The sequence below is a fragment of the Caproiciproducens galactitolivorans genome (genome assembly GCF_029266045.1).
Classification (GTDB): domain Bacteria; phylum Bacillota; class Clostridia; order Oscillospirales; family Acutalibacteraceae; genus Caproiciproducens; species Caproiciproducens galactitolivorans.
In genome coordinates this window covers 57,672-173,014 of the sequence record NZ_JAJUFJ010000001.1, presented here as the reverse complement: position 1 = coordinate 173,014, position 115,343 = coordinate 57,672, and the positions used below count along the sequence as shown (strand labels likewise).

Annotated in this window: 117 protein-coding genes, 1 pseudogene and 1 riboswitch (2 of these 119 cut by a window edge); of the genes and pseudogenes, 7 read left to right on the top strand and 111 right to left on the bottom strand. The window is 47.2% G+C overall.

The window, feature by feature from the left end:
* The 39 genes from P9B68_RS00815 to P9B68_RS00630 form a co-directional block, all read right to left on the bottom strand.
* Positions 1 to 414, bottom strand: partial view of a ribonuclease HII gene (locus tag P9B68_RS00815; RefSeq protein ID WP_277668286.1) — the 5' portion only. The gene continues 198 nt to the left of window position 1, outside the view; the window shows 414 of its 612 coding nt (coding positions 1-414); the start codon lies at positions 412 to 414; its stop codon lies beyond the left edge, outside the window.
* 1 nt (position 415) lies between these two features.
* Complete coding sequence (gene ylqF / locus P9B68_RS00810; protein ID WP_277668285.1) at positions 416 to 1,285, bottom strand: ribosome biogenesis GTPase YlqF; 870 nt, start codon at positions 1,283 to 1,285, stop codon at positions 416 to 418.
* 27 nt (positions 1,286 to 1,312) lie between these two features.
* Positions 1,313 to 1,897, bottom strand: a complete 585-nt coding sequence (gene lepB / locus P9B68_RS00805) for a signal peptidase I (protein ID WP_135659286.1) — start codon at positions 1,895 to 1,897, stop codon at positions 1,313 to 1,315.
* Between the two features lie 19 nt (positions 1,898 to 1,916).
* Entirely contained in the window at positions 1,917 to 2,486 is a 570-nt protein-coding gene (lepB, locus tag P9B68_RS00800; RefSeq protein WP_243112975.1) for a signal peptidase I, read from the bottom strand.
* Between the two features lie 82 nt (positions 2,487 to 2,568).
* Positions 2,569 to 2,913: a 50S ribosomal protein L19 gene (gene rplS, locus P9B68_RS00795; protein ID WP_135659288.1), complete on the bottom strand. Its 345-nt coding sequence runs from the start codon at positions 2,911 to 2,913 to the stop codon at positions 2,569 to 2,571.
* A gap of 172 nt (positions 2,914 to 3,085) precedes the next feature.
* The gene (locus tag P9B68_RS00790; RefSeq protein ID WP_277668284.1) at positions 3,086 to 3,745 is read right to left on the bottom strand and encodes a TIGR03936 family radical SAM-associated protein; all 660 of its coding nucleotides are present in this window, start codon (positions 3,743 to 3,745) and stop codon (positions 3,086 to 3,088) included.
* Complete coding sequence (locus P9B68_RS00785; protein ID WP_135659292.1) at positions 3,720 to 5,576, bottom strand: TIGR03960 family B12-binding radical SAM protein; 1,857 nt, start codon at positions 5,574 to 5,576, stop codon at positions 3,720 to 3,722. The genes P9B68_RS00790 and P9B68_RS00785 overlap by 26 nt, the downstream gene beginning before the upstream one ends.
* 59 nt (positions 5,577 to 5,635) lie before the next feature.
* The gene (locus tag P9B68_RS00780; protein ID WP_135659294.1) at positions 5,636 to 6,235 is read right to left on the bottom strand and encodes a metalloprotease; all 600 of its coding nucleotides are present in this window, start codon (positions 6,233 to 6,235) and stop codon (positions 5,636 to 5,638) included.
* Positions 6,232 to 6,612, bottom strand: coding sequence for a hypothetical protein (locus tag P9B68_RS00775; protein WP_135659295.1), 381 nt, complete (start codon positions 6,610 to 6,612; stop codon positions 6,232 to 6,234). Before P9B68_RS00775 ends, P9B68_RS00780 begins: the two co-directional genes overlap by 4 nt.
* Before the next feature lie 108 nt (positions 6,613 to 6,720).
* Positions 6,721 to 8,118, bottom strand: a complete 1,398-nt coding sequence (gene gltA, locus P9B68_RS00770; protein ID WP_277668283.1) for an NADPH-dependent glutamate synthase — start codon at positions 8,116 to 8,118, stop codon at positions 6,721 to 6,723.
* A complete protein-coding gene (locus P9B68_RS00765; protein WP_135659299.1) occupies positions 8,111 to 8,959 on the bottom strand; it encodes a sulfide/dihydroorotate dehydrogenase-like FAD/NAD-binding protein in 849 nt (282 codons plus the stop codon). The genes gltA and P9B68_RS00765 overlap by 8 nt, the downstream gene beginning before the upstream one ends.
* Positions 8,960 to 9,071: 112 nt before the next feature.
* Entirely contained in the window at positions 9,072 to 10,550 is a 1,479-nt protein-coding gene (gene spoIVA, locus P9B68_RS00760; RefSeq protein ID WP_277668282.1) for a stage IV sporulation protein A, read from the bottom strand.
* Positions 10,551 to 10,605: 55 nt separating this feature from the next.
* A complete protein-coding gene (locus tag P9B68_RS00755; RefSeq protein ID WP_135659303.1) occupies positions 10,606 to 12,138 on the bottom strand; it encodes a DUF3794 and LysM peptidoglycan-binding domain-containing protein in 1,533 nt (510 codons plus the stop codon).
* A gap of 108 nt (positions 12,139 to 12,246) precedes the next feature.
* Complete coding sequence (gene spoVM / locus P9B68_RS11705; RefSeq protein ID WP_135659394.1) at positions 12,247 to 12,327, bottom strand: stage V sporulation protein SpoVM; 81 nt, start codon at positions 12,325 to 12,327, stop codon at positions 12,247 to 12,249.
* Positions 12,328 to 12,587: 260 nt separating this feature from the next.
* Positions 12,588 to 13,217: a thiamine diphosphokinase gene (locus tag P9B68_RS00750; protein ID WP_277668281.1), complete on the bottom strand. Its 630-nt coding sequence runs from the start codon at positions 13,215 to 13,217 to the stop codon at positions 12,588 to 12,590.
* On the bottom strand, positions 13,202 to 14,089 hold the full coding sequence (gene rsgA, locus P9B68_RS00745) for a ribosome small subunit-dependent GTPase A (protein ID WP_135659307.1): 888 nt from the start codon (positions 14,087 to 14,089) through the stop codon (positions 13,202 to 13,204). Before rsgA ends, P9B68_RS00750 begins: the two co-directional genes overlap by 16 nt.
* A gap of 4 nt (positions 14,090 to 14,093) precedes the next feature.
* Entirely contained in the window at positions 14,094 to 16,103 is a 2,010-nt protein-coding gene (gene pknB / locus P9B68_RS00740; protein WP_277668280.1) for a Stk1 family PASTA domain-containing Ser/Thr kinase, read from the bottom strand.
* Between the two features lie 20 nt (positions 16,104 to 16,123).
* Positions 16,124 to 16,855, bottom strand: coding sequence for a Stp1/IreP family PP2C-type Ser/Thr phosphatase (locus P9B68_RS00735; protein ID WP_243112976.1), 732 nt, complete (start codon positions 16,853 to 16,855; stop codon positions 16,124 to 16,126).
* On the bottom strand, positions 16,836 to 17,891 hold the full coding sequence (rlmN, locus tag P9B68_RS00730; RefSeq protein WP_135659311.1) for a dual-specificity RNA methyltransferase RlmN: 1,056 nt from the start codon (positions 17,889 to 17,891) through the stop codon (positions 16,836 to 16,838). The genes P9B68_RS00735 and rlmN overlap by 20 nt, the downstream gene beginning before the upstream one ends.
* Before the next feature lie 11 nt (positions 17,892 to 17,902).
* Entirely contained in the window at positions 17,903 to 19,237 is a 1,335-nt protein-coding gene (gene rsmB / locus P9B68_RS00725) for a 16S rRNA (cytosine(967)-C(5))-methyltransferase RsmB (RefSeq protein WP_277668279.1), read from the bottom strand.
* Positions 19,237 to 19,941, bottom strand: coding sequence for a zinc metallopeptidase (locus tag P9B68_RS00720; protein WP_135659316.1), 705 nt, complete (start codon positions 19,939 to 19,941; stop codon positions 19,237 to 19,239). The genes rsmB and P9B68_RS00720 overlap by 1 nt, the downstream gene beginning before the upstream one ends.
* A 15-nt stretch (positions 19,942 to 19,956) precedes the next feature.
* Positions 19,957 to 20,880 (bottom strand): methionyl-tRNA formyltransferase, encoded by a 924-nt coding sequence (gene fmt, locus P9B68_RS00715; protein ID WP_135659318.1) that lies wholly within the window; start codon positions 20,878 to 20,880, stop codon positions 19,957 to 19,959.
* 16 nt (positions 20,881 to 20,896) lie between these two features.
* Positions 20,897 to 21,370, bottom strand: a complete 474-nt coding sequence (def, locus tag P9B68_RS00710) for a peptide deformylase (protein ID WP_135659320.1) — start codon at positions 21,368 to 21,370, stop codon at positions 20,897 to 20,899.
* Positions 21,371 to 21,385: 15 nt separating this feature from the next.
* Complete coding sequence (priA, locus tag P9B68_RS00705) at positions 21,386 to 23,836, bottom strand: primosomal protein N' (protein ID WP_135659322.1); 2,451 nt, start codon at positions 23,834 to 23,836, stop codon at positions 21,386 to 21,388.
* An 18-nt stretch (positions 23,837 to 23,854) separates the two neighbouring features.
* Positions 23,855 to 24,064 (bottom strand): DNA-directed RNA polymerase subunit omega, encoded by a 210-nt coding sequence (locus P9B68_RS00700; RefSeq protein WP_135659324.1) that lies wholly within the window; start codon positions 24,062 to 24,064, stop codon positions 23,855 to 23,857.
* On the bottom strand, positions 24,057 to 24,668 hold the full coding sequence (gmk, locus tag P9B68_RS00695) for a guanylate kinase (RefSeq protein WP_135659326.1): 612 nt from the start codon (positions 24,666 to 24,668) through the stop codon (positions 24,057 to 24,059). Before gmk ends, P9B68_RS00700 begins: the two co-directional genes overlap by 8 nt.
* On the bottom strand, positions 24,658 to 24,936 hold the full coding sequence (remA, locus tag P9B68_RS00690) for an extracellular matrix/biofilm regulator RemA (RefSeq protein ID WP_135659328.1): 279 nt from the start codon (positions 24,934 to 24,936) through the stop codon (positions 24,658 to 24,660). Before remA ends, gmk begins: the two co-directional genes overlap by 11 nt.
* Positions 24,937 to 24,964: 28 nt before the next feature.
* Entirely contained in the window at positions 24,965 to 25,843 is an 879-nt protein-coding gene (locus tag P9B68_RS00685) for a YicC/YloC family endoribonuclease (RefSeq protein WP_277668278.1), read from the bottom strand.
* Between the two features lie 155 nt (positions 25,844 to 25,998).
* Positions 25,999 to 27,396: an oxaloacetate decarboxylase subunit alpha gene (locus P9B68_RS00680; RefSeq protein WP_277668277.1), complete on the bottom strand. Its 1,398-nt coding sequence runs from the start codon at positions 27,394 to 27,396 to the stop codon at positions 25,999 to 26,001.
* 14 nt (positions 27,397 to 27,410) lie between these two features.
* On the bottom strand, positions 27,411 to 27,806 hold the full coding sequence (locus P9B68_RS00675) for a biotin/lipoyl-containing protein (RefSeq protein ID WP_277668276.1): 396 nt from the start codon (positions 27,804 to 27,806) through the stop codon (positions 27,411 to 27,413).
* A gap of 45 nt (positions 27,807 to 27,851) precedes the next feature.
* A complete protein-coding gene (locus P9B68_RS00670; protein WP_277668275.1) occupies positions 27,852 to 29,210 on the bottom strand; it encodes an acyl-CoA carboxylase subunit beta in 1,359 nt (452 codons plus the stop codon).
* A 99-nt stretch (positions 29,211 to 29,309) separates the two neighbouring features.
* A complete protein-coding gene (locus tag P9B68_RS00665; RefSeq protein WP_277668274.1) occupies positions 29,310 to 29,708 on the bottom strand; it encodes a hypothetical protein in 399 nt (132 codons plus the stop codon).
* A gap of 12 nt (positions 29,709 to 29,720) precedes the next feature.
* Complete coding sequence (locus tag P9B68_RS00660) at positions 29,721 to 30,464, bottom strand: pseudouridine synthase (protein ID WP_135659338.1); 744 nt, start codon at positions 30,462 to 30,464, stop codon at positions 29,721 to 29,723.
* Between the two features lie 21 nt (positions 30,465 to 30,485).
* Complete coding sequence (locus P9B68_RS00655) at positions 30,486 to 31,634, bottom strand: D-alanyl-D-alanine carboxypeptidase family protein (RefSeq protein ID WP_407932237.1); 1,149 nt, start codon at positions 31,632 to 31,634, stop codon at positions 30,486 to 30,488.
* A 45-nt stretch (positions 31,635 to 31,679) separates the two neighbouring features.
* A complete protein-coding gene (gene ytfJ, locus P9B68_RS00650) occupies positions 31,680 to 32,147 on the bottom strand; it encodes a GerW family sporulation protein (RefSeq protein ID WP_135659340.1) in 468 nt (155 codons plus the stop codon).
* A complete protein-coding gene (locus tag P9B68_RS00645; RefSeq protein WP_277668272.1) occupies positions 32,140 to 32,799 on the bottom strand; it encodes a DUF2953 domain-containing protein in 660 nt (219 codons plus the stop codon). The genes ytfJ and P9B68_RS00645 overlap by 8 nt, the downstream gene beginning before the upstream one ends.
* Positions 32,800 to 32,822: 23 nt before the next feature.
* Positions 32,823 to 33,383, bottom strand: a complete 561-nt coding sequence (scpB, locus tag P9B68_RS00640; protein WP_135659344.1) for an SMC-Scp complex subunit ScpB — start codon at positions 33,381 to 33,383, stop codon at positions 32,823 to 32,825.
* Positions 33,353 to 34,093: a segregation and condensation protein A gene (locus P9B68_RS00635; protein WP_135659346.1), complete on the bottom strand. Its 741-nt coding sequence runs from the start codon at positions 34,091 to 34,093 to the stop codon at positions 33,353 to 33,355. Before P9B68_RS00635 ends, scpB begins: the two co-directional genes overlap by 31 nt.
* Positions 34,094 to 34,104: 11 nt before the next feature.
* A complete protein-coding gene (locus P9B68_RS00630) occupies positions 34,105 to 34,797 on the bottom strand; it encodes a site-2 protease family protein (protein ID WP_243112979.1) in 693 nt (230 codons plus the stop codon).
* Between the two features lie 201 nt (positions 34,798 to 34,998).
* On the opposite strand from P9B68_RS00630, the gene rpmB reads away from it, so the two are divergent.
* Complete coding sequence (gene rpmB, locus P9B68_RS00625; protein ID WP_135659348.1) at positions 34,999 to 35,187, top strand: 50S ribosomal protein L28; 189 nt, start codon at positions 34,999 to 35,001, stop codon at positions 35,185 to 35,187.
* A gap of 124 nt (positions 35,188 to 35,311) precedes the next feature.
* Here rpmB and plsY read toward each other — a convergent pair whose 3' ends face one another.
* From plsY to hisH, 10 genes are all read right to left on the bottom strand, one after another.
* Complete coding sequence (gene plsY, locus P9B68_RS00620; protein WP_135659351.1) at positions 35,312 to 36,022, bottom strand: glycerol-3-phosphate 1-O-acyltransferase PlsY; 711 nt, start codon at positions 36,020 to 36,022, stop codon at positions 35,312 to 35,314.
* A gap of 13 nt (positions 36,023 to 36,035) precedes the next feature.
* A complete protein-coding gene (der, locus tag P9B68_RS00615) occupies positions 36,036 to 37,358 on the bottom strand; it encodes a ribosome biogenesis GTPase Der (RefSeq protein WP_135659353.1) in 1,323 nt (440 codons plus the stop codon).
* On the bottom strand, positions 37,351 to 38,667 hold the full coding sequence (locus P9B68_RS00610; RefSeq protein WP_277668271.1) for a DUF512 domain-containing protein: 1,317 nt from the start codon (positions 38,665 to 38,667) through the stop codon (positions 37,351 to 37,353). Before P9B68_RS00610 ends, der begins: the two co-directional genes overlap by 8 nt.
* A gap of 76 nt (positions 38,668 to 38,743) precedes the next feature.
* The gene (gene rpmF / locus P9B68_RS00605) at positions 38,744 to 38,926 is read right to left on the bottom strand and encodes a 50S ribosomal protein L32 (RefSeq protein ID WP_135659357.1); all 183 of its coding nucleotides are present in this window, start codon (positions 38,924 to 38,926) and stop codon (positions 38,744 to 38,746) included.
* 27 nt (positions 38,927 to 38,953) lie between these two features.
* A complete protein-coding gene (locus P9B68_RS00600) occupies positions 38,954 to 39,448 on the bottom strand; it encodes a YceD family protein (RefSeq protein WP_135659359.1) in 495 nt (164 codons plus the stop codon).
* Positions 39,449 to 39,585: 137 nt separating this feature from the next.
* Positions 39,586 to 40,002 carry a hypothetical protein gene (locus tag P9B68_RS00595; protein WP_135659361.1) on the bottom strand — a complete coding sequence of 139 codons (417 nt, stop codon included), beginning with the start codon at positions 40,000 to 40,002 and terminating at the stop codon, positions 39,586 to 39,588.
* Between the two features lie 58 nt (positions 40,003 to 40,060).
* Positions 40,061 to 41,401, bottom strand: a complete 1,341-nt coding sequence (locus P9B68_RS00590) for a glucose-6-phosphate isomerase (RefSeq protein WP_135659363.1) — start codon at positions 41,399 to 41,401, stop codon at positions 40,061 to 40,063.
* Between the two features lie 101 nt (positions 41,402 to 41,502).
* The gene (locus P9B68_RS00585; RefSeq protein ID WP_135659365.1) at positions 41,503 to 42,651 is read right to left on the bottom strand and encodes a D-alanyl-D-alanine carboxypeptidase family protein; all 1,149 of its coding nucleotides are present in this window, start codon (positions 42,649 to 42,651) and stop codon (positions 41,503 to 41,505) included.
* A 93-nt stretch (positions 42,652 to 42,744) separates the two neighbouring features.
* Positions 42,745 to 43,503: an imidazole glycerol phosphate synthase subunit HisF gene (hisF, locus tag P9B68_RS00580; RefSeq protein WP_135659368.1), complete on the bottom strand. Its 759-nt coding sequence runs from the start codon at positions 43,501 to 43,503 to the stop codon at positions 42,745 to 42,747.
* Positions 43,503 to 44,129 (bottom strand): imidazole glycerol phosphate synthase subunit HisH, encoded by a 627-nt coding sequence (hisH, locus tag P9B68_RS00575; RefSeq protein WP_135659370.1) that lies wholly within the window; start codon positions 44,127 to 44,129, stop codon positions 43,503 to 43,505. The genes hisF and hisH overlap by 1 nt, the downstream gene beginning before the upstream one ends.
* A 175-nt stretch (positions 44,130 to 44,304) precedes the next feature.
* Between hisH and P9B68_RS00570 the strand changes: the two genes are divergently transcribed.
* Complete coding sequence (locus P9B68_RS00570; RefSeq protein WP_277668270.1) at positions 44,305 to 44,898, top strand: manganese efflux pump MntP; 594 nt, start codon at positions 44,305 to 44,307, stop codon at positions 44,896 to 44,898.
* On the opposite strand, the gene P9B68_RS00565 is transcribed toward P9B68_RS00570, so the two are convergent.
* Complete coding sequence (locus P9B68_RS00565) at positions 44,891 to 45,454, bottom strand: helix-turn-helix transcriptional regulator (RefSeq protein ID WP_135659375.1); 564 nt, start codon at positions 45,452 to 45,454, stop codon at positions 44,891 to 44,893. The two genes, P9B68_RS00570 and P9B68_RS00565, sit on opposite strands and share 8 nt — an antisense overlap.
* Positions 45,408 to 45,896, bottom strand: coding sequence for a helix-turn-helix domain-containing protein (locus P9B68_RS00560; protein ID WP_135659377.1), 489 nt, complete (start codon positions 45,894 to 45,896; stop codon positions 45,408 to 45,410). Before P9B68_RS00560 ends, P9B68_RS00565 begins: the two co-directional genes overlap by 47 nt.
* Before the next feature lie 155 nt (positions 45,897 to 46,051).
* Here P9B68_RS00560 and P9B68_RS00555 point away from each other — a divergent pair, with 155 nt between their 5' ends.
* Positions 46,052 to 47,608, top strand: coding sequence for an acyl CoA:acetate/3-ketoacid CoA transferase (locus P9B68_RS00555; RefSeq protein WP_135659379.1), 1,557 nt, complete (start codon positions 46,052 to 46,054; stop codon positions 47,606 to 47,608).
* 274 nt (positions 47,609 to 47,882) lie between these two features.
* Positions 47,883 to 48,298, top strand: a pseudogene (gene tnpA, locus P9B68_RS00550) (IS200/IS605 family transposase).
* A gap of 264 nt (positions 48,299 to 48,562) precedes the next feature.
* On the opposite strand, the gene P9B68_RS00545 reads toward tnpA, so the two are convergent.
* From P9B68_RS00545 to P9B68_RS00505, 9 genes are all read right to left on the bottom strand, one after another.
* Positions 48,563 to 49,585, bottom strand: a complete 1,023-nt coding sequence (locus P9B68_RS00545; protein ID WP_135659895.1) for an electron transfer flavoprotein subunit alpha/FixB family protein — start codon at positions 49,583 to 49,585, stop codon at positions 48,563 to 48,565.
* A gap of 18 nt (positions 49,586 to 49,603) precedes the next feature.
* Positions 49,604 to 50,386 carry an electron transfer flavoprotein subunit beta/FixA family protein gene (locus P9B68_RS00540; RefSeq protein WP_135659897.1) on the bottom strand — a complete coding sequence of 261 codons (783 nt, stop codon included), beginning with the start codon at positions 50,384 to 50,386 and terminating at the stop codon, positions 49,604 to 49,606.
* A gap of 30 nt (positions 50,387 to 50,416) precedes the next feature.
* Positions 50,417 to 51,556: an acyl-CoA dehydrogenase gene (locus tag P9B68_RS00535; RefSeq protein ID WP_135659900.1), complete on the bottom strand. Its 1,140-nt coding sequence runs from the start codon at positions 51,554 to 51,556 to the stop codon at positions 50,417 to 50,419.
* 36 nt (positions 51,557 to 51,592) lie between these two features.
* Positions 51,593 to 52,432 carry a 3-hydroxybutyryl-CoA dehydrogenase gene (locus P9B68_RS00530; RefSeq protein WP_135659902.1) on the bottom strand — a complete coding sequence of 280 codons (840 nt, stop codon included), beginning with the start codon at positions 52,430 to 52,432 and terminating at the stop codon, positions 51,593 to 51,595.
* Between the two features lie 29 nt (positions 52,433 to 52,461).
* Positions 52,462 to 53,238 (bottom strand): enoyl-CoA hydratase-related protein, encoded by a 777-nt coding sequence (locus tag P9B68_RS00525; RefSeq protein ID WP_135659904.1) that lies wholly within the window; start codon positions 53,236 to 53,238, stop codon positions 52,462 to 52,464.
* A 31-nt stretch (positions 53,239 to 53,269) separates the two neighbouring features.
* Positions 53,270 to 54,460: an acetyl-CoA C-acetyltransferase gene (locus P9B68_RS00520; RefSeq protein ID WP_277668269.1), complete on the bottom strand. Its 1,191-nt coding sequence runs from the start codon at positions 54,458 to 54,460 to the stop codon at positions 53,270 to 53,272.
* A gap of 269 nt (positions 54,461 to 54,729) precedes the next feature.
* Complete coding sequence (locus P9B68_RS00515; protein ID WP_277668268.1) at positions 54,730 to 55,752, bottom strand: threonine aldolase family protein; 1,023 nt, start codon at positions 55,750 to 55,752, stop codon at positions 54,730 to 54,732.
* Positions 55,753 to 55,769: 17 nt separating this feature from the next.
* Positions 55,770 to 56,942 carry an alanyl-tRNA editing protein gene (locus tag P9B68_RS00510; RefSeq protein ID WP_277668267.1) on the bottom strand — a complete coding sequence of 391 codons (1,173 nt, stop codon included), beginning with the start codon at positions 56,940 to 56,942 and terminating at the stop codon, positions 55,770 to 55,772.
* An 89-nt stretch (positions 56,943 to 57,031) separates the two neighbouring features.
* On the bottom strand, positions 57,032 to 57,901 hold the full coding sequence (locus P9B68_RS00505) for a DMT family transporter (protein ID WP_135659912.1): 870 nt from the start codon (positions 57,899 to 57,901) through the stop codon (positions 57,032 to 57,034).
* A gap of 235 nt (positions 57,902 to 58,136) precedes the next feature.
* Here P9B68_RS00505 and P9B68_RS00500 point away from each other — a divergent pair, with 235 nt between their 5' ends.
* Positions 58,137 to 60,227 carry a sodium-translocating pyrophosphatase gene (locus P9B68_RS00500; protein WP_277668266.1) on the top strand — a complete coding sequence of 697 codons (2,091 nt, stop codon included), beginning with the start codon at positions 58,137 to 58,139 and terminating at the stop codon, positions 60,225 to 60,227.
* A 104-nt stretch (positions 60,228 to 60,331) separates the two neighbouring features.
* Here the strand turns inward: P9B68_RS00500 and pflA are convergent, their stop codons facing one another.
* The gene (gene pflA / locus P9B68_RS00495) at positions 60,332 to 61,081 is read right to left on the bottom strand and encodes a pyruvate formate-lyase-activating protein (protein ID WP_135659917.1); all 750 of its coding nucleotides are present in this window, start codon (positions 61,079 to 61,081) and stop codon (positions 60,332 to 60,334) included.
* Positions 61,081 to 63,312, bottom strand: a complete 2,232-nt coding sequence (gene pflB, locus P9B68_RS00490) for a formate C-acetyltransferase (RefSeq protein ID WP_277668265.1) — start codon at positions 63,310 to 63,312, stop codon at positions 61,081 to 61,083. Before pflB ends, pflA begins: the two co-directional genes overlap by 1 nt.
* A gap of 88 nt (positions 63,313 to 63,400) precedes the next feature.
* Positions 63,401 to 63,485, bottom strand: a riboswitch (ZMP/ZTP riboswitch).
* Between the two features lie 227 nt (positions 63,486 to 63,712).
* Between pflB and P9B68_RS00485 the strand changes: the two genes are divergently transcribed.
* Positions 63,713 to 64,693: a hypothetical protein gene (locus tag P9B68_RS00485; protein WP_277668264.1), complete on the top strand. Its 981-nt coding sequence runs from the start codon at positions 63,713 to 63,715 to the stop codon at positions 64,691 to 64,693.
* Between the two features lie 122 nt (positions 64,694 to 64,815).
* Here the strand turns inward: P9B68_RS00485 and guaA are convergent, their stop codons facing one another.
* The 12 genes from guaA to P9B68_RS00425 all read right to left on the bottom strand — a co-directional run bounded on the left by guaA (position 64,816) and on the right by P9B68_RS00425 (position 81,778).
* Positions 64,816 to 66,351: a glutamine-hydrolyzing GMP synthase gene (gene guaA / locus P9B68_RS00480; RefSeq protein WP_277668385.1), complete on the bottom strand. Its 1,536-nt coding sequence runs from the start codon at positions 66,349 to 66,351 to the stop codon at positions 64,816 to 64,818.
* 43 nt (positions 66,352 to 66,394) lie between these two features.
* Positions 66,395 to 68,221: a glutamine--fructose-6-phosphate transaminase (isomerizing) gene (glmS, locus tag P9B68_RS00475; protein WP_135659925.1), complete on the bottom strand. Its 1,827-nt coding sequence runs from the start codon at positions 68,219 to 68,221 to the stop codon at positions 66,395 to 66,397.
* 71 nt (positions 68,222 to 68,292) lie between these two features.
* The gene (locus P9B68_RS00470) at positions 68,293 to 69,570 is read right to left on the bottom strand and encodes an adenylosuccinate synthase (RefSeq protein ID WP_277668263.1); all 1,278 of its coding nucleotides are present in this window, start codon (positions 69,568 to 69,570) and stop codon (positions 68,293 to 68,295) included.
* A 160-nt stretch (positions 69,571 to 69,730) separates the two neighbouring features.
* Positions 69,731 to 71,161, bottom strand: coding sequence for an adenylosuccinate lyase (purB, locus tag P9B68_RS00465; RefSeq protein ID WP_135659928.1), 1,431 nt, complete (start codon positions 71,159 to 71,161; stop codon positions 69,731 to 69,733).
* A gap of 23 nt (positions 71,162 to 71,184) precedes the next feature.
* Positions 71,185 to 72,618: an amidophosphoribosyltransferase gene (gene purF / locus P9B68_RS00460; protein ID WP_135660108.1), complete on the bottom strand. Its 1,434-nt coding sequence runs from the start codon at positions 72,616 to 72,618 to the stop codon at positions 71,185 to 71,187.
* A 34-nt stretch (positions 72,619 to 72,652) separates the two neighbouring features.
* Positions 72,653 to 73,357, bottom strand: coding sequence for a phosphoribosylaminoimidazolesuccinocarboxamide synthase (purC, locus tag P9B68_RS00455; protein WP_277668262.1), 705 nt, complete (start codon positions 73,355 to 73,357; stop codon positions 72,653 to 72,655).
* A gap of 31 nt (positions 73,358 to 73,388) precedes the next feature.
* Positions 73,389 to 76,604, bottom strand: a complete 3,216-nt coding sequence (carB, locus tag P9B68_RS00450) for a carbamoyl-phosphate synthase large subunit (protein ID WP_277668261.1) — start codon at positions 76,602 to 76,604, stop codon at positions 73,389 to 73,391.
* Positions 76,601 to 77,677: a carbamoyl phosphate synthase small subunit gene (locus P9B68_RS00445; protein WP_135659934.1), complete on the bottom strand. Its 1,077-nt coding sequence runs from the start codon at positions 77,675 to 77,677 to the stop codon at positions 76,601 to 76,603. The genes carB and P9B68_RS00445 overlap by 4 nt, the downstream gene beginning before the upstream one ends.
* 92 nt (positions 77,678 to 77,769) lie before the next feature.
* Positions 77,770 to 78,990, bottom strand: coding sequence for an LL-diaminopimelate aminotransferase (locus P9B68_RS00440; protein ID WP_277668260.1), 1,221 nt, complete (start codon positions 78,988 to 78,990; stop codon positions 77,770 to 77,772).
* Between the two features lie 33 nt (positions 78,991 to 79,023).
* Positions 79,024 to 79,854 (bottom strand): diaminopimelate epimerase, encoded by an 831-nt coding sequence (gene dapF / locus P9B68_RS00435; protein ID WP_135659938.1) that lies wholly within the window; start codon positions 79,852 to 79,854, stop codon positions 79,024 to 79,026.
* Between the two features lie 15 nt (positions 79,855 to 79,869).
* Entirely contained in the window at positions 79,870 to 80,412 is a 543-nt protein-coding gene (locus P9B68_RS00430; RefSeq protein WP_277668259.1) for an ANTAR domain-containing response regulator, read from the bottom strand.
* Between the two features lie 34 nt (positions 80,413 to 80,446).
* Positions 80,447 to 81,778, bottom strand: a complete 1,332-nt coding sequence (locus P9B68_RS00425) for a glutamine synthetase family protein (protein WP_135659941.1) — start codon at positions 81,776 to 81,778, stop codon at positions 80,447 to 80,449.
* A gap of 347 nt (positions 81,779 to 82,125) precedes the next feature.
* On the opposite strand from P9B68_RS00425, the gene gdhA reads away from it, so the two are divergent.
* A complete protein-coding gene (gene gdhA / locus P9B68_RS00420; protein WP_135659943.1) occupies positions 82,126 to 83,457 on the top strand; it encodes an NADP-specific glutamate dehydrogenase in 1,332 nt (443 codons plus the stop codon).
* A 203-nt stretch (positions 83,458 to 83,660) separates the two neighbouring features.
* Here gdhA and rlmH read toward each other — a convergent pair whose 3' ends face one another.
* From rlmH to cmk, 37 genes are all read right to left on the bottom strand, one after another.
* Entirely contained in the window at positions 83,661 to 84,140 is a 480-nt protein-coding gene (gene rlmH, locus P9B68_RS00415; RefSeq protein ID WP_135659945.1) for a 23S rRNA (pseudouridine(1915)-N(3))-methyltransferase RlmH, read from the bottom strand.
* Between the two features lie 8 nt (positions 84,141 to 84,148).
* Positions 84,149 to 84,943, bottom strand: coding sequence for an MBL fold metallo-hydrolase (locus P9B68_RS00410; RefSeq protein ID WP_135659947.1), 795 nt, complete (start codon positions 84,941 to 84,943; stop codon positions 84,149 to 84,151).
* A gap of 67 nt (positions 84,944 to 85,010) precedes the next feature.
* Entirely contained in the window at positions 85,011 to 86,294 is a 1,284-nt protein-coding gene (locus P9B68_RS00405) for a UDP-N-acetylglucosamine 1-carboxyvinyltransferase (RefSeq protein ID WP_135659949.1), read from the bottom strand.
* Between the two features lie 296 nt (positions 86,295 to 86,590).
* Positions 86,591 to 88,129: a peptidoglycan DD-metalloendopeptidase family protein gene (locus P9B68_RS00400; protein ID WP_243113005.1), complete on the bottom strand. Its 1,539-nt coding sequence runs from the start codon at positions 88,127 to 88,129 to the stop codon at positions 86,591 to 86,593.
* Positions 88,130 to 88,440: 311 nt separating this feature from the next.
* Entirely contained in the window at positions 88,441 to 88,899 is a 459-nt protein-coding gene (locus tag P9B68_RS00395) for an S-ribosylhomocysteine lyase (protein ID WP_135659953.1), read from the bottom strand.
* Positions 88,900 to 88,912: 13 nt separating this feature from the next.
* The gene (locus tag P9B68_RS00390) at positions 88,913 to 89,806 is read right to left on the bottom strand and encodes a zinc dependent phospholipase C family protein (protein WP_135659955.1); all 894 of its coding nucleotides are present in this window, start codon (positions 89,804 to 89,806) and stop codon (positions 88,913 to 88,915) included.
* Positions 89,807 to 89,884: 78 nt separating this feature from the next.
* Entirely contained in the window at positions 89,885 to 90,619 is a 735-nt protein-coding gene (locus tag P9B68_RS00385; RefSeq protein ID WP_135659957.1) for an amino acid ABC transporter ATP-binding protein, read from the bottom strand.
* A complete protein-coding gene (locus P9B68_RS00380; RefSeq protein ID WP_135659959.1) occupies positions 90,606 to 91,334 on the bottom strand; it encodes an amino acid ABC transporter permease in 729 nt (242 codons plus the stop codon). Before P9B68_RS00380 ends, P9B68_RS00385 begins: the two co-directional genes overlap by 14 nt.
* A gap of 74 nt (positions 91,335 to 91,408) precedes the next feature.
* Complete coding sequence (locus P9B68_RS00375) at positions 91,409 to 92,236, bottom strand: basic amino acid ABC transporter substrate-binding protein (protein WP_277668258.1); 828 nt, start codon at positions 92,234 to 92,236, stop codon at positions 91,409 to 91,411.
* 149 nt (positions 92,237 to 92,385) lie between these two features.
* Positions 92,386 to 93,216 carry an RluA family pseudouridine synthase gene (locus tag P9B68_RS00370; protein ID WP_277668257.1) on the bottom strand — a complete coding sequence of 277 codons (831 nt, stop codon included), beginning with the start codon at positions 93,214 to 93,216 and terminating at the stop codon, positions 92,386 to 92,388.
* A gap of 106 nt (positions 93,217 to 93,322) precedes the next feature.
* On the bottom strand, positions 93,323 to 94,393 hold the full coding sequence (locus tag P9B68_RS00365; RefSeq protein ID WP_277668256.1) for a branched-chain amino acid aminotransferase: 1,071 nt from the start codon (positions 94,391 to 94,393) through the stop codon (positions 93,323 to 93,325).
* 93 nt (positions 94,394 to 94,486) lie between these two features.
* The gene (locus tag P9B68_RS00360; RefSeq protein WP_243113006.1) at positions 94,487 to 95,818 is read right to left on the bottom strand and encodes an RsmB/NOP family class I SAM-dependent RNA methyltransferase; all 1,332 of its coding nucleotides are present in this window, start codon (positions 95,816 to 95,818) and stop codon (positions 94,487 to 94,489) included.
* Between the two features lie 305 nt (positions 95,819 to 96,123).
* Positions 96,124 to 97,044, bottom strand: coding sequence for a YitT family protein (locus tag P9B68_RS00355; protein WP_135659969.1), 921 nt, complete (start codon positions 97,042 to 97,044; stop codon positions 96,124 to 96,126).
* A 16-nt stretch (positions 97,045 to 97,060) separates the two neighbouring features.
* Positions 97,061 to 97,453, bottom strand: coding sequence for a Mini-ribonuclease 3 (locus P9B68_RS00350; RefSeq protein ID WP_277668255.1), 393 nt, complete (start codon positions 97,451 to 97,453; stop codon positions 97,061 to 97,063).
* A gap of 52 nt (positions 97,454 to 97,505) precedes the next feature.
* Entirely contained in the window at positions 97,506 to 98,777 is a 1,272-nt protein-coding gene (obgE, locus tag P9B68_RS00345) for a GTPase ObgE (protein ID WP_135659973.1), read from the bottom strand.
* A gap of 114 nt (positions 98,778 to 98,891) precedes the next feature.
* Positions 98,892 to 99,176, bottom strand: a complete 285-nt coding sequence (gene rpmA / locus P9B68_RS00340; protein WP_135659975.1) for a 50S ribosomal protein L27 — start codon at positions 99,174 to 99,176, stop codon at positions 98,892 to 98,894.
* A 3-nt stretch (positions 99,177 to 99,179) separates the two neighbouring features.
* Positions 99,180 to 99,494, bottom strand: coding sequence for a ribosomal-processing cysteine protease Prp (locus tag P9B68_RS00335; RefSeq protein WP_135659977.1), 315 nt, complete (start codon positions 99,492 to 99,494; stop codon positions 99,180 to 99,182).
* 5 nt (positions 99,495 to 99,499) lie between these two features.
* Positions 99,500 to 99,808, bottom strand: a complete 309-nt coding sequence (gene rplU / locus P9B68_RS00330; protein ID WP_135659979.1) for a 50S ribosomal protein L21 — start codon at positions 99,806 to 99,808, stop codon at positions 99,500 to 99,502.
* A gap of 127 nt (positions 99,809 to 99,935) precedes the next feature.
* Positions 99,936 to 100,823 (bottom strand): polyprenyl synthetase family protein, encoded by an 888-nt coding sequence (locus P9B68_RS00325; protein WP_135659981.1) that lies wholly within the window; start codon positions 100,821 to 100,823, stop codon positions 99,936 to 99,938.
* Positions 100,816 to 101,031, bottom strand: a complete 216-nt coding sequence (xseB, locus tag P9B68_RS00320) for an exodeoxyribonuclease VII small subunit (RefSeq protein WP_135659983.1) — start codon at positions 101,029 to 101,031, stop codon at positions 100,816 to 100,818. Before xseB ends, P9B68_RS00325 begins: the two co-directional genes overlap by 8 nt.
* Positions 101,028 to 102,245, bottom strand: coding sequence for an exodeoxyribonuclease VII large subunit (gene xseA / locus P9B68_RS00315; protein ID WP_207669569.1), 1,218 nt, complete (start codon positions 102,243 to 102,245; stop codon positions 101,028 to 101,030). Before xseA ends, xseB begins: the two co-directional genes overlap by 4 nt.
* Before the next feature lie 3 nt (positions 102,246 to 102,248).
* Complete coding sequence (locus P9B68_RS00310; RefSeq protein ID WP_167875194.1) at positions 102,249 to 103,172, bottom strand: tRNA (adenosine(37)-N6)-threonylcarbamoyltransferase complex transferase subunit TsaD; 924 nt, start codon at positions 103,170 to 103,172, stop codon at positions 102,249 to 102,251.
* The gene (gene nusB / locus P9B68_RS00305) at positions 103,165 to 103,578 is read right to left on the bottom strand and encodes a transcription antitermination factor NusB (protein WP_135659985.1); all 414 of its coding nucleotides are present in this window, start codon (positions 103,576 to 103,578) and stop codon (positions 103,165 to 103,167) included. The genes P9B68_RS00310 and nusB overlap by 8 nt, the downstream gene beginning before the upstream one ends.
* A 190-nt stretch (positions 103,579 to 103,768) precedes the next feature.
* On the bottom strand, positions 103,769 to 104,347 hold the full coding sequence (locus P9B68_RS00300) for a SpoIIIAH-like family protein (RefSeq protein ID WP_135659988.1): 579 nt from the start codon (positions 104,345 to 104,347) through the stop codon (positions 103,769 to 103,771).
* 24 nt (positions 104,348 to 104,371) lie between these two features.
* Complete coding sequence (locus P9B68_RS00295) at positions 104,372 to 104,962, bottom strand: stage III sporulation protein AG (protein WP_135659989.1); 591 nt, start codon at positions 104,960 to 104,962, stop codon at positions 104,372 to 104,374.
* Complete coding sequence (locus P9B68_RS00290; protein ID WP_277668254.1) at positions 104,949 to 105,428, bottom strand: stage III sporulation protein AF; 480 nt, start codon at positions 105,426 to 105,428, stop codon at positions 104,949 to 104,951. Before P9B68_RS00290 ends, P9B68_RS00295 begins: the two co-directional genes overlap by 14 nt.
* On the bottom strand, positions 105,425 to 106,564 hold the full coding sequence (locus P9B68_RS00285; RefSeq protein WP_135659993.1) for a stage III sporulation protein AE: 1,140 nt from the start codon (positions 106,562 to 106,564) through the stop codon (positions 105,425 to 105,427). The genes P9B68_RS00290 and P9B68_RS00285 overlap by 4 nt, the downstream gene beginning before the upstream one ends.
* A complete protein-coding gene (locus tag P9B68_RS00280; protein WP_135659995.1) occupies positions 106,561 to 106,956 on the bottom strand; it encodes a SpoIIIAC/SpoIIIAD family protein in 396 nt (131 codons plus the stop codon). Before P9B68_RS00280 ends, P9B68_RS00285 begins: the two co-directional genes overlap by 4 nt.
* Positions 106,957 to 106,959: 3 nt before the next feature.
* Positions 106,960 to 107,154 (bottom strand): stage III sporulation protein AC, encoded by a 195-nt coding sequence (gene spoIIIAC / locus P9B68_RS00275; protein WP_135659997.1) that lies wholly within the window; start codon positions 107,152 to 107,154, stop codon positions 106,960 to 106,962.
* Between the two features lie 16 nt (positions 107,155 to 107,170).
* Positions 107,171 to 107,599 carry a stage III sporulation protein AB gene (locus P9B68_RS00270; RefSeq protein WP_277668253.1) on the bottom strand — a complete coding sequence of 143 codons (429 nt, stop codon included), beginning with the start codon at positions 107,597 to 107,599 and terminating at the stop codon, positions 107,171 to 107,173.
* Positions 107,586 to 108,605: a stage III sporulation protein AA gene (locus tag P9B68_RS00265; protein ID WP_167875197.1), complete on the bottom strand. Its 1,020-nt coding sequence runs from the start codon at positions 108,603 to 108,605 to the stop codon at positions 107,586 to 107,588. Before P9B68_RS00265 ends, P9B68_RS00270 begins: the two co-directional genes overlap by 14 nt.
* A 113-nt stretch (positions 108,606 to 108,718) precedes the next feature.
* Entirely contained in the window at positions 108,719 to 110,716 is a 1,998-nt protein-coding gene (ligA, locus tag P9B68_RS00260; RefSeq protein WP_461949990.1) for an NAD-dependent DNA ligase LigA, read from the bottom strand.
* A 74-nt stretch (positions 110,717 to 110,790) separates the two neighbouring features.
* Complete coding sequence (yunB, locus tag P9B68_RS00255; RefSeq protein ID WP_135660001.1) at positions 110,791 to 111,426, bottom strand: sporulation protein YunB; 636 nt, start codon at positions 111,424 to 111,426, stop codon at positions 110,791 to 110,793.
* Between the two features lie 113 nt (positions 111,427 to 111,539).
* Entirely contained in the window at positions 111,540 to 113,510 is a 1,971-nt protein-coding gene (locus P9B68_RS00250; protein ID WP_277668252.1) for a bifunctional 4-hydroxy-3-methylbut-2-enyl diphosphate reductase/30S ribosomal protein S1, read from the bottom strand.
* Positions 113,507 to 114,106: a lysophospholipid acyltransferase family protein gene (locus tag P9B68_RS00245; protein ID WP_135660005.1), complete on the bottom strand. Its 600-nt coding sequence runs from the start codon at positions 114,104 to 114,106 to the stop codon at positions 113,507 to 113,509. Before P9B68_RS00245 ends, P9B68_RS00250 begins: the two co-directional genes overlap by 4 nt.
* Before the next feature lie 11 nt (positions 114,107 to 114,117).
* Positions 114,118 to 114,684 carry a lysophospholipid acyltransferase family protein gene (locus P9B68_RS00240; RefSeq protein WP_135660007.1) on the bottom strand — a complete coding sequence of 189 codons (567 nt, stop codon included), beginning with the start codon at positions 114,682 to 114,684 and terminating at the stop codon, positions 114,118 to 114,120.
* Positions 114,685 to 114,762: 78 nt separating this feature from the next.
* On the bottom strand, positions 114,763 to 115,343 hold the 3' portion of the coding sequence (cmk, locus tag P9B68_RS00235) for a (d)CMP kinase (protein ID WP_135660009.1). The gene runs 94 nt beyond the window's last position; the window shows 581 of its 675 coding nt (coding positions 95-675); its start codon lies off the right edge, out of view — the gene reads right to left on this strand; the stop codon is at positions 114,763 to 114,765.

Genomic DNA, 115,343 nt, shown 5'->3' with positions numbered 1-115,343 from the left:
AATGCTCGCGGAAAGCGAATCCCCCTTTACAATCGTATGCGCCTTTACACCGAGACAGGGCATTCGGTTTCCGTCCACCAAAGCCAAATCCGGGCGAACGTCTAATCCGTCGCAGGCACGCTTCATTGCAAGAAAGGTTGCCTGCAAAATATTGATTTCGTCAATTTCCGCTTCCGTAGCAAACCCAACGGAATAACTTACCGCTTTTTCTTTAATGATCTCAAACAGGGTTTCTCTTTTTGCTTCGCTGAGTTTTTTGGAATCATTCAAGCCTTCAATGCTTGTCCCATAGGGCAGAATCACAGCGGCGGCAAATACGGGACCGGCTAAAGGTCCGCGGCCTGCCTCATCGATGCCGCAAACGGCAGAATAGCCTTTTTCCCGTGCCATTTTTTCATAAGCAAACCAATCCATTTTATTTTCCAACCTGTTCCAATGAGATTCGGCCGAGCTTGGCGCTTCGGAATTCATCCAGAATCATAATGGACGCCCGTTCTGTATCCACTTCGCCGCCGGAAATCAGCATTCCGCGCTTTTTGCCTATCAATTCCAGCAATTCGTATCCCTTTTGCCCGGAAATATCGATTTCTCCCAATTTATACCGCCGCTTTACGTCGTTCGGATAACTGTCCCGCAGCACCTCCAGCAGACGTCCCGCCAAATATTCCGTATCGACTACCTCGTCCTTTACGGCTCCCGTAAAAGCAAGATGCTCCCCGACGGTTTTATCGTCAAATTTTGGCCAGAGTACGCCGGGGGTATCCAGAAGGTCAAACCCCTTGGCGATTGAGAACCACTGATTTGCCCTTGTGACACCCGGCCTGTCCTCAACATTGGCCTTGCTGTTTTTTGAAAGGCGGTTAATCAGCGAGGACTTCCCGACATTCGGGATGCCGACAACCATCACTCGGATCTGCCTGCCTACCATGCCCTTCGCTTCCCATGCGGCTATGCGGTCGCGCAATACATCTTTCACAAGCGGGATAAACCCGTTTATACCCTTGCCGCTGCGGCAGTCAATGGCGATTGCGCGTATATTGTTTTGTTTGTAATAATCGATCCAGCGCGCCGTTTGAACCGGATCAGCCATATCGCTCTTATTCAATAAAATAACACGCGGTTTATTTTGTATCAGCTTGTTTAAATCCGGGTTGCGGCTGCTGACGGGTATTCTTGCGTCCACAATTTCCGCAACCGCGTCAACCAGCTTCAAGCTTTTTTCAATTTGTCTTTTTGTCCTGGTCATATGACCGGGAAACCATTGTATTGTTTGTGCTTCGCTCATTTCTTCATCCTTAAACTGAACTTACTTTTATTTTATCCTTCCAACTCTGTTGAAGGGAAATACGACCATTTCCGCTTTTCCCAGAATATTCCTTACGTCAACCATACCTACGTCGCTGAAGCGGCTATCGTTGGATACGGCACGGTTGTCCCCCAGCACAAAAATATGCCCCGCAGGGACGGTCAGCGGAAATTTAAAATCCGTAGGCTGATCCGTAATGCCGTTCTGAATGTAGGCGGATTCATCGAGAGGAACGCCGTCCACCGACACGATCCCCTTTTCAAAATCAATATCTACTTTTTGATTTTCAAGGGCAATCACGCGTTTGATAATGGGTTCCCGTAACTTCTGCGTATGGGAAATAACAACAACATCCCCTTGGCGGGGTTTGTAAAAGCAGCTGGAAAGAACCACCCTGTCGTTGGATTGCAAGGTTGGAAGCATAGAAGGCCCGTTTACATTTACAACCCTGAAAAAGAAGGTAAATAGAATGACTACTGCAATCAGGGAAGTAATAAACGCTTCTATCCATTCATAGCAGTTTACCGTAAAACGGCTTTGTGACTTTCGGGTCACCGGTTTTATGTAAAGCCGTATGGATTGTTGGTTCAACGGAGAAACATCTCCTTTATCAAAAAGGCTTTTCTGTTTTCATTAATATAAACTCCACTTTTCCGATAATATATCGCTGGTCAATCATGCCAACATCGCTGGAACGGCTGTCGTCGGAAATCTTGCGGTTATCCCCCAGCACAAAAACATGCCCCGGAGGAACGGTCTGCGGGAAGGAAATATCGTATTGATTTTTCGTGATACCGTTTTCTATGTAAGCGGATTCGTCCAGCGGAACGCCGTTTACCGACACGACTCCTGTATTAAAATCAATATCGACGGTTTGCCCTTCGGTGGCAATCACCCTTTTGATAAGGGTTTCGTCACGGGAGGTAGCGCGTCTGTCCACCACCACAATATCGCCGCGGGTAAGCTTCCTGTCGGTGCAAGAAACCAGAACTTTATAACCGTTTTTCAGATTCGGCATCATGGAGGGACCGTTAACGGTGATGACCCGGAAGAGAAAGGTAAAGATAACGATAATGATAACCAGCGCCGGAATCAGCGCCTCCACCCATTCGTAGCAGCTTAAAGTGAAGTTGTTTTTAGACGGTTCGGCAGGTAATTCCGAGGTTATATTCGGATTCAAAAACGCCACCTCTTTCAAGTAAGATCAAGGGAAAAGCAAAAAAGGGACACATACATGTCCCTTAAAATCATGATCAAACGGATTATCTGATCTGCTCTTTTACTTTTGCCGCCTTGCCGACTCTGTCGCGCAGATAGTAGAGCTTCGCTCTGCGTACACGGCCCTTGCGGACAATTTCTACACCCTTAACATTTGGAGAATGAACCGGGAATACTCTTTCGACACCAACGCCGTAAGAAACGCGTCTTACCGTGAAGGTTTCGGAAACGCCGCTGCCCTTGCGAGCGGTAACGGTACCCTCAAAAACCTGAATTCTTTCTCTCTCGCCTTCTCTGATGTTTACGTTTACCTTTACGGTATCGCCAACTTCAAATTCAGGAATTTCCTTTTTTACGGAATCCTGTGCAATTAATTTCAATGCATCCATGGAATAAATCCTCCTTATAATTCAGACATTCATGCTGTAGACAGCAGAGGACTGCCCGCTTCAATGTCGCGGTAAAACCGGGCATTGAACCCCACCAATGAAGTACTGGCGGTATCCAAATGCCTATATATCATACCACAATACGCCAAAAAGCGCAATAACTTTTTTACAGTTATACAAAGATTTGAAAATCAGCGTTATAAAGGTTGGTTCTCTTTATATCCGCATAGAAGTCCAGCTTTAAATAGGTCTTGATCGCGTCGCAAATCAGCAAGGGGTTCACATTCATGTTGCTTCCGGCCGGAAGCACGGTCTGGATTTCAATAAGCCCCGTTTTCGGTGCGATCTCCGTCTTTCTCAGAAAAGGCTTAATGTCAAGGTCCACGATTCCGCTTTTTGTATGCTTCGGCACGATGATATTTTCCTGTTCCAGCATCCCTTTTATTCGGGAAACCGCTTCTTCCGCACAAATATTCTCTGTTTCCAGTTCCATAATAAAGGAAGCGCAGGCGATTTCACCCGGCTTCATAACCGGTTCGGTTGCATCAAATACGGGAATATCGTCCGGAAGGGCTGCGTTTAGCCGGCTGATAAGTTCCTCCCGGGTCAGTTCCGTATCCTCCAGTCGGATATCCATACTCTCCCGTTCCCCCGCAATCCCAAGGGAAAGCGGCAATGCAAAAGTAATAAATGCGTGGGGATTAAATCCCTGCGTATACCACAGCGGTATTTTCGCCTTATGGATTGCCCGCAGCATACAGCGGTTTAAATCCAGATGTGAAATGAAACGGGCGGTTCCAATCTTCTTAAACCAGATTCGGACGTTTTTCAACACAGATTCCTCCTTTAAAGCAAGCTGCGCCGCAGGAGGAACATTGTTCCCGGCAATTGGGCGTCGTCTGATTGGCATACGCTCTCTTGCACTCCTCAATCAGAAAAGATTTTTTTACCCCGCAGTCAATATGGTCCCATGGCAGAACCTCGTCAAAGCTTCTTCTACGGTTTGCATAAAATGCCGGATCAATCCCGCATTTCCGGAACGCTTCCAGCCATTTCGCAAGGGAAAAACAATCCTGCCAGCCGTCCATTTTGCAACCGATTTTATGCGCTTCCAGCAGGACGTTGCAAAGGCGGCGGTCTCCGCGCGCAAAAACAGCTTCCAAAAAACTGACATCCGCGTCGTGATAGTTCGGCTCCACTTTGCGAGTTCTTACAGAAGAGACCAGATGGCGCTGTTTCCGGTGCAGCGTTTCGATCGTGTCCTGTGGTTCCCATTGGAAGGGTGTAAACGGCTTTGGAACAAAGGAAGAAGCGCTGACGGTTACCTTCACGCTTTTCCCCTTCGGCTTGTCCGGGTTTTCATAAAAGGCATCCACAACCTTCTGTCCCAGTTCCGCAATGCCCGCGACATCGTCCATGGTTTCCGTCGGCAGACCGATCATAAAATACAATTTGATCGTGGTCCATCCGCCCTTAAAGGCGGTTTTTACCGTTTTAAGGAGTTCTTCCTCTGTTACATTTTTATTAATAACATCCCGAAGGCGCTGAGTGCCTGCCTCCGGCGCAAAGGTAAGGCCGCTCCGGCGCACCGACTTGATCTTTGACATCAGCTCCGTCGAAAAATTGTCAACCCGTAAGGAAGGAAGGGACACGCCAGTTTTTTCTTCCTTTGTCCACGTTAAAAGCTGGTTCAGCAATTCATTGATTCGCGAGTAATCGCTTGTACTAAGCGAGGACAGAGAAATTTCATCGTATCCTGTATTGTCGCAAAGGTCGTGGCATTGTTTATCAATGACGGCGACCGATTTTTCGCGGAAGGGTCTGTAAAGGAATCCTGCTTGACAGAACCGGCACCCCCGGATACAGCCGCGCAAAACTTCCGCCACCGCCCGGTCGTGGACAATTCCAATATAGGGAACGACAAATTTGTCCGGGAAATAAGACTTGTCCATATCGATCATAACGCGTTTTCTAATTTTTTCCGGAGCGCCGCATTTAGGAAGAATGGCTTTTATGGTGCCGTTGTCGTTATAGGTTACATCATACAGGGAAGGAACATACACGCCTGGAATCTGCGCGGCGGCAATCAGGAATTCTTCTTTGGAGCGGTTTTCTTTTTTATATCTCCTGTAAAGCTCTATAACTTCACAATCCATCTCTTCCCCTTCGCCAATAAAGAATAAATCAAAAAAGTCGGCGAGGGGTTCGGAATTGCATGTGCAGGGCCCCCCGGCCACCACGAGCGGGGAAAGTCCATGCCGGTCGCTTGCTTTCAGCGGGATTCCCGCCAAATCAAGCATATTTAATACATTCGTAAAGCTAAGTTCATATTGGAGCGTAAAAGCGATGAAATCAAAGCCGGCAATGCTGTCCCCGCTTTCCAAAGCGTAAAGCGGAACATTGTTTTTCCGCATCTGCTCTTCCATATCCATCCACGGCGCAAAAACCCGCTCACACCAGACGTACGGCAGGGTGTTTAATTGGCTGTATAAAATTTTCATTCCTAAATGCGACATACCGACTTCGTAAACATCCGGAAAGCAGAAAGCAAAACGAACATCCACCTGATCCGGATTTTTTACAATACTATTCAATTCCCCGCCGACGTAACGGCCGGGCTTCTGAACATTCGCAAGCATTTTTTCGATCTTCTTTGTAATCATCGCAACCTCCGTGCAGCATATGTTTTATTATTATACCGCTCGGAAACAAATATTGCAAATCATTCATACCTTCCCTTCTTGAATACCAGGAGGAAGATTAAGTAAATGGATACGGCCAGCAAGGAATAGTTGCCATAGGAATGGAAGAGGACTAAAAAACTGACAATTGCAAGAGGCGTTACAACAATGAAAGATACAACAGAAACGATTTTCAACGCCTGATCCGAGCAGTATTTCGCGCAAAGAAGCGAATAAAGCGCCTGCCCCCCGTCCAGCGGTTCGATTGGCAGCAGATTGAAGGCTGCCAAAACCAGATTGGCGAAAAGAAAAGCCACATGGCTTTTCCTGAAGATATATAAGAGCATCACACAGGCAAGATTTGCCCACGGGCCGGCAAGAGATATCAGCGCGTCACGCCCGTAACCGCTGGAAAGCAGCGGCGGTTTGACAATATCAATTCCAAAGGGCGTAAATTTCATTTCTACGGGCGCGGCGCCGAATGCATGCATTACGAGAATATGGCCTGCTTCGTGAACCGCCGCCGCGAATATCCAGAATACTGCCGTATTGCTGGCATCGCACAGCAGAAATGCGGTAAATACGGCCAGAAACAGGAACCCGATGGAAATACGGCAGTTGTGAATTGTAAAGGAAATCATCCGGCTTTCGGGGAATCGGAATTTGCCTGCGAGGCCTGCTGGGAAGCTGTGCCGCCCTTAGGCTGTTCACTACTTGCGGACTCTGTGCCGGATTTCGGAAGCAAGCTGGTAACCGGCGGGAAAAACTCCACGACGGTATGTTTCACGTTTTCAATATCCTCTTCGGCTACGATCGAATTATTAAGAGTTTGCTGATACCAGCTTTTTACAACCATATACGCATTTCCGCCGATCAGCCGTACGAATACTACCGTCAGCAAAATGATGGAGCATACGGTGATCTGGATGATGGTTAAAAGGCGAGTGCTGATAATTCTTTCTTTTTTCGTAAGCCTTTCCTGTCTATTTGCGGAACTTTTTTGATGATATTCACCCAATATTCTTCCTCCTTTATGATTTTGTCCTCCATAATCATATGAAGGAGGAAGGCGGAAGATGACGGAACAAACAAAAAACCGCCGCGGCTGGCGGCGGTTTTAAATGATTTATTTAGAGTGCTTTGACTGGATATATTTGTCAATGGAGCGCGCAGCCTCTTTTCCGCCGCCCATAGCCAAAATAACCGTTGCGGCGCCGCTGACGGCGTCGCCCGCGGCATAAACGCCTTCGCGGGTGGTCGCCATTGTGGTGTCGTCTACAACAATGCATCCATGGCTGTTTGCTTCCAGGCCCTCCGTGGTTGAACGGATCAGCGGGTTTGGTGAATTGCCGATCGCCATGACCACACTGTCAACCGGGATTTCAAAATTCGATCCTTCCTTGGCAATGGGTCTGCGTCTTCCGGAAGCATCCGGCTCGCCAAGCTCCATTTCAACGCATTCAATCGCCTTTACCCTGCCGTCATTGTCACCATGGATGGCAATGGGATTGCACAAAAGCTTGAAGATAATTCCTTCTTCCTTCGCGTGATGAATCTCTTCTTTTCGCGCGGGCATCTGTTCCTCAGCGCGGCGGTAAATAATGTACACGTTTTCCGCGCCCAAGCGCTTCGCTGTTCTTGCGGCGTCCATTGCAACGTTGCCGCCGCCGACAACCGCGACATTCTTCGGGCGGATAATCGGGGTATCGTATTCATCCAGGTAAGCCTTCATCAGGTTTACCCTGGTTAAAAATTCATTGGCGGAATAAGTACCGATCAGGCCTTCGCCGGGAATGTTCATAAAGTTCGGCAGACCCGCGCCGGTTCCAATGAAAACCGCCTCAAAGCCCATTTCGAACAATTCGTCCACAGAAAGCACCTTGCCCATTACCATGTCGGTTTTAATTTTAACGCCCTTTTCCTTCAGGGCATCGATTTCCTTCTGGACAATTTCCTTCGGAAGACGGAACTGCGGAATTCCGTACATCAGTACGCCGCCGGCAGTATGAAGCGCTTCGTACACCGTTACAGAATACCCCATGGCAGCCAAGTCGCCGGCACAAGTCAATCCGGCAGGGCCGGCGCCGATTACGGCAACCTTGTGGCCATTGGGCTTTACATCAAACTCCTCCGGAGCGCCATGCTTCATATGCCAGTCGGCTACATAGCGTTCCAGACGGCCGATGCCGACCGGTTCGCCCTTAATGCCGCGCACGCATTTCTGCTCACATTGGGACTCCTGCGGGCAAACGCGCCCGCAAACCGCCGGAAGGGAATTTGTTGTCTTAATGATCTGATAAGCGCCTTCCATGTCGCCTTCGGCAACGCGCTGGATAAATTCGGGGATTCGAACGCCCACGGGGCATCCGCTTACGCAGGGCTTATTTTTGCAATTTAAGCATCTTTTTGCTTCCTCAGCCGCCATTTCATCCGTATAGCCAAGGGCAACCTCTTCAAAGTTTTTATTGCGTACATTCGGTTCCTGCTCCGGCATCGGAGTCTTTACCGGTGACATATTAGGCATTTTTCGCACCCTCCATTAAACGACAGTTGTATTCGCGTGTTGCTTCTTTTTCCAAATCGAAATATGTTTTCGATCTTTTAATTGCTTCGTCAAAATCGACCTCGTGACCGTCAAAATCCGGTCCGTCCACACAGGCAAATTTGGTTTTGCCTCCGACGGTCAGCCGGCAACCGCCGCACATACCGGTGCCGTCGATCATAATAGGGTTCATGCTGATTAAGGTTTTGATATTGTATTCCTTTGTAAGATTGCAAATCGCACGCATCATGACAAGCGGCCCGATGGCGATTACCAGATCGTATTTCGCGCCTTCCTCAATGCATTTACGGAGAGCATCGGTAACAAAGCCCTTGTTTCCGTTGGAACCGTCATCCGTGGTAATAATCAGACGGTCGCTTACTGCTTTCATTTCCTCTTCCAGGATGATAATATCCTTGCTGCGGAAACCGGCGATCATGTCCACTTTCGCGCCCATGCCGTGCAGGGCCTTTGCCTGCGGATAAGCGATTGCGCAGCCGGCACCCCCGCCGACTACGGCTACATTTTTATAGCCTTCCAACTCAGTTGCTTTTCCCAGAGGCCCGATAAAGTCAAGAATCGCGTCGCCTTCGTTTAACTGGTCAAGCATCAGCGTAGTCTTTCCAACCTTTTGGTAAATGATCGTGACAGTTCCCTTTTCCCGGTCGTAATCCGCCACGGTTAATGGGATCCTCTCCCCAAATTCATTTACGCGCAATATAATGAACTGGCCAGCTTTAGCCTTTTTTGCAATGTATGGCGCCTCTACTGCCATCAAAGTCATGGAATCATTCAATATGCGCTTTTCGACAATCTTAAACATGAATACACTTCCTTACTTTCAGAGTTCAGATATACCTTTATTATAAAGGGTTACACCAGATTTATCAATAAAAAAATGATCCGGTTATTTTAACCGAATCATTTAATCTATTTTATAGAATAATGCATATCAAACCGTTGCAGCCTTCATTAATAATACGCTCGATGGTTTCGCGTACTTTATCGCGCGCGTCGTTAGGCATGCGGTACAATTTATTATGCAACCCTTCGTTCACCAGCTCGTGCAGGCTTTTTCCGAAAATATTGGATTCCCATATCTTGGAAGGATTCTCTTCGAATTCTTTCAGCAGATAGGTAATCAGCTCCTGCGACTGCTGTTCGGATCCGACAATTGGCGTCAGTTCCGCTGTAATTCTTGTCTTCAACATATGTACGGACGGCGCGGCCGCCTTTAACCGGATGCCATATTTCCCGCCCTGCTTGATGATTTCCGGCTCCTCGAGCGAAAGCTCCTCCATATCCGGCATAACAATGCCGTACCCGTTTTCCTGTACATCCTGATAGGCGTCCTTGATTTTGTCGAACTGTGCCTTCATTTTCGAAAGATTCAGCATATTTTCCATCAGGCTGCCTTCATCTTCAATGTCAATCCCTGTTTTTTCACCCAGAATTTTATAAAAAAGATTTTGATTCAGGGATACGGCCATCCGGGCGCATCCGGTTCCTAAATCAATGGATACGGTATTGGCGCCGTTGACAAATTCACATTTTTTGATGTCATCAACAATCGAATTGATTTCGCGGATTCTGGAAATTTTCGAGGCGGACTCCTGTAGTGCACCGTAAACGGCGGAACGGAGCCAATGATTTTTTTCAAGGTTTGAAATCCAGCGCGGCATTTCCACCTTAATAGATTTCACCGGGAACTCGAATAAAATCTTGGAAAGAATATTGCGAATTTCCTCTTCCTCTAATTCCAGACAATTGATCGGAAGGACGGGAACGCCGTATTTTTCCTGAAGCTGCGCAGACAGGTTCGCGGCGTAATTGGATCGCGGTTCCGTACAATTCAGCAGGACGATAAACGGCTTATTGATCTCCTTGAGCTCGTTGACTACCCTTTCCTCCGCTTCTTCATATTCTTCGCGGGGAATATCGCTGATGCTACCGTCCGTCGTAACCACCAGACCAATGGTCGAATGCTCGGTTATTACTTTTTTCGTGCCTAGCTCTGCAGCCATATTAAAGGGAATCGGCTCCTGATACCAGGGTGTCATAACCATCCGTGGCATGTCGTCCTCAATATAGCCAAGCGCGCTTGGAACGATGTAGCCGACGCAGTCAATCATGCGAACCGAAAACGTCGCGCTGTCGTCGATTTTTACGGTTACAGCCTGTTCCGGAATAAATTTCGGCTCCGTTGTCATAATTGTGCGGCCCGCGGCAGACTGAGGCATTTCATCGATCGCCCGGTCACGGCTGTAAGTGGATTCCATATTGGGAATAACGACGGCATCCATGAATTTTTTTATAAAAGTGGATTTTCCGGTGCGTACCGGTCCAACCACTCCTACATAAATATCGCCGTTTGTACGCTGGGAAATATCACTATAAATATTGCGTTCTTCCATTTTACCTCCCCCTCAGGCAGAGAATTTTTTATTAGCGGTTTTCCTTTTGTAAAACTCACATTGGGATCAACAGCATCCCCCTGTTCTCAACGAAATCACCAGTAAGCTCATTTTCCAGCTTAATCGCATCAACGGAGGTACCGTATTCCCGTGCAATGTTCCAAAGGTTTTCACCCGCGTCCGCGTAGTATATACTGAGCACCGCGGATTTGTCTTGCACCCTGGGTTTGGTTTCATCGGGTGTAACGTCCGTTATCACTTTGATATTCAATTGGCTGTATACTCCCGTATTTAGTTTCAGCTCGGCTTTTATGTCGATTCCGCTGCCCGTAATACGGTAGCTGATACCGGCTACTGTCATGGTCGCGCTGCATTTGGTGCCGTCCGCCCCCGGATAGGGACGGATGTAATCAAAATCAAGCATGCGTTCAAAATAGACTGGCTTGTTTTCCGCGTTTCGCGCCAATATGCAAACATTTAATTTGCCTTTGTACTGAATTTCCCCGTTGACATAGTCGGCGGAAACCGTATTCATTTCATTCCAGATATCAATGACTTTCGAAACAGGTGTATCGTCCAGCGCAACCGTTGTTTTATGGATATAGGTGTCGTTGATGAATTCAATCAAATTATCAAGGGATTTCTGCTTGCTGCTGATGTTCATTTCACACAGCTTGGAATAAGCGTCGGTTACAAGCGTTACCTCTTTGTTTTCAAAAGCTGTGGCGCTCGCAAGCACTTTCGCGTTCACTTCAAAATAGGTTTGGTCGCCGGAATAATCGTTTTTGATCTGCGTATCCAATCCCGTTACGGTAAGTTGGACGTTATAGGCACAGTTTTCGCTGATTCCGTCACAGTCCAACAATTCGCTGAACGGGATTGCATATTCCATAACTTCCAACGCCATTTCGTCGTCTATGGAGGAGTACACGAATTTAATACAGACCTCGCCCTTGATCATCAGTTTATTTCCAACGGCACTGTAATCCTGCACCGTTGCAAAGGCATCCGCGCGTACAATGCTGTCGGCGGCTGGTTTGCCCTGTCCAAGCTCTAAAACTTCATCGACATTGAATTGCTGCTGCCTGAATCCCGCCACCTTATTCAAGGTTATTTTGTTTTTTTGTTGTTCTACCCCTTCGCCGTCGATATTCGAAATCACTTCGTTTTCCGTTTGGGCGGTTACCCGCGCACATACGGAAAAGGATCCATGAATATCGAGCCGGCGTGGGCTGGTTGCACGGCAATTGATATATTCTACACGGGTAAACGCATATATCTGTGCGTTATCGGCATTTTGCTTCAAATTAATAACAGTAGAGAAAGATTGATTGCTTTCATAGCAGCGAACGGCCATGCCGCCGGAATCCAGATAGAGGATTGTGAGCGTGTAATTTCCGTCGAGTTCCAACCGGTCGCCCGTAATATTGCGGGAAGCAATGCGGGGATAGACCTGGCATTTTAATATGCGCTGTATATCGGGGCAGTAATCCGGCAGGTTAATGTCGAGATCTACCGGCTGCTCCTGGCAGCCGTCATAAATGATTTCATTGGCCGCCAATGCCTCACGGCTAAGCATATATTCCATAGGGCTCTCTCCTTTTCCTGTTTCTACCTAATTGTTATTCTAATCTTGTACGATTTATACCAACTGCGCAAAAAAATACCGGCTGCTGCTGCAGCCGGTATGCATTGTTTATTCTTCCTTTTTAATATGGAATACCTTCCTAAGTACAAATCCCCAGAATTTGGAGCTCCTGACAACGACTACTTTCATAATAAAGACCTCCCATTATGTTCCACACCTTAAAAGTGTGATCCCTAATATGACCAGTATGGTCGCTACTATAAACAGGATTAATCCCGTTGGGCAAAAACCAGAGACAGCCAAACCGAGCCCGAATGCAACCGCTAATTGTCCTGGGGGGCATCTATTTTTTCTGCAATTGCACCTCACTGCCGTCACCAACCATCACTGCATAATTCTTTTCCTGTTCTTATATCCCAGTATATTCCGTGAGGGGCAAATTGGTTCATTTATGAAAGTAAAAAAATAAGGGCGTTTCCGCTATGTACAATAATCTGTGCACGGTTCGTAAGAATCACATTACTGATGCCAATCGGGTTTACGGAAGAGATGCAGGCGTCACGCAGCGGATATTTCATCCCTACATAGCTGACTGTGCAAAAAGCGGACCCAAACGGAAATACGGATACCGTACGGCCCTTTAAATCGCTCAAAGTCATCCTGCCGTCGCTCAGAAGGAAAACGCGGCAGCCATCGTCCGCAATTTCCGCCCTGTATCCCTGTGAAACAAGAAACTGTAACGCGCACAGGTTCGCATAGGAATGATCCATGCGCCCGCCTAAGGAGCAGAGAAGGGTAAACGAATTGTATCCCCTCCTCAGGGCTTCCCGTATCGCCGCCATCATGTCCGTATCGTCCTTTTCCGTTTGCAGCCGGATGGTCTCAACTCCTTGCGGCAGATCCGATTGAAGCGAATCGAAATCGCCGATAAGCAAATCCGGAACGATATTGTTTTGCTTTGCAATATCTAGTCCACCGTCGGCGCAGATGACGTAAGAATCGTTAAAATCCACATCAGCCGGAATACGGCTGCCCGGCGAGGAGCCGATTATAATACATTTCTTTATTTCAGGTTCCATTCCTTCAGATCCTTCACTTCCTGATACATCGCTACGTAACTCTCGTGACGGGATTTACTGATTATGCCCTCTTGCACGGCCTGCAATACGGCGCAGCCTTTTTCACAGGTGTGCGAGCAGGTCGAAAATTTACACTGATTTAAATAAGGGATAAACTCGCGAAAGCAATAGGGAAGCCTTTCTTTTTTAATGAGGTCATACCGTTCCAGGCTGATGGACGAAAACCCAGGCGTATCCGCAACATAGGTTTCACCGCTCAGCTTCAGCAAAGCCACCTGCCTTGTCGTATGCCGGCCGCGCCCCAGCTTTTGGCTGATTTCTCCGGTTTCCAGATGAAAACGGCTGTCGATCTGATTCAGAAGGGAGGTTTTTCCAACTCCCGAATTGCCCGTAAAGGCAGAAATTTTCCCTTTAAGCAATTCCCGAACCGCCTCAACGCCCTCGCCGGTAACGGATGAGACCGTAAGCAGTAGTATTCCTGTCGTCCGGTAAATGTCGATCAGCCAGCCACCATCCTGCAAATCGGTTTTCGACAGCACAATAACCGGCTCAATGCCCCGTGCCTCCGCTGCGGCAATCGTCTTGTCAATAATCAGCGTGTTGGGAGATGGGTCACAGACCGACACAACCAAGATAAGCTGATCAATATTGGCGATCGGCGGGCGGATCAGGTAGTTTGCACGCGGCAGGATTTCTTCGATTGTGCTTGTCCCGTCGTTTTCCAAGCGGATCGTGACATGGTCGCCGACATAGGGAGTCACTTTCTTTTTTCGGAACAGTCCTCTTGCTTTGCATTCATAGAGAGAACCGGCGGCTTCCACATAATAAAAGCCGCCAATTCCCCTTACAATCATTCCGTTTAATTGACTCATAGCATCAATCAGCAGGAGTGATCGGCCCGCTTACCGATTCACTCGATGAATTGTTTTCCGTATAAGGATAGCTTTCTTCCTGTTTAAAAGTACCCTCGCTAAAATCAAGGGTGTATACCTGATATTTGTTTCCGTCCAGCTGGATTGTCAGCTTCTTTTGTCCGCTTGAGCCAGTAAAAGTAAGCGGGCATACGTCATTATACGACGGATTAACGGTTTTCTCCGTTTGCAGCTCGTTTCCAAGATAAACCTTCAGGTTGATATCGTGGGTTACATTCTTTGGAAGGTGGACATAAATTTCAATGGTTTTTTCCGATTTCTTACCGGAGCTGACAATAATGGATACGGAGCTGCCCTTTGCAACCTGCACACCTGGCAGCGGCGAAGTTTCAATAACGATATCCTTTGCCTTATTGGTATCGTCTTTCGTAGTGATTTTCCCAACCACTAATCCGGCTGCAACAATATCTTTTTTTGCGGCTTCCAATGTTTCATCAATGACGGCAGGTACAGCCACTTTTTCCGTTTTGCCGCCGGTGCTTACGTACACGCTTACCTTTGTCCCTTCGGAAACCTGTGTTCCAGCAGGAGGATCGGTATTCTGTACATAGCCCTTGATCACATTCGTGTCTTCAACCGGCAAAATTTCGTACGTAAGATTCAGTTGTTTTAAAATGCTGATTGCTTCATCCTGCGTATTTTTGGTCAGGTCAGGAATCGTAACCATTTTCCCGCCGGCGTTGATGGTAAGGGTGACTTCCGTATCGGGTTTCACCATTGTCCCGGCCGGAGGGTTCTGGCTGAGAATGATGCCCGCCTTTTGTGTCGTATCATTTTTGGTTTCCGTTACGAATTTAAAGTTCTTGTATTGCGGATCGCTTTTTACTTCGTCATAGGTTTTGCCGACAAAGTTCGGAAGCGGCACATCGTTTGCACTACTGTTGCAACTGTGAAAAAGAGCAGCTAATCCAAACCCGATGGCTACTATAACAAACGCGGCGGCGATTCCGCTGATAACCAGCGAAGCAGTAGATTTTTTCTTCTTTTTGGGATTTCTGACCGGTTCCTCTTCATACTCATAATTATCATTATAGACCGGCTGCTCGGCTCCTCTTACCGTGTTAATCGCATCAATGTATTTTGTCGGCTTTTCATCAATAAAATATTTATACTGAAAACGGATACTCGGATTTCTGCGAAATTCTTCAATATCGCGAAGCATTTCGGCAGCCGACTGATACCGCTGCACAGGGTTTTTCTGCATTGCTTTTAAGGTGATTTCTTCAAGGCCGTCTGGAATACCGGGATTAATCTCCTTCGGCGGCTTCGGGTCCGCCTGAAGCTGCATGATCGCGACGGAAACGGCGCTGTCCGCTTCGAAAGGAAGCTGCCCGGTTATCATTTCATACAGCATGACGCCGACGGAATAAATATCCGCCTTTTCGTCCGTTAAATCCCCTCTCGCCTGTTCAGGGGCAATATAATGTACGGAACCGATTGCTTTATCGGTCATAGTGCGTGTTTCGCTTCTTGAAAAGCGCGCAATACCGAAGTCCGTCACCTTGATGGTTCCGTCCTGCAGCAGCATGATGTTTTGCGGTTTAATATCGCGGTGGACAATGCCCTTTTCATGGGCATGCTGAAGCGCGCGCAGGATTTGGATGGTAAAATGGATTGCTTCCTTCCATTTAATTTCCTTTTGCTGATCAAGGTATTCTTTTAATGTGATTCCATCGATATATTCTTCTACGATATATTGGATGCGGTCGCCGAAGCTAACGTCAAAAACCTTGACGATATTCGGGTGTGACAGAACCGCAATTGCCTTGGATTCGTTTTTAAAACGCCGAATAAATTCATCGTTGCCTAAAAACTCGTCTTTTAATATTTTTATGGCAACAGTACGGTCGTCAATCTCGTCGTATGCGCGGTAAACCAGCGCCATTCCGCCGGAGCCGATCAGTTCATGTATTTCATAGCGTCCGTCAAGCCTTTTTCCGGTGTATTTATCCATAAAATCACTCCTGTCAGCAGTTAGTTCTCAATGATGACAACGGTTATATTGTCACCACCGCCGCAGTCCTTTGCAAGCATAACGAGTTTCTCGGTCAGACTTTCTGCATTCATTGTGCCGGAAAGCTGGTAAATTTGCTCGGCGTCAACGTAATTAGTCAATCCATCCGTACAAATCAAAAGCAAATCACCTGCAAGAAATTCCTTTTCGCAATAGTCGATTAAAATGGAGGGTTCCACACCCAAAGCCCGCGTGATAATATTTTTTTGAGGATGTATTTTTGCCTGTTGTTCTGTCAAGTCACCGTTATTTACCATCTCCTGCACCATCGAATGGTCTACGGTCAACTGTTTTATTCCGTCTTTGCCCAAAAGATACGCCCTGCTGTCGCCTGCATGCGCAATATGTGCCAGCCCATTGGAAAGAATCGCAGCCACCACCGTGGTTCCCATTCCGTTCAGTTCCGCGTCTCCTTTCGCTTTCTCGTGTATGGTGAGGTTCGCGTTATAAATTGCTGTTGTGATTAAATCCTTAATTGCGTTATCGGACATACCCGGAGTATAAGATGACTGCATCTGATCTGAAATACAGTCTACGGCAATACTGCTTGCGATGTTGCCTCCGTTTACACCGCCCATCCCGTCGCATACAACGGCCCATGCGGCCCCATCCGGAAATATTCCGCTTTTGCAGGCATCCTGGTTTGTTTGTCTGATTAGGCCAATATCACTTTTACTGTAAATTTTCAACATTGGCCACCTCCTCCTTATACCTGCGCCTTAGCTGTCCGCAGGAAGCGTTTATGTCTGAGCCGAGCGTCCTTCTAACCGTAGCCGTTATCCCCTTATTGGAAAGGATCCGGATGAATTTCTGTAACCGTTCGTTCGAACTCTTTTTGAAGCCGATCCCGTTCACGGCATTTACCGGAATCAAATTGACATGGCTGAGGGAGCCGCTCAGTTTTTCAGCAAGCTCCGCCGCACAGGCGTCGCTGTCGTTTACGCCGCTAATCATTGCGTATTCATAAGAAACGCGGCGCCCTGTTATTTTCGCATAATAACGGCACGCTTTTAAAAGCTCGTCAACACCCCATTTACGGTTTACCGGCATGGTCCTGGCACGGATCGAATCATTTGGCGCGTGCAGAGAAACGGATAGGGTAAGCTGCAGTTTCCTTTCCGCCAAATCATAGATTTTGTCCACGATGCCGCAGGTAGAAAGTGAGATATGCCTCATCCCGATATTCATTCCGTCGTCGGAGGTAACCAGTTCCAGAAAGCGAAGAACCTGTTCGTAATTATCCAGCGGTTCCCCCATACCCATCATCACGACGTTCGAAATGCGGATTCCGATATCCTTTTGAGCCGCCTGTATCTGTGCAAGCATTTCGGAAGCCTTCAGGTTCCGGGAAAAACCGCTTTTCCCGGTGGCGCAAAAGGAACAGTTCATTTTACAGCCGACCTGAGTGGAAATGCAAATCGTATGTCCATGGTGATAATCCATTAATACGCTTTCGACATGCTCGCCGTCGTTTAGGCGGAACAAATATTTGATGGTGCCATCCAGTTTTGATTCCAGTTTTTTTTCAATCACAGCATTCGCTATGTAATATCTTTCTGAAAGTCTTTGCCGGAATGCCTTCGATTGATCGGACATTTCTTCAAAATCGAATACTCCGCGATGAACCCATTTATAAACCTGCAATGCGCGAAAAGCCGGTTGGCCGTCGGCGGCAAAATCGGCTTTCAATTCATCCAGAGTCATTGATTTGATATCCTGCTGACTCAAAACATTCACTCCTATTTTTTTCGAAAAGCCGCAATAAAAAAGCCGTCAGTACCATGAAAATGCGGCATCAGTGTAAGCTGGTTTGCCGGTTCATCCACAGAATGCTGAATCGTGGCGGGCAAATGAAGCGGCAACGGTTCGAAATCGTCGTGGTTATTTATAAATCTATTTGTTACTTCGAAATTCTCTCTTGGGTTTAAAGTACAGGTAGAATAAAACAATATTCCATTGTCCTTTACCAGTTTTGAAGATTTACACAGAATACCGTACTGCAAATCAGGCAAACTGTCAATAGCTTGCTTCGATTTATATTTAATTTCCGGCTTGCGGCGGATAATTCCCAATCCGGAGCATGGAACGTCGCAAAGCACCCTGTCGGCAGGAGAAAGTTCCATTTTCGGGTTAGATGCGTCCCGGACCGCAGCCTGGATAATCGTCAGCTTTAAGCGTTCCGCACCCTGCCGGATTAACTGCACTTTTCCTTTGTATTGGTCAAAAGCGAGAAGCTTGCCCTGATCCTCCATCATTTCAGCAATTGTAAATGCTTTGCCGCCGGGCGCGGAGCACACATCGATCACTCTTTCACCCGGTTTCGGGTCAAACAAAAAACAGCAAAGCTGCGAGGAAAGATCCTGTATATGAAACAGTCCTTCCCGAAAGCTTTTGCAACTACCGATTGAACCGGTATGTTCCAGTTCTAGTGCGTTAATAAACCATGGTACAGCTTTTGCTTTGATCCCTTCCTGTTCCAGTCTTGCAATTAAGTTTTCCTCGGATATGGAAAGATTATTCACTTTTGCGAATATAGGCGGCTTCTGAAAGGCGCTTCGCAGCAGACCGGTCATGCAATCGTGCCCGTAGGCTTCCTCCCAAAGTCGGATAATCCATTCCGGACAGGAGTATTGAATGCTTAGAGCCGTTCGCGGTTCCGTTTGAGCATCCGGCATTTTTATCTGGTCGATGTTCCGAATGAGGGAACGCAGAACCGCATTAATAAAACCGGAAGCTTTTGCGGCCTTGTTGGCCTTTGCTAGATTTACTGACTCGTTTACCGCCGCAGAATTTGGAATTTTTTCAAGATAAAGAATCTGAAACGCGCCCATCCGAAGGATTTCAAGCACAACCGGCGACATTTTCGAAACAGGAGTTTTTGAAAATTGATTTAGAATATAATCGAGCGTCAACCTGCGCTCCAGAACACCGTAAAAAATAGCGGACGCCAGCGCTTTGTCCCGTTGATCTAGTGAATAGGCTTCCAGCGTTTTATCAAGAACAATGTTGGAATAGCCTTCGTCAACGTTTACATGCAGCAACGCCGCAAGCGCCGCGGACCTTGCGTTATTCATTAATCCCTACCCCGTCTGTTCCCCGCAAGGACAACCAATCTTAAAAGGGACATGATCGCGGCAAAACTGGCCGCCAGATAAGTCATCGCAGCAGCTTTCAATACTTTTTTTGCGCCTTCAAGCTCATCGGGGTACAGAATCCCCGCTTCGTCCAGCGCGCGGATTGCGCGTATGCTTGCGTTGAATTCAACCGGCAGGGTTACCAGTTGAAACAGCACAGCCAGCCCGAAGAGGGCAATACCCAGATACACGACAAAACTATACCTCACCGGCAGAATCAGGCCGATAATCACGAGCGGCATCCCCAAACTGGAGCCGAAATTTGTTATCGGAACCAGAACTGTACGAACTTTATTGGGAAAATAGCCCTGCGCGTGCTGAATCGCGTGACCGGCCTCATGTGCTGCCACGCCCACAGAAGCAATGCTTGTGGACGAATAAACATCGTCAGATAGACGGATTGTGTTATCGCGCGGGTCAAAATTGTCCGTAAGTCTGCCCTGGATGCGCTGTATCTGCACACCGGCAGCACCGCCGAACCGCGCGACGCTGTCTGCCGCCTGCGCGCCAGTCATGTTCCGGATTGTCAAGATGCGGGAATACTTCTCAAATGTGAACTGTACTTTAAACTGAGCATACATAGTGATGATCAGAGCCGGAAGAATAAATATGAAATATGTATAGTCAAAATAATAGAATCCCATTGAAAAACACCTCGTTTATCGTAAAATCTTTTCTTCTCCAATCGGATGCCCGCGCAGAAAATCCTTTCCGCTCATTCTTTTTTTGCCTTCATATTGGACTTCCAGCAATTCCAGCGCCGTATTGCCTCCGCAACAAACAATAAACACGCCGTTCGCGTTTACCGGATGCCCTGCTTCTCCCGAATAGCCATCCACAATTTTGGTTTTGTATATCTTCAAAAGCTTGCCGTGGAAAGTCGTATCCGCAACCGGCCACGGGGACAGGCCCCGCACCAAATTATGAATTTCCTGCGCCGGTTTGTTCCAGTCGATATGGGAAAGCTCTTTTGTCAGCATAGAAGCATAGCAGGTTTCCGAATCTCCCTGTGGGATTCGCTGTATGGCGCCTTTTTCAATTCCCTCGAGCGTCTTTATAATCAACTCCGCACCGAGCTGGGAAAGCCGGTCGTGCAGTTCCCCTGCCGTTTCCTCCGATCCGATTTCTATTTTTTCCTTTAACAGCATATCGCCGGTATCCAGCCCTTCCGCCATATACATGGTTGTAACGCCGGTTTCCTTTTCTCCGTTGATGACCGCCCACTGAATCGGCGCCGCCCCGCGGTACTTCGGAAGAAGGGAAGCGTGCACATTAATGCAGCCGTAAGGCGGAACCGCAAGGATCTCTTTGGGCAGAATTTTCCCGTAGGCGACGACAACAATCGCATCCGGATGAAGGTCCCTAATCAATTGTGCCGCTTCCTCTGTGCGCAGGGTTTTCGGCTGGTAAACAGGAATGTTTTTTTCCTGCGAAAGCACTTTCACCGGCGGCGGGGTTAGTGCATAGCCCCTGCCCTTCGGCTTATCCGGCTGTGTAAAGACCGCGCAGACCGTATGCTTTTCTATGATGGATTGCAGGCACGGCACGGCAAAATCCGGTGTACCCATAAAAATGATACGCATTGAATCACCCAATTCATTATTTTAAGTTCGCTAATTCTTCTTCACTAAGCATATGGATTACATGGGATTTAAAAAGGATACCGTCGAGATGGTCGATTTCATGGCAGAAAACCGTAGCCAGCAATTTTTCGCCTTCTATTTCAAAAAACTCGCCTTTTCTATTCTGCGCCCGTACCTTCACGTGCATTGGGCGCTTGGTAATTCCGTATTGCCCGGGGGCGGAAAGGCATCCTTCTAAGGGTTCCTGTTCTCCACTTTGTTCAAGAAAAACTGGATTAATCAGCTCAATTGGGCCCTCGCCGATATCGACCACAACGGCGCGGCGCAGGATTCCTACCTGCGGCGCCGCCAGCCCGACGCCGTCCGCGTCATGCATGGTTTCCTGCAGGTCATCCAACAGCTGCACCAGCTTCTTGTCAAATTTCTCAACAGGATGGCTGACTTTATTTAGAAAAGGGTCTCCTTCTTTTATAATGTTTCGAATTGCCATAATTATACCTCCATTTTATAGAATGCTATTCGGATTCATATCAGCAAAAACGGTAACGGATTTATATTCACGGTTTTCTGAAAACTGAATCAGCAGACGGGAAATCATTTCCCGTAATTTTGCGTTATTGCGGCATTTAATGATTAATTTATATCTATATTTATTATTTACCTTACCGATTAATGCGGGTGCCGGATTTAATACCCTCAGCGGCTGTTCGGGGTATTCGCTTTTTGCCAGAAATGCAAGGTTGCTTAAAAAAGTTTTGCTGGCTTTATGTACCTGATCCTGCATATTTCCCACAAAACCAATAACGCAGATATCGGAATAAGGAGGGTAAAGCATCGCTTTCCGGATAGCAATTTCGCCCTTGTAAAACTCCTGATAATCCTGCCGCGCGGCAAGCCGCAAAATAGAATTTTCCGGGGTAAATGTCTGAATGATCGCCCTTCCGGCAAACTTGCCCCGGCCGGATCGGCCGACAACCTGCGTTATAAGATCAAACGCGCGTTCATAGCTGCGGAAATCATCGCTGTATAATGTCTGGTCGGCGGAAAGAACACCGACCAGCGTAACGTTTTCAAAATCAAGCCCCTTCGCCACCATCTGCGTTCCCACAATGATATCGTATTCACCCTGTGCAAAAAGCCGGAGTTTTCTTTCGTAAGCGAAGCGCGTCATGGTGGAATCGGTGTCCAGCCGCAAAATACGCGCATCCGGCAAGAGCTCCTGTAATTGCTGTTCGGCGCGCTGCGTCCCCCAGCCCGTATAGTAAACCTGATTCTCGTGGCACTGCGGGCATTCCTTGGTAAACGGAATAGAATAACCGCAGTAATGGCACATCAGACGTTTATTGGCGGAGTGGTATGTAAGAGAGATACTGCAATGCGGGCAAGTAACAACCTGTCCGCATTTTTTACAGGAAACAAAGGTATGGAACCCTCTTCGGTTCAGCAAGAGAATCGACTGCTTTCCGTTTTTCAAGTTATCGTTTAAAGCGGAAAATAATTCCGCGCTTAAAATCGTATCGTTCCCATTTTCCAATTCCCTATTCATATCAACCACCGTCACTTCCGGCAGCTCTGCACAGCCGAAGCGGGTGGAAAGCGTATTCAAGCTGTATCGCCCGTTTTGCGCAAGGTAATAGCTCTCGATGGAAGGGGTTGCGGATGACAAAACAAGAAGCGCTTTATGATATGCGCAGCGGAATTTTGCAACTTCGCGCGCATGGTAGCGTGGGGAGGATTCCGATTTATAAGTGTATTCCTGTTCCTCATCCACAATAATAATACCGAGATCCTGAAAAGGGGCAAAAACAGCGGAACGGGTACCGACAGCAATTTGCGCTTCCCCGTTCTTTACTCTTTTCCATTCATCCAAACGCTCGCCCAGCGAAAGCCCACTATGAAAAACGGCTACGCTACGGCCGTACCTTTGGTGGAACAGGGCGACAGTCTGGGGAGTGAGTGAAATTTCCGGCACCATAACGATAATCCCGCGGCCTTCTCCCTTTACTTCGTCAATCAGCCGCATAAACACGGATGTCTTTCCGCTTCCGGTTACTCCGTAAAGAAGGGAAACGCCGCCCTTTCCTGACCGGTATTGCTGATAGAGATTCTCGAAGGCCTTCTGCTGCTCGGAAGAAAGCACGATATCCTCAGCATCTCCGTTTCCCGAAATATGCTCATAAGGGTTCCGGTAAACTTCCATTTCAAAATACTGCACAATGCCCTTTGTCGCAAGCGTATTTACCACCACGGGGGTCACCCCAGCAAAATAGCAAAGCTCTTTCAGGGAAGCACTGCCGGCTTCGCAAAGAAGATCGTATACATTTTTCTGTTTCTTTGTAAGCTTCGGCAGATACGAAAGATCGGTTAAGCGCACCATCTTCTGCGCCGCGTCTCCAATCCGGCGTACCGCTCCGCTGCTTTTGACCAGCACATTCGCGCTGCAAAGCTTTTGCAATACGGAATCGTCGGAAAAACCCATTGCAGAAAGCAACTTGTCCCGGTCAACAGAAGTTCTGGCATGCGCTAAATAGCGAATGACCTGCTTCTCCGACTCGCTGAAATCTTCCATGAAAAGCGTGTCCGAATTTACAGCCAAAGAGTATTCCGTTCGGATTTTTAAATTCAAGCCAGCGGGCAAAAGAAGCTTAACCGCATCAAACAGAGTGCAAAAATAATGTTCCTTCATCCAAGAAACCAGCTGCAAGCCTTCATTTGAAAGAAGCGGCGCCTTGTCAAGCACCGCCAGAATAGGTTTTAAGCAATCTGCAACCTTTTGTTCAGTAATCGCAAGAATAATCCCCTGACGTTTGCTGTTGGCTCCGCCGAATGGAACGATGACGCGGCAGCCCGGCTTTGCATCCGCCAACAGTGTTTCCGGAACGCAATAGTCGAAAGCCTTGTCAAAATGATAAACGGTTTTCTCAACCGCAACTTTTGCAACGGTAAATTCGGACATGTTTTAACCTCAAAGATTTTATTCCGATGCCTCTTGCTTTGGTTCAACAACAATATATTTATGTTCCATAAGCTCATGAACAGCCAGATCCACCGGCTTTTCTGTTAATATTTCCCCTTTTTCTTCCGCTTCGGAAGCGATTTCCCTCGCCCTTTTCGATACGGCAACCACAAGGGAGTACCGGCTTTGATCGGGTCCTATAATAAGATCTGCAGATGGTTTAAGCATGGTTTAAGATCCTTTCAATTAAATTATTATCACGCTGCACTTTATGCTTTTCGGCATGAAGGATATGAATGATTTCCTCCGCTGCCTGTTCCACCGTATCATTTATAACGGCGTAATCATAATGGACGGCTTGTAATATTTCATCCCGCGCAACCATAAGCCGCTTCTGAATAACGTCGTCGCTATCCGTACGGCGGTTTCTCAAGCGGTTTTCAAGAACCTTCAGCGATGGAGGCAAAATGAAGATACCGACACAGTCCGGGCACTTGCTTTGAACCTGCGCCCCGCCCTGCACTTCAATTTCCAATACCACATCCAAGCCTTCTGAAAGCCATTTCTCAATTGGTTTTTTTGGGGTTCCGTAAAAATTTCCGCAGTACCCGGCACTTTCGAGCATCTCGCCGTTTTCCGCCATCTCCTGGAATTTTTCCTTCGTTAAAAAATAATAATCCTTTCCATCGATTTCACCCTCCCTTGGAGGACGTGTTGTCGCGGATACGGAAAGACGGATATTGGGGTCTTTCTCCAGCAAATGTTTCAGTACCGTGTCCTTCCCAACCCCGGACGGGCCGGAAAAAACAATCAGAAGACCTTTACTCTTCATCTTCTTCCAGTTCCTCCTCGGTCAAATCCTCTTCGCGGTCGTTCAGGCGGTTGGCTACCGTTTCCGGCTGTACGGCCGACAGGATTACATGGTCGCTGTCCGTAATAATAACCGCTCTGGTACGGCGCCCGTAAGTCGCGTCGATCAAGGTACCCCTTTCTTTTGCATCCTGAATAACGCGTTTAATTGGGGCGGATTCCGGGCTTACAATTGCCACAAGACGATTTGCGGAAACCATATTGCCAAAGCCAATATTTATAAGCTTCATAAAATACTCCTTACGATTGCCACATCAATCATTCGATATTTTGTATTTGTTCACGAATTTTTTCAATCTCTGCCTTAATATTCACAACCATATGGGCGATCTGCGCATCAACACATTTGGAACCGATCGTATTTGCTTCACGATTCATTTCTTGAACAATAAAATCCAGCTTCCGTCCAACCGCCTCATCGGATTTTAACATATTGGCAAACTGGTCAAAATGGCTGCGCAACCGTACGGTTTCCTCTGAAACTGCCACTTTATCCGCAAAGATCGCCGCCTCGGTCAAAATCCTCTGTTCGTCTATATTAGAGTCGCCGAGCATCTCCTTCAGCTTTTGAAAAAGCTTTTGTTGATATTCTTTTACTGTTTGAGGAGAACGTTGCTCAATTTTGCCCACAATTTCCAAAATGGTTTGCGCGCGTTGCAACACGTCCGTTTTTAAACGGGCGCCCTCGGTTTCCCTCATGGCAATGAAGGCCTGCAACGCCTCGTCCGTTACCATTCGAACGGCGTCCCAAATCATCGCCTCGTCATCCGGCGCTTTATGAATGGTAAAAATATCAGAATATCGCGAAATAGTGTTTACGGAAATATCATCTTTCAAATTGTAGCGCTCGGAAAGTTCGCGCAAGGCGTTAACATATCCGGCGGCTAAGGAATGATTGATAAGAACCTGAGCATCCGTGTCTTCTAACGTTTCAACCGATACAAATACATCAATCTTTCCTCTGGAAATCTTGCTTTGCAGATAGGATTTCAATTTATCGTCTAAAAAACCGTATCCGCGGGTTATGCGGGAAGTAAATTCAAAATACCGGTGATTGACGGATTTGATTTCAACAATAATATTCCGCCCGTTCACCATTTTTTCGCATCTGCCAAAACCGGTCATGCTTCTAATCATGCATTTCATCTCAATTCACTTTAAAATCATACGGAATTGTTCGGAATCAAACAAAGCATATTATTTTATTATTTTAACAGTTTCCTGCTGTTATTGTCAACCAGAGCAAAACAATTCAGCCCCAGTACTGAGGCTGAATTGACAATCATCATTATTTAGACAGGATGAATCTTTTCTTCTGCGTCGGCGTGTTTCCCGTCAATTCCGTATTTCTTTTCCGCACGTTTTTTAAAGAAGTCCGTCGCTACCTTCGGGAACTGCGCGTAGGACAGAACATCTTCCTCCTGCTCAATCCACTGCGCACATTCCTTTCGCAGGGATTCCAGCTCCGGTTCGAGCAAATCCGCCGGGCGGCAGGTGATTCTTTCCGTATCGCCGATAATCTTCTTTGCAAATTCTTCATCAACCGGCAAGGGTGTGGTTCCGTACTTTCCGGCGATCAAATCCTTGAACTCGTTCGTGCACATTTTATAACGCTCGCCGGTTATGACATTATAAACAGCCTGCGTACCGACAATCTGCGAGGTTGGGGTTACCAGCGGAGGATATCCAGCATCCTTGCGCACACGGGGAACCTCCTGCATAACTTCCTCCAGTTTGTCTGCCTTCCCCGCCTGTTTCAGCTGCGAAAGCAGGTTGGAAAGCATTCCGCCCGGCACCTGATAGATCAAAGCCTTGGTGTTAACCGCAAGCATTTTGGGGTCAAGCAGCCCACTCTTAATGTATTTCTCCCGTAAGGTCATAAAGTATTCACGAATTTCGTTTAAAAGGACCAAATCCAAACCGGTGTCGTAATCCGTACCTTTCAGCGCCGCCACGATGGACTCCGTCGGAGTATGGGACGTGCCAAGCGCCAAGGGGGACATTGCCGTATCCAGCATATCAACGCCCGCTTCGACCGCTTTCAGTTCGCACATGGAGGCCAACCCGGAGGTGTAGTGCGTGTGAAGCTGCACCGGAATTTTTACGGCGGCTTTGATTGCCTTTACAATGTCATATGTTTCATACGGCGTTAAAAGCGCGGCCATATCTTTAATACAGATGGAATCCGCTCCGGTTTCTTCAATCCGCTTCGCGTAATCCACATAATACTCATGCGTAAAAACAGGACCTGTCGTATAGGATATCGCTACCTGCGCGTGCGCGCCCTCTTTTTTCGCGGCTTTAATGGCAACTTTCAGGTTCTTAAGATCGTTCAGCGCGTCAAAAATCCGGATAATATCAATTCCGTTTGCAACGGAGCGCTGGACAAAGTATTCCAGAACATCATCCGCATAATGGCGGTAACCCAGCATATTCTGCCCTCTGAAAAGCATTTGCAGCTTCGTATTCGGGCAATTCTTTCGGATGACCCGGAGCCGCTCCCATGGATCCTCATTTAAAAAACGAAGACAGGCGTCAAAAGTCGCTCCACCCCAGCATTCAAGCGAGTAATAACCGACCCGGTCTAGTTTGTTAAGTATCGGTAGCATGTCCTCAATCGGCATTCTGGTGGCAATTAAAGACTGGTGCGCGTCACGCAGAACGGTTTCAGTAATACCAATTTTCTTCATCTTAATTTACCTCCTTAATGGAGGGAAACAAGAGGAGCGCCGGAGTCGACGCTGTCCCCTTTGTTTACATGTACGGCTGCGACGGTCGCATCATGCGGAGCCATAATTTCATTCTCCATCTTCATTGCCTCCAATATGAGCAGGACGTCATTTTTCTTAACGCTTTGCCCGGGGGTAACATTGACCGATACAATGGTACCTGGCATTGGGCAAGATATTAACTCTGCGTCTGCCGGAACATCCGCCTTTGCTGCCGGTGCTTTCACAGGAGCCGGGGCGGGCGTGGGTGCAACAGCAGGTTGCGGTACGACTGCGGGCGCGGTAGATATGGAAGCAGGTGGGGTATTTCCAACTTCCTCTACCTGAACATCATACACTGTGCCGTTAACGGTTATTTTAAGGTTCTTCATTTCGTTGACCTCCTAAAATATGCAGAATTCTATGAGTAATAGAATCTATATTTGAATATTACTATGTTTTTTGGAAAGGCCGGAAACTCTTTTTTCCGCGAGCATCTGCAGGTTTGCGATAACGCGAATCCTTGTATCTTTCGGATGAACAATATCCTCAATGTATCCATCTGCAGCAACAGCAAACGGAGAGGCTTCCGTTTCTTTATATTCTTCAATCAGCTTTTTACGGTCTTCCACCGGATTGGCAGAATTGGCAAGGCGGTCGTTCCAAAGAAAGATTGCTGCTGTTTCCGGCGCAAGCGGGGAAACCACCGAATTGGGCCACGCCATCGTGTAATCCGAATTCGCTCCGCGGCCGGCGACCGCAATATAAACGGGGCCATAAGCGGAACCGGTTATAACCGTGATTTTCCCCGTGGTCGCTTCGGAATAAGAGCTGGAGAGCTTAGAAGCTTCACGAAGAGATTCAAATTTCTCCGCGTTGACAAAGGTCACAATCGGCAGGGAAAATGCGTCGCAGAACCGGATAAAACGAGCCGCTTTCGTGCAGGAATCCGCATCAAGCACCCCTTGTAATGCTACAATTCCGGTTGTAGAACCATCAATTTCCGCAAAACCGGTTATGGAAGACGTTCCGAACCGGTCGCCCAGTTCTACAAAACTGGCGTCGTCACATACAGCGGTAAGAACCGTTCTCATATCGGAATCGCACGTTAACTCCGTTTCGTCGCTGATAGCCTGCATTTCCAAAACCGGAATACCGGACAGGTTATTGGAAGGAAGGAGCGTTACCAGCTTGCGTACAGTTGAAATGGCGTCCTGCTCATCTTCAGAAACGATATGGCAGATCCCCATTTTTGCCGCCTCTTCCGCCGAACCATGTTCACCGTTTGTGTCAATGGTCAGTTCGCTGTTCTTAGACATTACAATAAAATCAGCGCTCGCGGCAATCATCGCCGAGGTACCGATGCAAGGTCCTAGAATCAATGATATTTGGGGAACAACGCCGGAAAGTTCATTCGCATTTGCAAGCACATCCCCATACGCGGCAAAAATATCGCTTCCCTCTTTCAAACGCCCTCCGATGGAATCATAAATCCCAATAATTGGAGTACCTGTTCTTAAAGCCAGATTATATAATTTCTTAATTTTAGAAGCCTGTGCTTTGGACATGGCTCCTCCTTCAATATCTTTGTTCTGGGAAAACACAAAGACCGGACAGCCCTCAATCGTACCATACCCTGTGATTACTTCCGCCAAGTTTTCACCGGATTTCGCAAAACAGTCTATTTCATTAAAACTGCCTGCGTCAAATAAAGCGTTGATGCGTTGATACCCTGTTGTGCTTTCCACCGAATCGCGCAGACGATGCAACAGTTCAGCATTGTCGACCTTATTCATTTTTATTCCTCCAATATTGGTAAAATACTTGTGAAAAAATTTTCAAATTTTAAATAAATTATAATATATTCCCAACGGAAAGGCAAGGGATAATCTTATTTATTCACTATAATTGCAAATCTTTACAAATTTCGACAGGGGACAGAGCATACTTCCGTTCTGAAGAACAAAGCCGGCAGACTGAAAAAACGGCTCCCATCCTGCAATTTTTGACTCCATCTGATACGCGCCAATCGTTGAGCCAAAGGAAGCTGCGGCACGCATCAGGCTGTCCGCACACATGCGGCTGTCCCCATCCGCCTGCGAAAAATCCTTGCAGCCAGATATCTCCATTTTCAGCAAACGGATAGTGGAAGCTTTCATGTCCACAACAATATAACCTCGTTCATCCGCGCCTTCCCACATTACGAGAACCCGTGCGTCATCTTCTGCGCCGGGGACGGACCGTAAAATTCGTTCCGTCCTTTCCCTGTCTTTGAGCGGCAGTATGGTAATCATCCGCTTTCCTCCTTAAGCTTTTCTGGACTTGCCTTCTTTTGCACCGGCCATCAGTTTTTTTACTTCCTCATTTGTAAGCGGACGCCACTTTCCGGGCTGAAGCATGCCAAGTTTCACCGGACCGACCGCAATGCGTTTCAACCTTGCGACTTTCAAACCAAGCTGTTCGCACATTTTACGAATCTGCCGGTTCCTTCCCTCGTATAAAACGATTTCCAGAACAACGCGCCCGGCTTCCTGCGAAATTACGTTTACCTTTGCAGGCGCTGTTTTTCTACCGTCAATAACAATCCCAACGGCAATCTGTGTCAACTGATCCTCCGTTATGCCGGGCCGGACCGTTACGCGGTAGGTTTTCGGAATATGAAGAGAAGGGTGCGTCATCGCATTTGCAAACTCCCCGTCGTTTGTCATGAGAAGCAGCCCTTCGGATTCCCTGTCCAGACGCCCAACCGGATAAACGCGCTCGGGAATATCTTTAACCAGCTCGGCGACGCATTTCCGGTTCATTTCATCGCTCATGGTGGTAATGAAGCCGCGCGGCTTATGCAGCATGATATAAACTTCCTTCACATGCGCGTCCAGAAACTTCCCCCTAATGCTGACTTTATCCTTTTGGGGATCAACTTTATCGCCGATTTTCGCGGTAACCCCGTTTACTTTAACCTCTCCGGCGGAAATCATCTCTTCCGCTTTCCTGCGTGAAGCGATTCCGCAGTCTGCGATCAATTTCTGCAGTCGCACGTCTTTTGCCATTTTATTCATCCTCTATGTTATTTAAAATAGGTTCTTAAGCCATTCCATCCATTTTTGAAATATGTTCTTATCCGTTTTTTCCTGTGCTACCGTTGCTGCCGCAACAAGATCCGTGGTGGCCAGCGTCTGCGTATTCAGCGTATACCGTATGCAACCCACCGTTTGCCCCTCCTCCACGGGCGCGTACAAGAAAGAAGACAGTTCCACGGTTCGTTTAATACCCGAGACATCGCTGTATTCCACCGCGATATCATTCCCCTTGCAGCCGTGCACAACCACGCTGTCGGCGACCCCCCCTACGATCGGTATTTTTACAGCATAGGAGGAGTCGTCAATCTTATATCCGGTCAATTTTGAAAAACCATAGTCCAAAAGCTTTTGATGGTCTTTCCAATCATCCGGATCATTCAGGGTAACAGCAATCAGGTTTACTCCGTTCCTTTGCGCAGACGATACCAGACACCTGCCGGATTTTTTTGTAAATCCGGTCTTTACGCCAATACAGCCATCATACATACTCAGAAGCTTATTATGATTTTTGAGCTTGCGCGTTTGATCGGGATTCACAAACTGAACTGCCATTACCTTCTGGCTGGCAATCTCGGCAAAATCCGGATTGTGCATTGCGGCCGCCGCAAGAATCGCCAAGTCCTTGGCCGTCGTATAGTGGTTTTCATCATCCAAGCCAGAAGGCGTGACAAAGTGCGTATTAGTCATGTTTAATTCCTTGGCCCTCTTGTTCATTAAAACAGCGAAAGCCTGATCGGAACCGCTGATCGCAATGGCGGCGGAATTTGCGGCGTCATTGCCGGAAACAAGCAGCATCCCTTCCGCTAAAGCCCTCAAGCTCAGCTTATCGCCGGGCCGCAACCCCATGGAAGAACCTTCTACCCGCACCATTTTGTCAGTAATCGTCACCACTTTATTATTCACAGCGGCGGTTTCCAGCGTGATTAACGCCGTCATAATTTTTGTTGTGCTGGCCATCGGGCGCCGTTCGTTTTCATTTTTTGCATAAAGAATCCGCCCGTCATCCGCATTTATTAAAATAGCGGATTTTGCCGACACTTGAAGCGGAGCGGTATCCGCGATAGCCATCATGGGAAAAAAGAACGGAAAGAATAAAACGATTAAAAAAGTTATTGCTGCTTTTTTTAACAAAACAACCACCTGCCTATAAATCTATATGCAGACGGTTGCTTTAATATTGAGTAATTATATTTGTGGATCGTCCAATTTAACATCTTTTATCTCGGACTCGGATTTGGAGCAGCATTTGCCTTCGGAGCCCCGGTACCGTTTTCCGTCTCCCTTTTTCGAGCCGAACATTCCACCGATTTTATCCATGACTTCGGGGAACATACCGATAATCCGGTCCGCCGTATTGTTGTACGGATCAATTTGCAGCATCTTTACTTCTCCGTTGCAAATAGTAATAAAAGCAACCGGACTGATGGAAACACCGGCTCCGGTACCGCCGCCGAAGAAGGTCTTCTCGCTTTGCGTTTTCGTTGGAAAATCGGAACCGCCGGAAGCAAAGCCGTAGCTTATTTTTGAAATTGGAATAATAATAGAACCGTCCGGCGATGTAATCGGATCGCCGACAATAGAATTGATATCGACCATTTGCTTGATCTTTTCCAAGGTCGTATTCATCATGCCTTCAATGGGATGTTCACTCATGCTCATGCACCGCCTTATTTGTAGAATTATTTGAAATTTTCGGGTTTGCTTTTGCCGCTTTATAGAGCTTCGTCGATTGCATAAGCGCAGGCAGTAAAGATATTAGAATCGAAAGCAGCATTATTCGGGCTTTGTATTGAAAAAGTACGCTACTCTCTTTCCTGTTAAAATCGGGAACAACATTAATGTGATACCGCCTGCAATTCTTATTCGCAACCAGAATCCCCATTGCCGTATACACGACCGAACAGGTATAGACGTAATTAATAGCGGCCTGCGCGGCGTCCTCGTCTGCAACCGTAATCTCCACGGAAATATTTTGAATGATCAGATGGGAAAAAAGCTTTTTTGCGGCTCCGGTTGCTATAGAGGAAAATTCGCTGATAATACTCAGAAAGCCGGATAAACCCTTCTGCTTTATTATTTCCTTAATTTTTGATTTTGTATCCTTTTTTTCTTCCGCTTCCTCTTTACCAACTTTTTCCTCGGATTTTTGGGGAGCCTCCCGTTCCGCAGGAATTTTATATCGGAAAAACAGGTACCGAATCGTTGCCGTAAACTCGTTTTCAAAGCGCATCTTTACGGTAACCGGACAGATAAGAAGGATGCCAAAGAAAAGGATGATTATAAAAAAAATCTTTAACGCGTTCATAAAGCCTCCAGCAGCGGTCTTGCCTATCCGGCTGAAACATTCTTGAGGTCGTTCTCTTCCTCCTCCGGCTGCTGCGTTTTTTCAAGGGGAGGAAGCTCGCTGAGCGAAGAAACGTTCAAGCAGCGTAAGAAACTTGGAGTCGTACCGTAAAGCAGAGGCCTTCCCGGCAATTCCAGCCGGCCCCGTTCCTCAATCAGCCCTTTTGCCGTAAGGCTGCCCAATACGCCGGAGCAATCCACCCCGCGGATCTGCTCAATAAACGCCTTGGTAACCGGCTGGTTATACGCTACAATCGCGAGCACTTCCATGCTTGCCTGGGAAAGCGGCGTATTCCTGCGCATATCCAAAATGCGGCGGACAAACGGTGTATATTGCGGATTGGAACACATCTGAAATTGTTCGTCAAGCTGTACAATTCGAATTCCGGCTTCTTCCCGGTTAAATTCATCCATTAAATTCTTCACTATTTTCAGAACGGTTGGCTTATCCAGTTCCAGAGCGTCCGCAATCCTGTCAATGGATACCGGGTCGCCGCTTGAAAAAAGAATCGCTTCTATTGCGCCTTGTATTTTTTTAATCTCCATTTTTTTACACCGCCACAAATCAATTTGACCGTTGCATTGCCCTTTTCTCCGTTAATTTGCACACGCTTCCCTTTTACCAGTTCCAACACCGCTAAAAAAGTCGCTATCAAATCCGATTTATCGGTTTTATCCGCAAATAATTCTTTGTACCTTACCTCATTCGTACGGTAAAGGCGGCGCAGAACATGTATGATCCGGGAAGATACGGATACAATTTTATGCGTTACAATGTTTGAGAACACCTCCGGCGACGGCGGGATAAAGCGTTTTCCATGCCCGACAGCCATATAATAGGCGTTATAAATTTCCATGGGCGTATGGTGGCGGCGGTATGTCTGATCAAACTCGATTTCCGCCGCTTCGCGGACAAAGATATCATAATTCAGCCTTTCCGCCATCAGCTCCGCAATGCGTTTGCATTCCTGATATTCCAAAAGCTGCCCGCTCAACTCTTGCCGGAGCTTTTCGCCCTCTTCATGTTTGGGAAGAAGGGAAACGGTTTTCATATAAACAAGACGGGCGGCCATTTCCAGAAACTCGCTTGCAACGTCCATGTCCTCTTCCTTCATAGCGTTTATCTGCTCCATATACTGATCCAAAAGCTCAGAAATCTGAATATCGCAGATATCCAGTTTGTTTTTCCGGATCAGATAGAGCAATAAGTCAAGCGGTCCCTCAAATACCGGCAATTTATAGGATAGTTTTTCCATATTGCCCCACTTTATAACAAACCGAAAAGTTTAAATGGCAGCGTAGCCAGCCAGAGGACCCCGTTCAAACATACATTCTGTAAAATTGCGAGAGGAACGCGAAGCATGCCGCTAAACAAGACAACAAACGCAATCATAATAATAATATTCTGGTAACGATAATAATTATAGAGTGCCTTGCTGGAAAGGAAAGCGCCGAGTATCTTGGAGCCGTCAAGCGGCGGAAGCGGAATCAAATTGAATACCGCCAGCGAAACGTTAATTACGATGTAGGCCGTAAAGAAATCATAAACAAATCCGGGCATTGAAAGGCCCTTCCACACAAAGAGAGCCAAATAAATGACTGCGCCAACAAAAGAAGCCAGCAAATTTGCGATTGGTCCGGCAAGAGCGGTAATCGCCATATCCCGGCGGGGATTTTTAAAATATCTTGTATCGACCGGCACCGGCTTCGCCCAGCCGAAGCCAAACATCAAAAGAAAGAATGCACCGATCGGGTCAAGGCTGACGATCGGGTTTAACGTAATCCTGCCGCTGTACTTTGCGGTTTTATCGCCAAGCTTATAGGCAACCCAGCCATGGGCGCACTCATGCAGCGGTAAGATACAGAAAATAACAAATAATGTTGCCAGTATTTGTGATACTACGGACGCCATGTCCAGGGGCTGTCCCTTTAACATATTGCTCATCATATCAAATAGCATATCGAAATTCTCCTTTATAAGCTAATATTATAATACGACTCCATAAAAAAAGCAAAACAATAATAAAAAGAAAAAATAATTTCAAAGATTTTCAAAGATATGAAACATAATGACGAAAAGGGCTTGCAATTATTTTGATTTTCTGATAGAATACCAATGTTGCGATTCTATACCAGTCCTTTTTAAAGGAGGTGCAGACACATGGCAAAATGTGATGTTTGTGGCAAGGACATGGCTTTCGGTATAAGAGTATCCCATTCGCATAGACGTTCTAACAGAACTTGGAAACCCAATATTCGGCGTGTTAAAGCAGTTGTGAACGGTACTCCTAAGCGTATTTACGCCTGCACCCGCTGCTTGCGTTCCGGAAAGGTTACCCGTGCTGTCTAATGAAAACAAAACATTAAGTTTAGAGGAGCCACATGAAGCGGCTCCTTTTTTCTTATTCCCTGGCCTAGTAAAAAAGTCATGCTTACTGCATAAAAACAGGCCGTCCCATTGAGACGGCCTGTTTTTATGATTTATGATTGATCGTCAATTTCTTCTCTGTGCCATTCTTAATTCTCTCAATGTTGGAACGATGTTCATAAATGATGGTAAGAGCCATGATAAGCGCTATGACCGATGTGACCCACACATAAGTCAGGGTAACTTCAGGACTCAGACTCCCGCTCCGATAATCCAAAAAATAAGTAATAAGAAAGGTAGCAATCGGAAAGGATCCGGCAGCTAGCATAGAAGATAATGAAACAATTCTGGTAATAAGAAAAACAATTATAAATATTGAGATAACGACGATAAAAACACGCCAGTCAATCAGAGCGATCATCGCTGCGCTCGTCAGGACTCCTTTACCGCCCTTAAAGCCAAAATAAATGGGATAAATATGGCCGATTACACAGGCCATCCCAGCAATATAAGCACCATACTGGACAATCATCAGCGATGCGTCGGCCATGTCACAGAAATACCCGAAAACCGCCTTGCCAATGATTACGGAAATCGCGCCTTTTAAAAAGTCGAAGATAAAAGTAAAAATTGCAGCCTTTGTTCCTACTGAACGAAGCACGTTTGTTGCACCTGCATTACCGCTCCCCATTGTTCGAATATCTACTTTATTAAATAACTTGGTGAAAATAATAGAAAAACTAATACTCCCCAAAAGATAAGAAATAATCGCCACTATAACGGTTGGAAGTGCAAAATCCTTAACATAACCAAACACTAATAACTCCCCCTTACTTATCTCCGCGCTCACGTATGATAAACCTTATCGGAGTTCCCTCCAAACCAAATGTTTCACGAATCCGGTTTTCCAGATATCTTTGATAGGAAAAATGAAACAGTTGTGCGGAATTCACAAAACACACAAAAGTAGGCGGTTTTACGGTTGCCTGGGTCATGTAATAAATTTTCAGCCTCCTTCCCTTATCGGTCGGTGGTTGTACCCTAGCCACTGCCTGTGCTAATACATCATTGAGCATTCCAGTAGCAATACGCATAGAATTTGCGTTTGCCACATGCTTAATCAGGTCGAAAAGGCGGTCGAGCCTCTGGCCTGTTTTCGCTGAAATAAAGATCATGGGCGCATAGGACATAAACGAAAAGTCCTGTTCCAGCTTTTTCCGGTATTCGATCATAGTGCGGTCGTCTTTTTCAATGACATCCCATTTGTTGACGGCAATCACACAGCCCTTTCCCGCTTCGTGCGCCAGCCCCGCTACTTTTGAATCCTGCTCCGTAAAGCCGACGGAAGCGTCTATCATAATAACGCATACATCCGCGCGTTCAATCGCCATCTGTGCGCGTATAACGCTGTATTTTTCAATGGAATCCTCTACTTTGCTCTTCCTTCGAAGCCCGGCGGTATCGATAAACGTAAAGCAGCCGTATTGGTTTTCAATTGTGGTGTCAATGGCGTCCCGGGTAGTTCCGGCAATATCGGAAACAATGCATCTTTCTTCCCCGGCAATCTTATTGACCAAAGAAGATTTCCCAACGTTAGGCTTGCCGATAATGGCTACTTTAATCAATTCGCCTTCATGTTCATCATCTTCCTCGGCGGGGAGGTTTTTCACAATCAAATCCAACAAATCCCCCGTGCCATGGCCGTGAACAGAAGAAACCGGAATGGGGTCCCCCAGCCCCAGGTTATAAAACTCATAAAATTCCGGAGGCGGGCTTCCTACCGTATCGCACTTGTTCACACAGAGGACAACCGGCCTTCCGCTTTTCAAAAGCATGGCCGCAATATCCGAATCCGTGGCAACCACGCCGGTGCGGATGTCGGTAACCAAAACAATGACATCCGCCGCGTCAATCGCAAGCTGAGCCTGACTGCGCATCTGTGACAGAATAATATCATTGGATGCGGGTTCAATTCCGCCTGTATCGACTATGGAAAACTTTCTGCCGCTCCATTCACATTCTCCGTAAATCCGATCCCTCGTGACACCGGGCACATCATCGACTATAGAAAGGCGTTCGCCGATTAATTTATTAAAAAGTGTTGATTTTCCTACGTTTGGCCTACCAACAATGGCAACAACCGGTTTAGACAACAACATCACACCCTACAATTGTATTTAAAAGCTCATATCCATCGTTCGGCGACACCGCAATTTTCACATTCAGCTCTTTGCTCAAATCTTCAAGGGAAACATCATCGAGAAAAAGATCCCCTTCCCTGCGGAGCATAACAGCGGGAATGATCAGTACATCCCCCAAATCTTTCCCCCGCAGCTGTTTCAGGATGTCCCCACCGGTCACCAAACCCGTTACATTTATGGTTTCTCCAAAAAATTCATTTACAATTGGAACCACATTGCAAATCAAATTATGGCATTTTATTCTTAATCCGTCAAGTAAAGTGTTCAAAAAACTGTATATACTTACCCCTGTTACTAAAGTAACATGTCTTTTTATTTCACGTTTCGACAAATCCGCCAGCGCATCCTCAAATTCCTGCTTTAAATTTGCAATTAGCCCTACGCCGTTCTCAAGCTGTTCAAAATCACCGTAAAATTCCGCAGGAGGAATCGGGCGCTCAGCTTTCAGGTAAAACTCGTCTGCCGCATAGCAAATCCGCTGCCCGTATTTCTTGACAAACCGGTCCCCAAACTCTTCGAGAATCCTTACCGTCTGTTCAGCGGATTCCTTATCGTAAGACTCCAGCGGATAAAGCCCCTCCCTGAATTTCGTAAGGCCGACTGGAACCGCCGCTATACTCTGCACCTCGGGGTACAAGTTCCCTAAATCCGTCAGAGTGCGTTTCAGCTCCTCGCCGTCGTTAATCCCCTTGCAAAGAACAAGCTGGGCATTTATTTTAATCCCCGCGGCGGCTAACTTATACATAAACCGCAAGGATTCGCCGGCAAACCGGTTGTTCATCATTTTCACGCGAAGCTCTGGGTTCGTCGTGTGTACGGAAATATTAATCGGGGTGATATGCATTTTAATAATCCGATCAATATCATACTCATTCATATTCGTAAGGGTAATATAATTCCCAAACAGGAAAGACAGCCTGGAATCGTCATCCTTGAAATAAAGCGTGCTGCGCATCCCTTTTGGAAGCTGATCTATAAAGCAGAATATGCATTTATTTCTGCAGGAACGCTGCTCGTCCATCAAATACGTTTCAAATTCCAGACCGATGGACTCATATTCACCCTTACGAATATGAACCGTATGGGGATTTTGAAGCTGGTCGGTCAATTCCACGGTTAAGTTCTTATTTGTTTCATAAAAACGATAATCCAAAACGTCGTCGATCCGGTTTCCATTAATAGATATTACCGTTTCCCCGGGAAGAATACCTACCTTTTGGGCGGGACTGTCTTTCTCTACCGATAAAATTTTAACTGGCATGTTAACTCCTCGATATTATAAAAAAATAAGAGAAGGATTTCTCCTTCTCTACATTTCCGGAAAATCAAATGAAAGCTTATGCTTCCTTTTTGATAACTTCCCTACCGTTGTAGTAACCACAACTGCCGCATACTCTATGTGGGGTTTTGTACTCACCACATTTCGGGCACTTTACCAGCGCAGGAGCACTAATCTTCCAAACATTTGAACGTCTTTTATTTTGTCTGGCACTCGACACTTTTCTCTTTGGTACCGCCATCGTCAGCACCTCCTTATAAAACTCAGACTAGTCTATCAGTTTTTTAAGAACCTCCAAGCGAGGATCAATCTGATGTAAATTACAGTTGCAGGTTCCTTTGTTTAAATCCTGCCCGCAAGCAGGGCACAAGCCCTTGCAGTCTTCACAGCACAGAAATTTTGTAGGAAGTTCAAGCAAGATATCCGCGCGCATAAGTTCGTCCAAATCCAAGGTATAATCCGTTACCTGAATATAGTTAATATCATCCTCGTTTTCCAGGGACAATACCAAAACATGCGAAAAAGTGTACTGAAAATGTTTGTTGATCTGCTTGGTACACCGATCGCACGGTATGGAAAACTCAAACGAAACTTCGGCGTTCAGCTGAGCGAAACCATCCCGACCCTTAATAGTGCCTTTAACAGATACGGGTGAAACAAACGGATAATATCCATTTATGTCGGTGGACGACAAATCCAGCCCGTAATCAAATGAACAGCTTTCGCTGTCTTCAGAAAACACTTTTTTTAGATTGAGAAGCATAATACACCTCAGCGCTACAATAGCTAATTATATAGATTTATAGATGATTTGTCAATAGAAAATTGCGAGAAATCCTATTCATAAAGATGCTGCCGAAGGACAAAATGCCTGCGGCAGCTTCTTTTCAAAAGCTACATTCAGATTTGCTCCGTAAAAGAATCGATTTCCTTCGGCAATTCGCTTTGATCCGCAGAAATCAACAATGTTATTTTTGTATCCGCCAGAGAAGAAAGCGTGTTCAATTTTTCAGTAAGCTGGACAAGGGCTTTCATATCCTGACCAATAATCTTTAAAGTGGAGTCTACGAAGATATCCGTTACATCATAATTGCCGGCACAAATACCGCTGATAAAGCCGCAAAGCGCATCGGTACCCAAAATTCCATAAGCATCACTATCAATCAGCCTCGCCTGGTGAGAAATATCATAGGTCAGTTTCAAACCTTTCTCAATGACCACAACATTCCCGTTTGATTTTTCAATCGCTTCATTTGCACGCTCAATCAGTTTCTTCGTTTTGCCAGAACCCTTTCTGCCAACAATAAGAGTAATCATATAAAGCTCCCCCTATATTAATATTTTCCGCAGCAGCGGAGAAAACTCCTGTGTTTTTTTAATTCTTTAATCTTGCTTCCAATGCATCCTTCTCGGATTCATATCCGGGCTTGCCTAAAAGTGCGAACATATTCTTTTTATAGCTCTCGACGCCAGGCTGATTAAAGGGATTTACCCCCAGCATACTTCCGGAAATTGCACAAGCCTTTTCAAAGAAGTATATGAGATAACCGAGGGATTCTTCCGAAAAATCGGGAATGCGGAAGACAATATTCGGCACGCCGCCGTCTGTGTGGGCCAGCACCGTACCTTCAAATGCTTTTTCGTTGATGTATGCCATGCTTTTTCCCTGCAAGAAATTCAAGCCGTCCGCATTTTCCGCATCGCTTTCGATGAACACGTCTTTCTTTGCCTTCTCAAACAGCACGACGGTTTCGAACAGAGAACGCTTGCCGTCCTGAATGTACTGCCCCATCGAATGCAGATCGGTGGAAAAGATCGCGGAGGCCGGGAAAAGTCCCTTATTATCCTTGCCCTCGCTTTCGCCGTAAAGCTGCTTCCACCATTCGCACATCATGGTAAAACAGGGCTCATAACTGACAAGGATTTCGATTTCCTTTCCCTTGCGGTACAGAATATTGCGAACAGCGGCGTATTGGTAGCAGGCATTTGCCGCCAAGTCCGGATTGTTATATTCTTTCTGTGCCTTCGCCGCACCGACCATCAGCGCATCAATATCCGCGCCGCTGACAGCGATCGGAAGCAGGCCGACTGCTGTTAAGACCGAGTACCTTCCGCCTACGTTATCCGGAATAACAAAGGTTTCGTATCCCTCCTTGTCGGCAAGTTGCTTTAACGTGCCGCGGGATTTGTCGGTCGTACAGTAAATTCTCTTACACGCTTCCTCTTTGCCGTATTTATCCTCCAGATATTTGCGGAATACGCGGAACGCAATCGCGGGTTCGGTGGTGGTACCGGATTTCGAAATAACGTTTACGGAAACGTTCCTGCCCTCGCAGATCTCCAAAAGCTCACTTAACGCGGAGGAGCTGATGCTGTTGCCGGCAAAATAGATATCCGGCGTATTTTTCTTCATGGAATTATAGTTCTGAGACTTTAAAAATTCAATGGCCGCGCGCGCTCCAAGATAGGAACCGCCAATTCCTATTACGACAAAAACATCGGTGTCTGACTGAATTTTCTTCGCAGCCGCCTTAATACGGGAAAATTCTTCTTTATCGTAGTTGGTCGGCAGATCGACCCACCCGATAAAATCATTTCCAGCACAGTTCCCGGAATGAAGCGCTTCGTGCGCAAGCTTTACTTGCGGCGCAATAGCAGTAAGTTCATTTTGCCCGATAAAACGTGAAAGGTGCCTTGCATCAAACTGAATAGACATGTTATAGATCCTCCTAAGTTATACTGCCGCTAAAATTATATTACAATATATTGACGGTATTTGCAAGGCGGGGTACTATATTTTAAAAATATTTTATATTTTTAAATCATTTTAAAAAGATATTTTGCTAAGATGCGGAATACAGAACCGAAGCTTATTTTCTCAACGGAATTTTTCGCGCAAATCGGACATTCTTTAACAACTTCATTCCCCAACTTATAGACGATCTTTCCTACGATTTGTCCTTTTTTGACAGGAGCAGTCACATTTTCATTCAGCGTTACGCTGTATTGGATATCATTTGCTTTTCCTTTCGGAACCAAGATATTGCTGCCTGTTTCAGCCGTCGTTTCCACGGTGGGATTCATCCCGTTGATTACATTGATAGGTTTTAAAGCCTCTTTTGGCAGCGCGGGGGTTGTGACTGCCCAATTTGCAAACCCGTAATCAAGCAGGGTGCAGGCGCTTGAAAACCGGTCCTTCGTATTGGAAGCCCCCAGAATAACGGAAATCAGCTTGACGTTGTCGCGCTCTGCGGTTGCGGAAATACAGCTTCCAGCCTTCCCGGTCGTGCCTGTTTTCAATCCGGTAATGCCCCGGTAGCTTTTGAGAAGCTTATTGGTATTTACAAGCTGCGTTTTCCCGCCGCGGATATTTTCGATCCAGATTTTCGTATAGTCAAATATTTTTTTATGCTTAATTAGTTCGCGCGACATAACCGCAACGTCATACGCGGAAGTTACATGCCCGTCTTCGTCCAGGCCATTGCAGTTTTTAAAGCAGGTATCGTTCATTCCAAGCTGCTTTGCCTTCTGGTTCATCTGCTGTAAAAATTCGTCCTCGCTTCCGGAGACGTACTCGGCCAAAGCCACCGCCGCGTCATTTGCGCTGGCAATTACTGTGGCCTTCAGCATATCGTCCACCGTCATGGTTTCCCCGGGCTTCAGCCATATATCGGAACCGCCCATAGAAGCAGCATGCTCGCTGGCGGATACCATATCCGTCAGTTTTATTTTTCCCGAATCAAGTGCTTCCATCACAAGCAGCAGGGTCATTACTTTCGTAATCGAGGCACACGGGCGTTTTTCATGCGCATTTTTCTCATATAAAACTTTTCCGGTCTGTGACTCCATCAACAAGGCCGACGGGGCTTTTACCTCTGCGTCGGACAGTGCGGCCGCACGAACCGGCAGAATTGAAACCAACATCGTCACAACGAGGAAGCATGCCGACAATTTTTTTAACTTCATATCCAGCACCTCCAATTTACTTAGTAATTCTTATGCCACACCGGAGGTTTCTATCCATAAAAAATGAGGCTGAAGAAAATTCAGCCCCATTTTTTACTGCCTAACAGGAATTCCTTTTTGAGCAAGATAAGCCTTTAAATCGGGAATCGCAATTTCGCCGAAATGGAAAAGGGATGCCGCAAGCACCGCGTCCGCCTTTCCCTCTGTAAAGGCGTCGTAAAAATGCTCCATTTTCCCCGCACCGCCGGAAGCGATAACCGGAATGTTCACGCTTTGCGAAATGGCGGCAGTCAACGCAAGGTCGTAACCGTTTTTTACGCCGTCACAGTCCATACTGGTCAGCAGGATTTCCCCCGCGCCCAGCCGGGCTGCTTCTACTGCCCACAAAACCGCGTCTTTGCCTGTATCAATCCGCCCGCCGTTAATATAAACCGTCCACCCCCCGGACGGCCTGCGTTTTGCATCAATTGCGCATACCACACACTGGCTGCCGAATTTTTCAGCCGCCTCGCGAATAATTTCCGGACGTTTCACAGCTGAAGAATTTACGGAAACCTTGTCCGCTCCGGCTCTTAAAAGGGCGGTAAAATCTTCTACCGTACGAATTCCTCCGCCAACTGTGAAGGGAATGAAAATTTTATTCGCCACTTCCCTTACGATATCCAGCATAATACCGCGTGCCTGGGAGGAAGCCGTGATATCCAGCAGCACAAGCTCGTCCGCCCCCTGCTCATCATACGCTATTGCCGCCTCAACCGGATCCCCGGCGTCCCGCAGATGGATAAAGGAGGTTCCCTTTACAACCCTGCCATCCTTTACATCAAGGCAGGGGATAATTCGTTTTGCATACATTACCGCGTCCCTCCCGCTTCTACACAGGAAAGAAAATTTTTCAGCATTTTCAATCCGGTTTTCCCGCTCTTTTCGGGGTGGAACTGCGTGGCAAACAAGTTTCCGCGCTGCACCGAAGCATCTATCTGTATACCATAATTTGTTGTGGAAGAAACAATTTCCGGATTTTCCACTTGTAAATAATACGAATGCACAAAATATACATAGGGGTTCGGTTCCAAGCCGCGAAACAAGCCGTCCACTTTTTTTATATCCAATGAATTCCAGCCAATGTGCGGAATTTTCAATCCGGGTCCAGCCGGTATTCTGCGAATATTCCCTTTCAGTACGCCCAACCCGCTTATGCCCGGATTTTCCTCGCTTCCTTCAAAAAGGAGCTGCAACCCCAGGCAAATCCCCAAAAACGGCTTTTCGCTTTCAATAAAATCAAGTACCGGCTTTACAAAATCAGAGCGTTTAAGACAATCCATGGCGTCTCCGAAAGCCCCCACGCCGGGTAATACCGCCGCAGAAGCATCCTTCAGCATCTCTTTATCAGAGGTAACCTGTATATCGCCCCCTATAAAGCGAAAAGCCTTTACAACGCTTTGCAGGTTTCCAGCACCGTAATCAATTACCACAATCATAAGAAAGTTCCCTCTATACTTTCATTTTGTTTATTTTATCATTTCTGATGGATAAAGGCAATACTTTAGCACATTATTCCGTTAAATTAAAGAAAAGGACAAATATATGCGAATTAAAAATTGACATTTCCCGTTTTCAAATGTATTATTAAACAATGCTTTGGGAGGAATTTAGATGGATTATCTTTCACTATGCGGTATAGCTCTGGGGCTGTCAATGGACGCCTTTGCCGTAAGTATAACAAATGGAGCTACAAATCATCGGGCGAAGCCAGGGATTACTTTTAAACTTGCAGTTAAACTTGCACTCAGTTTTGGCTTTTTCCAAGCGTTTATGCCCATGCTCGGCTGGCTGATTGGCAAAGCGGGAGAAAGTATCATTAACGCGGTAGACCATTGGATTGCCCTGCTTCTTCTTTCCTATCTTGGCATTAAGATGATTATTGAATCAAACAAAAACGGATCGGATGAAGAATGTCCTTTACAAGCGGATATCCATTTTCGAACGCTCATGATCCTTTCCGTTGCAACCAGCATTGACGCTTTGGTAACAGGCGTTCTTTTACCTTCGGCCGTAGGCGCATCGACTGTAACGGCCATGCTGCTTTCGGTTGGGATTATCGGATTAATCACTTTTTGCCTTTGCTTTATCGGCGTATATATCGGAAAAAATTTCGGCAGGCTGCTGTCTACAAAGGCGGAGCTTTTCGGCGGTATTGTGCTAACAGGAATTGGAATTAAGATTTTTATAGAGCATATGTTTATGTAATTTGATAGGCTGTCCGCATTGCGTCTATCTGGTGAATCATTTTCTCCTTTAGCCTTTTCGGGGAGAGGACTACCACACGGTCCCCGTGTTGCATCAGCCACTCCACAAGACCGTCGCTCACAAATACGGAAGCACGTACGGTAAACGCATTTCTGTCATGACAGGAAAGCTCGATATTCCTTCCGAATTTGTCTACAATCACGTCAATCAGATCATTGGAACAGCGGAGCACGATCCGCTCTTGCTCCCCATGAAACATATGAAACGATTTCCTTGCATAATCCGTTGTATCAAAGCATTCCCTGTAGTCGCTTACCTCACTAAACGGACGAACACTCAGATCGGTTAGCTCAACATGTTTCATACGGTCAATCCGGTAGTTGCTGATATTATTGTACTTTTCATAATTTCCGGCAAGATAGTATTTATCATTGTGCCATAACAATGCATACGGGCTGATGATCAGCTTTTTGCCTTCATCAAGCTGCGCCCTTTGATTTACAATTACATTATGATGATAACAAAATGATATTTTTTTTAAGGCTGGAAATGGCATGATTAATGGTATCGATGTTATAATAGATTTCTTCGTTTCCAAATTTATCGCATTTGCCAATACGAATTTGGCTGGATACTTCCGCAGCTTGATAACAGTTTAAAAGCCCGCAAAGCTTTTCTGTTAATTCGGCTGTTTTTTTATTTGTAATAAAAGGTGCCGCAAGTACGGCGTCCAACAAAATCCGTACCTCCGGCAGCTCAAAATGACGCTTTGCAAGGAAAAAGCCCTGTTTCGGCAGCCTTGTATATAAAATATCGGCACCATACTCCGTCAATACTTTCAGGTCGCGGTAAACGGTTCTTCGGCTCGCAGCAATTCCTTTTTCCGCAAGCATCCTGCATAAATCATTCGCGGAAAGCGGATGTTCATCATCCGAATAGCTTTTGAGCAATTTATATAATTCCAACAATTTTATTTTTGGATTTCCATATAATTCCATGTAATTTACCCTCCTCTTGTATTTTTTATTTTATCATATTCTTAAAATTTTGGCATCTTTTCATTTATGTAGCACACTTTTTCTCTTGCTGCTTCTTGAATTTTCATACGAATATGATATAATATTAACAAAGTTTTTATTCGGAGGATTGAAGGATGGCAGTAAAAATCTTAACCGCTCGGGAAGCCGCTAATTTGGTACCAAATAATGTTAATTTTGCTATCAACGGATTTATGGGTGCATCTGTTCCAGAAGAAATCGCAGAAGAAATCGAAAACCGTTTTTTGGAAACCGGAGAGCCAAACAATCTCACCTTATTATTCTGTGCAGCGCAAGGAGACGGTAAGACAAAGGGTTTAAACCATCTGGCACATGAAGGGTTAATCCGCAGGGCGATCGGAGGCCACTGGGGAATGGCCCCCAAGCTGGGGAAACTGGTTGTAGAAAACAAAATTATTGCTTATGATTTTCCGCAAGGTGTAACGAACCATATGTTCCGGGATACCGCAGCCCACAAGCCTGGAACCATATCCCATGTTGGTTTAGGCACATTTGTTGACCCGCGCTATCTGGGCGGTAAGCTAAATGCTTTAACTCAGAAGGAAGAAGACCTTGTAAAACTGATTGAAATCGACGGAAAAGAATATCTTTATTACAAGACCCATCCGGTTCATTTCGCAATTTTGGGCGGAACGTATGCGGATGAAAACGGAAATATTTCCATCGAGCGAGAAGGTGTGCGTGCGGAAACGCTTGCCGTTGCACAGGCTTGTAAAAATTCGGGTGGAACTGTAATTGTTCAGGTTGAACGCGTCGTGAAAGCGGGTACCTTAGATCCACACAAAGTAGAAATTCCCGGCGTACTTGTTGATGCTGTCGTAGTGATAAGCGATCCGAAATACCACATGCAGAATTTCGGAACGCAGTATAACCCCGGCTTCTCGGGTGAACACCGGATGGGACTGGCTGAATTCAAACCTGTCCCCTTGAACAATAAAAAAATAATTGCGCGCCGTGCTGCTATGGAATTGAAAAAAGGCAGCGTTGTAAACCTTGGTATCGGGATTCCGGAATTTATCTCATCTGTTGCTATGGAAGAAGGAATCAACGAATTCTCTTTGACCGTGGAATCCGGAATTTTTGGCGGGAATCCGCAAAGCGGCCTTGATTTTGGCGTCAGCTTGAACCCGGATGCGATTATTTCCATGCCCTCTATGTTCGATTTTTATCAGGGCGGCGGCCTAGATCAGGCATTTTTGGGATTTGCGGAAGCCGACAAAGAAGGGAATGTCAATGTATCGAAATTCGGTTCAAAGCTCCCTGGTTGCGGCGGATTCATCGACATTTCTCAAAACTCCAAGCAGGTATTTTTCTGCGGAACCTTTACCGCTAACGGTTTAAAAACGGAAATTAAAGATGGCGAATTGCATATTCTTCATGAGGGTAGTGTAAATAAATTCCGTGAGAGCGTTGAACATATCACCTTCAGCGTTAAAACCGCTATTAAAAATAATCTGCCGGTTATGTATATTACAGAACGCGCTGTCTTCCGGTTGACGAAAGACGGAATTATGCTGATTGAAATTGCGCCGGGTATTGATTTAGAAAAGGATGTACTCGCACATATGCCGAAGAAACCGATTATCTCACCGGATTTAAAACGCATGGACGCCCGGATTTTTAAAGAAGAAAAAATGGGATTAAAACAGTAAGACCTATTAAAGGAAAGCAAAGCCAGCAATTCTTTTGAATTGCTCAGACTGTCAAAGAACCGCAGTTTTCAGCTTGGGAAAACTGCGGTTCTTTTCGTATGGAATAAAATCCACCAGCTCTGCTGGTGGATAAAAATCTTTAGCAATAGATAAAAATAAAACTCCCCGATATATTAAAGTTCTGGTCTGTCAACCTAACAAAAATATCGAAGAGGTCTTCAAGATGAAAGACATAAATAGTTTAGAACATACCAAATGAAGATATCAATATTATATAGTATTTGCGCCGAAATATCGTAGACAAGTAATCTACAGAGATATAAGAACAGACATAGGCAAATACTCAGAAAGCTGTGCGAGCAAAAAGGAGTAGAAATAATAAAGGCGAATGTTTGTCCCGACCATATACATATGTTGATAAGTATTCCACCCAAATATAGCGTAGCATAGTATGGGATACTTAAAGGAAAAAGTAGTCTTATCATATTCGATAGGCATGCGAATTTAAAGTACAAATATGGGAATCGACCTTTCTGGGCAAGAGGGTATTATGTTGATACAGTAAGACGAAATAAAAAGCAGATACAGAAATACATAAAAAAGCAATTGGAAGAAGATCAGATAGCAGATCAGATGAGTGTTAAAGAATATATTGACCCGTTTACGGGTAGCAAAGAAACCAAGGCATAAATAAATACCCCTTAAGGGGTAGCCCCGAAAAAGCAATACAATTGGCAGACCTTTTCGGCCCCTTTAGGGATATTGTTCGTAATATGCCCTTCTAGGGCTTAATCATGCCTCCGGCTTAGCCGGAGGTTTTGACTCACTTTGCTCACCCTGAAATTGACTAGCTCAATAGAAAATTTATATAGCTACAATAATCCTCTCCCTTGCCGGGGGGTCGCGCAGCAAAAAGCTCCGCACGCTTTAAGCATGCGGAGCCTTAATTTGAAATTAAGCGTTGTTGCGGGCAGCCATTGCCTTTTTAACTTCTTCTGTGAATATAGGAAGGATCTTCGTAACATCACCAACAATACCGTAATCCGCAACTTCGAAGATCGGAGCCGACTCATCCTTATTGATCGCAATGATCACATCGGACTCTTCCATACCTGCAAGATGCTGAATCGCACCGGAAATACCGCAAGCTATGTAGAGATTCGGGCGTACCGTCTTACCTGTCTGGCCAACCTGAATATCCTTTTCAACCCAGCCGGCGTCAACGCAAGCTCTTGAAGAGCTTACCGTACCGCCGAGAGCATCGGCCAAATCCTGAAGAAGCTTAAAGTTTTCGGGGCAACCCATACCGCGACCACCGGAAACCAGAATCTTCGCATCCTGAATGTCCATTTTATTGGATACTTTCTTGATGACCTCGAGAACTTCTACATTCTGATGATCCGGGCCGATTTCAATATCGAATTTATCAACAGGGGCTGTTGCACCTTCGATCGGCTTAATTTTTTGCATAACGCCCGGACGGACAGTTGCCATCTGCGGACGATGTTCCGGACAAAGAATGGTCGCCATAATATTGCCGCCGAAAGCAGGACGGGTCATTCTCAGATTCTTCGTGCCATCGTCTGCAATTTCCAGCTTCGTGCAGTCCGCAGTCAAGCCGGTCTTGACTCTAGCAGAGATGCGGGGAGCAAGATCGCGGCCGATTGCAGTTGCGCCGTAAAGAACGACTGCAGGCTTATATTTTTCAATAATCTTGCACATGCTGTGTGTATAAGGCTCCGTAGCATATACTTCAAGAGCCTTATTGTCGACCATAATGATCTTATCCGCACCATAGCGCGCTAAATCATTACAAAGGCCGGAAACATTATAGCCAAGCAGAACTGCCGTTACTTCTGTTTCCATATCTTTTGCAAGCTCTTTGGCTTTACCAAGAAGTTCAAAGGAAACACTAGCGATTTTATTGTCTACCTGTTGTACGAAAACAAATATGCCCTTATATTCTTGAATATCCATTTTGCTCACCACTTTCAACTATATAATGAATTTTTCTTTGAGCTTTTCCAGCATAAATTCTGCGGATTCCTGCGGGTCAAGGTTAACAAGCTGACCTGCTGCCTTCAAACTCTTTGTGAATGTCTGCGCAACTCTGGTAGGTGAGCCTTTCAAGCCAATGGCAGAATCCTCAACATCGATATCCTTACGGGTAATGATCTTAACTTCTGCGTTTCTGTAAGCGTCAAAAATTCCGCCCGGAGTCATATAACGCGGCTGATTCAATTCACTTAACGCAGTAATCAGGCAGGGCATTTTCGCCTTAACAATGTGATATCTGTCCTCATACTGGCGTTTTACAGTAACATAATCACCGTCAACTTTGATTTCTTCTGCATAGCTGATATTCGGAATGCCAAGATGTTCCGCAATCTGCGGGCCAACCTGAGCCGTATCGCCATCGATTGCCTGACGGCCTGTGATAATCAGGTCATAGGGAAGGGTTTTAAGAGCAGCTGCAATTGTTGTGGAGGTAGCCAAAGTATCGGCGCCGCCGAATGCTCTATCTGTTACCAGAATTGCTTCATCCGCACCCATCGCGAGCGCTTCGCGCAGGGCTGCGTCAGCCTGCGGCGGCCCCATGGTAAGTACTGTAACATGAGCGCCGAGTTCGTCTTTCAGGCGGAGGGCGGCTTCAAGGCCAGCCTTATCATCGGGATTAATAATACTGGGAACGCCTTCTCTGATAAGCGTTCCGGTTACCGGATCAAGTTTGACTTCATTTGTATTAGGAACTTGTTTAATGCAAACTACAATATTCAAAAATTGTCACTCCTTTTGGGCTTTATTGAATCACTTGAGTTCATGTGAGGAAATAACCATGCGCTGAACCTCACTGGTGCCTTCGTAGATCTCTGTAATCTTCGCGTCACGCATCATGCGCTCAACCGGATATTCTCTGGTGTAGCCATAACCGCCGTGAAGCTGAACTGCCTTTGTAGTAACTTCCATCGCAACTTCGGCTGCAAACAATTTTGCCATTGCCGCTTCCTCGGAGTAAACCTTCTGCGTGTCTTTCGCCATCGCAGCGCGGTATACGAGCATCTGGGCAGCCTTAATTTTTGTTGCCATATCGGCAAGCTGGAACTGTGTGTTCTGGAATTTAGCAAGCGGTTTGCCGAATTGCTTTCTTTCCTTTACATACTTGACGGTTTCTTCGTAAGCACCCTCAGCCAAGCCCAAAGCCTGTGCCGCAATACCAATACGGCCACCATCCAAAGTATTCATAGCAAGGTTGAAACCTTTGCCCTCTTTACCCAAAAGATTCTCTTTCGGAACAATGCAGTTTTCAAAGATCAGCTCGCAGGTAGAAGAACCGCGAATACCCATCTTCTTCTCTTTCTTGCCAACGCTGAAGCCAGGGAAGTCTTTCTCAACAATAAAAGCGGAAATGCCTTTTGTGCCCTTGCTCTTATCCGTCATTGCAATAACAATATATGTATCTGCATAGCCGGCGTTGGTAATAAAGATTTTGCTACCGTTCAATACATAATGATCGCCTTCCAGTACGGCTTTTGTCTGCTGCATGGAAGCATCCGTACCGGCATTCGGCTCCGTCAACGCAAAAGCGCCCAATTTTTCACCTTTTGCAAGCGGAACAAAATATTTCTGGATTTGTTCAGGAGTACCAAATTTTAAAATCGGAGCAGCACCCAAAGAAGTATGTCCGGAAATAACAACGCTTGTTGTTCCGCAGACTTTCGCTACTTCCTCAATACACATGACATAGGCAAGAGTGTCGCAGCCTTGTCCGCCGTATTCCTTCGGAAAAGGAATTCCCAGAAAACCGTATTTACGAAGCTTTTCTACTGTTTCAGTTGGAAAACGCTCTTGTTCATCCAATTCCTGAGCCAACGGCTTTATTTCGTTTTCCGCAAACTCTCTGTAGAGATTGCGAGCCATCTCGTGTTCTTTGCTAAGTACGAAATCCATACTCGTTCCTCCAAAATCTATTTTTGCAACAACTGCTTATTTTGAATAATCGTAGAAACCCTTACCGGTTTTTCTTCCCAGCAATCCGCCGCGAACCATTTTCCGGAGTAAAGGATGAGGACGATATTTGCTGTCGCCTGTTTCAGACTGGAGTACTTCCATTACAGCAAGAACAACATCCAAACCGATCAAGTCGCCTAAAGCCAGAGGTCCCATCGGATGGTTTGCGCCAAGCTGCATCGCCGTATCAATATCTTCCGCAGAGGCAGTTCCGTCAGCGTAGATTCCAACCGCTTCGTTAATCATCGGGACAAGGATTCTGTTTACAACGAAGCCGGCAGCTTCTTTAACCTGAACCGGTGTTTTGCCGATCTGGACAGAAATCTGCTTAATCTTCTCTACTGTCTCGTCCGGGGTTGTAATGCCGGCAATAACTTCGACCAGCTTCATTACAGGAGCAGGATTGAAGAAGTGCATACCGACAACCGCTCTGTCAAGGCCGCTGGAAATTTCCGTGATGGAAAGAGAAGAAGTATTTGTAGCAAAAATTGCATCCGGCTTGCAGATGCCCTGTAATGCCTTAAACAGTTCCTTCTTCAGTTCCATTTTTTCAAGAGCTGCTTCTACAATCAAGTCACAGTCGGAAACAATTTCTCGTGTACCGGTTGTAATCTTAGCAAGGATCGCATCCGCTTTCGCCTGATCCATTTTGCCCTTGGAAACAAGTCTTTCAAAGTTCTTGGCAATTTTCTTTTTCCCGCTGGCGGCGAATTCTTCGTTAATATCGCAAAGCTTTACTGTAAACCCGTCGGTCTGAGCAAATGCCTGGGCAATACCGGAACCCATGGTACCCGCGCCAATAATACCAACTATCATTTTTATTCCTCCTGATAAATATATTTTAATTATTTGTTAACAAACGGTTCTGGTTTACGTTTCTCCAGGAAAGCCGTCATCGCATTTTTCTGATCTTGTGTTTCAAAGCAGGAGGCATGCATCGCGGCTTCAATTTGAACGCCTGTATCGATATCTGTCTGCAAGCCAAGGTTGATTGCTTTCTTTGTTGCGCGAACAGCAATCGGAGCATTTGCAGCGATTTTGCCTGCCAGCTTCTCACATTCCGCCATGAGTTGGTCGGAAGAATAAACTGCATTTACGAGGCCGATTTTCAACGCTTCGTCCGCTTTCACTTTGCAGCAGGTATAAAGCATTTCTTTTGCCTTGCCAACGCCGATTGTGCGCGCGAGTCTCTGCGTACCGCCAAAACCGGCAACAATCGCCAAGCCGGCTTCAGGCTGGCCAAACACAGCGTTTTCCGACGCAATGCGGATATCGCAGCTAAGGGCGAGCTCGCATCCGCCGCCAAGTGCAAAACCGTTTACAGCCGCAATGACCGGTATCGGCAGTTTTTCAATTTTTCTAAAAACTGCATTTCCCCTTGCGCTGAAGGCTTCCGCTTCTGCTCTTGTTTTATTGCACATTTCGCCGATATCGGCACCGGCGACGAAAGACTTTTGTCCCGCACCGGTGATGATAACGCATCTTGTATCGTCAATGGAAATGCTGTCAATGACAGCTTCCAAATCGTTCAGCACTTCACTATTTAACGCATTCAGTGCTTTTTCACGGTCAATGGTAATGGTCCCGATAAATCCCTTTTGCTCGTATTTAACGTAACTCATAATCCAATTACCCTTCTTTCTTCCGCTTTAATTAAGCATCCTCGCCCATTTTAACAATAGCGGAAACACCCATGCCGCCGCCTACGCAAAGTGTAGCAAGACCGTACTTGGAATTTCTGCGCTTCATTTCATAAAGCAGAGTTACAAGGATTCTGCAGCCGGAGCATCCGACCGGATGGCCTAACGCAATTGCGCCACCGTTAACGTTTACCTTGTTCATATCGAGTTTCAGATCGTGGACAACCGCCAAAGACTGAGCGGCAAACGCTTCGTTTGCTTCAATAAGATCCATATCGTCAACGGTAAGGCCGGTTTTCTCCATAACCTTGCGTGTGCTGAAAATCGGGCCAAGTCCCATAACGGAAGGATCAACGCCGGCGGAAGCGCCTGCAACCCAAGTAGCCATCGGTTTTACGCCGAGCTCTTTTGCTTTTTCTTCGCTCATAACAACGATCGCAGCCGCGCCGTCGTTAATTCCGGAAGCATTGCCCGCGGTTACAGTACCACCCTCTTTGAAAGCAGGCTTCAAGCCGGAAAGGCTCTCAACAGTAACGCCGGAACGGGGGCCTTCGTCTTTGTCAAACATAATGGTTTCCTTTTTGACTTTGACAGGAACCGGAACGATTTCTTCGTCGAATTTGCCTTCCGCACGCGCCTTTTCGCATTTCTGCTGGCTGAGGGCTGCAAATTCATCCTGCATCTGGCGGGTAAGGCCATATTTCTCTGCAACATTTTCAGCAGTAATACCCATATGGTAATGATTGAATGTATCCTCCAAGCCGTCATGAATCATGGAGTCAAGCAGCTCGCCGTTATTCATGCGATAACCGAAACGGGCTTTTTTAAGAAGATACGGAGCGCCGGACATGTTTTCCATACCGCCGGCAATAATGATATCCGCTTCACCGGCTTCAACTAAAGCCGCAGCAACGTTAACGCTCTTCAATGCGGAACCGCAAAGGTTATTTAAGGTGAAAGCAGGAACACTTACCGGAATACCAGCAAAAACAGCCGACTGGCGCGCAACGTTCTGTCCAAGTCCAGCCTGGTAAACGCAGCCCATGATAACTTCATCAACCTGCTCAGGCTTAATGTTTGCGCGTTTCATTGCTTCTTTAATAACAATTGTACCAAGAGTCGGTGTGGGAACATTCGATAACGCACCACCCATTTTACCAATTGCTGTTCGGCAGGCACCTGCCAATACGACTTTTCTTGACATAAAAATTTCCTCCATTCATCTTTTACACTACATACCTTGATAATAATTACATTACATACTAACCGTAAGTGATATGTTAAATATATCACAATATGCTTTGTTTTGCAATACAAGAAAACGAAAATTGCGATAAATTTGCTAGTCACTTTTCACATAATGTCTAATATAATTTAAAAAATTATAGGTTATTTGTTTTAAGCTATAAAATATTTCGTTGTTTTCTAATCAAATTTGTTGAATGTTTACATTGCTACAAAAATCAAATTTTATCATAACTCATAAAAATAATGGATAAAACGCTCAACTTCTTGTTCAGGTGTAGCCCAAGATGTAACGAGGCGGATTGCCGTATGAAGAGGATCGGTCTTTTCCCAAATTTCAAAATCAAAATTCTGCCGAAGCTTATCGACGAAATCATCGGGTAAAATCGGAAAAATCTGATTGGTGGGAGAATTGGAAAGAAATTCGAATCCTGAATTTCGGATCGCAATTCGCATCAATTCCGCCATATTGTTTGCATGTTCCGCCAACTCATAATATAAATTTTTCTCGAACAGCGTCTCAAATTGCACGCCCAAAAGCATACCCTTTGCAAGCATCGCACCCCTTTGCTTCAGTATGTAGCGAAAATCATCTTTTAATGCATGATTACAGATGACCAGAGCTTCGCCCAAAAGCGCGCCGTTTTTGGTGCCTCCGATGGAAAAAGCATCGCAGAGCTGCGCCAAATCCCGCAGCGTAAGGTCGTTTCCCTGCGCCGTAAGCGCCGAACCCAGGCGCGCGCCGTCTAAATAAAGATACAAGCCGTTCTCCCTGCAAAAAGCGCTCAGTTGGGACAGCAGAGCCTTCGTATAAACCGTACCGACTTCGGTAGAGTCAGAGATATACACAAGCTTTGGTTTTACGGTATGTTCACTTGTATAGGAATCCAGAATCGGTTTTATAAGCAGCGGCGTCAGAAGCCCTTCGTCAGCCTTTACCGTTAGAATTTTGTGCCCAGTTGCTTCAACCGCGCCGGTTTCATGCCCGTTAATATGACCGATTTCCGCAGAAACCGCCGCCTCCCAGGGACGTAAAAAAGCGGAAATGGCGATCAGGTTTGTTTGCGTGCCGCCCTCCAGAAAATGAATGTCGGCATCGCCGCGACCCATTTTTTTCCGAATCAGATTTGCAGCGTTCAAGCTATGGCTGTCCATCCCATAGGCGGCGTTCTGTTCCCCGCTGGCTTTGGAAAGAGCCTCCAGAATTTTCGCGTGCGCTCCCTCGCTGTAATCGTTTTTAAAACTATACATACTGTCTTCCTCCGACGTTACATATTTTCAAAGGATCTGCGAATGAATCGGTGAATTTCCTTCTGGCTCCCCTTTACCGTACCCTGAACAAGTCCCTTGGAACCGCCTCCGCGTCCGTTCAAGGCTTTATTGAATTCTTTGATGAAAGGCCGGACGTCTTCGCTCGTGCTGCTAATCGCATATTTGTAGCCCTGTGTTTCATCGCCGGAAAATACTGCGGCTATTCCGCTACATCGCTCGCAGAGCAATAAGCAAAATGTCCGCAGGTCATTCGAAGTTAAATTTTCTTCAAATAAACAGATATTTTTTGTACCTTCCTGCACACATTTCGCTTGTTCTTCAAGCGTCCGGCGTCGTATTTCGGCAAGCTGCTTTTTCAGCGAGGCATTCTCTTCCAGCACGCGCTCCACCGCTTGGCCGATTCCTTCCGGCTTGGCGGACAGCAGCACGGAAACCGCGCCGACACTCTTTTCCTTTTCGTTGTAGTCGGCGACTGCTCTGTCCCCGCACAACATGCTGACGCGCGTGCCGCCTTTATACCTCTGTGCGGACATAATCTTAATTACGCCGATTTCACCTGTTCTGACCACATGCGTACCGCAGCAGGCGCAGGCATCATAACCGGGGACCGTTACAATGCGCACCTTCCCTGTAAGCTCTTTTTTACTGCGGTAATCCAAAACAGCCAGCTCTTCTTCCGAAGGACAATCGGTTTTTATTTCGATGTTGCGGAAAACCGCTTCGTTGGCCAGCCGTTCGACCAAAGCAAGATCGTTTTCGCCCAGTTCGCCGTTAAAGTCAACGGTGATTGCTTTTGCACCCATATGGAAACCGACATTGTCAAGGTGATAAAAGCGGTGAACAAGCCCGGATACGATATGCTCGCCGGAATGCTGCTGCATCAGCGAAAAGCGGCGCGGCCAGTTGATCCCGCACCTTACCGATGACCCCACCGCAAGCGGCCTGTCAGTTTTGTGGATGATAATGCCCTTTTTTTCTTGAACATCCAATACATTAACGGTGTTGATAACACCTGTATCCGCGGGCTGCCCGCCGCCTTCCGGATAAAAAGCTGTTCGGTTCAGAACAACATGATAAACATTTTCCTGCCTTTCACATTTAAGAACTTTTGCCGTAAATGTCCTTAAGTATGTATTTTGATAATAGAGTTTTTCTGTTTCCTGCTCCACTTTCTTCCCTGCTTTCCTAATAATTGCATTCGAGATTGTATTTTATTATGAATCTGTATAGCCAGATCATTCTGTTTCATTAATTACGCCTACGCCGCTTTGTTCAGGGATACGTACCGGTCACGCCAGACACACCATCCCGTAACCGCGGCGATTACGATGATCCCTCCCACAAAGGCAAACCAACCGGGCTTTTCGCCGTTAAACAGGAATACCCAAACCGGATTCAGCAGCGGTTCAATTGCACCAATCAGCGAACAGGCAAGCGGCGGGCAATGTTTAACGGCCAATCCATATAGGATGTAAGGAATGCCCAACTGAAACACCCCAAGGGCTAAAATGCTTAAAACGGAAGCCGTCGTAACCGGCGCCGGCACAAAAAAAGCAACCGGTATTCCAATAACAGCGGTGAACAAATGTCCAAACAATATCGCGCTCATACGCGCATCGTCATCCATATGCCCGGTAAAGACATACATTCCCGCCATAAACAAACCGGCTAAAATCGCAATACAGTTTCCAATCAAATTCCCCGTACCAAGCTTATCGAAGAAAAACAAAGATATGCCGGTCAATGTGAATGCCACCGCGATTATGTCCGCCTTATAGAAGCGCTGACGAAAGAAAAACGCGGATAAAATCATGATAAATACTGGAGATGTGAATTGCAGAACAATCGCGTTTGCCGCCGTAGTCATTTTGTTCGCTGTTACAAACGCAAAAAATGTCCCCGCAATAAAGAGACCACTCACGATAGAATACAGGTTCACTTTTATATGCCTTCCGGTAGCCCTTAAAAAAAGAACAACAACTACTGCCGCGATTCCGCTGCGAAATCCTGCAATTACAAAAGGATTCCACGGTACCATTTTGATAAAGATACCGGCAATACTCCATAAGGTTGCACAGGCAGCCATTAACAAAACGGCATGTTTTTGCGGGTTCAAAGGCATCATCATATTTTATTCCCCTTATTCTATTCCGATTTCGACTTTCTTTGAATATCTTTTATATAATAAGCGTTTATTTTAAAAATTGCAATTCTTAAAATCTTTGCATAGAGGAAGTTACCTAGTTAAATTTCTATTATTTCCTACAATTATATTGAAATAAAATCGTCTAATTTAATCTATTTTTACAACTAAGATGCTGTTATAATAAATATGAAGAAATTATTAACGAGGAGTGGTACAGATGAAGTTTACAATTACATTCTTTGTAGTTGCTTCAATTGCTGTTTCTGTTCTTTCTTTTTTATTCGCGGCATGGCTCTACCAGTGGGTTAAAAAGCAACCATCGTCGAACCCTCGGATTGCTGAGGTAGGGCAATTAATCCGAAACGGCGCGAATACTTTTTTAACAAAGGAATACATCGTCTTAGCGAAATTTGCCGGTGTGGCGGCGCTCCTCATTTTCCTTTTCCTCCCAACCCCTGTATGGAACGGCCATTATCTTGATAACCTTGTTATGGCTTTGTCCTACATATGCGGAACGATTTTCTCTGCAATCGCCGGCGTGGTCGGTATACAAATCGCAACCATAGCCAATGTGAAAACAGCAGAAGCCGCGCAAAGCGGCATCAAGCCGTCTTTTATGTCCGGCTTCCGCGGAGGAGCAGTGATGGGCATGGCAGTTGTTGGGGGAACTCTCCTTGGCGTTTCCCTCGTCATGCTGTTTACAAACAATACCACCGCGCTGCTGGGTTTCAGCTTCGGCGCCAGTTCCCTCGCTTTATTTGCAAAAGCGGGTGGCGGCATCTTTACAAAAACTGCGGATATTAGTGCGGATTTGGTCGGTAAGGTGGAACTTGGCATTCCCGAAGACGACCCGAGAAACCCCGCGGTTATTGCGGATAATGTCGGGGATAACGTTGGAGACGTAGCCGGCATGGGCGCCGATCTGTTCGATTCAAACGTTGCTTCCATGGCCGCGGCGCTTGTAATCGCGGCATCCTTGGACAATGTTGCCGGGGGAATCACAAACACCAGCTTGGTTTTCTGTTACGCGGCCGTCGGCTTATTTGCCTCAATTATCGGAGTTGCAACCGCCAGAATGGGCAAACACGGCAACCCTACAAAAGCATTAAACAGCAGCACTTATGTAACAACCGCAATTTTCGCCCTGTTAACAGCCGCCGCCACTTGGCTTTTCCAGTTTGAGTGGCGCATTTGGGGCGCAAGCATCGTCGGGCTTTTGGTCGGCGTTATCATCGGCATTGCCAGCGATTACTTTACGGACGATACAAAAAAACCGGTCCATCAAGTTGCAAAGGCCTCCGAATCCGGTCCGGCATTTACGATTTTATCCGGCATATCCTATGGATTTATCAGTACGCTGCCCGCCATGATGGGAATTGCCATTTCCGCGTTGGCCGCATATAAGCTTTGCGAACCGATCGGTCCCGGATATGCGATGTTCGGGATATCGATGTCTGCGGTCGGAATGCTCTCGATTGTGGGCATGATTATTTCCAACGATGCTTACGGCCCCATCGTGGACAACGCACGCGGGCTTGCCGAAATGGGGAATTTGGGCGACGACGTGCTGGAAATTACGGACGCGCTGGACAGCGCCGGCAATACCGTAAAAGCGGTGACCAAGGGCTTTGCGATCGGAGCAGCGGGCCTGACCGTAATCGCACTTCTCGGCGCTTTCATCAGCGAAGTAAATGACGCTGCCGCAGCGCTTGGAGTAAAAGGATTGACCGGGTTTGACGTTATGAATCCGATTGTCTTTTTCGGGCTTCTGATCGGGGCTTCCGTCCCGGCGGTATTTTCCGCCATGCTGATGCTTGGCGTTGACCGCAACGCGCAGAGAATGGTTTCCGAAATCCACCGTCAGTTCCGCGAAATTGCTGGTTTAAAGGAAGGAAAAGAGGGCGTTGCTCCCGAATACGATAAATGCATTGAGATTGCCACCTTCGGCGCATTAAAAGAATTGATTCCCGCAGGACTTGTTACGATTATCCTGACGATCATCGTAGGCTTTATCGGAGGAGTACAGGCCATTGGCGGTTTCCTGTGCGGCAATATTATCAGCGGCCTGCTCCTTGCCCTGTTTATGAGCAACGCCGGCGGCCTTTGGGATAATTCCAAAAAATACATTGAGTCCGGAAACAACGGCGGCAAAGGTTCCGACGCACATAAGTCTGCGGTTGTCGGCGATACCGTCGGGGATCCGTTTAAAGACACCGCCGGACCATCGATTAACACGCAGATTACGGTGGTTTCCCTTGTATCTTCGCTGATGTCCACCCTGTTCCTGACTTTATCCTTCATCCGATAACATGATTTACATCTATCATAAAGCAAAGGGGCTTCCGCAACAACGGAAGCCTCTTTGCTTTTATAAATATCAATTAATGGTGTCCAGTTTTAACAAAATTCAGTTTACAATGCTTTCTTTTCGAAATGAAAGTACCCAGCCATTTTCGGAAATCGGTTTTCGATCATTTGATAAAGTTCCCGAATCCTTGCGTCGGTACATTCGTCGTAATCGCTGAACGGGAACGGAAGGCCCATCGCCTCATATTTGCTCCTGCACAGCTTGCGAAACGGCAGAAGCTCCAGCCGCTCCAAATTGGAAAATCCGGAAGCCAGTTCCGCGATTTTCAGAATGTGGTCCCTGCCATCCGTCAAATTCGGAACAACAACATGCCGAATCCACAGCGGCACCCGCAGTTTTTCCGTTTGCTTTAGAAACCGCAGGACCGTATCCATGTTTCCCCGGCAATAACGCAGGTAATCCTCTGCAACGGAAAACTTCAGGTCACAAAGAACCAAATCGGTTTGAAGCAGTACCGAGCGAGCACCCTCCGGGTCACCGATGCCGGTGGTGTCCAGCGCCGTATGGATTCCTTCGTTATGGAGCCGGCGAAACAACTCAGAAACGAACTCCCACTGCAGCAGCGGTTCTCCGCCCGAAACGGTAACCCCGCCGTTTTCCCAAAAATAGGGTTTGTAGCGCAGAATTTTCTCCAGGACTTCGTCTACTGTGTATTCCGTCCCGTCGAAATTCCAGGTGTCCGGGTTGTGGCAATACGCGCAGCGAAGCGTGCACCCCTGCAGAAACACGACATAACGCACGCCGGGGCCGTCCACCGCCCCCAGGCTTTGAAAGGAATGGATCCTGCCCTTCATCACATCGCCTCGTGGAAGGTGCGGGAAATCACTTCCCTCTGCTGTTCCTTGGACAGCTTGTGAAAATTCACAGCATACCCGGATACGCGGATCGTCAGGTTTGGGTAGCGTTCCGGGTGCTCATAGGCTTCCATCAGCGTTTCGCGGTTCAGCACGTTCACATTGATGTGGTGCGCATTTTGCAGAAAATAGCCGTTCAGAATAGACACCAGATTCCTATGGCGATCCTCCTCGGTGTACCCTAATGCCTGCGGCACAATGGAAAAGGTGTTGGATATGCCATCCTTGCAGGTATCATAGGACAGCTTGGCAACCGAGTTCAGCGACGCGAGCGCGCCGTTCTTCTCGCGGTTGTGCATGGGATTTGCGCCGGGGGCAAAGGGCTCGCCGGATTTTCTTCCGTCCGGGGTTGCCCCGGTCTTTTTGCCGTAAACAACATTGGACGTTATCGTCAGGATGGAAAGCGTATGCTCCGCGTTGCGGTAGGTCGGATTTTTTTTCAAGGCTTCAAAGAACAGTTTCACCTGTTCCTGCGCGATCAAATCCACGCGGTCGTCATCGTTGCCGTAGGCCGGGTATTCGCCAATGGTTTCAAAGTCCTTAATTAGCCCGCTTTCATCGCGGATACATTTTACTTTCGCATATTTAATCGCAGAAAGCGAATCGGTCAAAACCGAAAGCCCGGCAATGCCGAACGCCATGAAACGGTGCACATTGGTGTCGTGCAGCGCCATCTGCGTTTTTTCGTAGGCGTATTTGTCATGCATGTAATGGATGATGTTCATGGCGCTCACATAGGTTTTCGCCAGCCAGTCGCGGTAAAAGGCCATGCTCTCCATGACTTTGTCATAATTGAGGATATCGTCCTCATAAGGCGTTCGCTTTGGGGCAATCTGCTGCCCGCTTTTTTCATCGCGGCCGCCATTTAAGCTCATCAGCAGAAGCTTCGCAAGGTTTGCCCTTGCCCCGAAGAACTGCATATCCTTCCCCAAGCGCATGGCCGAAACGCAGCAGGCAATCCCATAATCGTCGCCGAATTTCGGACGCATGACGTCGTCGTTTTCAAACTGGATGGCATTTGTGTCGCAGGATACCTTCGCAGCATAGCGCTTGAAGTTTTCCGGCAGCTTGTTGGACCACAGGATGGTAAGGTTCGGTTCGGCTGAGGGGCCTAAATTGTATAGCGTATGGAGCATGCGGAAAGAGCTTTTCGTCACCAGGGTTCTGCCGTCCTCGCCCATGCCTCCGACCGACTCGGTAATCCACATCGGGTCGCCCGCAAACAGTTCGTTGTACTCCGGCGTGCGCAGGTGCCGCGCCATACGCAGCTTCATAACAAAATCGTCGAAAATTTCCTGTACCTGCTGCTCCGTAAGAACACCGTTTTTCAGATCGCGCTCAAAATAAATATCCAGGAACGTGCTGACCCGCCCTAAGCTCATGGCAGCGCCGTTCTGCTCCTTGATTGCCCCCAGATACCCGAAGTACAGCCATTGCACCGCCTCTTTTCCGTTTTCCGCGGGCCTGGCGATGTCGAAGCCGTACATGGCAGCCATCTCTTTAAGATAACCTAAAAACGTGATCTGTTGGTACAATTCTTCCAGCTGCCGGATGTGGTCAGCATCGAGAATCTGCGCACCAATTTCTGCTTTGTCTTTTTTCTTTTCCTCAATCAGCCGGTCAATTCCGTAAAGCGCAACTCTCCGGTAGTCGCCGATAATGCGCCCCCTTCCGTAGGCGTCCGGCAGGCCGGTAATAATGCCATAGTGGCGCGCCGCGCGGATTTCATCCGTGTAGGCGCGGAAAACACCGTCGTTATGAGTGGTGCGGTACTGAAATTCCTTCTCCACTTCCTTTGAAAGCTCGTACCCGTATGCCTTGCACGCCTCGCGCGTCATTCTCAGCCCGCCGAAGGGATTGACTCCCCGCCTTAACGGTTTGTCTGTCTGGAGCCCTACGATAATCTCCTGTTCCCGATCCAGATAGCCGGGGCGGTAACTCTTCAGCGAACTGACGGTTCGGGTGTCAACATCCAGCACCCCGCCGGATTTCCGCTCAAGCTCCAACAGATGGTTCAGCTTTTCCATCAGCGATTTTGTCCGTTCCGTCGCCGGAGTAAGGAATTCGTCACCACCCTCGTACGGCGTGTAATTTGCCTGGATAAAATCCCGGACATTAATTTCCGTTTTCCAGCGTTCCCCGTTAAAATTCTTCCATGCCTGTTCGTTCATAAACTCTCCTTCTGTTTTCAAGGCATCTGGTTTTTCCCCGTCCGCTCTGAAAAAAGAAATAAAAAAGGGCGGCACTTGGTCAAAACCAAAATGCTGCCCAGACGGTCGGCTTAATTCAAGGCTTTTTTCCCCTGTGGTTTTATCCACATAATCCGTCAGTAATAAAAGCCCGTTCGATTGTGTTTTTATTATAAGGTATCCGCGCAAGATTTGTCAACCGGCGGCAACTTTCCTTTTTCTACATTCTTCTCCTTGTTTCCTTACGGTTATTGTACAGATTTACCTAGAAAAGCCTCGCAAAAACTACAACATGGATCTGAAAAGAGAACAGAAAGTATGAATTGGACGCAACAAGATATAATAATCATATATTTTAATCATGGAGGATAATGGATTTCATATGAAAGTGAAAACAGCATGCACAAAAATAGTATCCATATCTCTCGTCTTTACCCTGCTTACTGCATGTGGTTCACAGCAGTCTTCTGAATCAGGAGCCACACAGACTGAATCGTCTTCCCAAGCAGATCAAGGCTCGGAAAAAGCCCTCCCTGATTTAATCGGCCTGGAAAATAATATTGAAATGATTATAAAAACGCTGAACGGTCCGGCTGTTCTGGTCAAACAGGGAATGCAGCAAAATGACCAAAGCACGCAGTCAGGACAGAATAATGCAAGCTCGCAGGAAAACCAGAGCAGCCAGGGAAGCCAAGGTCAACAAGAGGGACAGTACACGCAGGCAAACCAAAGCTCACAGCAAAGCCAAGGTGGGCAGCAAAGCCAGCCGCAGACCTCCAGCCAGCCAGACCCAATGACCACGGTTTCCCAAACCGTAGATATGATGCACTATCAATGGAACAATTTAATGGCTGCGGCTGTAAAAAAAGGCGCCAAACAAGAGTTGATTAATAATTTCAGCACGGCGCTGAATAATTTGTCCAACACCGTAAGCAGCAAAAATAAGATGAATATCATGCTGGCCGCAAACAAGGTTTATGCCAATATACCGGATTTATATTCTCTCTTTCAACCAAAACCTTCGCCGGAAATTAAACGGGTGCGCTATTATTCGAGAAGTGCCATTCTGAACTCGTTAGCTTCTAACTGGAAACAGGCGGACTCAGATATCAGCAACCTGAAATCCGTCTGGGAGCTGTATAAAAACAGCTTGGGCAAAGAGCAGCAGGATATGGCAAATAAACTTGATCTATCAATCATAGAACTGGAAAAGGTTGTAAAAGGGAAAAATCTGAAATTAGTCGATATAAAAGGAAAAGTCATGTTGTCAAACACAGAAGCTTTGGAAAAGGCAGCCGAAAGCGGGTCCAAAGGGCAATCCGTCGGAGAGCAATCCGGACAGGAACAATCCGGCAGGCAGTAAGCTGTACTGCATAGGCAAAATGAGCATTTCGTTAATTGAAAACCCGTGCTATGCGTGGGGTTTTCAATTGACAAGAAAAGCCACAAATCCGTATGATTGCTGGATTTGTGGCTTTGTGTTGTTTATTCCCACTCGATCGTTGCGGGGGGCTTACTCGTAATATCATAAACGACGCGGTTTACCTGTTTTACTTCGTTAATAATGCGGCTGGAAACCTTCTCCAGCAAATCGTAAGGAATCCGCGCCCAATCCGCCGTCATAAAATCAGAGGTTGTTACACCGCGCAAAGCAATGGTATTGCTGTAGGTTCTTCCGTCCCCCATCACTCCCACGCTCTTTATGCCGGTCAGAACCGCAAAATACTGATTGATTTTCTTGTCCAAGCCCGCCAAAGCGATTTCTTCGCGGAAGATCGCATCGGCATCCTGCAGGATAGCAAGCTTTTCAGCGGTAACTTCGCCCATGATGCGAATACCAAGTCCCGGACCCGGGAAAGGCTGGCGCCAGACAAGATGTTCCGGAATGCCCAGTTCCAAACCAACCCTGCGCACTTCGTCCTTGAATAAGCTCCGCAGCGGCTCCACCAACCCGGTGAAACCGACATCATCCGGCAGCCCACCGACATTGTGGTGGCTTTTAATCACCGCGGCGTCGCCGGTTCCGCTCTCGACTACATCCGGGTAAATTGTTCCCTGGCAAAGGTAATCGACATGGCCGATCTTCTTTGCCTCCTCTTCAAACACACGGATGAACTCCTCGCCGATAATCTTGCGCTTTTGCTCCGGCTCGGTAACGCCCTTCAGTTTGGCTAAAAAGCGCTCCTGCGCATTTACGCGAATCAGATTCATGTCAAACTGCTTACGGAATACATTCTCAACGTCGTCGCCTTCGTTTTTGCGGAGCATGCCATGATCCACAAAAATGCAGGTCAGGTTTTTGCCTATGGCCTTATGAACCAAAAGGGCCGCCACCGAAGAATCCACCCCTCCGGAAAGCGCACAAATCACCTTTTTGTCGCCAACGGTATCCTTAATGTGCTGTATGGTCTCGGCAGCAAACGATGCCATTTGCCAGTCGCCCTTGCACCCGCAGATATTGTATAAAAAGTTCTTTAATATTTCATTTCCGCGGACGGTGTGCTCCACTTCCGGATGGAACTGCAAAGCATATAGTTTCCTTGCGCCGTTCTCCATCGCAGCAACCGGGCACGCATCGCTCACCGCGGTAATCTGAAAGCCTTCGGGCGCTACGGAAATATAGTCCGTATGGCTCATCCAGCAGACAGAATTCTTTTCAATATTTTGGAACAGCGCACCGGATTCCAGAAAATTCACCGGTGTCTTTCCATATTCGCGAACCTTGCTGCTGCTTACCTTGCCGCCAAGCAAATAAGACATCAACTGCGCGCCGTAACAGATACCTAAAACAGGAATACCCAGTTCAAAGACCTGTTTGTCACAAACGGGAGCAATTTCGGTATAAACGCTGTTCGGTCCGCCGGAAAAGATAATTCCTTTATACCCGGATGAACGAATTTGTTCTACATTCGTTTTATAGGATTTAATTTCACAATATACATTCAAGTCACGAACCCGGCGCGCAATCAGCTGACTGTATTGCCCTCCAAAATCGAGAATTAATATTGCTTCATTTTTCATCATATCGCCGCACTTCCATTCTTTGAACTGTTTTCCCTTTTCTTTATTCCACGGTTACCGATTTTGCCAGATTGCGCGGTTTATCAATGTCGCAGCCCTTCATGGACGCTACATAATAAGCGAAAAGCTGTAAGGGGACGACCGCCAGTGAAGGCAGCATCATTTCGCATAATTCGGGGACGTAAAGAGCATAATCGGCCACCTGTTCGATTTTTTTATTCTGTTTGGTTGTAAGGCCGAGCACAACCGCTCCGCGTGCCTTTACTTCCTTCATATTGCTGATCATCTTGTCAAAAAGCGCATCCTGTGTAGCTAAAGCAATCACGAGAGTGCCGTCTTCGACAAGCGATATGGTACCGTGCTTCAATTCTCCCGCCGCATAAGCCTCGGAATGAATATAGGAAATTTCCTTAAGCTTTAAAGAGCCTTCCAAAGACATTGCGTAATCCAGATTTCTGCCGATGAAGAACACATCTTTTGCATTAAAGAACTGGGATGCAAGGTACTGAATCTGTTCCTTATTCGCCAATATCTCCGAAATTTTATCCGGCAGGGATTGCAGCTGCGAAATATAGGAGGAATATTCCTCTGCTGTAATGGTGCCAAGTTTGTCCGCAAAATAAATGGCAAGCAGATAAACGACCGCCAACTGTGTGCTGTAAGCCTTCGTTGTCGCAACTGCAATTTCGGGCCCGGCCCAAGTGTAGATAACATCGTCCGAATCGTTCGCAATCGAGCTTCCCACAACATTTACAATAGAAAGCGTTCTTACGCCAAGATTTTTCGCCTCCCGAAGCGCTGCCAGCGTGTCGGCGGTCTCTCCGGACTGACTAATTACAAGCACCAGAACCTTATCATCCATAATCGGCTGACGGTACCGGAACTCGGAGGCAACATCGACCTCCACCGGAATTCTTGCGAATTTCTCAAAAACATACTTGGCGATCATGCCTACATGGTATGCAGAACCGCACGCAACGATATAAATTTTTTTAAACCTCTTGATCTGCTCTGCCGTTAAAGTAATTTTGTCCAAGACGATTTTTCCGTCCTGGATTCTGGGGGAAATCGTATCCCGCACAGCCTTTGGCTGCTCCATGATCTCCTTGGCCATAAAATGCTGATAACCGCCCTTTTCGGCAGCTGATACATCCCAATCAATATGGACAGGTTCTTTCGTCACAATTTCCTTATCGGTGTTATAAACCAGAACGGAATCGCGTTTCAGAACCGCAATTTCATTGTCGTTCAGACGGTAAATATCCCTAGTTTTATTCAGAATCGCAGGAATATCCGAAGCGATAAAATTTTCGCCCTTTCCTAAGCCGACAATCAGCGGGCTGTCTTTCCGCACCGCGACAACCTGATCCGGATCATCCGCGCAGATGATACCAAGGGCATATGAGCCTTCCACTTTATGAATGACTTTGATGACAGCCTCAAGAATATCCCCTTTATAATAATACTCCAAAAGCTGTGCCACTACTTCCGTATCGGTTTCCGATACAAACACCTTGCCTTTTTTCACCATCAAGTCTTTTAAGGCAAGATAATTTTCGATAATTCCATTATGGACGACAGCAAATTTTCCCGAGTCGCTCACCTGCGGATGGGAGTTTATGTCCGACGGTTTTCCGTGAGTAGCCCATCTGGTGTGGCCAATCCCCACGGTACCGGGAACGTCCCTTCCCCCGTTAATCATCTCACTCAAAACCTTGAGCCTGCCCTTTGCTTTAGCAACCTGAAGGGAGGTACCATTATAAACAGCGACTCCGGCCGAATCATAGCCTCGGTATTCCAGCTTTTCCAAGCCGTTCAGTAAAAAGGGAGCAGCCTGATCTTCTCCGATGTATCCAACAATTCCGCACATTATTATACACCTTCTTCGATAAGTTAATTAACGAACGCCAGCAGGGAATGCTGGCGCTCTATTATATGGAGTTATCTGTAAATAATATTCTCGCGCGATGGACCGTTGGAAACGATCTTGATCGGGACCCCAATTGCTTTCTCCGCAAATTCAATGTATCTGCGTGTATTTTCGGGTAAATCTGCGTAATTCTTGATTCCGCGGATATCGCACTTCCAGCCTGGCAGCTTTGCGATAATCGGTTTGCAGTGCTTTAACTGATTGGTCGGCGGGAAAGAATCAATCCGCTTGCCGTTCAGCTCGTATGCGACGCAGACCGGAATTTCGTCCAAATAGCCAAGCACATCCAGCACCGTAAAGGCAACGCATGTTGCACCCTGCGCCTGACATCCGTAGCGTGAAGCAACCAGATCCAGCCATCCCATTCTACGCGGACGGCCGGTTGTGGCTCCGAATTCACCGCCGTCGCCGCCCCTGCGGCGCAACTCGTCGGCTTCGTCGCCGAAAATTTCGCTGACGAATTCGCCCGCGCCGACCGCGCTGGAATACGCCTTCACGACTGCTATGATTTCCTTGATCTCATAAGGCGGCAGCCCCGCGCCGACCGCGCCGTAACCGGCCAGCGTGGAAGACGAGGTTACCATCGGATAAATACCGAAATCGGGATCCTTCAACGCGCCGAGCTGGCCTTCCAGAAGGATATTCTTTCCTTCCTTCACCGCTTTGTGAAGCAAGGTAAAAGTATCCGCCACATACGGTTCCAGCAATTTCTTGTACTCCATCAGCTTATTGTAGACCTCGTCCACGGTAAGCTTCGGCTGATGGTACAAATGTTCATACAGCACATTTTTCAATGTGATGACCTGGTTAATTTTCCCTCTCAACGCATCCTCTTCATCATACAGTTCGCTGACCTGAAAACCAATCTTGGCAAACTTATCCGAATAAAAAGGAGCAATACCGGACTTTGTGGAACCAAAGGAGCGGGAAGAAAGCCGCGCTTCTTCAAACGTATCCAACTGGATATGGTAAGGCATGACAAGCTGCACGCGATCCGAAATCACAACATTCGGCTTCGGAACCCCGCGTTCCTCAAGCGATTTCATCTCTTTGATAAAATTCTCCACGCTTAGTGCTACGCCGTTGCCGATAATATTGGTTATGTGGCTGTAAAAAACACCTGACGGCAATTGATGCAGCGCAAATTTTCCATAATTGTTGATAATAGTGTGACCGGCATTGCTGCCTCCCTGAAACCGGACGACAATATCGGACTGGGCAGCTTCCACATCGGTAATTTTGCCCTTGCCTTCGTCGCCCCAGTTCGCACCAACAATTGCTTTAATCATAAAACCTTCACTCCGCCGTGCCGCAACGGATTTTGCAAAATAACTGCCCTGCGGCCATATTTAGGCAGTAATGTTTAAAACAACTTTATAATAATAACACAATTGCCATTAAAAGCAAAGCGGAATTAAAATAAAAATTCTTTCCGAATTCATTTACCCTTTATAAATTTATTTCCGGCTTCTCCTCGGAAACGAAATCATACTTTTGCAGAAGCAGGTTGACAACCTCGGCAATGAATTCCTCCGTCTGTTGCGGCGCCCTGCCTACATACTTTTCTGGACTTACAATTTTCTGCAGTTCCTCCAAAGTAACGCCAAACGCCGGGTCAGCTGCAATGCGGCTAAGCAGGTCGTTTTCCCCGCCCTCCTCTTTGATCACGCGGGAGGCCGCCATCGAGTGGACACGAATCCGTTCATGGAGCTGCTGGCGATCCGCACCGCGTTTAACGGCATCCATCATAATGTTTTCCGTTGCCATAAACGGCAGTTCACGCAGAAGATGCTGGTTGATAACCTTCGGATATACCACCAGGCCGTCCGCCACATTGGCGTACAGATTCAAAATTCCGTCGACGGCAAGGAAGGCTTCCGGCACACTGATCCGCTTATTTGCGGAATCGTCCAGCGTGCGTTCAAACCACTGGGTCGCCTCCGTAATGCAGGGATTCAAGCTGTCGATAATCACATAGCGGGAAAGTGAAGCAATCCGTTCGCTGCGCATCGGGTTGCGCTTATAGGCCATCGCCGAGGAACCAATCTGATTCTTTTCGAACGGTTCCTCCACTTCTTTCAAGTGCTGAAGCAGGCGGATGTCATTCGAAAATTTGGCGGCGCTCTGCGCAATCCCGCTTAAAACGGCGAGCATCTGGCTGTCGAGCTTCCGGGAATAGGTCTGGCCGGAAACCGCAAAGCAGGAAGAATACCCCATTTTCTTAGCAATTATTTCGTCAAGCTTTTTTACTTTACTATGGTCGCCGTCGAATAATTCCAAAAAGCTCGCCTGTGTGCCGGTTGTTCCCTTGGAACCCAACAGTTTTGCTTTGGATAACTGGTATTCCACGTCTTCCAAATCCATCAGTAAATCCTGAATCCAAAGGGTTGCGCGTTTGCCCACCGTGGTCGGCTGGGCCGGCTGGAAATGGGTAAACGCCAGCGTTGGCAAATCCTTATACTGTAAGGCAAATTTCGACAATACGCGAATGACGCCGACCAGCTTATTGCGGATAAGCTTCAGCGCTTCCGTCATAATAATAATATCTGTGTTATCGCCTACATAACAGGATGTCGCGCCTAAATGGATAATCGGCTTCGCTTTCGGGCATTGCTGGCCATACGCGTAAACATGGGACATTACGTCGTGGCGCACTACTTTTTCGCGGGCTTCGGCAACCTCGTAATTGATATCATCGGCGTATTTGCACATTTCATCAATCTGTTCCTGCGTAATATTCAGCCCCAGCTCTTTTTCGGCCTCTGCCAATGCAATCCAAAGCCTGCGCCATGTTCTGAATTTCTTGTCCGGTGAAAACAGATATTTCATTTCCTCGTCCGCATAGCGGGATGATAACGGCGATTCATAGCTATTTTTCAATTATAATTCCTCCAAAATGGAAATTACAGACGTTTAATCGGTGTGCTATAATCATAGTCCTTATTGGCTATTAAATAGTCCGGAATAGGAGCGGGATATTTCCCGGAAAAACAGGCGTCGCAGTAACCTTTCCTGCTACCCATGATCTTCGCCAGATTTTCAACGCTTAAAAAGGCAATGGAATCCGCAAAGCTCATTTTTCCGATCTCTTCAATGCTGTACTGGCACGCGATAAGGTCGTCCTTTGAGGGAATATCCGTCCCATAATAGCAGGGCCACAAAAACGGCGGCGAGCTGATACGGAGGTGAACTTCCTTGGCACCCGCGTCTTTCAGCATACTAACAATGCGCGCGCTGGTTGTTCCGCGGACAATGGAATCGTCCAGCATGACAATCCGCTTGCCCTTCACGCAGTTCGAGAGCGCATTCAGCTTAATCCGCACGCTGCGTTCCCGTTCCGACTGGCTCGGTTTAATGAAGGTCCTGCCGATGTACGTATTCTTTACGATTCCTTTCTCGTACGGAATACCGGATTCCTCGCTGTACCCAATCGCGGCGTCTATACCGGATTCCGGCACGCCGATGACCATATCCGCCTCAACCGGAAGCTGCTTTGCAAGAAGCCGGCCGGCCTGTTTGCGGGCTTCATAAACGCTGATGCCGTCGATAATGCTATCCGTTCTGGCAAAGTAAATATACTCGAAAATACAAAGGGACTTTTCAACATCAACGGGATCCCGGAAGGAACGCATTCCATCCTGGTCAACGACAACCACTTCGCCCGGTTCCACATCGCGTACAAACTCCGCCCCGCAAGCGTCCAGCGCACAGGTTTCGGAAGCAAAAACGGTGGAATTACCGATTTTTCCGATGCAAAGCGGGCGGAAACCATGCGGATCGCGCGCGGCAATCAGTTTTTGAGGGCTCATAATGACCAACGAAAAGGAGCCTTGAAGCTTTGGAATTGCGCGGCGCACCGCTTCTTCGATAGAAGGAGCGTCCACACGTTCCCGCGCAATCATATAGGCGATGACTTCCGTATCAATCGTTGTCTGGAAAATACAGCCCCTGCGTTCCAAAACACGGTGGAGCTCGTAAGCGTTGGTTAAATTCCCGTTATGGGCAATTGCCAGCGTTCCTTTTATATAACGCATAACGAGCGGTTGTGCGTTTTCACGCACACTGCCGCCCGAAGTGGAATAGCGGACATGCCCGACCGCCATCTGCCCTTTAAGACTATCCAATATCTTATCGTTGAATGCTTCCGTCACTAGGCCCATATCCTTGGAGTAGGAAACCACTCCCCGGTCGCAAACCGCGATCCCGCAGCTTTCCTGCCCCCTGTGCTGTAAAGCAAGAAGCCCGTTGTACGTTGCATAAGCAGGAGAAACGTCGCCATCGGAATAAATGCCGAATACGCCGCACTCTTCGTGCGGTTTTAAAACATCATAATCCATTATCGAGCTGTTCAAAAACTCACCATCCTGTAATTTATAAACCAATGCGCTTCATTACCTCGGCATAAGCCTCTTCCACTCCGCCCATATCTCTGCGGAAACGATCCTTGTCCAGTTTTTGGTGGGTGTTCACATCCCAGAAGCGGCAGGTATCCGGCGAAATTTCATCCGCAAGGATGATTCCGTCCGCACAGCGGCCGAATTCCAGTTTGAAATCAATCAGTTCAATGTTTACAGACAGGAAGAATTCCTTCAAAATTTCGTTGATCTTCAAAGACATTGCGCTGATCTGATCAATTTCCTCTTTGGTTGCAAACCCAGCCGCAAGAATATGGTACTCGTTTACCATTGGATCGCCCAAATCGTCGTTCTTATAGCAGAATTCCAGAACGGTGGATTTCATCGGCGTGCCTTCCTCCATGCCCAGCCTTGTTGCAAGGCTGCCGGCGGCCTTATTGCGGACAATAACCTCAAGGGGAACGATTTCCACTTTCTTAACCACTGTTTCGCGGTCGCTCAGTTCTTCCACGAAATGCGTCTTAATGCCCTTCTCCTCCAGCATTTTAAAGAGGTAGTTCGACATCTTATTGTTTACAACGCCCTTGCCGCAGATCGTCCCCTTCTTCTGTCCGTTAAAGGCGGTTGCATCATCCTTATAATCGACAATGCAATAATTCTCGTCATCGGTGGCATAAACCTTTTTTGCCTTGCCTTCGTAAAGAAGCTCACACTTTTTCATAATAAAATTCCTCCTGTTTCTCTTTTCAATATCAGATAAAGTTCAAAAACGTAGAAACCTTTGTTATATCGACAACCGACAAATGGGTAGTGTCCACGTGTCTGGCACAGGTTAAAAACGCGTTGGCGGTATCTAGTGAAGTCAGGCACGGAATGCCGCATTCCACCGCATTTCTGCGGATTTTATAACCGTCGCGGTTGTGCGCCACGCCTTTGGACGGAGTATTGATGACAAGGTCGATTTTGCCAGAAGTAATATGGTCAAGAATATCCGGGGCTCCCGTTCCGATTTTATTGGTTCGGATGGTCGGAATATCATTGTCATTAAAGAAATCAGAGGTTCCCGGAGTAGCGTAGATCGTCCAGCCAAGGTTATACAGGCCCTTTGCAATGGGAAGAGCTTCTTTCTTGTCAGTATCCTTTACCGTAAAAATAACCCTGCCCTTTTTAATCAGATGAACGCCCGCGCCGTAAAAGGATTTAATGAGCGCTTCGTCAAAGGTTCTGGCAACGCCGAGCACTTCGCCGGTCGACTTCATTTCCGGCCCAAGATTTACATCCGCGCCGTATAGCTTTTCAAAGGAGAAAACCGGCATTTTAATGGCGATTAAATCCCGTTCTTTCTGCAAACCGTAATTGTATCCCATTTCTGGAAGTGTTTTCCCGAAGAAGGTTCCCACCGCCAGAGGCACGATCGGGATTCCGGTTACCTTGCTGATATACGGCACCGTTCTGGAAGAACGTGGGTTTGCTTCAATTACATAGACTTCATTATCCTTTACGATAAACTGGATATTTAAAAGTCCCTTCACTTTCAATGCTTTTGCAAGCCGACGGGTATATTCCACAACCAGCTCCTGCATATCCTTCGCCACACCAATCGCCGGGTACACGGAAATGCTGTCCCCGGAGTGGATTCCGGCGCGTTCGATGTGCTGCATGATACCCGGAATGACCGAATCTGTACCGTCGCAGACGGCGTCAACCTCCACTTCAGTTCCCATGATGTACTTATCGATCAGGATGGGGTGCTCCTGTTCAATACGGTTGATGATGCCGATCTGCTCAATGATATCTTCGTCGGAATAGGCAATATGCATGCCCTGGCCACCAAGGACGTAGGACGGACGCACAAGCACCGGGTACCCCAATTCATTCGCCGCCTTGATCGCTTCATCGCAAGTATAAACCATTCGTCCTTCCGCGCGGGGAATATTGCATTCATTTAAAATCGCGTCGAAGCGTTCGCGATCCTCCGCTTCGTCAATGCTGTCGAAGGAGGTTCCGAGAATCGGGACGCCCATTTTCTCAATCGCCCCGGCAAGCTTAATCGCCGTTTGCCCGCCGAACTGCACAACCGCGCCGTCCGGTTTCTCCAACTGTACAATGTGGAGGATATCCTCCTCCGTCAGCGGTTCAAAATACAGCTTGTCCGCGATGTCGAAATCCGTACTGACAGTTTCCGGATTGTTATTCACAATAATGGTTTCGCAGCCCATGTTCCGCAAAGCCCAGACGCTGTGTACGGAGCAGTAGTCAAACTCAATGCCCTGTCCGATACGGATCGGCCCGGAACCAATGACCAAAATTTTCTTCCGGTCGCTCTTGGCGCAGGATTCATTCTCGATTCCGTAAGTCGAATAGTAGTAAGGGGTTTCCGCTTCAAATTCCGCCGCGCAGGTGTCCACCATTTTGTAAACGGGACGGATATCCCATTTTTCTTGCAGCACCCGGATTTCTTCCACAGTTTTCCCGCTCAACTCTGCAATCGTTTTATCAAGGAATCCGAATGTTTTTGCTTTTAACAGCAAATCCCGATCGATCGGCTGGGTCGCACATGCTTTTTCCACTTGGATAATGGATAGAAGCTTGTCAAGGAACCAAAGATCAATTTTCGTAATTTCATGGATTTTATCCGGCGAAATTCCGCGCCTTAACGCTTCCGAAACGACCCAAAGCCTGCGGTCGTCCACCACATGAAGGCGTTCCTCCAGTTCGCTGTTCGAAAGTGATTGCAAGTTTTCATCCATCAGACTGAAAACATTCTGTTCCAGCGAACGGATGGATTTCATTAAAGCAGCCTCAAACGACGGCGCAATCCCCATAACCTCGCCGGTCGCTTTCATCTGTGTGCCTAGGCTGCGCTTTGCATATACAAATTTATCGAAAGGCCAGCGCGGGATTTTCACAACACAGTAATCGAGCGTGGGTTCAAAGCAGGCATATGTTTTTTTCGTAATGGCATTGCGGATTTCATCCAGCGTATAGCCAAGCGCGATTTTGGAGGCAACCTTCGCAATCGGATACCCCGTTGCTTTGGACGCAAGCGCAGAAGAGCGGCTGACACGCGGGTTTACCTCAATAACGCAGTATTCAAAGCTTTTCGGATTCAAGGCAAACTGTACGTTGCATCCACCTTCCACCTTTAATTCGGAGATAATGGAAAGCGCCGCGGAACGGAGCATCTGCGTTTCCTTATCCCCAAGCGTCTGGCACGGCGCAACCACGATGGAATCGCCGGTATGAACGCCGACCGGGTCGAAGTTTTCCATATTGCAGACGGTGATGCAGTTGCCGTTATGGTCGCGCATGACTTCGTATTCGATCTCTTTCCAACCGGCAATGCAGCGTTCGATCAGCACCTGATTTACGCGGCTGCGGTGTAGGCCGAGAGAAGCGATCGCGATCAGCTGCTCCTCATTGTCGGCAATGCCGCCGCCGCTGCCGCCAAGGGTGTACGCCGGGCGCACAACAACCGGATATCCGATTTTCCGGGCAACTCTCACACAGTCCTCTATATTTTCTGCAATTGCGCTTTCAGCGCATGGCTGGTTGATTCGCTCCATGGCCTCTTTAAAAAGCTCACGGTCCTCTGCCATACGTATGGTGTCGGCGTTTGTGCCGATCATTTTCACATTATTTTCTTTCAAAAAACCGGATTCTTCCAGCTCTACGGCAAGGTTCAGGGCGTTTTGGCCACCGAGGGTTGGCAGGATGCTGTCCGGATTTTCCTTAAGGATAACCTTTTTGATCGTTTCCACCGTTAACGGTTCAATATAAATTTTATCGGCAATCTGTTTGTCGGTCATAATTGTGGCGGGATTGGAGTTAATCAGGATAACCTCCACGCCCTCTTCCCGGATTGCGCGGCACGCCTGCGTTCCTGCATAGTCGAATTCGGCTGCCTGCCCGATAATAATCGGGCCGGAACCGATGATGATTACTTTTTTAATATCTTTTCTCTTCATATGCGGCTTCCTCCTATTAACTTCATAAACTCATCGAAAAGAAAGCCTGAGTCAAGCGGGCCAGGGGAAGCCTCCGGATGGAACTGCACAGAGAAAACTTTCCCGTTTTTATAAGTTAATCCCTCAATGCTACCGTCGTTCATGCTGATAAAACGGATGTCGGCTACTGAAGGATTAATTGTTTCGCCATTGACCACAAAGCCGTGATTCTGAGAAGTAATATACACGCGGTTCGTTGTTAAATCTTTAACCGGGTGGTTAATACCTCTATGGCCATATTTTAATTTATAGGTGTCAAAGCCCTGAGAAAGAGCCATTAACTGATGACCTAAGCAAATTGCAAAGGTTGGAATGCCATATGAGTACAGTTTTTTCAATTCAGAAATTGCTTTCACGCATTCTTTGGGATCCCCCGGTCCGTTGGAAAGCATAACACCGTCGGGAGAAAAAGACATCAAATCCTCAAAAGAGGCGTCGTATGGGAAGCATTTTACCGTGCATCCCCGTTTGACGAGCGAACGGATAATATTGCTTTTCACCCCATAGTCCACTAGTGCGATTTTAACCGGGCCGTCGCCGTAAACCTTGGATTCCCTGCTGCTAACAACGGGAACGCAGGATTTCAAGGTAAATGCATCCAACTTCTTTTTCATTGCGGGAATATCAAAGGAATCCCCGAAAGCGATCATGCCGCGCATGGTACCGCTTTCGCGAAGGATTTTTGTAATTGCCCTTGTGTCAAGCCCCTGAATGCCGGGAATCCCGTTCTGCTTCAAAAACGTATTCAAATCCACATCGCAGCGGAAATTGCTCGCCGCACCGGAAATGGAATGAACGATGAATGCACGGAGCCATGGCTTCGTGGACTCCGCGTCATCATAGCAAACACCGTAATTCCCAATCAGGGGATAGGTCATGACAACGCCCTGTCCCGCATAGGAAGGATCGGTTAACAGCTCGGTATACCCGCACATTGCGCTGTTAAAGACCACTTCGCACAGCACGTCATGTTCGTCACCAAAACCTGTCCCCTCAAAGGTCATTCCATTTTCAAGCATCAGCAATGCTCTCATTCAATCACCAACCATTCTTATTATTCAACAGCTTATCTATGAAAAACATATAAACAACAAATTTGCGCATTCAAAAACGAATCCCTATCCCATTAAGCTTTAAAAGAACTGGTTATTCTCTCAATTGCCTTTTCGGTGTTTTCCTTCGTGTTAAATGCGGTCAGACGGAAATAGCCCTCCCCGCTGATGCCAAAACCGGAACCGGGTGTGCCGACAACGCCGGTCTTTTCCAGCAGTAGGTCAAAGAATTCCCAGGAGGTTAATCCGTTCGGCGTTTTCATCCAGACATAGGGGGAATTTACGCCTCCGAACGCTTTAAAGCCGGCCTTAGCCAAGCCCTCTTTAATGATCTTTGCATTGTTAAGGTAATATACGATATTTTCTTTTACCTCGCGTCTTCCTTCCTCGGAATAAACGGCTTCGGCGCCGCGCTGAATCACATAGGAAACGCCGTTCATCTTTGTGGACTGGCGCCGGCCCCAGAGCTTGTTCAGAGAAACTTCGTTGAAAACCAATTCCTTCGGGATAACCGTAAACGCGCATCGCGTACCGGTAAAGCCCGCGGTTTTCGAGAAGCTCCGGAATTCGATTGCGCATTTTTTCGCGCCTTCTATTTCGAAAATACTGTGCGGCATGTCCTCTTCCGTAATAAACGCTTCGTAAGCCGCGTCATACAGAATGATGGATTGGTTGCGCAAAGCATAGTCAACCCATTTTTTCAGTTCCGTGCGCCCGATTCCAACGCCGGACGGGTTGTTCGGGAAGCATAAGTAAATGATATCGACCCGCTCATTGGGGATTCGGGGTAAAAATCCGTTTTTTTCCAAACAGGGCATATAGACGATTTTACTCCATCCGGTGCCCTCGTGGTAATCGCCTGCCCGCCCTGCCATAACATTCGTGTCTACGTAGACAGGATAGACCGGATCACAGACCGCAACGACATTATCAACATCAAAAATGTCACCGATGCTGCCGGTGTCGCTTTTCGCGCCGTCGCTGACAAAAATCTCGTCCTTATCAATTGCCACTCCGCGCTTCTGGAAATCGTTTTCCGCAATTGCCGAGCGCAGGAATTCATACCCCGCTTCCGGCCCATAGCCCCGGAAAGTTTCCGCCTTCCCCATTTCTTCGGCCGCTTTCTGCATTGCGGCGACAACCGCTTTAGGCAAAGGGCGGGTAACATCGCCGATCCCCATGCGTATAATCTCCACTTCCGGATGCTGTTTTGAAAACGCATCGACCTTATTGGCAATGTCTACAAACAAATAACTGGGGGGCAGCTTAATAAAATTCGCATTTACTTTCAGCAAAACCACTCATTCCTTTCATCGAATCTATTCCGTTCAATCGATCGTCCCGTCAAACACAAATTCGGCGGGGCCTTGCATAAAGACGGTGTCTGTCCGATCGTCCCATTCTATGCTCAGGTCGCCGCCTTTAAGGTGCATTTTTACTTTTCGGCCTGTTTTATGATTGACCGCACAGCTTATCGCAGATGCGCAGGCACCGGTTCCGCAGGCCCAGGTTTCTCCCGCGCCGCGTTCCCAAACGCGCATCTTCGCTTCACCGGAATTCAGCACCTGTACAAATTCAATATTCGCCCTGTCCGGAAAAATGGAAGCGTGTTCCAATTCGGGCCCGATTTTTTCAATCGGAACCGCATCAACGTCGTCCACAAACAAAATACAATGCGGGTTTCCCATGGAAACACAGGTAATTCTGTATTCGTTTCCGTCAACGGTAATCGGTTCATCAATCACCGTTTCCTTGGAAAAGATAACCGGAATTTCGGCAGGACGGAATACGGGCTTTCCCATATCCACCTTTACGGAATGCACAATGCCGTTCTTCACATCCAAAAACAGCGTTTTCACGCCGCTCAGCGTATCAACTTTCAGCACGTCCTTCCGAACAAGGCCGCGTTCATAAAGATATTTTCCCACACAGCGTATGCCGTTGCCGCACATCATTGCACGGGAACCGTCGGAATTATAAATATCCATCCTGCAATCCGCATGGTCGGACGGTTCAATCAGAATAATCCCGTCGGAACCGACGCCAAAATGGCGGTCGCTAAGTTTTATGGCAAGTTCGGATGGATTTTCTATTTTCTCCTCAAAGCAGTTAAAATAGAGATAATCGTTCCCTATTCCCTGCATTTTGCTGAATTTCATCTCAACCCCTCTTTTTTACATATTTAGAATAATCATTGCTATTTCAATCATTCTTTTGCCGGAATTCATACTTTTCTTCTGCATAAACCGGTGTGCCTGCGGCTCTGTAAAATGGTTGCGCTCCATAATCCGGTTTTTTGCCTGTTCAATCACCTGTTTTTCATCAAAATCCCCTTGCGCCAGCTTCTTTTTCACAGTAAGGCTGGTATAATCGGAGAGATTCAAAAGCATATTAACCGAGGAAATCAAATCCATGCGATTGATCGGCAGGATCAGGCTGGCACAGGAAAGCGTTCCGGAAATATTCGACTGCTCTGATTTCAGCAGGAATAAAAAATCATAATTCAGCCCGATAATCTCCGGCAGGTTTAGCGCGGACATATCCCTTAATTTCGCACTACAAACAATCACCCCACCATGATAATGGCGGTTTGCAAAATCAATCGTCTGCGCACCGGTTGTACAGACGCAACTGACATTCGAGCCGGCGGCACGGAGTACTGCGGCAATTTTTCGAGCGTAATCCGGATTGGAATTCGCCACAAGGATACTGCTCATATTATACAACTCCGCGGAATGCTGTACATTTCCGTTAGAACTTGTTCAAGTACCGGTCGAGCTCCCATTGCGAAACCGTAGTGGAATATTCGTACCATTCCTTTTCCTTTGCTTCAACATATTTGCTGAAGATATGATCCCCCAGCACTTCACGGATAAACGGATCCGCCTTCATCTCATCAACCGCCTTTTTCAAATCCTCCGGCAGCGCTTCGATTCCGGCAGCCTTTCTCCCCTGAAGGTCAATATCATAAATGTTGGCGGCAACCGCCTCCGGTGGCATCAGATCATTCTTAATACCGTCCAGTCCTGCCGCCAGAAGGACGGCAAGCACCAGGTACGGATTGCAGGCAGGATCCGGATTGCGAAGCTCCACTCGGGTTCCAAGCCCTCTCGTGGCGGGAACGCGGATTAAAGCGCTGCGGTTGCTTAACGTCCATGCAACATTGCACGGCGCTTCGAAGCCCGGAACCAGCCGCTTATAGGAATTCACAAGCGGATTGGTTAGCGCGCACGTGCCCTTAATATGCTTCATAATCCCGGCGATAAAATTAAAGACGACATGGCTCAACCCGGTTTCGCTTTCCGGATCATAGAAAGCATTTTTCCCGTTTCGGAACAGCGACATATTGGTGTGCATACCAGAACCGCAGCGGCCGTAAACCGGCTTGGGCATAAAGGTGGCACAAAGCCCATGGGAATCCGCACAGGATTTTACAACCATCTTAAAGGTGAGGATATTATCTGCAGCGGAAAGCGCCTCGCTGTATTTAAAATCAATCTCATGCTGCGCAATCGCCACTTCATGATGGGAAGCTTCTATTTCAAACCCCATTTCTTCAAGATTCAGGCAGATGTCCCGACGCGCGCTTTCCCCCAAGTCAGAGGGGCCCAAGTCAAAATATCCCGCAGTATCATAGGTGACCGTTGTAGGGTGACCAAATTCATCGGTGTTAAACAGAAAGAATTCGCACTCCGGCCCAACATTGAACGCATACCCCATGTCCGCCGCTTCTTTGAGCGTCCTTTTCAGAATATAGCGTGGATCCCCCTCAAACGGGTTCCCGTCGGGGGTATAAATATCGCAGATCAGGCGAGCAATCCTGCCGTGCTGGGTATGCCAAGGCAAAATTACAAACGAATCCAGATCCGGCCTAAGATACATATCCGACTCTTCAATCCGCACAAAGCCTTCGATGGACGAGCCGTCGAACATACACTTATTATCTAGCGCCTTTTCAATCTGGCTGGTAGTAATCGCAACATTTTTCAATGTGCCGAATATATCCGTAAACTGAAGACGAATAAATTTCACGTTATTTTCTTCAATCATACTGATAATATCACTTTTTGTATATTTACTCAAATCAATACCTCCCCATATATAAAAATAACAAGGCTGGTCTTTTGAAAAAACCTCCTTGTCACCATAATTGATATTAGTTTTATTTTATTCTATTTGCCATTACGTGTCAATCATTTTCGAAGTGAAAGATTCATTTCATTCTTATGCACAAATTTTTGATTACTAAAGGTAGTTTTCTGTCTTTTTGCAGTATTTTTGTTTATTTCCTGCAAAATTACACTATTTTATAGAAAAAATCAGCAAAATAATATTGTAATATACAATTTAATGTGCTAAACTATTCAATTATAGATATTATCGGTTGAATAATATCATTTCCTAATTTTAAGTATAGGAGGATATTTCGCATGTCTTATGTTGATGAACAACTCGCAAATGTAATTCGACTGAACCCGAACGAGCCTGAATTTATCCAGGCGGTAACAGAGGTTCTAAAATCCCTGGCCCCGGTAATTGAGCAAAACCCGCAATATGAAAAGGCCGGTATCCTTGAAAGGCTGACGGAACCGGACAGGCAGGTAAAGTTCCGCGTTTCGTGGGTGGATGATAACGGCAATGTCCGGGTAAACCGTGGCTACCGTATCCAGTTTAACAATGCCATTGGTCCCTACAAGGGCGGGCTTCGCTTGCATCCATCTGTAAACATTGGCATTTTGAAATTTTTAGCATTTGAGCAAATCTTTAAAAACTCCCTCACCGGCTTGCCGATCGGCGGCGGCAAGGGCGGTTCCGACTTTGACCCGAAGGGCAAGTCCGACCGCGAAATCATGGCATTCTGCCAAAGCTTTATGACAGAGCTCTATAGGCACATCGGCCCCGATACCGACGTTCCTGCCGGTGATATTGGTGTTGGCGCACGTGAGATCGGATACTTGTTCGGACAGTATAAGCGCCTACGCAATGAATATAGCGGCATTCTAACCGGCAAGGGGTTAACATACGGCGGTTCTCTTGCCCGCACGGAAGCGACAGGCTACGGTCTGCTCTACTTCACAGACGCAATGCTCCGCAAAAACGGAAAATCCATTGAAGGCAAAACAATTGCCATTTCCGGCGCCGGCAATGTTGCGATTTACGCATGCCAGAAAGCGCAGGAACTGGGCGGCAAGGTTGTTACCATGAGCGATTCCACCGGCTGGATTTATGACGCTGAAGGAATTGACCTGAAAGCGATTCAAGAAATCAAAGAAGTCAAGCGCGGCCGTCTCTCCGAATACAAAGCCTATCGCCCGAATTCCGTTTACCATGAAGGCAAGGGCGTCTGGAGCACTCCTTGCGATATTGCCCTCCCATGCGCAACGCAGAACGAACTGCTGCTTGATGATGCAAAAATGCTCGTAAAGAACGGCGTGTTCGCCGTTGCAGAAGGCGCTAATATGCCGACCAGCATTGAGGCAACCGAATACCTGCAGGCAAATGGCGTGCTGTTTGCACCCGGTAAAGCGGCCAACGCGGGCGGCGTGGCAACATCCGCTCTTGAAATGAGCCAGAACAGCATGCGCCTCTCCTGGACATTCGAAGAGGTTGACGCAAAGCTGAAAGACATCATGGAAAATATCTTCCATAATGCATCGGATGCTGCCGAACAATACGGATACCCGAAAAACTATGTTGTCGGCGCCAACATCGCAGGCTTCAAAAAAGTTGCCGACGCTATGCTTGCACAGGGTGCTGTTTGATTTCCATATAATGGTTACGAAACGGCTGGGATTTCAGGATTCCAGCCGTTTTTTATAATCTGCTCAAACAGGCGTCAAACCGCTTTACCGTTCAGCGCGAACGCCAACCGCTACACGTGTGAAAACTAAAGCTTCAAACAAAAAACTCACCTTTTAAAAGAGGTGAGTTTTCTATTCTTCCTTTGTGCTTCATCCTTTTCACCTTATTTATGATATTTTCCATGACTGTTAATCTGAAATGCACGGTATATCTGTTCACAGACCATCACGCGCGCCAATTGATGCGGAAATGTCATAGGGGACATAGAAAGCTTAAAATCCGCTTTTTTCTTTAATTCCTCGGAAAGCCCGAAGGAACTTCCGATAAGAAAAGAAATGGTGCTATTACCGTTGACCGCAAGATGATCTATTTTTTCGGCGAGCTGTTCCGAGGAAAGCACACGGCCTTCAATGCAAAGCGCGAACAGAAACGAGTTGCCGGCCGCGGAAAGGATCTTCTCCCCTTCCGTTTGCAGCGCCGCGGCAATCTGCGCGTTCGACGGATTGTCCTGCAGACGGGATTCCGAAATTTCACAAATTGAAAAGGAACAAAACGCATGAAGCCTTTTCTCATATTCCGCACAGGCCTGCCGCCAATAGGGCTCCTTTAACTTTCCAACGCAAATAATTCTTATATTCAGCATAGCTTCCTCTAAAATAGCAAAACATTTCCTGCCGTGTTTTCCCTTGGGGCAACAAAAAGCTGATAGTCCACTCCCTCTTTCAGCCCTGCTAAAGAAAGCGAACAGAGAGAAGTTTGGTACGCAAGCTCCGGTGTATTATTTTCAGAGCTAAGATGTGCAAGCAAAAAGCGAGTTGTCCCAGCCTGTGCAAGACCGCAAAGTTCATCCGCACACGCCTGATTGGACAGGTGCCCCGTATCGGACAGAATTCTTCGTTTCAGCGGGTAAGGATAAGGTCCGTTTTTCAGCATGCCGACATCATGGTTTGATTCCAGTACAACAAAATCCGCCCCCGTTAATTCCTTCCGCACGGAGTCGGAAAATACGCCCAGATCGGTAGAAAAGCCAACGACCCTGCCGTCGTGCGTTTCAATACGATACCCCACACTCTCCGCGCTGTCATGCGAAGTGCGGAAAGGCTTAATGAACATATCGGCACATTCCATTCCGTTTTCATCGATTACGTCGGTTGGAAATTTCCCGTTCACGCATCCCATATTTTCAAGCGCACACAATGTGCCGGAGGAAGCGTAAACCGGAAGATGCTGGTGCGACGCAAACACCCGCAAGCCTTTTACATGATCAGAATGTTCATGCGTAACAAAAACAGCTTTTACGGCTTCAAACGCAATACCGCAGCATTGTAACATCGTATTTAACTGCTTGGCGGTTCTGCCGGCGTCAATCAAAATTCCCGCACGCGCCGAACCTATGTAATAACTGTTCCCGCTGCTTCCACTAAACAGCGGACATAATCTTGCCATAAAAGGCCCCCTAAGTATTAAGAAAAGGGAAAGACGGCCGTCAATCCCTTTTAGAACGTCATCTTATTTAAATTGCCTGTGCAACCGTCGGCTCCGGAACATGAATTCTCCGGATATCCGACCCCAAAGCACGGAGTTTGTCTTCTACATTTTCATAACCGCGTTCAATTTGATTGATTCCTTCGATCTGTGTTGTGCCGGACGCAGCAAGAGCCGCAATCAGCATTGCCGCCCCCGCGCGAAGATCCGTTGCTTTTACCGGAGCCGCATTTAAATGGTCAACACCCTCGATTACAGCCAATCTGCCATCAACCGATATCTGTGCCCCCATTCTTTTCAATTCTTCCACATATTGAAAACGGTTATCCCAAACGCTTTCATTGATAATGCTAGTACCGTTCGCAATAGAAAGCAGCACCGCGATCTGCGGCTGCATATCGGTCGGAAAACCCGGATGCGGCATTGTTTTAATATTGCATTTGGTAAGAGAACCTGAACGGCTTACGCGAAGCGCATCGTCGAATTCCTCAATCTGCACGCCCATTTCCTCCAGCTTGGCGGAAATCGATTCCAAATGCTTTGGTATTATGTTTTTCACAAGAACATCCCCACAGGTTGCAGCAGCAGCGACCATATAGGTGCCGGCTTCAATCTGATCTGGTATAATCGAATACGTAGTGCCGACTAAGCGTTCCACTCCGTAAATTTTTATGACATCGGTACCGGCTCCGCGGATATCGGCGCCCATCGAGTTCAAAAAGTTTGCAAGGTCGACAATATGCGGTTCTTTTGCCGCATTTTCAATAACAGTCAGGCCATTTGCCTTTACAGCGGCCAGCATAATATTGACCGTTGCACCAACGGAAACAACGTCCAAATAAATATTGGCGCCTTTCAGAGAATTTGCACGGACGTCAATCATTCCGCCTTCCAACTTATATTCTGCGCCTAAAGCGGCAAAACCTTTTAAATGTTGATCAATTGGGCGTACACCAAAATCACAACCGCCGGGCATGGTCACCACAGCGTGGTTAAACCTTCCCAATAAGGCGCCTAACAAATAATAGGATCCGCGTATATGACGCGCAAGTTCGTAAGAAGCAATGTGAGTATGGATCGGTCTGGGATCAATCTCCAAAGTAGACTTGTTTATATGTCGTATCTTTGCTCCCATATCATATAGAATCCTGGTTATCGAAGAAACATCGGTTATATTCGGAACATTTTCAATAATACATACACCATCTGCCAAAATTGCTGCCGGTATAATCGCAATCGCGGCATTTTTTGCCCCGCTGATGCTGACTTCTCCGGTAAGACGATTGCCACCTTTAATAACGAACTTGTCCAATGTGACACGCTCCAATCTAAAGTTAAACAATAATATTATTACATTTTTACGCGGATTATAGGCGTTTTTCATGAATAAATTATTGTAAATATTTTTTAATTAATTCTACTAACAATAGAAAAAATTGCCGCGGAAAATATGGATAAATTATCATTACATACTTAATGATAATAATACACAAACTTTCAAAAGTCAAGAACTCGCTTGGGAAACGAAAGGGATTCCGGGCAATCCACCTTCATTTCCCAAGTATTGAAACCGATCCGACTAATAAAATAAAACAGAACGGTTAAAAATCACCGCGAAACATAGCCTAACGGATTCACCTTGGTGCCGCGTTTAATTACTTCAAAATGGCAATGCGGGCCGGTAGAATTTCCAGTGCTGCCAACAAGCGCGATTGCCTGCCCCTTTGATACCCGCTGCCCCGGCGATACCAAAACTTTGCTTGCATGCCCGTATAAAGTAGTCAATCCATTCCCATGGTTAATTCTTACGCAGTTGCCATAGCCGCCGCTGTCCCAGCCGGCCGAAATAACAACACCGCCGTCCGCAGCGACAATCGTTTTCCCGTAAGCGCTACCGCCGGAAATATCGATTCCGCTATGGAATACGCCCCAGCGCCATGTGAAATAGGTCGTGATCGTATGCAGGGACGGTACCGGCCACATCAGGCTGCCGGTGCTGACGCCAAGGCTGCTGATGGAAGGTCGCTTTTTGGTGCCGGTAATTACAACTTTATCAACAGAAGGCTTTACGACCGTCCTGCTGACGATTTCACGTTTGGACTCCATACCATTTATATAATAAATTTTATCGACGCATTGCTGTACACCGTTTATTCCTTCGTTTTTCAGCTTGGAGTAATCCGTGTACTGGGAATCGTCAGGAATCGTAACGGTTTTATAAGAGAGAGGGACCTGATAGGTGACGGTTTTCACGATCTGAACATTCAGCATGGGAACCGCAACCTCAAGATTGATTAAATCCCCCGGCATAAGATTATCGCCAAGCTGATTATTATTAATCTTGTTGAGCGCAGCAATCGTTGTATGGTTTGCTTTTGCGATCGATGTAACCGTGTCCCCTTCTTTTACCGTATAAGTTACCGCGGACTTAGACGTTCCGGTTATGATTTTGTTTAGGGCTTCCGGGGTCATGATGGACGTGGTCGGAAAGAGTCCGTTTATGGTTTCCACGTCCTGAATAAAAGCAGCCGTTGCGTTCATATCGTTTCCCTTTGCCTTATTCAGAATATTCTGAAGCATATAACGCAGATCCGCGCTGCTTTTCACCGCGCCGATCAGTTCGCCGTTCACGTAAAGGCCGCTGGCTTCTTCTATGATTCCGTTCGACTGCTGGATAATCTTATCGCAAACGGTATTAACAGGCGAAACCGTCCCCGCGTCTACAACCGCAAGCCGAAAAGTAGGCGTAACATTAATTTTTATATTACTGTCAGCCGTATCATGAACCATACGCTGGCTCACCATTTCGCTTGCCTGTTCAAAAACCTTTTCGTTCTGAATCGTGGCGACTTCTTTCCCGTCATACGCGAGTACCAAACCATAGTTCAGACCCGTCCAGTAACGAATCGTAAATCCAAGCAAAAAAGCAGCGCCAATAGGTGCCGCTAAATTGAGGATGGAACATACAAAGCCCTTATGGCGAATAAAGCTCTTCGCCGTTACGATGATATACTCATGGAACACATGGGACAGACCGACCTTTTTTGCCTCTTCAATTCTTCTGCGGGCAATGGTAAAGCCTTCCCGTATTGATGAACATTCTTCTTTTAAATTTGCAATGCGCTTTCCGATATAGGCAGCGTACAAGGATTTGACAAGGTTGGTAAAAGGCCGAAAAAAGCGAGAAAGTCTGCGGCGTACACGTTTTAAGATCCGAACAGACTGTATACCGGTTATATATAGAAACTTGATTGCATTTTCAGTTGCCCCACGGCAGGTAAATTGACATTTGCTATACAAACCACTTAGCTGAGGGAGCTGCATGAAACAAAATCCTTTCAGGCCGTTAAATTGTTACAGGTTTGTAACACCTTTAATTTTATGATATAACAAAAGTAACAATTTTGCAACCCATTGGTAAAAATTTAACAGATCGGAAACAATATAACAAAGAGGATTTAGCTTAAATACCTAAGATTTTCCTCGCACCATCCCTCAATGATGGGAAGAAATTCCCTTGCCTCATTCTTTGCTCCCTCCAGATCATGTTCCAGATAATTGCCGCATTCTACAGCGGAAGCTCCCGGAATTTCCCCTTCAAAATCTGCAATAAATGCAAAAGCATCCTTTATGAGCTGAACAACATCCATGCTGTCCATGTTCCGCACTAAAAAATAAAATCCGGTACGGCAGCCCATCGGCCCAAAATAAATAACCTGTTCCTTGAATTTTCCATTGCGGGAAAATGTCGCAAACAAATGCTCAATCGTGTGCAATGCCGCGTTTTCCAGGAATGGGGGAACATTTGGCTTTCTCATACGGATATCATAGGTTACAATATCGCCGTCAATACGGGAAATGTAGATTCCGGGTAAAAGTTTATTATGATCAACACAAAAGCTCGCTATCTTTTCCATACATAGATCTCCTTTAAAACATGGGGGTTTCCCCTGTCAGTTTTCCATAATCATTTGTCTTGAAAAAAGCAGGAATGAATGCAATGCTTTCTTGAACAGACTGCTCGTAAAGCTCCAGAAAGCTTTCCTCCCTCTCGTTCCCACACCCAATCGGCCAGCTCCATCGGGAATGCAGAATGTTCGCATAATCAAATGCATCCCCTTCGCTGATACTCCGAAAGTGGCAGGAATAAGTGCGCTTACCGCTCTTTTTTTCCAAGCGTTCCACCAGCGCTTTCTTCATCGTCGTCCGGTCATTAAGCAATCCAAAGGCTTTCCGGCAATCCGAAGTGGCCTGTAAAAGCGGAACACCCGCATTTGTAAGACCGTATAAACGTTCCAACAGAAACGCATACAAATCTGCAATTTGCGACCGTACGGTTTTGTTCTTAGGCACGGTTTTTTTCAAATTAAATTCTATCGGAAGCAAACCCGTCTCGTAACGAAGCAGGATTGTGTCCAAAGCGGACTCAATTTCGTTATGCAGGATACTCTCATTCTGTTCCGATTGCCTTTTCAAAAGGATGGAAGTTTCAAACCGGATAAACGGATGGCAGGTTCGGTCCAGCGAATAATGGCAAAGGAAGCCGGATAAATAAGACCGTAGGATTTCCTTTTGGCCGGATGCCTCAAAATATTCCCGCATTGCGGTAAACAGCTTGGACGGATTGTCCTCGTGGAGCCTTAAACCGTATTCGTTCAGGATGTTGTCTTTCCGGCAGGGGAAAAAGCGATAGCAGTAAAGAAAATCAGGCCCCTGGGCTCCCCAAAAGAAAGCATCCTGTATTACCGTAAATTTAGGATCACTTTTTTTCAGTTCTTCGAAAACCCTTTGCGCATGGAAATAATGCGTAATTGCAGCCGGCATAGACAAAGTTACCTGCCTTTAAAAAAAAATAGAGCACGGCAAACCGTGCTCTTTATTTTAGCATATTCAAATTGGTTTTTAAAGGACTTTGGACAAAAAGTCCTGAAGCCGCGCATTTTTAGGATGCTCAAAGAACTCCTGCGGTTCCGCTTCCTCTAAAACTTGCCCGTTATCCATAAAAAGGACACGGGTGGCAACCTCACGGGCAAAGCCCATTTCATGGGTAACAACCACCATGGTCATCCCCTCGGCGGCAAGCTCTTTCATAACCTGCAACACTTCGCCAACCATTTCCGGGTCCAGCGCACTGGTCGGTTCGTCAAACAGCATTACGTCCGGATTCATCGCAAGCGCGCGCACAATTGCGATACGCTGCTTCTGGCCGCCGGAAAGCTGAACCGGGTATGCCTTCGCTTTGTCCGCAAGGCCGATGCGCTCCAAAAGCTGCATTGCTCCCTGTTCGGCTTCCTGCTGTGTCTTTAACTTTAAAGTAACCGGCGCAAGCGTGATATTCTGAAGCACCGTTAAATGCGGAAACAAATTAAAGTGCTGGAACACCATTCCCATCTTCTGGCGCAACTGATTGATATTACAGTCCGGAACATTGATTTGTGTTCCTTCAAACCAAACTTCCCCATTTGTCGGCTGCTCAAGAAGATTCAGGCAGCGCAGGAAGGTGCTTTTTCCGGAACCGGACGGGCCGACGATAACCACTTTCTCTCCCTTTTCAATATTCTGGTTAATTCCATTTAAAACATCCAGATCGCCGTTCAGGGTGTGGAAGGTTTTCCTCAAGTTTTTAACGGTAATCACTTCTATGCAGCCTCCTTTCCAGTTTTCCAAGCAGGGTTGTCAAGCCGACAACAATTAAGAGATAAATTGCCGCAACGGCCAACAGGGGCGTAAAGGCGTCATACGTAATGCTGCGGATGGTGTCGCCGCCCTTTGTCAAATCCTGAATCGCTATATAACCGGCTACCGAAGTTTCCTTTACCAATGCGATAAACTCATTGCCGATTGCAGGCAATACATTTTTCAATGCCTGGGGAAAAACGATTTTTACCATGGTATCGCGCTGATTCAGCCCCAGCGAACGTCCGGCTTCCACCTGTCCTTTGTCAACGGACTGGATTCCGCCGCGGATGATTTCGGCGACATATGCGCCGGAGTTAATCCCGAATGCCAGTATTGCGGCGGCGATACGATTGGTTGACCACTGGAATACAATGTACCACATGATCATCAACTGAACAATAATCGGCGTTCCGCGGATAACCGTCAGATAGAACGTGCATATGGCATTCGATATCCGCAGTTTCTTCGGATTGTCTGTATGCGCCGTTTTAATCAAGGCTACGATCGTTCCCAAAACAATACCGATGATAATTGCAAAAAAAGTAATCTTTAATGTATTTCCAAGTCCGTCTACAATGTACTGGTACCTGTTTTTTTCAATAAAAGCATCGTAAAACTTCTGAGGAAACTCAGAAAAGTACGAAAGCGGAATGGCCGCGAGCAGAGAATTCATATTGTACCCCCGTTTTATAAACTGGAAAAGCAGGGCAGCGGTGCCGCTGACCCTGCGTTTTATTATGCTGTAGATTAAGCGCCAAGAGCCGCCTTATATTTATCAATTATTTTATCAAGCTCGCCGCTGGATTTTAAATCGGCAAGTACTTCGTTTACCACTTTCAGCATTTCTTTGTCGCCCTTCGGAACTGCGATCGCGTATTTTTCAACGGTTAAGGCCTCGTCAAGCTTTACCAGTTTGTCTGGATTTTTCTCAACAAATTTCTTAGCTGGGAAATCATCAATGACGACCGCGTCAATTTTGCCGTTGAGCAAATCGGATATTGCGTCTACGCCTTTGTTGTAGCGCTCCGTGGAAGCAACCTTAATATCGCTTGTTCCCTTTTCGTTTGTGCAATAGGAATCCCCGGTTGTCCCCTGCTGTACGCCAACCTTTTTGCCGTTCAAATCTATCCGGGTTTTGATCGGGCTGCCCTTTAAAACGATAATTGACTGGGAGGCGTCAAAATACGTATCGGAAAAATCCACATTCTTCTTTCTGTCTTCGTCCGCCGTCATGCCGGCCGCAACAAAATTGGTTTTTCCGGTGCTGAGCTCCGCTACCAGCGAATCAAAAGCAACGTCGTTTATTTTCAGCTTAACGCCAAGTTTCTCCGCGATTTTGTTGGAAATATCAATATCAATCCCAACAATGTTATCGGCATCCTTGTATTCGAACGGTTCAAATTCCGCGTTTGTAGACATGGTTATAAAGCCGTCCGCCTTAATTTTTTCCACACTTGTAGCGGCGGCACCCGTGCTGGCTGTTCCGCTCGTTGTTCCGGACTGTGTACAGCCCGCCATGGAAACCGTTAGCGCCATTGCAAGAAGAAATGCCGCAAGCTTTGAAAACTTTTTCATACTTTTATCCCCCATATCAAATTCATTTATTGCTTTTCAGTACGAATGTATTATACCGCATAATTATACATTGATCAAGCATATTTTAAAGAAAATATGCATTTTTATGAATTCATATGGTATGATTCGCTTTTGGTTTTCTTTTTTGTTTACTTTACCATACCGCTCCATTCCAGCAGTTTTTTCATATCGTTCGGCAATGCGCAAGTAAAGCGCCGGTCCTGACCGGAAACCGGATGGACAAAGTGTATATTTGTGCAATGCAGTGCCTGCCTTGAAAGGAATTCCAGGTGCCCTCCGTACAGATCGTCCCCGGCCAGAGGGTGTCCAAAATGGGACATATGCACGCGGATTTGGTGCGTGCGCCCGGTTTCTATGCGAAGGGAAACAAAGGTGTACCCCCTGCCTGTGCAAAGGACGCGCCAATGCGTGACGGCAGATTCCCCGCAGGGTGTAACCGTGCGCTGGATGGTATGTCCTTCCTTTAAGGCAATCGGTACATCAATCGTACCGCTCCCGGAAAATTCGCCTTCGCATATTGCCATGTATTCTTTCTCAATATTTCCCGCAAGTCGAGCCGCGCAATAAGGGTTCTTCGCCAGAACGACAAGGCCGGTTGTATCCTTATCCAACCGATATACCGGCCGAAACGCCAGCCTTTCGTTTCGACGGAGATGATAAGCGGCAACCGCGTTGGCAAGGCTGTCCCGGTCATGCCCCGGCGCAGGATACATTGGCATATTCGCGGGCTTATCAATAATCAGCAAATCCTCATCCTCATAGACAACGGACAGCAGCCGATCCTCCGGTTCAGGCTGTTTTCTGTCATCCGGCATTCGTATTCTTACCACATCCCCGGCACTTAATGTCTGAGTGACAATCACATGCAAGCCATTTTTCGTAATGCCCATCGGCTCACGCTTTAGCCTGACCATCAGCCTTGCGGATATTCCGCAGTATCCGCGCAGGAAATTCTTCACACTTATCCCATCGTATTCAACTGGTACGGTAAAGCTTAATTCACGCATAACATTGAAAAATAGAAAGGGGCAGCTTAAGCCGCCGCCTCTTCTTCCTTATCCTAGATTATTTCACTTCTACGGTCCAGCCGAATGTATCTTTTATTTTGCCCCATTGAATACCTGTGAGCGTATCATACAAACGTTGGGAAATCGGACCGATTTCGCCGTTATTGATATCCATAATCTCATCGCCCCACTTCAAATGGCCGATCGGGGAAATAACCGCAGCCGTTCCGGTTCCGAAAGCTTCCTTCAGCCGGCCGTTCCGGGCAGCCTCTGCAAGCTCGTCAATGGAAATCTTGCGTTCCACTACATTCATACCCCAGGATTTTAACAGCTCAATCGAAGACATACGGGTTATGCCGGGAAGAATGGACCCCTGCAGCTCCGGGGTAACAATTTCATCCCCTATGACGAAAAATACATTCATGGTACCGACTTCTTCAATGTACTTCCGTTCCACACCGTCAAGCCAAAGCACCTGCGTGTAATTCTGTTTTTCCGCTTCGTCCTGCGCTTTCAGGGAAGCCGCATAGTTCCCGGCCGTCTTTGTATAGCCCATACCACCCCTTACCGCGCGGACATAATTTTTCTCAACATAGATCTTAACCGGATTCAACCCCTCCGGATAATACGCGCCCACAGGACAGCAGAGAATGATAAACACCAGATGCCGCGCCGGATGTACGCCGATATGGGGATCAATTCCGATAATAAAAGGACGAATGTAAAGGGAAGTTCCTTCCGCGGACGGAATCCAATCCTTTTCAATCGAAACCAGCTTTTCAATCGCTTTTTCACAGAATTTTTCATCAATCAGCGGAATGCAGAGACGGTCGTTGGAAGAATTCAGACGCGCCATGTTTTTATCCGGGCGAAATAGAAGAACCCTTCCATCAACCGCACGATAAGCCTTCATTCCTTCAAAAACAGACTGACCATAATGCAAACACATTGCCGCCGGTGACAGCTCAATCGGTCCAAACGGGACAATTCTGGCATCGTGCCAGCCCTCTCCCTCGTCATAGTTCATGACAAACATATGATCCGTAAAAATCGTACCGAATTCAAGTTTATCTGCAGCCGTTGGCTTCGGTTTCGGATGGTCTGTCAGTTCAACTCTGATTTCCTGCATTGTAATGCCCTCTTTCAAATTAATTACCGATTATTATAGCATTATTTCCCTTCGATTTCAAGCTTTAGTGCCTTAAAGCGACAGAAATCACTTTTAATTGTTTCGTAGTCCTTTCGGATAATGGTTTTTCAACCGGCCGTTCGAGCATTTGCCAAACCCGGTCAGCACGCCATCAACCGCCACGCCCGTGTAGCCCTTATAGCTTGCGTCAACCGCAATTTCTTCCCCGCGAAGAAACGCGTAAATTTCCGCCGAATCATGCGGAAAATTGATTACGGAACACAATTCTTTGGGCTTCGCCGCCATAAACGCCGCGTGCGCGGGTTCAATACGTTTAGTCTTTAGCTCCCCCAGAAGAAGCCCTGCTCGGATTACCCCCAAGTTCTTCAAATCCGGCAAATGCTCCGGCAGCAATAGAAGGTGCTTTCCAACCTGTTCAATCCTGCCATCCTGTTTGGAAAGATAAATCTGAGAATAGAACTCCTGCATTTCCCTGCTTGTTGCAAGGCTCTGCGGGGAATACGGTTTTGGATACGCATCATTTTTTGACAGCCTTTGCAAAACCGCGACAAAATGCCCTTCGCCTTTATCCATTGGGAAAATACGGCGTGCTTCCGGCAGCAATGCCGGACGTCCGAACTGCAAATTCCGGTCGATTAATGTAAAATCGTCCCGCTCCTTTAAGAACGCTTCGATAACACCTTCATTTTCTTCCCTTGAAAAAGTACAGGTGGAATAAACAAGGATGCCGTTTTCCTTCAACGCCTGCGCAGCGCTCAGCAGGATTGCCAGCTGCCGGACTGCGCAGGCTTCGATATGCTCCGGACTCCAATCCTGAATCGCCTGCTCGTCCCGGCGGAACATCCCTTCCCCGGAGCATGGCGCGTCCACCAACACTTTGTCAAAAAATCCGGCCAGACCTTCACAAAGTATTCCCGGGTGGCAGGAAGAAATCACAGCGTTTTTTACGCCCATACGTTCCATATTGGAAAGCAATATGTTTGCCCTGCTTTTTACAATTTCATTGGACCATAGCAAACCCTGCCTATTTAAAAGGGAAGCAATCTGTGTAGATTTTCCTCCGGGCGCGGCGCATAAATCGAGAACAACGTCCCCCGGTTGCGGATCCAAAGCAGTTACCGCGCTGGCGGCGGAAGGCTCCTGGGAATAAAAAGCACCGGCATGATGCATCGGCAGCTGCCCGATCTTTGGCGCATCTTCCGGCACATAGTAAGACATCGGCGAAAACGGGGCAGGCTGAATCGAAAACGGAAGAGCGGCCTTTAATGTTTTCAAATCGCATTTGAGCGGGTTTAACCGAATCCCACGATAATGTGGTTCTTTATAACAGGAGAAAAAGGCATCGTATTCCTCTCCCAGCAGTTCTTTCATTTTCTCCTTAAATTTCTGTGGAAGTTCAACCAAATCCAACATCTCCCGTTTTAAATGGTATATTTTATCCGCAAGTACAAAGAATAAACACTAAAGGGGGTGAATACCTTGGATAAACAATCTTCGAAGTCGAGCGAAAGTAATCGCGCTTCCAGTCCCAACATGAACCATAGCTCCAACACAAAAGAAAATTACAGCAATGGTTCCAACCGCACGAACAACAACGCCACACAATCAACAAAAAATTCTGCCAACAATTGCAGAGACAACTAAAACGAATTACAACAGGGTATTATAGAAACAGGCGGGCTTGTAGATCCTACAAAGCCGCCTGTTTCCTATTTCTTTTTTACATTCGCAATCAATTCTTTTAAAGTTTTATCTTCCGCTTTCACTTGGCGGAAACCCTCTCCGGAAATCTCACCGGCTTCTCCAACAATCATAAACGCATTCTTATCATGGGAACGCACAATATCTTTTACCTTCACAACCTCATACCGGCGAACCGCGCAAAGCAAAACTTCCCCTTCTCTTCCGCTGTAAGCACCGCGCGACTTTAAAATCGTAACGCCGCGATCCATTTCCAAAATATCCTTCGTAATCTCATCGTTTTCTTTCGATATGATAAATAAGAGCTTTCCGGTTCCCGTATCCGTACCATAAAGAATGGAATCGATTAATCTGGTGGAAACGAATATGGCGATTACCGCATATAATGCGCTTTCAATACTTCCATAGACGATCGCCGAAGTAAGAATAATTACCGAATCGATCCCCAGCATCAGCTTTCCCATGGAAAAATTTCGAAGTCTTCTGCCAAGCAGCCGGGCGATCATATCCGTACCGCCGGTTGTGCCTCCGCGCATAAAGACCAAAGAAAGGCCGACCCCTTCCAGCAACCCGCCGAAAAGCGCGGCCACCATCTTTTCACCGGTATAATGCGGCAAAACTTTTGCAATTACGTCGATCGCAACGGATACAAACACAGTAGCAATGATCGTTTTCCCAACAAGCTTATATCCGATCTCCATAATTGCCCAAATAAAGATTGGAATATTGAAAAGCAGGCCGGTCATGCCAATCGGCCAATGCCATATATAGTTTATCATTGTGCAGACACCGGTAATCCCGCCCGGCGCAATATGGTTTGGAGCGGTAAAAACATCGACTGAAACGGCATAGATCAAACTGCCGACAAGAAAAAACAAATTATCTTTTAAAATTTCAATTATTTTCGTTTTTGGAGCATCAGAAAGCATGGCATCCCCTCCCGTGCTATTCGCCGCACATAATATTAAATATCTCACGAAGCCTTTCCATGTTCCCGGTTAAATAAATATAACCAAAAAGCGCCTCAAAAGCGGTTGCCGCATGGTAATCGGCTATAGACGAATTTTTAGGTACATGGTTAACATGGGCATTGCGGCCCCGGCGGAACACTTCTGTTTCTTCCTCCGTTAAAAGCGGAAGAAGCTTTTTTGAAGCTTCCGCCTGCGCTTTGCAGCAAACCTGAGCAACTGCGCTTTTATGCAGGGCATTGACCGGGCAATTTCCCTGGCAGACAAGCCGTTCCCGCACAAGAAGGTCAAAAACCCCGTCGCCAATAAAGGCAAGCGTCAAAGGGCTTAACTGCTTCGGGTCGCAATCCGCATTATATAATCGTTCCAAATAAACACCTCAACCCCAAGAATCCTGCCTGTTCTCTACATCGCAAACAGGACTATTCCATAAAGTCAAATTCGATATCGTAAATATTGACAGTATCCCCTTCTTGAATACCGGCCTCACGCAACGCATCAATTACACCGGTATTGATTAAAACGCGCTGGAAATACTGCAGGGACTCGTAATCGTCAAAATTCACGGAATTAATAACCTGTACAAGCCATTCGCCTTCAACAACAAATACACCGTCCCGATTTGTCACCTTCACTTCGTGCCGGTTGGTTGTTTCCGCCGGCGTCAAAGGCACAGGCTCCGGATCGAAACGCTTGACGGGCGGAAGCTTGCTGAGCAATTCCAAAATTCGCTTGAGCAAAGGATCCACCTGATAGCGGATTGCCGCCATGATCGGGAAAAATTCATAGCCTTGTTTTTCCACAAAGCTCTTGAAATTTTCTATTTGTTCATCCGTTGCCAAGTCGCATTTGTTTCCGGCAACAAGCATTGGTTTTTCTGCAAGCTCCGGGTTGAATTTCTTTAATTCCGCGTTGATTGTCTGAAAATCCTGCTTCGGGTCACGACCTTCGCTGCCCGAAACGTCAACAATATGCACAAGCATCCTACACCGTTCCACATGGCGAAGGAACTGATGGCCCAGTCCGGCTCCTTCCCCGGCCCCTTCTATCAGCCCGGGGATATCCGCAATGACAAACGATTGGCCTTCCCCCATGCGCACAACGCCTAAAACGGGAGTAATCGTGGTAAAATGGTAATTGGCAATCGTCGGCTTTGCTTCGCTGACAACGGAGACCAGCGTGGATTTCCCCACATTTGGATAGCCAACCAACCCGACGTCCGCCAAAAGCTTCAATTCCAATACGAGCTCCATCGTTTCCCCAGGCATACCGGGCTTTGCAAAGCGTGGCGTTTGGCGTGTCGCCGTTGCGAAATGGATATTTCCCCAGCCGCCGCGGCCGCCTCTGGCAATAACCTGCGGCTCGTCGCCGGACATATCGGCAACCAATCTGCCCGTTTTGGCGTCTTTTAAAAGCGTTCCTCTTGGGACTTTTATAACTAGGTCTTCGCCTTTTTTTCCATAACACCGGCCGCCTTTGCCGTCTTCCCCGTTTTGGGCAACATATTTGCGCTTATAGCGGAAATCGGCAAGAGTAGAGAGATTATCGTCCACCTGAAAAACAATGTTGCCGCCTCTGCCGCCGTCACCGCCGTCCGGTCCGCCGGACGCAATAAACTTTTCGCGGTGGAAGGCTACCTTTCCGGCGCCGCCATCCCCGGCTTTAATCGTAATTTTCGCACTGTCTATAAACATCCTGAGCTTACCGCCATTCTTTCAAACTATAAAATTAGTATATCATAATTTTTGCCATTAAGTCAAAAAATCCCGGGCAAACCAGCCCGGGATTTTCATTTACTTGAATTGGCTTTACTGCTCAACTGCGTAAACGCTGACCTTTTTGCGGTCACGGCCAAGGCGTTCAAATTTTACACGGCCATCAACCAGTGCGAAGAGGGAATCGTCAGAGCCAATACCGACGTTCTCGCCCGGATGAATATGTGTGCCGCGCTGCTTAACAAGGATGTTACCGGCAAGTACAAACTGACCGTCGGCACGCTTTACGCCAAGGCGCTTGGATTCGGAATCACGGCCGTTCTTGGTGGAACCCATTCCTTTTTTATGAGCAAATAACTGAATATTTATCTTTAGCATTCTTTACACCTCCGTATAGCTTACGCGAATATTCTGAGGATACTGTTCCTCAAGTTCCTGCAAATGAAGTTTAAAGCCCGCAAGGATATTGCGGCAGTTTTTAACTTCCTGTGGCGAAATTCTTACAAGCATATACCCATCCTCCACGGCGACCTGGGCATCCGCTTTCATAATTTCCGTTATGGTATTGGCAGTCATATACGCAGCGGAAGAAACCGAAGCGCAAACAATATCCCTTCCTGCCACTCCATTATGACCGGTAATCGAAAAACCAATGAGTTCGCCGTCCGGCCGGATGAAAAACTCTGCACTAATCATGATATTCACGCATTAATCGCGGTAATCTGCACTTTCGTGTAAGGTTGTCTGTGGCCCATCTTGCGTTTCTGGCCCTTTTTGGGTTTGTAAGTGAAAACCGTAATTTTTTTCGCTTTACCGTTTTTCAGAACTTTACCGATAACTTTGGCTCCATCGATATACGGAGTGCCGATTTTGAGTCCGTCGTCGCCGTCAAGCGCTATCACTTTAAAGTCGACGGTAGAGTTTTCTTCCGCAGCAAGCTTTTCGATATAAATGACATCGTCATTCTGTACCTTATATTGCTTGCCACCTGTTTCAATCACTGCAAACATGATTAAAAGGTCCTACCTTTTCTATAATCTCGCTACTACCAGGCGGGTTTCCCACTTTTAGCCCGTAATATGCGGCTTAAACATGATATCATATGCCGTCAATTTTGTCAACATTTATGGGAAATTTCTATTTATCGCGCGACACAAGCTCCCTTGCTAACTGGGACAGGACTTCCGTACCGCTTTCAAAGCCTTCCAAGGCTCTGACGGCGGCATCCGTCAGCTCAAGCGCTTTTATTTTCGCATTATCCAGCCCCATGAGGGTAACATAGGTACACTTACTGTTTTCATCGTCGCTTCCGACCGGTTTGCCCAAGGTTTCGGAATCACCGGTAACATCCAAAATATCGTCAACGATCTGAAAAGCTAGCCCGATCGCTTTGGCATAATTTTCGGCCGCTTTTAGCTGGCTTTCATTGGCTCCCGCAAGAACGCATCCCATTTTCGCCGCCGCTAAAATCAGCGCTCCGGTCTTGTTCTCGTCCATCTCTTGCAGGGTTTTCAGGGATATAACCCGTCCTTCGCTCATAAGGTCGACAACCTGTCCGCCGACCATTCCATAAGCCCCTGCCGCATGGGCAAGGATTCCGGCAGCGGCAACCGCCCGTTCGGCTCCCACCAGGCGGACCGATTCTTCCGAAAGCATAGTTTCGAAAGCCAACGTAAGCAACGCATCACCCGCAAGCAGGGCCGTATCTTCGCCGAATACCTTATGGTTTGAAGGGCGACCCCTGCGCATATCGTCATCGTCCATACAAGGCAAGTCATCATGGATCAATGAATAGGTGTGCGCCATTTCGATTGCACAGGCAAACGGAAGCGCAGCGTGTACATCTCCGCCGCAGATTCTGCAAAATTCCAGCAACAGCAGCGGCCGGATTCTTTTCCCGCCGCTCAAAAGGCTGTAACGCATGGCGTTTATTAAATCCGCCTGCATAATATCTTGCTGCGGAAGGTATTCTTCCAGTTTCCGGTCAACCAGTTCTACTGTCTCATTCACTTGCTGATTAAGCATCTTCGTCACCGCCGGTTTCTTTATACTCCGTTATCTGTTTGATTTTCTGCTCCGCGTTCTGTAATTTATCATAGCAGAAAGCAGCAAGCGCGGAGCCCTCTTCAAATAATTTCAAAGAGGTTTCCAGCGGTTCATTCCCGCTTTCCATGCGGCTTACTATCTCACTCAGTTTCGTAAGGGCTTCCTCAAAGGTCATTTTCTTATTCATGTTTTTCCCTCCACGCTTTCGACCAGACAATGCAGCTTTCCGTCCTTTAAAAGCACGGAAATCCGTTCGCCTTCTTGTACACTCGCAATTTTTGAAACGATATGCTGCTGATGGTTGTAGGTAATCGAATACCCTCTTGAAAGTGTTGCCAACGGGCTGAGGGCATTCAGCTTTCCGCTTGCTGTTCGCAGTTCCAGCTTTGCCTCCGCCGCTTTTTGGTAAATGCTAGCCAGCAATCTCTCATGAAGCTGGTCGACCCGGATCCGTTCCATCTCAATCCGGTTCTGCGGCCTTTGAAAAGTATAGGATGATGTCAGCACAGCAAGCTTACGCCTTAAATCGGGTATTTGATGTTCCATGCATTCTTTCAGCCGCGCGGCACAGCTACTGAGAAAAGTCTTCAGTTCGGCCGCGTCGGGAACGGCCAGTTCAGCGGCAGCCGACGGCGTAGGAGCGCGCAGGTCCGCAACAAAATCACAGATTGTGAAGTCGGTTTCATGCCCGACTGCCGAAATAACCGGTATTTTGGATGCGGCTACCGCCCGCGCAACGCATTCTTCATTAAAGGGCCACAAATCCTCCAGCGAACCGCCGCCGCGCCCAAAAATGATCACGTCTGCGCACGAAAGGCGGTTAAAACGCTCCAGGGCATCCACAAGCTGAGGAGCCGCCCCTTCCCCCTGAACCAGTACCGGGCAGAAAACAATTTCGGCAAGCGGGTACCGCCGGGCCAGAATGGTGGTAATATCGTGTACCGCCGCGCCGGTCGGTGAAGTAATAACGCCGATGCGTCTCGGAAACCTTGGAAGTGGTTTCTTACGCTGTGCGGAAAACAGGCCTTCCGCAGCCAGCTTTGCCTTCAGCTGTTCAAACGCCATATTCAAAGCGCCCAGACCATCCGGCTGCATATCCTCGATATAGAACTGATACTGGCCCGAAGGCTCATATACGCTCACCCTGCCACGAACGATCACTTTCATTCCATCCTTCGGCATAAAGCGAAGCCGCCGCGCATTTTGCGCAAACATAACGGCGCGAATCACACATCGGTCATCCTTAAGCGATAAATACAAATGGCCGGATTTATAGTGATTGGTAAAATTCGAAATCTCACCGCTTAGAAACACATGATTCAAACGCTCGTCGCCTTCAAATAAGGACTTGATATACGTATTTAACTGTGTAACGCTGAGCACAGTTGGGGAAACCAACATGTACTATTCCCCCTTTAGCGAGGTTAAAACTGCAATTCCAGCCGCATTGTCCGCAGAAAAAGCCGGCTCCGCAAAATAAGCCCCGTATTTCTCGGTCAGCACCCTGCGAATCATTCCGTTTGACATGACGCCCCCCGCGAACAACAGCGGAAGCTCGCCGTATCGCTTTAGCAGCTCCTCTGCCATTGCATTGAGCGCGACCAGAATCGACTGCAAACAATAAGACGCAATTTCTTCTTTCGGTTTTCCCATTTGTAACATATCCCTGCATTTATTTTCAATGCCGGAAAGCGAGCAATCCGCCCCTTTCAGCGACGGCTTTATCTTATAACGGATATCCGCTTGCTGCGCTAACCGCTCCAGTTCCTTTCCCGCGGGGAAGGAAAGGCCGAGCATGGCGCCCACCCGGTCAACAGCCTGTCCGCCTTTTAAGTCGAGTGACTGGGCAAGCAGTTCCGTACGAAACACAGACTTCTCATCCGGCGTAACCAGTACCGCTTCGGTTGTGCCGCCGGAAACATGGAAAGCAATAAATTTCTCCTGCAACAGGGACAACTTCCCGGCGGAATACAAAGCGGCGGCGATATGCCCCGCCTGATGGGAAAACGTAACCATCGGAACGCCAAGAGCCCGGGAAATTGCTTTCGCCGTTCCAAAGCCGACTGTGAAGCATGGCATATAAGAGCCTTCCAGATCGCGCGGCCGGCTTGAAGCACCCACGGCAGCAATCGGCTGCCTGCTAGGCAGCAGGGCTTCCAGAAGAACGGGAAGCTGCTGAACATGGTGAAATACCGCGTCGCTCTGGCGAAGGCCAAGCTCACCCGGTTTTACGGGCAGCAGCATTTTCTCCTGCCTTATCTCCCCGTTTTGAAACAGCGCCGCAGAGGTTGTGTAATTGCTGGTATCGATACCAAGCGTATTATTCACGTGCAACTTTATCACCAAGATCTTTTACGACGGAACCCAGCACGCCGTTTATATAGGGGGCATCATCGGCGCCACCGTATTTCTTTGCAATGTTTATCGCTTCATTGATGGACACATTGACCGGAATGTCTTTTTCAAACATTATCTCATAAATTGCCATCTTTAAAAGCGCAAGGGAAACTTTTGAAAGCCGGTTCATTTTCCATCCGCGGATATTTTTTTCAATTAGCGCTTCTATCGCTTCCTCATTCTGTTCCGCGCCGACGGCGATTCTCCTGGCAAAATCATCAATAATGATGTCGCTGCATAAGCCTGCCGCGTCAATAATCTGTTCGGTCGTATCGTGGCTGAAGCTTCTTTCAAAGATCAGAACAAATGCCTGTTCCCTCGCTTCACGTCTTTTCATTTACCTTCCTCCGTACCTTTAACCTCATTTAAAATAAAAACCCTCCACGGGTATGTGGAGGGTTTTCGCTGATTATATTTTCAAACATCCACGCTAACATTATACCACAATCTTTACTAGAATCAATATTTTATCCGAACAGAAAGGAAGGAAAGATTCTATGTACGGTAATACGGGCGAAAACAAGGGATTATTTGACTTCCACAATTTTAATCTTGTCATAGCTTATTCCGCTTTGACCGGAAACAATATCTTTAATAACGATTGCGTTATTCTGTGTTAATTCATTGGTTTTTACCGCAACGCTGCATTCCGAATTCTGAATGAACACGAGGCAGTCCTGAAAGCCCTTCGCTTTAATCAGGTTTTCCGCATTGTTTTCTCGAAGGGTGTTCTGCGCAATCATGGCAGCCTGATTCACCGCTTCCTTCTTGGCGGCGTCGTTCGATTTGGAATCCGCCAAAACCTTTTCCAGAAGCTCCACCGCCTGATCCCTTGATTTCTGCCGGGATAAACGCGCTTCGCTGAAATATGTGTCCGCAGATGCGTTTGTCTTTTTGGACTGAGAGACGGACGACGTCGATTTCGAATTTCCGGACATCGGCGCATCCGCAAGCTGCGCTTCGCCAAGCTCATGCCCCGCCGTCGAAGCTACCGTGTTGGTTGCGATCAACGGGCTGTTGCCGGAAAACTGCCAATTCAGATAAACCGCCGCGCCAAGTGCCACAATTAAAGCCGCAAGAACAAGCTGTCGCTTTCCCATAGTCATAGAAAGTATTCCCCCTGTTTAAAATTATTTTGCTTTTATTACACATACTCGCACAGAACTAATATCCAGCGCTGTCGTAACAGCCGAAATTACGTTTTGCTGAACGGTCGGATCGTCACCCCCGTCACAGACTACAACCACACCCTTTATGATGGGCTGAACCTCGGTAACCGCAAGCGCCCTCTGTGCGCCGTCAGCGTCTTTAACCAATATGTAGGTGGTTTCCGTATTGTCGTTCGCCTCGTTTTTTGTTGTGGTGCCGTCGGATTTATCCTGCGTTGTCTTATTGCTTTTCTTTTCCTCTGTCGCGTACACATATTGCGTTCCCCGCTCAAGGGTGACCAAGACCTTTGCAGAACCTGCGCCCTGAATCCGCGTTACAATTTCCGTCAGCTTGGTTTCAAGCTGCGCGGCATACTGTTCGGCGGATATCTCCGTTGGCGAAGAAACGGTTTTGGCTTCCGTATGATCATTTTTTAAAAGCCCGGAAAGTAAAATTAACGCAATTCCGACCAACCCAACCACAATCACGATTTTGCGGTACATTTCATTTTCCGCCAGCTTCGTAAAAAAAGATTCTTTTTCTTCCTTGAAACCGCTGTTATCCGTTTTCATCAGCGATTACCTCCGTTTTAAGTCCCAAAACCTTTTGCAAATGAGCCGAAGCCTTTTCACAATCCGACCTGTACCCTTTTGCCAGGATCACAACAACCTTGTTAATTGATATGCTGCCATCTTCGTTTGTATCCATAAACACACGAACATTTTTACATTTTACGCCGATATTCCGGCACTCCGTAATGACCAGATTTTGAATGCTTTCCTGCGCCGCTTCGGAGATCTGCCTGTCGACCGTCCCCACAAACGGACTGCTTGACCGGCTCGACGTATCCACTTGAAACCATGTTCCGATCTGAGGCGCCGTCTTTGCGAGCGGCACGATAATCGCACAGATCATAAACGCACCGAGCACAAAGCGCACCATACGTTCCATGGAACCGCCCGGGACAAGGCTCTGCAGAAACGTTGCAACCAACGCGGTCAGGCAAATTGCCGCCGACCACTCTCTTACCGCATTCATGACACCCCTCCGATAATCAGCATGGCGGCCGTGGAAACCGTCAGGATTGCCATACAGCATAAAATAATCCCGAGCAGAGTCTCGATTACATTCACGACCGCTTTTAAAAGCATGGTTATTTCCTTTAACGAAAATATCGTTCCGATTCCCGCACAAATATGAATAGTGATAAGCCAGATCAAACACTCGATGAGGATTGGCAGGAAAATGCATAATCCGGCAAGAAGCCCAAAGGCGCTGACACCCGATTTCAGCATTTTTACGCATCCGTTAATTGTGTACAGCGCTTCCCCTAAAGCGTTTCCCACCACCGGAACAAAGCTACTTACAACAAACTTCGCCGCACGCGTTCCCGCTGTGTCCATTGCGGTAGCGACAATGCTGTGTATGGTAAGCAATCCGGTAAATACGGTCATGCAAAAGCCCATAATCCATTTTGCCGACTTACTGAACGCTTCACACAATCCGTTGAGGTTCATATTCGGCGACACGGCGGACACGATGGAAAGAGCCAGAAAAATATTCATCAGCGGCACCAGAATATTCGCAGATAAAAGGGATATCACATTTCCGGCTGCAACCATCAAGAGATTATAGGAGCTTGCCGAAACCGACTGGCCGGCTGCTACCATAATGCCGGCAAGAACGGGCACACAGGCTAAAAGGAAGCCTGCCGCCGCACGGATTACCGTGGCAGCATTCACAATGCAAGATACAATCGGATTGATTACGATAATGCTGATGCACAACGTGGCCACCATTCCAATGACCCCGCCCAGCGCTTTTTCCCCGAAGGACAGCTTCATGCCGTCCAGCAGAGCGCACAGCAGCATAACGGCAACCACGGAAACCGCCGCTTTGAACGGCGCGCCGGTTTTTCCTGCGGCTACGGAAAGGATATGTTCAAAAAAGTTCTGCGGCGTAATCGAGGAGATGCTTTTCCAGTCCGCGTTTTCTATGCCGAGGTTTTCCAGCGCTTTCCGGGTTTCTTCCGGCAGCTTGTAGGGCAAATCCTCCGCACCGCTCTGTTCCAGCTGCTGCTGATAATACTTCTCCTGATTCTCCGCCGCATAAGCTTGTGGAAGAAAAGCGGATAAAAAAAACAGGGTAAGAAGAAAGCATGCAATCCTTTTCATCGTCCTCCTCCTATCAAGTCGACAGCCGTACTGGCAATTTTTTCAAAAAGCGGAAGAGATAAAACGACGATGGCAACCTTCCCCGCGAGCTCCACTTTAGAGGCGAGCGCGCTTTCTCCTGCGTCGCGGCAGGAATCCGCCGCGAACTGCGCCAAAAAACAAATGCCGAGTGATTTCAACAAAATTGCGGCATATTCGGAGGAAATCCCCGCGCTGTCGAGCAGGGTATGGATTTGTTGTACCGCGGGCGAAACATTGGCCATTATTTCAAACAGGATGATGAGTCCGGCACAAATACTGATGATTACAGAATACTCGTGATGATAGCGTTTCATCATCACAGACAGAATGGCTGCGATGATCGAAATTCCTGCTACTGCTACGATATTCATAATTTATAAACCGAATATGGATTTAATAGACTTAAACAGCAGGTCTATTTGCTTAACAATCATCATCAGTACGACAATGAGTCCGGCAATCGTCGTCATCATTGCCTGATCCTCCCGGCCGGAGCGAATCAGCAGTTGGTTTAATACGGCAACAATGATCCCGATTGCCGCAATTTTAAAAATTAAATCCACATCCATTTCCATTCCTCCAATTTCAGCACAGCAGCAGTGCCGCCGCCATTCCGGAAAATATGCCAAACATTTGGTATAGCTTTGATTTCCTGTCTTTTTCTTCCTTTGCCTCTTTCAGGCTAAGGGAGGTCAGCTCGTAATACAGCGCACAGTGTGAAATCTGACCTTCCGTATCGCTTGTTCCAAAGCTTCTGCCAAATCCGTTGAAAAGTTCTTTGTCCTTGTCGCACAAACCGCTGTGGTTGACACCATGCTGCCAGGCAGTAAAGAAATCCGTGCCGTTCTCAAAGCAATTCGCGCATGCTTTCAGAAAGGGAAGTTCGTTTCCATATCTTCTTACGATTTGGTCAACTGGCCGCGCCGAGAACCGAATCTCCGTCTGTGCCGCGGAAAGGAATTTCAGAAAGCTCTCAAGGCGCTCCACTCTTAACGCCAACCTATGCGACTCCATATATCCCGCCATCGCCCCTGCCGCAATCAGGAACATAGCCCCCGTGAATTTTAGCAAGCAACTCACCCGCCTTATAGATTCCTGCAATTTTCCCCGGCTCCATTTTCCTATCCAGGATGGCGACATTGCCGAAAGCGCCCGTTTTCAAAAGGTCTACCGCCTGTTTCTTCTTTAAGAGTTCTTCCAAACTGCCGGCGTGGATGGAGGAGATCATGACCGCTCCCGCATTCAGGCATTGCTGCACCGCGCTAACTTCGTCATATCCCCCCAGCTCATCGCAAATTATGTAATCCGGGGAAAGACAGCGGATTGCCTGCATAATCCCCTGCGCCTTCGGGTACCCGTCCAGGATGTCGCTGCACACGCCCAGATCATTCTGCGGCACCCCCATGTAGGTGCCCGCCAATTCCCCCCGTTCGTCAATAACGGCCACCTTCCGGATATTTCCAAGCAAACCGCTTGAAAGCTGGCGGGCGATGTCCCGCAAAATGGTTGTTTTCCCGCTTACCGGCGGACCTGCAATCAGCAAGCCGTCGGACACATTATTTTTTAAGCCGACCAAAAGCGCGTTTGCCGAACCGGAAATCTCCCGCGCAATTCGGATATTAATGGAAGAGATATCCCTTAAGCCTTTGATTTCCCCGTTCTCTAAAACGGCGGTGCCGCTGATTCCGACCCGATGTCCCCCAACCAGCGTAACATACCCGTTGCGTATTTCATTCTGATGGCTGTAAATTGAGTAGCTGCATAGATTCCGGAAGCACTCGTCAATATCTTCCTTTGTCGCGATCAACGTGTTGCTGTCGGGGCGGCAGACCAACGTACCGTTCTGGTTAAAGAAATAAATCCCTTTAATGCAGCAAATAGAAACCGGCTTATTCACACGAATACGCAATTCCTGCACCTGGCTTTTTATTTCCAGCGGAAGCTGTAAAAAATATTTGCCGATTTTCCCGTACACAGCTTTTGCCGCCGAGTCAAATCTTGGGTTACTATTGTTCTCCATTTACTTGTCCTCCCTTTCACTACATAGATATGGACAACTAGGGCATGTTAGAACAAAAAAATGCCCCGCGGGAGAAGTCCCGCGAAGCATCGGTATATTTCTACATATAAATACTATCGGATCATTTCCTGAAAGTCTTCTTCGGTAATAATCGTGACGCCAAGCTGCTGCGCCTTCGTCAGTTTGCTCCCGGCATTCTCGCCGGCCAAAACATAATCGGTTTTCTTGGAAACACTTCCGGAAACCTTGCCGCCGAGCTTTTCAATCACCGCGCTTGCCTGCGCTCTTGTCAATGTGGGCAGGGTACCGGTCAGCACAAAGGTTTTTCCGGAGAAACGGTTATCCGCTACCACGGCTTTGCTGAGCATATTGACGCCCGCGTCCCGTAGCCTTCCGATTAAATGGGCGGTATTCGGCAGGTCGAAAAAGTGCCGGACGCTTTGCGCCATAATCCAGCCAAAGCCTTCGATTTTGGCTATTTCTTCCTCCGTCGCCTGGAAAACCGCATCCATGCTCTTAAAATACGCAGAAAGGAGTTTTGCCGCTTTCAGCCCGATATTCGGGATACCTAAAGCATAAATCAGCCGGTAAAGATCATTGTCCTTCGACCGTTTAATGGCGTCGACCAAATTCTGAGACGATTTTTCCCCCATCCGGTCAAGGGATTTCAATTGTTCTACCTCCAGATGGTATAAATCCGCCGGTGAAGAAAGAAGGCCATGTTTAACCAACTGCTCAATAACAGCCGGACCAAGCCCGTCAATATCCATCGCGTCGCGGCTTGAAAAATGAATCATATGCCGCAGAAGCTGCGCCGGGCACTCGGGGTTCGTACAGCGCGTAGCGGCTTCTCCTTCCTCCCGCGTGACCTTCGCGCCGCAGGAAGGACAAACGGCGGGCATAACAAACGGTCGCGAGCCTTCGGCATGGGATACAACGGAAACAACCTCCGGAATAATTTCGCCCGCTTTTCGTAATACAACGGTATCCCCGATGCGGATATCCTTTTCCGCGATAAAATCCTGATTATGCAGCGTTGCGCGGCTTACGGTCGTCCCCGCAAGCGTAATAGGTTCAAATAGGCCCGTGGGCGTAAGTACGCCGGTGCGGCCGACATTGACTTCAATGTCCAGCAGTTTCGTCTGCTTTTCTTCCGGCGGATATTTAAACGCCTCCGCCCATTTTGGGAACTTCGCGGTACTTCCCAGAGCCGCCCTCTGGGAAAAAGAATTTACTTTCACAACCGCGCCGTCAATGGAATAATCCAGCGTTCCGCGCATATCCCCAATCCTTTCTACCTCGCAGATCACCTCTTCCATCGTGTTACAGACGGTAAAGAAGGGCGGAATGACAAATCCAAGTTCTTTTAAAAAGCGGAGCGCTTCGTCATGCGCGTGAAGCTCCGCTCCGACAATCTGCTGAACATTAAAGACAAAAATGTCGAGCTTACGGGATGCGGTCACATTTGCGTTCTTCTGGCGGAGGGAACCAGCCGCCGCGTTGCGCGGATTTTTAAACGGCTTTTCGTCGTTCAGTTCCTGCCGCTCGGAAAGCTCAAAAAAGCTCTTATGGGACATATAAACCTCGCCGCGCACTTCAAGGAACGGTAAAGCTTTGGTCAGCTTCAGCGGAATGGTGCGGATGGTGCGAAGGTTCTCCGTTACGTCCTCGCCGACAAAGCCGTCCCCGCGGGTGGAACCGCGAAAGAAAATGCCGTCCCGGTACTCGAGCGAAACGGAAAGGCCATCGAATTTCGGTTCGACAATATATACCGGATTTTCTACCACCGCGCGGACTTTGCGGTCGAAGTTCATCAATTCCTCTTTTGAAAAGGAATCGTGAAGACTCTCCAGAGGTACTTCATGCCTAACCGGTTGAAATTTACTCAGCGATTCGCCGCCGATTTTCTGCGTAGGAGAATCCGGTGTAATCAGGCTGGGAAATTCCGATTCAAGCTGTTGAAGTTTACGGTAAAGCATATCGTACTCGTAGTCATCAATCTCCGGCGCGTCTTCCGTGTAATATTTTTTATTATGATAATTAATTAATTCAGTCAGTTTTTTATGCTGAATTTCCGCTTCTTTCACATCCATTGAAATGTTTCCTTTCATTCTTAAATCTGCTTTTAAACAGGGCTGTATCAGGAAATACTGGAAATAAATTACGCAATTATACTATAACAAGATCAGTTAATATTTGCAACAACCTGGGGCACCTCGCCGATAATGACGGTTTCCGCAACTGGAATTGAGGTTTCAACTTCCGTAGTCGAATCAAACCACGGTATGTACGAATAAATGCTGGTATGTATGCATAAAAGAATCTGATGCTTGGTCTGGTTTATTCCCGCAGATTCAAACGTGCTTTTAAATTCCGCGCTGACGGAACCGGAAAGGGTAAGCCGAAGCGGTACGTCCGGTCCCCGTCCATGCAATAAATCATTCCCGATAAGGGTTCCCAAAGGAACGCCCATATCCATATGGGAATCATCGCCAAGTTCTTTTTGTACATCCGCAATGACCACGGATTTCAATTGGTTCATCCGAACCATCTGGGTGGTAATCGAAAGCACTTTTCCGTTGGTATCGCGCTCAATCGATACTAGGTCATTGTAGGTAAGGGCATTTTTATCCAATTCTTGGGAAATTGCGCGATTGATTACGTCAACCGACTTTATCCGAGCCTGATTTGTAATAATCGCTTTAATTACCGGACGAAATTGAGTGTCCAGCAATAGTATAAACGCTAAAATGAAAGCTATGAATAATAAACCCTTAAAACCACTATGCGAACGAGTCCTGTATCTGCGCCACCCTTGCATAGACTCACCTCCAAAGCACTTACCCTATAATACACAGGAGGAATAAAAATGTGCAAAGGCAGAAAAAACGCAGAGAAACAAATTCCTCTGCGTTTCTACAATCCAATATAAAATTATTCTGCCGGCGTTTCTTCCGGTTTTTCTTCAGGCTCAAGAAGAGCACGAATGGAAAGGCTGACGCGCTTCTTGTCAAAATCAATATCCGTAATCTTGGCTTTCACAACCTCGTTCACTTTCAGGACATCCTGCGGTTTTTCAATTCTGTGGTCGGCGATTTGAGAAATATGTATCAAACCGTCGATACCAGGAATAACTCTTGCAAATGCGCCGAATTCTGTCATCCCAACAATCGTAACATCCGCAACTGTGCCGACAGGATAATCCCGCTTCAGGATTTCCCAGGGGTTGTCCTCTGCGCGTTTATATCCAAGGGAAATTTTCCCTTTTTCTCTGTCAAGACCCTTAATATACACATGAACCGTATCCCCAATGTTGACAACTTCGGAGGGATGTTTGATTCTCTCCCAGGACAGTTCGGAAATATGGATCATGCCGTCGATACCGCCCAAATCAACGAAGGCACCGTACGAAGTCAATGATTTTACAACACCGTCGTATTCCTTGCCTTCTTCAGCAGTCTCCCAGAATTTTTCGGCCAATGCTTTGCGTTCGTCTTTCAGGACGGAACGGATCGAACCAACCGCACGTCTGCGGTTACGGTTAACTTCGATAACGCGGAATTTCACCTCTTTTTTAAGAAGCTCATCCAATGGTTCGCCACGGGAAACGGTAGCCTGAGAAGCAGGAATAAAGACGCGGACACCATGGGAAACAACAATTAAGCCGCCCTTGATGATCTCGGTAACAACACCGGTAAGTACTTCCTGACTCTCTTCCGCGGAGGAAACCGTTTCCCAGCCCTTTGCTGCATCTAAGCGCTTCTTGGAAAGCATAATGGTGCCCTCCTGGTCGTTTGTACGCATGATGAGAAGTTCCATCTCATCGCCAATTTTAACGACATCCTCCGGACGGACATTCGGGTCAGCGGAAAGCTCCGAAGCCGGTATAAAACCAGCCTGCTTTCTTCCTACATCGACAAACACCTCGCTGGGAGTAATGCCGACAACCACACCGCGTACCTTCTCATCTGTATTTAAATTCTTTAGGGACTCCTCAAGCATTTCCTCGAAGTTTCCCTCGGCATTATTCTCCATTAAATTTTGACCAGCAGCCTCGTTGATTTCTGACATGGTATCAAGTACCTCCTTTATAATGCTTGCCGGCGTGGAAGCACCGGCAGTAATGCCAATACACTCGGCCCCTTTCAGAGCCGACAACGGCAGTTCATCCGCCGTTTCTATAAGATAGGTGCTGCAGTTTTTTCTGCACACATCCCGTAATTTCGCTGTATTTGAACTCTGCCTCCCACCAATTACAATCATTACGTCGCAACATCGGGAAAGCGACTCCGCTTCCGATTGACGAACAGCAGTAGCATTACATATTGTATCAAAAATTGTTGCATTTGTATATACCCTTTTGATGATTTCCAAACAATTTTCCCATTCCGATACGCTAAAAGTTGTTTGGGCTACTACACAGGGGGGCATTTTATTGTCAATCGGAATATTTTGGAGGATCCCCCGTAATTCTTCCGCATTTCTAAACACAAAACAATTTTTGGAGCAATGCCCCCGGATTCCCTGAACTTCCGGGTGACTGCAATCCCCTGCGATCAGGACTGTTTTTCCCTCAGCAGATGCCTTTGATACAATTTTGTGTATTTTTGCGACAAACGGGCAGGTCGCATCGACACATTCTAATTTTTTCTCAAAAATCGCATCGCATACGGCCTTCGACACGCCGTGGGAGCGAATGACAATTGTCGCGTCCGCAGGCGCCTCGTCGGGCGAATCCACAATTTTCACGCCGCGTTCCGCAAACTGCGCCAGCGTTTGCGGATTATGAATAATCGGTCCAAGCGTACAAACCTTTTTCCCTTTGCGAAGAAGTGCGTCCACCATTTCGATCGCCCGGTTGACGCCGAAGCAATATCCCGCCGAACGGGCTACAATGACCTTCAATACTTTTCCTCCAGCATTTGATTTATTTTTTCCGCGATGACCAACGCCGCCGAGCGTATGGAAGCGGTTGATTTCTCCCGGATATCCAGCTCATCCGGGAAAATCGGTTTTCCGTAGCGAACCGTTATCCGCTTAAACGGTTTAATGATCCCATCACAGTAAATGGAAGCGGGAAGAACCGGAGCCTTTGAAAGGCCGGCAATCATCGCAACGCCGGCTTTCGGTTGGAACGGCGTATCGTCAAAAACACATTTCCCCTGCGGGAAAATCCCCAGCAAACCTTCCTGATTCAATATTTGCACAGCCCTGCGGACAGAGCCTGCATCGCCCGAATCCCTTTTCACCGGGAAAGCACCCAACCGGTATAAAACCCACCGGATAACGGCCCCATGCTCCTCAAACAGCTCGGATTTTGCCATATACCGGATTTGCCTTTTAAAAGGCATCGCCAGAAACAGCGGGTCAAACACCGACTTGTGGTTACAGCAGACAATCAACCTTCCTTCCTCCGGTATATTTTCAATCCCCCTGTATTCAATTGAAAAAAGCCGTTTTGCGAAGAAGGAAAGAAACCGAAGGCAAAAAAAATAAAACATAAAATCAAGCCTTACATTTTTTCAAATGCTTTCAAATCACGCTCACGAAGCTCAATAATTTTATTCATCACAAAGCGGGATGCATTACGGAATTCCGTCCCTGTGCCCCTTTCGATTCCCAGTTCCTCCGGCTGTATCAGTTTTCCAAACGATACCATGCATTTTTCAAAGGCCTTGGGAACGCCGCCGCTCTTTGGGGTAATACAGCATGGAAGAATGGGCGCATTGTTTTTGTAAGCCAGCATGACCGCCCCCGCCTTCGGCTGTAAGGGCTCCCCGGTTTTCGAACGTGTTCCTTCAATAAAAACGCCCAGCGCCTGGCCGTTTTGCAGGAGCTCTTGGGCTCTGTTGATAGCGGACATATCCCCCTTCCCCCTTTGTACGGGGAAAGCGCCAAGCCCGGAAAGAATCAGGCCAAACGCTTTGTTTTTAAACAGCTCCGATTTCGACATATAAAAAATCTGGCGGCGCTGCGAAAAAGCAAGCCGTATCGGATCGGAATTGCTGATATGATTGCAACAGACAACTACTTTTCCGGTAGGCGGCATATTGTCGCCGTCATTAACCTGATAAGGCATAAATAATCTTGCCACAGGCTGAATACATATTTTCCCAAAATTATACAGAGGTGTACGCTTCACTTAGTATCACCAGTTTCAATTATTTTCGTTCAGCTTCTTTTCAATAATCGACATCAGCTTATCAATCGATTGTTCCAATGTCATTCCCGTAGTATCCACCACAATCGCTGTTTCCGCCGGAACAAGCGGCGCAACCGTACGGTGCGAATCGTTGTAATCCCGCTTTTTTAAATCGGCCAAAACTTCGTCAAACCGCACCTTTTCTCCCTTTTCCCTCAGCTCCTCATATCTTCTTTCCGCGCGCTCCTCCGGCGATGCAGTCAGGAAAATTTTCACCTGTGCATCCGGAAGGACAACCGTTCCTATATCACGCCCGTCCATAATAACATTGTTTGTTTTCGCTAGATCCTGCTGTAAAGAGAACAAAAACTTCCGTACCTCCGGAATGGCAGAAACATCGGAAGCCGCCATAGAAACTTCCGGCGTACGGATATCGCCTGTAACATCCCTATCCCCTAAATAAACCTTTTGCTCCCCGTTTTGAAAAGCAAGCCGGATTTTCACCTGTTCCAAAAGCGGGCAAACCGCCGTGGAGTCGGAAGGAGCAACCCCTTTTTGTAACATAAACAGGCCGACCGCGCGGTACAAAGCGCCGG

Coding starts and splice junctions, on each gene's coding strand:
- P9B68_RS00520 (WP_277668269.1), bottom strand. CDS start 54,460: ATGTCAAGAAAAGTCGTATTGGCAGGTGCCTGCCGAACAGCAATTGGT.
- pknB (WP_277668280.1), bottom strand. CDS start 16,103: ATGGATAAATACACCGGAAAAAGGCTTGACGGACGCTATGAAATACAT.
- P9B68_RS00585 (WP_135659365.1), bottom strand. CDS start 42,651: ATGAAGTTAAAAAAATTGTCGGCATGCTTCCTCGTTGTGACGATGTTG.
- P9B68_RS00780 (WP_135659294.1), bottom strand. CDS start 6,235: ATGATTTCCTTTACAATTCACAACTGCCGTATTTCCATCGGGTTCCTG.
- pflB (WP_277668265.1), bottom strand. CDS start 63,312: ATGAACGAACAGGCATGGAAGAATTTTAACGGGGAACGCTGGAAAACG.
- purC (WP_277668262.1), bottom strand. CDS start 73,357: ATGAAAAAGTGTGAGCTTCTTTACGAAGGCAAGGCAAAAAAGGTTTAT.
- P9B68_RS00300 (WP_135659988.1), bottom strand. CDS start 104,347: ATGACTATGGGAAAGCGACAGCTTGTTCTTGCGGCTTTAATTGTGGCA.
- P9B68_RS00285 (WP_135659993.1), bottom strand. CDS start 106,564: ATGAAAAGGATTGCATGCTTTCTTCTTACCCTGTTTTTTTTATCCGCT.
- P9B68_RS00365 (WP_277668256.1), bottom strand. CDS start 94,393: ATGCAGGAAATCAGAGTTGAACTGACAGACCATCCGAAACCGAAGCCA.
- hisH (WP_135659370.1), bottom strand. CDS start 44,129: ATGATTGTGGTAATTGATTACGGTGCTGGAAACCTGCAAAGCGTTGTA.
- P9B68_RS00430 (WP_277668259.1), bottom strand. CDS start 80,412: ATGAGCAGTATCCTTGTGGCGAATTCCAATCCGGATTACGCTCGAAAA.
- ylqF (WP_277668285.1), bottom strand. CDS start 1,285: ATGAGCGAAGCACAAACAATACAATGGTTTCCCGGTCATATGACCAGG.
- P9B68_RS00635 (WP_135659346.1), bottom strand. CDS start 34,093: ATGGAAAAACTATCCTATAAATTGCCGGTATTTGAGGGACCGCTTGAC.
- rplS (WP_135659288.1), bottom strand. CDS start 2,913: ATGGATGCATTGAAATTAATTGCACAGGATTCCGTAAAAAAGGAAATT.
- P9B68_RS00610 (WP_277668271.1), bottom strand. CDS start 38,667: ATGCCAGTTAAAATTTTATCGGTAGAGAAAGACAGTCCCGCCCAAAAG.
- remA (WP_135659328.1), bottom strand. CDS start 24,936: ATGAAGCTTATAAATATTGGCTTTGGCAATATGGTTTCCGCAAATCGT.
- P9B68_RS00675 (WP_277668276.1), bottom strand. CDS start 27,806: ATGAAGAACCTTAAAATAACCGTTAACGGCACAGTGTATGATGTTCAG.
- P9B68_RS00295 (WP_135659989.1), bottom strand. CDS start 104,962: ATGAAAACGGATAACAGCGGTTTCAAGGAAGAAAAAGAATCTTTTTTT.
- ytfJ (WP_135659340.1), bottom strand. CDS start 32,147: ATGAGTGAACATCCCATTGAAGGCATGATGAATACGACCTTGGAAAAG.
- carB (WP_277668261.1), bottom strand. CDS start 76,604: ATGAAGAGAAAAGATATTAAAAAAGTAATCATCATCGGTTCCGGCCCG.
- guaA (WP_277668385.1), bottom strand. CDS start 66,351: ATGAAAAATGAAGCAATATTAATTCTCGATTTTGGAGGGCAATACAGT.
- P9B68_RS00485 (WP_277668264.1), top strand. CDS start 63,713: ATGAAAGTGAAAACAGCATGCACAAAAATAGTATCCATATCTCTCGTC.
- P9B68_RS00530 (WP_135659902.1), bottom strand. CDS start 52,432: ATGATAGTTGGTATTATTGGCGCGGGTACCATGGGTTCCGGTATTGCC.
- P9B68_RS00535 (WP_135659900.1), bottom strand. CDS start 51,556: ATGGATTTCGTACTTAGCAAAGAACACGAGATGGCTCGCAATCTCTAC.
- P9B68_RS00595 (WP_135659361.1), bottom strand. CDS start 40,002: ATGATTACTCTTATTGTTGGCAGAAAGGGTTCTGGCAAAACGAAGAAA.
- dapF (WP_135659938.1), bottom strand. CDS start 79,854: ATGAAATTCAGCAAAATGCAGGGAATAGGGAACGATTATCTCTATTTT.
- P9B68_RS00290 (WP_277668254.1), bottom strand. CDS start 105,428: ATGAATGCGGTAAGAGAGTGGTCGGCGGCAATTTGCCTGACCGCGTTG.
- P9B68_RS00600 (WP_135659359.1), bottom strand. CDS start 39,448: ATGCTTCTCAATCTAAAAAAAGTGTTTTCTGAAGACAGCGAAAGCTGT.
- P9B68_RS00670 (WP_277668275.1), bottom strand. CDS start 29,210: ATGAATAAGGTCGACAATGCTGAACTGTTGCATCGTCTGCGCGATTCG.
- gdhA (WP_135659943.1), top strand. CDS start 82,126: ATGTCTTATGTTGATGAACAACTCGCAAATGTAATTCGACTGAACCCG.
- P9B68_RS00410 (WP_135659947.1), bottom strand. CDS start 84,943: ATGGCAAGATTATGTCCGCTGTTTAGTGGAAGCAGCGGGAACAGTTAT.
- rpmA (WP_135659975.1), bottom strand. CDS start 99,176: ATGCTAAAGATAAATATTCAGTTATTTGCTCATAAAAAAGGAATGGGT.
- yunB (WP_135660001.1), bottom strand. CDS start 111,426: ATGCAAGGGTGGCGCAGATACAGGACTCGTTCGCATAGTGGTTTTAAG.
- pflA (WP_135659917.1), bottom strand. CDS start 61,081: ATGAAGGGCAGGATCCATTCCTTTCAAAGCCTGGGGGCGGTGGACGGC.
- P9B68_RS00750 (WP_277668281.1), bottom strand. CDS start 13,217: ATGGAACCTGAAATAAAGAAATGTATTATAATCGGCTCCTCGCCGGGC.
- P9B68_RS00270 (WP_277668253.1), bottom strand. CDS start 107,599: ATGGAGTCGCATAGGTTGGCGTTAAGAGTGGAGCGCCTTGAGAGCTTT.
- P9B68_RS00500 (WP_277668266.1), top strand. CDS start 58,137: ATGAAGTTTACAATTACATTCTTTGTAGTTGCTTCAATTGCTGTTTCT.
- priA (WP_135659322.1), bottom strand. CDS start 23,836: ATGTCCGAATTTACCGTTGCAAAAGTTGCGGTTGAGAAAACCGTTTAT.
- rplU (WP_135659979.1), bottom strand. CDS start 99,808: ATGTTTGCAGTGATTGAAACAGGTGGCAAGCAATATAAGGTACAGAAT.
- P9B68_RS00380 (WP_135659959.1), bottom strand. CDS start 91,334: ATGAATTCTCTGCTCGCGGCCATTCCGCTTTCGTACTTTTCTGAGTTT.
- rsgA (WP_135659307.1), bottom strand. CDS start 14,089: ATGAGTCAATTAAACGGAATGATTGTAAGGGGAATTGGCGGCTTTTAT.
- P9B68_RS00245 (WP_135660005.1), bottom strand. CDS start 114,106: ATGTTTTATTTTTTTTGCCTTCGGTTTCTTTCCTTCTTCGCAAAACGG.
- rsmB (WP_277668279.1), bottom strand. CDS start 19,237: ATGAATAACGCAAGGTCCGCGGCGCTTGCGGCGTTGCTGCATGTAAAC.
- rlmH (WP_135659945.1), bottom strand. CDS start 84,140: ATGCTGAATATAAGAATTATTTGCGTTGGAAAGTTAAAGGAGCCCTAT.
- ligA (WP_461949990.1), bottom strand. CDS start 110,716: ATGAAAGGAAACATTTCAATGGATGTGAAAGAAGCGGAAATTCAGCAT.
- P9B68_RS00630 (WP_243112979.1), bottom strand. CDS start 34,797: ATGCTATTTGATATGATGAGCAATATGTTAAAGGGACAGCCCCTGGAC.
- P9B68_RS00785 (WP_135659292.1), bottom strand. CDS start 5,576: ATGATTACAAAGAAGATCGAAAAAATGCTTGCGAATGTTCAGAAGCCC.
- P9B68_RS00525 (WP_135659904.1), bottom strand. CDS start 53,238: ATGAGTTACGTTAAATACGAGCAAAAGGGATTTATCGGGACCATTACC.
- P9B68_RS00470 (WP_277668263.1), bottom strand. CDS start 69,570: ATGATTAAAGCAATTGTTGGTGCGAACTGGGGCGACGAAGGCAAGGGC.
- obgE (WP_135659973.1), bottom strand. CDS start 98,777: ATGTTTATAGACAGTGCGAAAATTACGATTAAAGCCGGGGATGGCGGC.
- P9B68_RS00325 (WP_135659981.1), bottom strand. CDS start 100,823: ATGCTTAATCAGCAAGTGAATGAGACAGTAGAACTGGTTGACCGGAAA.
- fmt (WP_135659318.1), bottom strand. CDS start 20,880: ATGCGTATCATTTTTATGGGTACACCGGATTTTGCCGTGCCGTGCCTG.
- xseA (WP_207669569.1), bottom strand. CDS start 102,245: ATGTTGGTTTCCCCAACTGTGCTCAGCGTTACACAGTTAAATACGTAT.
- P9B68_RS00515 (WP_277668268.1), bottom strand. CDS start 55,752: ATGTATAGTTTTAAAAACGATTACAGCGAGGGAGCGCACGCGAAAATT.
- purF (WP_135660108.1), bottom strand. CDS start 72,618: ATGGATTATGATGTTTTAAAACCGCACGAAGAGTGCGGCGTATTCGGC.
- P9B68_RS00735 (WP_243112976.1), bottom strand. CDS start 16,855: ATGTTGAAAATTTACAGTAAAAGTGATATTGGCCTAATCAGACAAACA.
- P9B68_RS00335 (WP_135659977.1), bottom strand. CDS start 99,494: ATGATTAGTGCAGAGTTTTTCATCCGGCCGGACGGCGAACTCATTGGT.
- P9B68_RS00240 (WP_135660007.1), bottom strand. CDS start 114,684: ATGCCTTATCAGGTTAATGACGGCGACAATATGCCGCCTACCGGAAAA.
- glmS (WP_135659925.1), bottom strand. CDS start 68,221: ATGTGCGGAATTGTTGGATACATCGGAGAAGATCAGGCTGCTCCCTTT.
- rpmF (WP_135659357.1), bottom strand. CDS start 38,926: ATGGCGGTACCAAAGAGAAAAGTGTCGAGTGCCAGACAAAATAAAAGA.
- P9B68_RS00545 (WP_135659895.1), bottom strand. CDS start 49,585: ATGGATATTCAAGAATATAAGGGCATATTTGTTTTCGTACAACAGGTA.
- P9B68_RS00700 (WP_135659324.1), bottom strand. CDS start 24,064: ATGCTTAAACCATCTGCAGATCTTATTATAGGACCCGATCAAAGCCGG.
- P9B68_RS00390 (WP_135659955.1), bottom strand. CDS start 89,806: ATGCCGGCTGCAATTACGCATTATTTCCATGCGCAAAGGGTTTTCGAA.
- P9B68_RS00445 (WP_135659934.1), bottom strand. CDS start 77,677: ATGAGAGCATTGCTGATGCTTGAAAATGGAATGACCTTTGAGGGGACA.
- scpB (WP_135659344.1), bottom strand. CDS start 33,383: ATGGAGATTAAAAAAATACAAGGCGCAATAGAAGCGATTCTTTTTTCA.
- nusB (WP_135659985.1), bottom strand. CDS start 103,578: ATGAAAAGACGTGAAGCGAGGGAACAGGCATTTGTTCTGATCTTTGAA.
- P9B68_RS00590 (WP_135659363.1), bottom strand. CDS start 41,401: ATGTCTATTCAGTTTGATGCAAGGCACCTTTCACGTTTTATCGGGCAA.
- P9B68_RS00355 (WP_135659969.1), bottom strand. CDS start 97,044: ATGCTTTCTGATGCTCCAAAAACGAAAATAATTGAAATTTTAAAAGAT.
- P9B68_RS00505 (WP_135659912.1), bottom strand. CDS start 57,901: ATGATGATGCCTTTGAACCCGCAAAAACATGCCGTTTTGTTAATGGCT.
- P9B68_RS00560 (WP_135659377.1), bottom strand. CDS start 45,896: ATGGAATTATATGGAAATCCAAAAATAAAATTGTTGGAATTATATAAA.
- spoIVA (WP_277668282.1), bottom strand. CDS start 10,550: ATGGAAGAACGCAATATTTATAGTGATATTTCCCAGCGTACAAACGGC.
- P9B68_RS00265 (WP_167875197.1), bottom strand. CDS start 108,605: ATGGAGAACAATAGTAACCCAAGATTTGACTCGGCGGCAAAAGCTGTG.
- P9B68_RS00395 (WP_135659953.1), bottom strand. CDS start 88,899: ATGGAAAAGATAGCGAGCTTTTGTGTTGATCATAATAAACTTTTACCC.
- P9B68_RS00765 (WP_135659299.1), bottom strand. CDS start 8,959: ATGTTTAAGATTGTCGAAAAGCGCATATTGAATGATTCCATGACTTTG.
- P9B68_RS00685 (WP_277668278.1), bottom strand. CDS start 25,843: ATGATTAGAAGCATGACCGGTTTTGGCAGATGCGAAAAAATGGTGAAC.
- P9B68_RS00660 (WP_135659338.1), bottom strand. CDS start 30,464: ATGGCAAAAGACGTGCGACTGCAGAAATTGATCGCAGACTGCGGAATC.
- hisF (WP_135659368.1), bottom strand. CDS start 43,503: ATGTATGCAAAACGAATTATCCCCTGCCTTGATGTAAAGGATGGCAGG.
- P9B68_RS00755 (WP_135659303.1), bottom strand. CDS start 12,138: ATGGAATATATGCTTAGCCGTGAGGCATTGGCGGCCAATGAAATCATT.
- def (WP_135659320.1), bottom strand. CDS start 21,370: ATGGCAATTCGAAACATTATAAAAGAAGGAGACCCTTTTCTAAATAAA.
- gmk (WP_135659326.1), bottom strand. CDS start 24,668: ATGAAGAGTAAAGGTCTTCTGATTGTTTTTTCCGGCCCGTCCGGGGTT.
- P9B68_RS00555 (WP_135659379.1), top strand. CDS start 46,052: ATGGCAGTAAAAATCTTAACCGCTCGGGAAGCCGCTAATTTGGTACCA.
- xseB (WP_135659983.1), bottom strand. CDS start 101,031: ATGAATAAGAAAATGACCTTTGAGGAAGCCCTTACGAAACTGAGTGAG.
- P9B68_RS00565 (WP_135659375.1), bottom strand. CDS start 45,454: ATGCCATTTCCAGCCTTAAAAAAAATATCATTTTGTTATCATCATAAT.
- spoIIIAC (WP_135659997.1), bottom strand. CDS start 107,154: ATGGATGTGGATTTAATTTTTAAAATTGCGGCAATCGGGATCATTGTT.
- gltA (WP_277668283.1), bottom strand. CDS start 8,118: ATGCCTAATATGTCACCGGTAAAGACTCCGATGCCGGAGCAGGAACCG.
- spoVM (WP_135659394.1), bottom strand. CDS start 12,327: ATGAAAGTAGTCGTTGTCAGGAGCTCCAAATTCTGGGGATTTGTACTT.
- P9B68_RS00720 (WP_135659316.1), bottom strand. CDS start 19,941: ATGGGATTCTATTATTTTGACTATACATATTTCATATTTATTCTTCCG.
- P9B68_RS00375 (WP_277668258.1), bottom strand. CDS start 92,236: ATGAAAAAGTTTTCAAAGCTTGCGGCATTTCTTCTTGCAATGGCGCTA.
- P9B68_RS00645 (WP_277668272.1), bottom strand. CDS start 32,799: ATGAACGCGTTAAAGATTTTTTTTATAATCATCCTTTTCTTTGGCATC.
- P9B68_RS00570 (WP_277668270.1), top strand. CDS start 44,305: ATGGATTATCTTTCACTATGCGGTATAGCTCTGGGGCTGTCAATGGAC.
- P9B68_RS00665 (WP_277668274.1), bottom strand. CDS start 29,708: ATGATTACCATACTGCCGCTCAAAGACAGGGAAAGGACGGAACGAATT.
- rpmB (WP_135659348.1), top strand. CDS start 34,999: ATGGCAAAATGTGATGTTTGTGGCAAGGACATGGCTTTCGGTATAAGA.
- P9B68_RS00280 (WP_135659995.1), bottom strand. CDS start 106,956: ATGAATATCGTAGCAGTAGCAGGAATTTCGATCATCGCAGCCATTCTG.
- P9B68_RS00680 (WP_277668277.1), bottom strand. CDS start 27,396: ATGAAGAAAATTGGTATTACTGAAACCGTTCTGCGTGACGCGCACCAG.